The organism is Rhizobium sp. FKY42, assembly GCF_005222835.1.
GTDB lineage: Bacteria > Pseudomonadota > Alphaproteobacteria > Rhizobiales > Rhizobiaceae > Neorhizobium.
Genome location: NZ_STGA01000029.1, coordinates 740476 through 855818 on the forward strand (window position 1 = coordinate 740476; position 115343 = coordinate 855818).

Below are 115343 nucleotides of genomic sequence, written 5' to 3' on the forward strand. Positions count from 1 at the left end.
GTAGACATGAACCACACGTTCCTGCGCCAATGCCATGGTCGGGAGGGCGGAGGTCGTGAGGATTGTCGTCGCCAAAGCGGCGCCGACAGCGACGATGCGCAAGGTGGTCTGTCTCATAACAACTCCTCTTCCAATCTTCTCCGGCTTCGCGTCGAACGCACCCCGGAATTTGTACGTCGTTTCAGAAGAGTAGAAAGGAAAAAGGTGTGCCACAAGCCTAAATGTTCGGCAGCGCACAAGGCTTGTTCAAATTGACACTATTGGAAGTCATAGGCACTCAGCCCGGTCACCATCTCGTCCAGCCCGAGCGGACGCGTGACCGGAGGCTCTGCCCGGGACAGACAGCCCTGCCGCTCGCAGAGACGGCACGCGGTTCCCGTGAGAACACGTGCCGCAGGCATGTCCGCCGCCTGTCGATAGATGATGTCAGCGCTGGCTTCCAGCTCGCAACCGAGCAGCAACGCCGTCCGGCGAAGCCTTTCGCCATAGGCCGCGTGCGGACCGTCGATGGTTCGGCAGATCGTCAGGAATCGCGTTGCATCCGGCATCTCCACGCAGTCCACCAGAATTTGACCGGGTTGGGAAAAGGCAAGGTGATGACCGAGCTTCGGACAGTTGCCGCCGAATCTGGCTTTCGGAAAGCCCTGTACGCCCGCGCGACGCAGATGGTTTCCCGCATGATCCACTTCCATGATGAAAAACGGCGGCACCGCACTGCCGGGTCTACCGAGCATGGACAGGCGAAATGCCGCCTGCTCGAAAGACACATCGAACCGCGCCGCCAGAGTTTCTACGTCGAAACGTGCGCGCTGTGCCGCCGCCAGAAAGGTACCGTAAGGCATCATCAGTGCCAGCGCGCCGAGCCGTGCCAGCTCGAAACGGGCAATTCGCTGCGCCTCTGCACCTGGCAACGTAAGATCCTGAAGCTCCTGAGCAATCTCTTCCCGCAGGGCCAGCAAGGCTACCTCCTGCGCCACTTCGCGACGACGCTCCGCAAGAGAAAGCCGCTCCGAAAGGAACAGCCGCATCGAATGCCGATCATAGCGGCGCCTCAACATCGGCATGGCGTGCACGGGCAAGATGCGCACCGAGATGCCGTGACTGCTCTTCAGCCACGCCTTCAATTGACCGGCCGGATCATCCGCTGAAGGAAGAGAGGCCAGGAACGCTTCCGCAGCCTCCTCGATCCGCGCGAAGAAACTGGAGCGTCCCTCGAGCTTTTCCCGCACGAGATCAATCGGCAATCTGGTTCCGGAGATAGATGTCTCATGGCCTTCACGTGCCAGGATTTCCGCGAGATCAGAAAGTCTGACCGCCTGCTCCCGATAGGCGCGATACAGTTTCAGGATGCCGCCTGCCGCATTCGGAGCCCCTTCGGCGAGATCGACCAGTTCCTGATCGCCGGGAATTTCGCCCGCCAGCAGCGGATCGGCAAAGACTTCCCGCAACTGAGCCGTTGCACCACCACCTTCGGCCTGCAACTGCTCCAGATCGACCTTGTAGACGGACGCCAGCCTGAGCAGCAATTGAACCGTCAAGGGCCGCTGATTTCGCTCGATGAGGTTCAAGTAGGATGGCGAAATGCCGAGCCCCTCCGCCATGGCCGTCTGGGTCAGATCCAGACTCTGTCGCAAGCGCCGCACTTTGGGTCCTGCAAAAATCTTGCGCTCAACCATGTCACATCCTTTGACAATCGCCAACAGAAGGAGAATTTACAATTTTGACAAGTTTACAATCCGATTTGTAAATTGCAACACATCCTAACCTCTTTCATCATGCTGATTTTGCTTATTTTCTAGCGTCATTTCGCAATGCAATGTAAATCTTCTCTCATCGAAGCGCAGCGAAGGCCTTCATCCTTAGCTGCGGAAACATATCGGGAGAGAGCATCATGACAGAGTTTTACAATCTCGTTCCAACCGCACCCAAAGGCCGCTTTGACGGCATCGAGCGTCCGTACACGGCAGACGATGTGAAGCGTCTGCGCGGCTCGGTCGAGATCAAGTATTCGCTGGCAGAGCGTGGCGCGATCCGTCTGTGGGAGTTGCTCGACCGCGAAGACTTCGTCAATGCGCTCGGCGCACTGTCGGGCAATCAGGCCATGCAGATGGTTCGCGCAGGATTGAAGGCCATTTACCTCTCTGGCTGGCAGGTAGCGGCAGATGCCAACACGGCTTCTGCCATGTATCCGGACCAATCGCTCTACCCGGCCAATGCGGCGCCGGAGCTTGCCAAGCGCATCAACCGCACCCTGCAGCGGGCAGACCAGATCGAGACCGCCGAAGGCAAGGGTCTCTCTGTCGAGACCTGGTTCGCACCCATCGTTGCCGATGCGGAAGCCGGCTTTGGCGGACCCTTGAACGCTTTCGAAATCATGAAGGCCTTCATTGAAGCCGGTGCCGCAGGCGTACATTTCGAGGATCAGCTGGCTTCGGAAAAGAAGTGCGGCCATCTGGGCGGCAAGGTTCTGATCCCGACCGCTGCGCATATCCGCAACCTGAACGCTGCACGCCTGGCAGCCGACATCATGGGCGTTCCCACGTTGATCGTAGCGCGAACCGATGCGGAAGCGGCAAAACTGCTGACATCCGACATCGACGAGCGGGACCGTCCCTTCGTGGATTACAATGCCGGACGCACATCCGAAGGTTTCTATCAGGTCAAGAACGGCATCGAGCCCTGCATCGCTCGCGCCATCGCCTATGCGCCTCATTGCGATCTGATCTGGATGGAGACCGGCAAGCCTGATCTCGAACAGGCGCGCAAGTTTGCCGAAGCCGTGCACAAGGCGCATCCGGGCAAGAAGCTTGCCTACAACTGCTCGCCATCGTTTAACTGGAAGAAAAATCTCGACGATGCGACCATTGCGAAGTTCCAGCGCGAGCTGGGCGCCATGGGCTACAAGTTCCAGTTCATCACGCTGGCTGGCTTCCATCAGTTGAACTACGGCATGTTCGAACTGGCGCGCGGCTACAAGGAGCGCCAGATGGCGGCCTATTCGGAGCTGCAAGAGGCGGAATTTGCCGCCGAGATCAATGGCTACACAGCCACGAAGCATCAACGCGAAGTGGGTACCGGCTATTTCGATGCCGTCTCGCTTGCCATCAGCGGTGGCCAGTCCTCCACGACAGCGATGAAGGAATCGACCGAGCATGAGCAGTTCCGCCCTGCAGCGGAGTGAGCTCACGAAGCCTCGCCCTCCCCAACCTGACCTCAAGGGCGAGGCTTCAATCCAATCTGAAAGTATTCAAGAACCCCCAACACAAGAGGAGAAATGCCATGACACCCCAGACCCGAGTCAAGGAACGCGCCGAAGAACAGGCGACATCCATGAGCGCCGACCAGCAATCCGCCATCCGCATACTTGCAAACGAACTGCACCGGCTGAACCACGCCGTGATGAAAGCGGTAGAGGCAGGCGTTTCGGTTGAGCTTGTCCGCTCAGCCCGCCACCATGGCGGAAACGGTAACTGGGGCGACCTCATGACACCGGTTGTCGTTGCTCAGCCTCGGTAGAGCCTATACGACATCAGACACAACAAAGGGCGGGTCTGGACGATCCGCCCTTTTTGTAACCTTTCAGGTGAGAACGGGCGGAGCGGCACCATACGGCGACTGTCTCGCCAAAGCAGAATTGCTGCGCACGTTCTTTGAAAACAGCGACTTGCGCTGCACGCAAGGCGCTTTTCCGGTTGGTCTCACCCAAGAAACCGGGCTGAGAATTCCTATCAAAGAGACAAGCAGAGAAGTGCCAGACTAGCAAAACCGGACACTGCGAGAAGACGGAGGCGGAATTGCGCCTGGTCCTTTGCGATGGTGAGAGCGATGGCACGTGCACGTTGTTTCTGCATGGCATGATCCTCTGACTGATACGCTACGCTCGATTGGTCTCGAGCTGCGTGATGGCTTACGTACCAACTAACGCAGGAGATCAGCATGGGACACGAGACTTAACAACTCCTGAAGGTACGGGGAGAGGCGATTGTCTCTGATGCGCACATAGTAAAGAACCTCCCAACTTTACGCCGGGAGGTTCAAGGCTACATCTCAAGGACGATGGCAGAAAATCGTTTCCGCATGTACCTGAAACAAGGAAACGGCCCGTTTCGTAGACTTCCACGCATTTCCGGACGGAAAACCGGAAGCCACTTTTCCTGGAAATGCTCTTGATTCCACGCATTTCCGGACGGAAAACCGGAAGCCACTTTTCCTGGAAATGCTCTATGCCGCCCGATGCCTGCCGTAACCGTGCTGGACCGTAGCCTGAGAAGCGACCTTGAACTGCTGCAGCAGTTCGACCAGTTGATCTGCCTCGTCTGCAAGCTGACGGCTGGCGGCACTGGTTTCTTCCACCATGGCCGCGTTCTGCTGGGTCAGCTGGTCCATCTGGTTCACGGCACCGTTGACTTCCTGCAGAGCCGAAGACTGATCACGCGACGCATGCGCAATGCTTTCGACCTGCTGCGCGATACGCGTGACCTGATCGCCGATCGTCTCCAAAGCCTGTCCCGTCTGCTGGACAAGATCAGACCCCTTGTCCACTTCGATCGTCGAAGCGGTGATCAATTCCTTGATCTCCTTGGCTGCACCCGCAGAACGCTGCGCCAGTTCGCGCACTTCCTGGGCAACCACAGCAAAGCCCTTTCCGGCTTCTCCTGCGCGTGCAGCTTCCACACCGGCATTCAGCGCCAGCAGGTTTGTCTGGAAGGCAATCGCATCGATGACTTCCGTGATCTGACCGATTTTTTGCGAAGCACCTTCGATGCGCTGCATCGCTGATACGGCATTGCGAACGATGATCAGCGATCCATCCGTATTGCGACGCGTGTCATCAACGATGGCATGTGCCTCGCGCGCCCGGTCGGCTGCGGAGCGAACATTCGAGGTTACCTCGCTGACGGCTGCCGCAGTCTGCTCCAACGAAGCAGCCTGCGTTTCAGTGCGCCGCGACAGGTCGTCAGTCGATTGCGACATCTGTCGGACATTACCCTGAATGGCGACAACATTTTCCTGAATGAGACCGATGGTATCCTGCAGGCGCGTCAACGACTTGTTGAAATCGACACGCAGCTGTTCCAGTCGCCCCACAAACGGCGTGTCGATCGTGGAGGACACATCTCCTGCAGCCAGCCTTTCCAGACCCTGGGCGAGCGCACCGACTGCGAACTGGATCTGACGGTCGGCCTCCTGCTTCTCAAGCTCATTGCGGCGGCGCTCTTCATCTGCTGCCGCGCGCTCCTGCTCGCCGGCGGTTTCGATACGAACCTTCTCTTGTGCGTTTTCCTTGAAAACACCGAGAGCACGGGCCATATCGCCGATCTCATCACGGCGCTGCTCGCCTTCGATAGAAGTCTCGAGATCACCCGATGCAAGGCGGCGCATGGCAGCAGAGATCGCGAGGATCGGCCCCTTGAAGGTAAAGACAAGCCCGATACCCGCAAAGATAGCCACCAGGATACCCAGCATCATGGCTGTCACAGAAATCTGATTGGCCTTGTCGCGCTCGGCGCCAGCTGCATCCCGCTGTGCCGCGGCGAAGCGCGTCAATGTCGTCCAGATGCGATCTATGTCTGCCGCAGCGGCTTTAAATTCGGCAGCACGTTTCGTGGAAATTTCCAGAAGCGAGCTCGCGTCTTTATCCATGGTCGCCGAAATCGGCAGCATGGCAGCCGCACGCTGGCGGACCTGCTCCGACGAATTCTTGTCCGTCTCAAGCACGCCGACAGGAATTTCAAGCGTCATCAATGCATCCTGCAATTCCCGCAAACCGTCTGCGCTGGGCTTGGCAACATATTGCGCGGATTTGAGCTCAACAGCTCGGATGGCATCGAAGATCTGGCGGGTCGTCGCCAGGAACTGGGTGGCGCGTGCAATCGGCTCATCCAGCTGACCAAAAACCTCCATCGCCTGACGGGCCTTCAGCGTCGAGATACCCTGAAGACGGATGGAAAACGGGCGCATCAAATTGACAATGCGATCGATGCTATCCACCGTCGTTTCACTGGGCGTCGGAACCGCCATAAGATCCCGGATCTGCTTCAGGTTGTCCGTCAACTGGCCAGCCAGAGCCTGCTGCTCCGGCGGCAGCGATTCTGCGATGGAAGTAACAGCCGAGGCAAATTCGCCGATCTGCTCCTTCAGAACATCCATTTTCTCCTGGGGAACGGTCTTTCCATTAAAGTCGGCAACCAGCTTTGCAATGACATTGGCGCCGCGCGTCAGCTTCTCGGCATCACGCAGAAGCGACTTTGCCTTGGTTTCATCGGAGGCAAGGTTTTCGCGCGCGCTCGTCGCATAATTGAGCAAGTCCGTCTGGCTGCGCACCAAAGTGGCAAGGCCACTGTCGAGGCTCTGACGGACCGACCTTTCCTGCTGATACTGCGTCCAAAGCTGATCGACCCGTGAGCCGATAGCATCCGTTCCCTTCACCGCGCTTTCGATTTCCGCCAGGCTCTCATCGGAATTGGCGCCTGAACGGACGGATTTCAAAAGGCTCGACTGCATGTCGATCTGTTTCTTCAGGTTGGAGCGGGCCTCTTCCGTTGTATTCTGGAGGAAGGAACCCATGCCGGAATAGACATCCTTAAAGCCGCTGAGCGACTGAAGCACCGAATTAGACATATCCATGCGCGACTGCAGCAGGCTCGACGCGTACAGACCAGAAAGGCCAACCGCGGAGATGCTGACAACGAAAGGAACGATGAAGGCAATGACCTTTGTCTGAATTTTGAAACGTGCGAGCATGCGATCAATCATCATGCTTTTCCCCTTGAATTCTTGTCGCTGATCCAGCGCTTCCGGTCTCAGTCGGACCGTTCTCCCAAGTTCTCGCACCCAGCAATGAACGAAAAATAAACAAAGCAGGAATCGGATTTAAATTTTAAAATTGTTAATTAGTGGTTTTCGAGAAACTAGTGCTTTTAGCAATCTCAGACTTCACAAATTCGCTAATTCACGCTCTGGCTGCATAATTCGCCAAGGCTTCGGCACAGACAAAGCCTGAGGACCAGGCCCATTGAAAATTGTAGCCACCCAGCCACCCGGTGACATCCACGGCCTCGCCGATGAAGAAGAGGCCCGGCACTGCGCGCGTCTGCATAGAACGTTGGTCAAGTTCGTTCGTATCCACCCCACCAAGCGTTACCTCTGCCGTGCGATACCCCTCAGAGCCTGCCGGGCAGATCTGCCAATTCTGGAGACTGTCGCAAACTGCCTGAAGCTTGCGGTCGCTCTGCTCGGCCATGGTTCCGGAGAACCCGTTCTCGTCGCACAGGTATTGGCCCAAGCGTTTCGGCAGAATGTCGCCAAGGACGGTCTGGATCGCCTGCTTGCCGTTGGCCTGCCTGGCATCCTTCAATCGCTGCATGATGTTCAAATCCGGACGGAGATGAAGACCGATTGTTTCACCCTCGCGCCAGTATGAAGATATCTGCAAAATGGCAGGTCCGCTCAGGCCGCGATGGGTAAACAACAGCGCCTCTTCGAAGCCGGTCTTCCCACAGGATGCCCGCGCATCGACCGCGACGCCAGACAGCGGCGCGAGCTTTTCAAGCAGCACCGGATCGAGAGTCAATGGCACCAGAGCCGGCCGGGTCTCCGTCACAGCAATACCAAACTGCTCCGCCAGTCTGTAGGCGAAGCCGGTGGCGCCCATCTTGGGAATGGACTTGCCACCCGTGGCAACGACCACGGCCTTGGCCTCAATGTCCGTCTGCTCAAGGCGAACCCGGAAACCGTCAATCGTCTTCTCGACCGCGGAGATCGTCTGCTGCAACTGCAGTTCTACCTGTCCCTTGCGCATTTCTTCGAGCAACATCCGCACGATGTCCTTGGCGCTGTCATCGCAGAACAATTGGCCGAGCGTCTTTTCGTGCCAAGGGATACGATAGGAATCGACGAGGGCAACGAAATCCTTTGCCGAGTAGCGTGCAAGCGCGGATTTGGCGAAATGCCGGTTGCCGGAAATGTAGTTTGCGGGGCTGGCGTGAATATTAGTGAAGTTGCAACGCCCGCCACCGGAGATACGGATCTTCTCGCCCGGTGAGCGCGCATGATCCAGCATCAGGACCGAGCAGCCTTTTTGACCTGCCTGCGCCGCACACATCATGCCCGCAGCGCCCGCACCCAGCACAATCACATCATACATCGGCTTCATCGCCCGCAGTCCCTTGGTCATTTCCGGCTTCTGTGTTTGTCGGAATGCCGATAAAGTCAATGCGGCCCCCTCGCCAATCATGTGGTTGCGACTATGATGTGCTGCTATCGTCAACAACGACCGGTGAATCATGCCGCCCAGAAAAAAGTCCTCTGTCCCTGGTTCAACGCGTGTACTCAAATCAGCGACAGCAAAACCTCCGTTGACCTCGCTGCGTGGCGTGGCAAGCTGGCCCGAGGCCATCGCATGGTTGAAGGCGCGCGGCATCGAGGATGTAGAATGCATCACGCCGGATCTTGCGGGCGTGCCGCGCGGCAAAATGATGCCGACATCGAAGTTCACTTCGAATACCTCGCTCGCGCTCCCGTCTGCGCTTTATCGGCATACGATTTCCGGCGAATATCCGGATGAGACGGAGAACTTTCGCTACGAACCGCGCGACAGCGACCTGAAGCTTGTGCCCGATCTTTCGACACTTTCCGTCGTTCCCTGGGAAACGGATCCGACCGCGCAGGTGATTTGCGATGTTGTTGGCACGACGGGCGAACAAGTGCCCTACACGCCGCGCAATGTGCTGAAAAACGTGCTGCGTCTTTACGAGGAAAAAGGCTGGAAAGCAGTCGTTGCGCCGGAAATCGAATTCTATCTCGTGGCAATCAACGAAGATCCGGACTATCCGCTGCATCCACCGAAAGGCAGATCTGGCCGCTCGATCGTTGGCGGTCAGGGCTACTCGATTGCCGGGATCAACGAATTCGACGAGTTGATCGACGACATCTACCATTTCTCCGAAAAACAGGGACTGGAGATCGACACGCTGATTCATGAGGATGGGCCGGCACAACTTGAAATCAACCTTCGCCACGGCGACCCCATCCAACTCGCGGATCAGGTTTTCCTCTTCAAACGCACCATTCGCGAAGCTGCGCTGAAACATGGTATTTATGCCACCTTCATGGCCAAACCCATGCAGGGGCAGCCGGGTTCTGCCATGCATATTCATCAATCTGTGGTGGACACAAAGACGGGCAAGAACATTTTCTCCAATGAGGATGGAACGCCCTCGCGCGCCTTCTTCCACTTCATAGGCGGCATGCAAAAATATGTACCCAGTTCGCTGGTGATGTTTGCTCCTTATGTAAACTCCTACCGCCGCCTGACGCCGGACATGTCCTGTCCGGTCAACAACGCCTGGGGCTATGACAACCGTACCACCGCCTTCCGCGTTCCAATTTCGGAACCGGCGGCCCGACGCGTGGAAAACCGGCTGCCAAGCTCGGACGCCAACCCCTATCTGGCTCTGGCCGCATCGCTTGCCTGCGGCTGGCTGGGTATTATGAAAGGTATTGAGCCGACCGAACCCACTTATGACTCCGCCAATGAGGGTTCAATCGAGCTACCGCGCGGCCTTTTGGAGGCTGTAGCACTTCTGGAGGGCGAGTCGGCACTGGAAGAGGTTTTCGGCGAAGAGTTCATTGGCCTCTACGCGGGTGTAAAGCGCGGCGAGTTCGAAACATTCATGCAGGTGATCAGCCCATGGGAGCGCGAATTCCTGCTCTTGAACGTTTGATGCGGGACAGGACATGAACTGGCAAAGCCCGATCGCACCTGGAATTTCCTGGTATCAGGAATGCCTTGGAGAACGGCCGGACTACCCGCCCCTTGATGGCTCCACAACCGCGGATGTCGCAATCATCGGTGGCGGCTATACAGGGCTACAGGCGGCCTACAATCTTGCCAAGCGTGGAGCATCGGTCGTTCTCATCGAGGCTTCGCGTTTCGGAGACGGCGCCTCTGGCCGAAACGGCGGCCAGCTCGGCACCGGTCAGCGGGCATGGCCGGACGAGCAGGAGGAAGAGCTTGGCTACCAGCGGGCAAAGGCCCTATTCGACATGGCCGAGAACGCCAAGCGGCACCTGCTGGAGTTTGCAGAGATCCATGGCATCGATATGGAATACATGCCCGGCCAGATGAACGTGTCGCACAAACACGCCTATGAGAAGGATTATCGGCGCTCGGCAGAGGTACTGGCGACGCGCTATAATTATCCGCATGTTCTTTTCATGGATCGCGAAGAGACAGTCGAGCGCCTCGGCTCAAGCCGTTATCACCATGGCATTCGCGACATGGGTACGGGACACATTCATCCGCTGAAACTGCTCGTAGGGCTTGCACGCGTTGCCGCACAGGCGGGCGCCAGAATTCATGAGATGACACCGGCAAATGCCATTCGCCACGCAAGCGGAAAAACGGCGATCGATACCCCGCGCGGGACCATAACCGCAGAACGGGTGCTGATTGCAACCAACGCCTATATCGGCAATCTGGAGCCTCAGACAGCGGCGCATGTCATGCCGATCCGCTCTTTCATTGGGGCGACCGAACCGCTCGACGCATTTCCGAACATTCTGCCCGGCTCGGAGGCGGTGGCCGATTCGCGTTTCGTGGTCCGCTATTTCCGCAAAAGCCGCGACAACAGGCTGCTGTTTGGCGGACGCGAAGCCTATACCGCCGACAGTCCGCGCGACATTTCGAAGCATATTCGCAGGCAGATCGCGGACATCTATCCCGAATTGAAGGACATCCGCATCACGCATGGCTGGGGCGGCTCGGTGGGAATCACCATGCCGCGCAAGCCCTTTGTCAGGGAGGTGATGCCCGGCGTAACCTCAATCGGCGGCTTTTCCGGCCATGGTGTCATGCTATCAAACTATTCCGGCAAGATGTATGCTGACGCCATTGCTGGAAACAGCAACGAGTTGGATATCCTGAAGGAATTGAAAGTTCCACCATTCCCCGGCGGCATGCGTTTTCGAAGCCCGCTATTGTTCCTCGCGCTGACATGGTACGCGCTGCGCGACCGGTTCTAACCTGAAAAGCAGTTCCGCGCTGAAAGGGGCTGGCTTTTTTAAATCGATTAGATTATTGAGTACGCAACCCCGAACTTCGAAAGAGTTAGGCATGAGCAGCCAGATCATTCCCGTGGAACCCTTTGACTATGTCGTCTTTGGCGGCACCGGAGACCTTGCAGAGCGCAAGCTGCTTCCCGCGCTTTATCATCGCCAGATCGAGGGTCAGTTTACTGAGCCGACCCGCATTATCGGCGCCTCTCGCAGTGCCTTGAGTGACGAGGAGTTTCGCAAATTTGCCGATACGGCGCTGAAGGAGCATCTGAAGCCCGGCGAGTATGACGATGCGCAGGTAAAGACTTTCCTTGATCGGCTGTTCTACGTATCTGTCGACGCGAAATCCGACGGTGGGTGGGATAAACTGAAGAAGCTTCTGGACGACGGCAAGGATCGCGTTCGCGCCTTCTATCTTGCCGTATCGCCTGCCATTTTCGGTGCCATTTCGGAAAAGATCCGCGACCATAAGCTGATCACGAAATCAACCCGCATCGTGGTGGAGAAGCCGATTGGCCGTGACCTCGCGTCTGCGCTTGAGCTCAATGATACGATTGGCAAGGTGTTCAAGGAAGAGCAGATCTTCCGCATCGACCACTATCTCGGCAAGGAGACAGTGCAGAACCTGATGGCGCTGCGCTTTGCCAACGCGTTGTATGAACCGCTCTGGAATGCACAGTACATCGACCACGTGCAGATCAGCGTAGCGGAATCAGTCGGTCTGGAAGGCCGCGCAGGCTATTACGATACGGCTGGCGCGCTGCGTGACATGGTGCAGAACCATATCCTGCAGCTTCTTTGCCTCGTGGCAATGGAAGTGCCGTCCTCGCTGGATTCCGAAGCGGTTCGCGATGAGAAGCTCAAGGTGCTGCGCGCATTGAAGCCCATCAACGACAGAAATGTCGAGCAGATGACCGTGCGCGGACAATACCGTGCCGGTGCCTCTGCAGGTGGCCCCGTCAAAGGCTATCTGGAAGAGCTTGAAGGTGGCGTGTCCAACACCGAGACCTTTGTAGCAATCAAGGCCGAGATCAATAACTGGCGCTGGGCGGGCGTTCCCTTCTACATTCGGACGGGCAAGCGATTGACCAGCCGCATGTCGGAAATCGTGATCACCTTCAAACCGATCCCGCACAACATCTTCGAGAACGCGGCCGGCCGCATCACGGCAAACCAGCTGATCATTCGCCTGCAGCCGGATGAAGGTGTCAAGCAGTCGCTGATGATCAAGGATCCGGGTCCGGGTGGAATGCGCCTGCGCAACGTCTCTCTCGACATGAGCTTTGCCGAAGCCTTCAATGTTCGCAATCCGGATGCCTATGAGCGGCTCCTGATGGACGTGATCCGTTCCAACCAAACGCTGTTCATGCGTCGCGACGAAGTGGAAGCCGCATGGCGCTGGGTGGACCCGATCCTAAAGGGCTGGGAAACCACCGGCCAACTGGCGCAAGGTTACACAGCTGGAACATGGGGCCCCAGCCAATCCATCGCTCTGATCGAGCGTGACGGCAGAACCTGGCACGAAGGATAATATCATGGCGGCACGTCTTCATTCCTTCGCAGACGCGAACGCGCTGGCCAGACATCTGGCCACGGATATCGCGAAACACCTGCGCGATGCGATTGCTGCCCGCGGCAGCGCATCCATGGCGGTGTCCGGCGGATCAACACCGAAGCGGTTGTTTGAAGACCTGTCGGCGCATGATCTCGACTGGAGCCTCGTGACGATTACGCTGGTGGACGAACGGTTCGTTCCGGCCGACAATCCGCGCTCCAACCATTTGCTGGTCGCAACGCACCTGTTGAAGAACCGGGCTGCGGCTGCAAACTTCCAGCCACTGTACCAAAATGTCGCCTCCGCCCTACAGGCGGCGGCGATCGCCACGGAGAAAACCGCCGATATCGGCAATCCCTTCGACGTGGTCATCCTTGGGATGGGAGCAGACGGCCATACGGCATCTTTCTTCCCGGGAGGCAACCATCTGGCGCGCGCTATCGATGCCGATGCGCCACGCGGCGTGATGACGATGGAAGCGGAAGGCGCGGGCGAAGAGCGGTTGACCTTTACCTTTCCGAGCCTTGCCGATGCCCGCTTTCTCGTTCTTCACATCGAAGGTGATGCGAAGAAAGAGGTTCTGGAAAAGGCCGAAGCTGGAACGGACGTGTTCGAGATGCCGATCCGCGCCATGTTGAACCGCGCGCCATCGACTGTCGAGATTTACTGGGCGCCGTGAGGCAGCCCTCGCGCAGCCTCAAATAGCGGCGCACCACCAACATGAACACACTTTGTGCCGACGCGGCCTCCCAAGCCATGTTGGCGCGCACTAAGGAGGATTGAGCATGGCTGCCCATTCGAGCATTGAAGCAATCACCCGCCGTATTGTCGAGCGTTCCAAGCCGCATCGCGAAGTCTATCTCGACAGGGTCCAGCGCGCCATTTCCCGCGGCGTTCATCGCTCCACCCTCTCCTGCGGCAATCTTGCCCATGGCTTCGCTGTCTGTTCCCCCTCGGAAAAGACTGCTCTTGCAGGCGATGTCGTGCCGAACCTCGGCATCATCACCGCCTATAACGACATGCTCTCTGCCCATCAGCCCTATGAGATCTTTCCGCCGATCATTCGAGAGGCGGCGCGGGAAGCCGGTGGCGTGGCACAGGTTGCCGGCGCTGTGCCTGCCATGTGCGATGGCGTGACGCAGGGTCAGCCGGGCATGGAGCTTTCTCTCTTCTCCCGCGATGCGATTGCCATGGCAGCGGGCATCGGCCTGTCGCACAACATGTTCGATGCAGCCGTCTATCTCGGCATTTGCGACAAGATCGTTCCGGGTCTGGTGATTGCGGCGTTGACATTCGGGCATCTGCCCGCTGTTTTTATTCCGGCCGGTCCTATGACATCCGGTCTGCCCAACGATGAAAAGTCCCGCATTCGCCAGCTCTATGCCGAAGGCAAGGTCGGTCGCGCCGAGCTTCTGGAAGCAGAATCCAAGTCCTATCATGGTCCTGGCACCTGCACGTTCTATGGCACGGCGAATTCCAACCAGATGCTGATGGAAATCATGGGTTTCCATATGCCGGGAGCCTCCTTCGTCAATCCGGGCACGCCGCTGCGCGAAGCCCTTACCCGCGAGGCGGTCAAGCGGGCGCTTTCGATTACCGGCCTTGGCAATGAGTTCACCCCGGCGGGAGAGATGATCGACGAGCGATCCATCGTCAACGGCGTCGTCGGTCTACATGCCACGGGTGGCTCGACGAACCACACGATGCACCTCGTTGCCATGGCGCGCGCTGCGGGCATTGTGTTGACCTGGCAAGATATTTCCGAACTGTCCGACACCGTGCCACTTCTTGCGCGCGTTTACCCCAATGGTCTTGCGGATGTGAACCATTTCCATGCGGCCGGCGGCATGGGCTTCCTGATCAAGCAGCTTCTGAAAACCGGCATGTTGCATGACGATGTCCGCACCGTATTCGGTCAGGGGCTCGACGCTTACACCGTGGAAGCGCGACTGGATGAAAACGGCGCCGTCGTGCGCGAGCAGAGCGCGGAGACAAGCGGCGATGCGAAGGTTCTGACGAAAATCGAAACACCCTTCCAGCCGACGGGCGGTCTGAAAATGCTGACCGGCAATCTCGGCAAGGGCGTTATCAAGATTTCCGCCGTCAAGCCTGAGCGCCATGTGATCGAAGCACCGGCCATCGTTTTCCACGATCAGCAGGAATTGCAGGACGCCTTCAAGAAGGGAGAGTTGAACAAGGATTTCATCGCCGTCGTCCGCTTCCAGGGCCCGAAGGCCAATGGCATGCCGGAACTGCACCGCCTCACTCCGCCGCTCGGCGTGCTTCAGGACCGTGGCTTCAAGGTGGCGCTGGTGACCGATGGCCGTATGTCCGGCGCATCCGGCAAGGTGCCCGCCGCCATCCACGTCACGCCAGAAGCCTCTGACGGCGGTCCGATCGCCCGCATTCAGACGGGCGACCTCATTCGCCTCGATGCCGTCAACGGCACGCTGGAAGTTCTGGTGGATGCGGCAGAGTTCGAAGTGCGCCCGCCTGCGGAAGCCAATCTCGACGCCAACGAATTCGGCATGGGCCGCGAACTCTTCGCGCCCTTCCGCCGCCATGTCGGCCCTGCCGATCAGGGCGCCAGCGTGTTTTTCGAGTGAGCTGGTAGGCTTGCACATCCCGTGTCGGGGATCTGTAGAGAATATCAGGATACTGGCGGCACTATTCTGCGTCTTATGGCAGATGGTGGCCGCTTGTAGACTTCCTGAAAAACCGCATTGAAGCGCCTGAGGCTCCGGAAGCCAGATTGCAGCGCGATGTTCGTGATTGGTAGGTCTGTCTCGGTCAACAGGCGCTTTGCCCGTTGCACGCGCGCTGTTTCGCAATCTGTAGAGGACTTGCTCCGAGATGCTTTTGGAAAAGCCGCGATAATTGCCGTGCGCCAATGCCAACCCGCTCCGCAAGTGCTTCCACAGTGGAGCCGCTCCCGTCCAGCGCTCCCTCCTCGGTGATCAGCCTGACTGCCCTTTCAACAACAGCCATGCTTCCTTTCCAGGCAGGACAAAAGGGAGCCGTTTCCGGTCGACAACGCAAACAGGGGCGATACCCGGCCAGTTCTGCGGAGCAGCACTCGGCAGGAACTCGACATTCCTACGATAGGGAAGGCGTACCGGACATACGCAACGGCAGTAAATCCCGGTCGTTCGCACGCCGATAAAAAACCGATCATCGAAGCTCGGATCACGGGTCGACCAAGCCTGTTCGCAAAGAGATATGTCTAAGCTCATGGCATCATATTACAGCAGCATGCACACCTGCAAAAAGACAGAGTCCGAATCCGGCGAGCGACCGATCTACTATCGGTTCAATCTGCCGCAAGATTGACAGACAGGATGACGCACAGAATGCAGAAAACACAAACAATGAGCCTCTTCGATTGGGGACTCCTGCTCAGCCTGTCTATTCTGTGGGGTGGCTCGTTTTTCTTCTCCAAGCTTGCGCTCGCAGAATTACCGCCTTTTACAGTCGTCCTAGCACGGGTAGCGATTGCTGCAATCGTACTGTTCATCTATCTGCGCGCAACCCGGCAGGGCATACCGACAAGCATTGGCGCATGGGGCGCATTCTTCGGCATGGGGCTGCTAAACAATCTTATTCCGTTCAGCCTGCTTTTCTGGGGGCAAACGCAGATTGCCAGCGGCTTGGCATCCATACTCAATGCAACGACCCCGATATTCGCAATTGTTGTGGCACATTTTCTCACGACAGATGAACGAATGACCTCCAACAAGGCTGCCGGCATTGTTCTGGGTTTCATGGGTGTCGCCCTTATGATGGCAAGTAATGCCTTCTCCACTCAGGCTCTTCCATTCCTGGCTCTATTCGCGTGCCTCGCTGCTGCTCTGTCATACGGGTTTGCAGGCGTCTTTGGTCGCCGGTTCCGGCGCATGGGAATTGCCCCTGCAACCAGTGCATTCGGGCAAACCACCGCTACGACGATCATGATGATACCGATTGCCATACTGGTCGATACGCCGTGGAATCTGGCGATACCGAGTGGCACGACCATCACCGCCCTTGTCGGGCTCGGCCTGCTCTCAACCGCGCTGGCCTACATCATATTCTTCCACATTCTTGCGGTCGGTGGAGCGACCAATGTTTCTCTCGTGACTCTGATGATCCCCGTGAGCGCCATTCTTCTTGGAAGCTTGGTTTTGGGAGAGACGCTTCAAGCCAACCACTTCGCCGGAATGGCACTCATATCACTTGGTCTTATATCAATAGACGGACGTGTATTTCGCCGACTTCGCAGAATTTAGAAGGAATGAGGGAAATGTGCTCCGCGTACGCGGCAACATGGGCAGAGCGGGTCATTGCGTCGTACAGACAAAGAAGGCCTGTGCATCCAGCCCCAGACAGATGCCTTCAACTCCAAAGATTCGATCAGAACTGGAAGTTGGTTTCTGGTCAGGTCTATCGTCAGAACATCAGCAATATGAAGCTAACGACAAATATGTGTGCGGCCACAATGTAGGCTGATCGCCAAGTAGGGAAGAACCCCCGGAGGGTGGGGTAAAAGAGGCGTTTCAGCAAAAACGAACCCGACAACATGGCAGCAAAAAAAGAACTGAAAATAACTCGATCCCAATCAATCATTCTTCTGAAGCCGTTATAGCGCACCTGAACAGATCAATCCCCGGTTTGTATACGTCAAGCGGGAACTGAAATGCCACGCCTCACCAACTGCGCACATCCAGCGTTTTATCCTTGTGCGCTGGATGGGTTGAGAAGATGAAAATGCGGTCGAGTTCCTTTTGCGTCAACAGGCGCAGGAATCGGACTTCGGCAGAATTGTTGGAATTCTGACGCATCAGCACGCAGCCAATTTTCATGATGCGGGCATCGGGTATATCAAGCACGAATTCGCGCGGAAGATCGGTCTTGGTGAGGAATGTCAGGGTTGCGCCACTCATCGAGATCCGCACGACGTCGCAACGGCGGGCAGCCATGTGCATGACATGCTTTTCGGTATATTCGATGCGGCCTGCATTCATGGTATCTTCCATCTTGAACCGGCTTTCGCGGTCGTACATGAAAGATTCTTCGCGCTTCAGATAGTTCTTCTGGCTCGTTGTCATGGCAGCCCCGGCATTTCACTGCATTCAATGCGAAAAGCCTAGCGTCGAGAGCTTAACAGACAGTTTGATTGGCACTTAGTTGCTCTTTATCAGCACATTCATAACAACCAGAATGCCAACAACCTTAACTCATCGTCTATAGGTTTGCCCTGCAGCGTCGAAAAGATGCATCTTTTGCGAATCCGCTGCAAAACGCAGTGACTGGCCACGCTCTACCTTGTGGATGCCCGGCAGCTTGGCGATGATCGGCTCCTCATCCGTCAGGCCTTCGATGTAGAGAAGCGTGACTTCGCCGAGGGCTTCGACGATGGAAACTTTGCCTTCGAACAGATAGTCCTCGCCGGTCGTAACAGTCAGATCTTCCGGGCGAATACCGAAACTTGCAGCCTTTCCGCGCTCGGACGCATCGGTCGCGACCGGCACCAGAACAGACTTGCCGCCCTTCAGGTCGACCCGTGTCTGAGGTCCGGTCTCTACTACTGCAGCGGGGATGACATTCATGGCGGGAGAGCCTATGAAGCGGGCAACAAAGAGGTTCTGCGGACGCTCATAGAGTTCCAGTGGTGCTCCGACCTGTTCGATATGCCCGGCGGAAAGAACGACGATACGATCCGCCAGCGTCATGGCCTCCACCTGATCATGCGTCACGTAGATCATGGTCGTATCAGCCATCTGCTCCTTCAGTTTGGCAATTTCGATGCGGGTCGCCACACGCAGTGCGGCGTCAAGGTTCGAGAGAGGCTCATCGAACAGGAAGACCTTGGGATTGCGGCAGATGGCGCGACCGATGGCAACGCGCTGGCGCTGGCCGCCCGAAAGCGCCTTGGGAAGACGCTCCAGATATTGCGTGAGCTGGAGGATATCCGCCGCAGAGCGAACGCGGCGGTCGATTTCCTGCTTGTTTTCGCCCGCAATCCGCATGCCGAAGGCCATGTTGTCGTAGACGGTCATGTGCGGATAAAGCGCGTAGGACTGGAACACCATGGCGATGCCGCGCCGCGAGGGCGGCACATCATTGACGCGGTTGCCATCAATGAACATGTCGCCGCTGGTGATTTCCTCCAGCCCGGCAATCATGCGCAGCAGGGTTGACTTGCCGCAGCCGGAGGGACCAACGAACACGACGAATTCGCCCTCGGCGATATCCAGATCGATTCCGTGCAGAACCTTGACCTGTCCATAGGCCTTGCGAATATCCTTCAGCACCAATCCCGTCATGTCTCTCCCCTTTTGTCCGTCGCTTGGCCGCCGAAGGGCGTCGCGATGCTTATTCTCAAAAAGCTCCGGGGTCGAAAGAATCGCCCCCAGAGTTTTCATCAGGTATGCCTTGCGAAGCAAGCACCCCAAGCGGGCAATCTCACAGTGCGGTCAATGACCTCGGACTGGAAGCCGTGGCCTTCCAGCAGGCTCCAGTCGCCGGATGGCAGCTCCGTCGTGCTTTCATCCCCGCTCATATTGAAGAGGCACAACACCACCTCGTTTCCAAGCTTGCGGAAGTATCGCAGCACAGCACCATCCACTGCTAAGAACTCGATGTCGCCCTTGGCAAAGGCCGGATGCTGCCTGCGGAAGGCAAGGAAGCGGCGATAATGCTCCATGACGGAACTCTCATCGCCCTGCTGCACATTGACCGCACGCAGCTGATGCTCGACCGGGATCGGAAGCCAGGTCTTTTCCGCGCCGGAGAAGCCCGCATGCGTTGCATGGTCATCCCACACCATGGGCGTGCGGCAGCCATCGCGGCCCTTGAATTCGGGCCAAAACTGAATGCCATAGGGGTCTTGCAGATCGGCGAAAGCAATATCGGCCTCGGTCAGCCCAAGTTCCTCGCCCTGATAGATGCAGACGGAACCGCGTTGGGTCAGCAGGATCGAGGCCAGCAGCTTGGCAAAGCCTTCGCGATCGATGACATCCGAACCCCAGCGGGAAACGTGGCGCACCACATCGTGGTTGGAGAAGGCCCAGCAGGCCCAACCTTCCGGTGCCGCTGCGGCAAAGGCATGCTGCACTTCCACCACGCGCTCCGGTGTCAGCGGGTCGGGTGCCAGGAATTCGAAGGCATAGCACATCTGCATCTTGTCGCCGCCGGAGGTGTATTCGCCGACGATCTCGAGCCCGCGCTGGCTGTCGCCTACCTCACCCACGGCTGCAATAGCCGGAAACTCGTTGAGCACCGCGCGGAACCGCTTGAGGAACGCGATGTTCTCCGGGCGGTTCTTGTCGTAGATGTGCTCCTGGAAGTTGTAAGGATTAACCGCTGGCGCGGTAGAAGCATTGCGCCGCTCCGGTGCAAGAGCAGGATTGCTGCGCAATTCCTTGTCGTGGAAATAGAAGTTGATGGTGTCGAGACGGAAGCCATCGACGCCGCGCTTCAGCCAGAAGCGTACCACATCAAGCAGGGCGTCCTGCACTTCCGGATTATGCAGGTTGAGGTCTGGCTGCGATGTCAGGAAGTTATGCAGGTAATACTGCATACGGGTTGGGTCCCAGGCCCAAGCCGACCCACCGAAAATCGACAGCCAGTTGTTGGGTGGCGTGCCATCCGGCTTCGCATCGGCCCAGACATACCAGTCCGACTTAGGATTGACGCGGCTGGAACGACTTTCGACAAACCAGGCGTGCTGGTCCGAACTGTGGGAGATGACGAGATCGATCATCACCTTGATTTTCAGGCGATGCGCCTCTGCAATCAGCGAGTCGAAATCGGACAGCGTTCCGAACATTGGATCGACATCCGTATAGTTCGAAACATCGTAGCCGAAATCCTTCATCGGTGACGGGAAGAAGGGCGAAATCCAGATGGCATCCGCACCCAGCGCCGCGATGTGCGGCAGGCGTGCGGTGATGCCCTTCAGGTCGCCGACGCCATCGCCGTTCGAATCCTGATAGGAGCGTGGATAGATCTGATAGATGACCGCGCCACGCCACCAGTCGGCATCCGGCGCTTCGGTCGTCTGAGGATAAACAGTCATGCAGATTGAACCTTGAATGGAGAGATACTCAGCCGCCCTTGACCGAACCGGCAAGGAGACCGCGTACCAGATAGCGTTGAAGCCCGAAGAAGACGGCCAGCGGCACCAGAATGGTGACGAAAGCCGAAGCCGTCAGGATTTCCCAGTTCCCGCCGCGTGATCCCAGAAGTGCATTGAGACTTCCAGTCAAGACCAGTTGATCACGGCCAGTGCCCAGGAAGACGATGGCGACCAGCAGATCGTTCCACACCCAGAGGAACTGGAAGATCGAGAAGGAGGCCAAGGCCGGGAAGGACAGCGGCAGCACGATCTTCAGGAAGATCTCGAAATCGGAAGCGCCATCGACACGCGCACTTTCGATAATCTCCTTGGGAAGACCGGCAATGTAATTTCGGAGCAGATAGATGGCGAGCGGCATGCCGAAGGCCGTATGCGCCAGCCAGATGCCTGCGTAAGTCTTGGATGACGTTCCAAGGAAATTGCCCACTTCGTTATAGAGCCTCAAGAGCGGGATGAGCGACATCTGCAACGGCACGACAATGAGGCCGACGACCAGCGCAATGATCAGCGCGCGCCCCGGAAAATGCATCCATGACAGCGCATAGGCGGCGAAGGCAGCGATCAGGATCGGGATGATTGTTGCCGGGATCGTTACCGTTAGCGAATTGATGAAGGCCTGGCCGATACCTTCCGAAAAGAGAACCGTTCGATAGTTATCGAGCGTGAACACCGGCGGCGTCGTGACCGTCAGGTAGATGCGCTTGCCGCGCGAGCCTTCGAACGGCGCGTTCCTGGAATAGATATAGGCGCCATCCTCCTGCACGGTCAGTGTCTCGCCCTCACCGAGATCGGCAGGCGTGCCCGCCGGGAAAGCAGCCGGTTCCTGAACGCGGGTACCAAAGGCTTTGACGGTTCCGCTTTGCCCGTTTTCGAACACAGAACCCCGGATCACATAGTTCGCGCCTTCCTGCTTGGCGGTGGAAGGATCGCCTAAGCGACCGGCGCTGGTTTGCGAGGAACTGCCGAAGGCCGTCCACCAGCCGGAGGCGGTGATCTGACCCTTGTCGCGAACGGAGGTCACCAGAATACCGAGTGTCGGAATGAGCCACAGGATGACGATGAACAGAACGGACAGGTGAACGATGAGGCGTGGAAGACCGACGCGCTTCAGACGGGTGGTGAGGCTCGTCATATCAATGTCCTCCTGCGTCGCGGTTGGCCTGACGGATGTTCCAGATCATGATCGGTGTCACGGCTGCCATGATGATGAGCGCGATGACGGCGCTTCGTCCGCTATCGCCACCGCCGCGGAACATCCAGTCGAACATCAGGTTTGCCAGAACCATGGTGTCCCACTGGCCATTGGTCATTGTCAGAACGATATCGAAGACCTTGAGAACCAGAATGGTTATGGTGGTCCAGACCACTGCAATGGTTCCCCAGATCTGTGGAACCATGATCTTCCAGAAGATCTGCCAGCCGTTCGCGCCGTCGATGACAGCGGCCTCGATGGTTTCTTCGGGAATGCCACGCAGTGCAGCCGACAGGATGACCATGGCAAAGCCGGTCTGGATCCAGATCAGGATGATCATCAGGAAGAAGTTGTTCCAGAAGGGCATCGAGATCCACACCTGCGGATCGCCGCCGAACCAGGTGACGATGGCGTTGAGCAGGCCGATCTGGGTATCATTCCCACCGCGATATTCGTAGATGAACTTCCAGATGACCGATGCGCCGACGAAGGAAATCGCCATCGGCATGAAAACAATGCTTTTTGCGATATTGCCCCACCAGATGCGATCCGTCAGCACGGCGATAACGAGGCCGAAGAAAGTGCAGGCTGCCGGAACGACGGCGAGCCACAGAATGTTATTGAAGATAGACTGGCGAAAACCGGAATCAAAGAAGGCCCATCTATAGTTGGCAAGACCGACATATTCCACGCCCGCCCTGTCATAGAAGGACAGGATGAACGTAGCCACCACCGGATAGACCAGATAGATGCCGAGCAGCAGAAGGGCCGGACCAAGGAAGAGCCAGGGTCGCACGACGGCACGGCGATTGAGGTTGCGGGAAGCAAGGGTGACGTTTCCCACCGGCACCGGAAAGATGGCATTCAGGATCTTGTCGGACAACCAGTAGTAAAGGGCGCAGATGAACACGCCAACGACCATCACCCCGATGGCCGACACAATTTGCGAAACCATGTCCCCTCCTCACAAGCCCGCCTGGGGCCATTTTTAACCGGCTGATCATGCCGGCTTCTTGGGCGGAGCGTTCGTCGGTTTGTTACGTCCGCACGAGCGCATCCTCCTTTCGCGGCAATTGCCGCGGGGGTCGCGCCGCCACACAGGCAATGCGTGGCGGCGCGTAATTCGCAGTCTTTACTTCAGGCCGTCCCAGGCCTTCTGGATTTCATCACCCACCTGCTTGGCAGACTTGCCGCCAACGTAATCCACCATGCCAGTCCAGAATGCGCCAGCGCCGATCTTGCCAGGCATAAGGTCGGAACCGTCGAAGCGGAAGGTGGTGGCCGTGGAAAGGATTTCACCCTGCTTCTTCAGCGCATCATTGGCATAGGTGTTTGTATTCACGCCCTTGTACGGCGTCAGGAAGCCGGACTGCGCCATCCAGACCTCATGCGCGATCGGCGTCTTCAGGAACTCCACGAAGGCGCGAGCTGCAGGCGAATCCTTGGTGATGGCCACAAGCGTGCCCGCACCCAGAGCAGGCGTGCCAAGTTCCGGCTTGGACGCATAGGTTGGCATGTAGAAGAAGTCGGCATCCGTGCCGAGCTTTGTGCCTTCCGGGAAGAATGTCGGAATGAACGAGGCCTGATGGTGCAGGTAGCACTTGGGCGGAATGCCGAAGAGACCCTTCGGGCTATCGCGGAAATCCGTAGAAGCGACGGCGGCGACGCCACCGTTCACATATTTTTCGTTCTTGGCGAACTTGCCGAATTCCTCGATGACACTGACGACCTTCGGATCGTTGAACTTGACTTCGTTGCTGACCCACTTGTCGTAGGTTTCCGGCGTATTCATGCGCAGCATGAGATCTTCGACCCAGTCCGTTGCCGGCCAGCCGGTCGCACCGCCCGAGCCCAGACCGATGCACCAGGGTGTGCCGCCGTCCTTCACGATCTTGTCAGAAAGCGCGACCAGCTCTTCCATGGTCTTCGGCACCTTGTAACCGGCTTCCTCGAAGTTTTCCGGAACGTACCAGACGAGCGACTTCAGGTCCGCCTTGTAGGGAAAGGCAAAGAATCCATCCTTGCCATCCTTGCCCTTGTAGGTGCCAAGCTGCACCCAGGATTTGCCCGCGCCGTAATTGGTTTCCACCCACTTGCCGGTCTCGGCACCCAGATTGACGAGGAAACCCTTGGATGCCAGATCCTGCAGAAGGCCAGGCTGCGGCAGGATGGCGATGTTCGGCGGCGAACCAGCCTGCGTATCGATGACGATCTGCTGCTCGTAGTTTTCCGAGGAGGAATATTGAACGTTAGCGCCGGTCGCATCATTGAAGTAGGCGAGAACGCTGCGGAAAAGCTTCTCGTCATCACCACGCCAGGGTCCGAAAATCGTCAGGCTCTGGCCTTTGAGATTGGCGTTGGCCTTCTTGAAGTCCTCGTAGCTCTTCCAGTTGAATTTCGCATCCTGACCCGGTGCGAATTTGAGATCGGCAGCGGATGCTGAAGCCACGCCAAGGCACAAGGCTGCGACGCCAGCCAGCAAGAAATGTTTCATAAACGTCCTCCCATCATGAACGGATCGGCCCAAGGGACCAAAATCTGAAGCGTCTCCAAAGCGCTTTGGAGACAAACTACACATAGCAAGTAGGGGAGAGTCAAGAGCCTCATCACACCTTCAACGCGTAAGCAACGTTAAAGAGGATAGGGCGGCAACTCAAGAAGTCGAATTTATTGGATTTTTTCCAAAATGCGAAATTCTGGCTTCCGAAGCGCTTTGAACGAGGGTAATACGGTCATTCTCAGCAGCCCGAAGGGAGTAAAGGGTTGTGAATCTCAAGGAATTGTCCAATCTCCTGGGACTGTCCCAGACGACTATCAGCCGCGCCTTGAACGGATATCCGGAGGTGAATGAGGAAACGCGCGCTCGTGTTCTGAAGGCAGCGGAAGAAACAGGCTACCGGCCAAACCGGGTGGCCAGACGGCTCGCGACCGGAAAAGTGGGGTCGCTCGGCATCGTCATGCCCATCACACCGGAACAACCCGTCGACATTCATTTTGCGGAGTTCCAGAGCGGACTTGCGGATGAATGTCTGAAGCACGACTTCCATTTCGTCATCATGCCAGCCGAGCGCGAGCAGGAAGAACAGGCCATCAGGGATCTGGTTTCAAGCGGCTCGATTGACGGCTACTACATCGCCTATATGCGGGAGCGGGATCCACGCATCGCCATGGCAAAGTCCCTGCCCCTGCCCTTTGTCGTTCATGGCCGATCCATGAACATTGCGGAAGACTATCCCTATCTCGACGTCGATAACGAGGCTGCGTTTTCCGAAGCCACGGAACATCTGCTGGAGCTTGGCCATCAACGGTTTGCCATGCTCAACGGCCCCGCCGATCTCGACTTCGCACAGCGGCGAAGACAGGGGATAGAAAAGGCGCTGCGGGCGCGCGGACTGGCCCTTGATCCTGCCTTGGTGAGCAGCACGGTGATGACAGATGGCCATGGCTTCCAGCACATGGCACGGTTCCTCGAACGCAAAGACCCTCCGACGGCCGTGCTATGCGCCAGTACGGTACTGGCTCTTGGCGCCGTTCGCGCGATCCGGCAGGCAGGCCTCGAGGTGGGCGCCGACATCTCACTCATCGCCCATGATGACGATTTGCATCTGTTGCGACCGGAGCATTTCAGCACCCCGCTTTCCACCACGCGCTCATCGATCCGCGACGCGGGACGCCGGGTCGCCGAACGCCTGATTGCAGCCGTGAACGGCGAAGAGATTGATGCGCAGCAACGGGAACTCTGGCGCGCCGAACTCATCCTGCGCGCCTCGACAGCGATGGCACCTGCCTGAGCCGGATCAGAATTTCGGGATCGACCTGCCGACAGAACGATAGGCCGCAATCACGGTGTTCGCCATCAACATGGCAATCGTCATTGGACCGACGCCTCCCGGAACAGGGGTGATTGCGGACGCGACATCGGCACATTCATCAAAGGCCACATCGCCGACAAGACGGGTGGCGCCCTCCCCTTTTTCAGGCGCATCAATCCGATTGATGCCGACATCGATCACGGTTGCACCGGGCTTCACCCAATCCTTGCGGACCATTTGCGCGCGACCGACAGCGGCGACCAGAATATCGGCCTGACGGCAGACGGCAGGCAGATCCTTCGTGCGCGAATGGGCCATCGTGACGGTTGCATTGGCGGCGAGAAGCAGTTGCCCCATCGGTTTTCCGAAAAGATTGGATCGACCGATGACGACTGCATTCAGACCGGAAAGATCTGCACCAAGGCGGTCACGCAGCAGCAGCATGGCACCGGCGGGTGTGCAGGAGATCAATCCGCTTGCGAGATCGCCCGTCGCAAGTTTGCCTGCGTTGACAATGTGAAGCCCATCCACATCCTTTTCCGGGCGAATGGACTGGATGACCGGCTCGGACTGAAGGTGGCGAGGCAGCGGCAGCTGAACCAGAATTCCATGGACGGACGGATCAGCATTCAGCTTTTCGATAAGCTGTTCCAGTTCATCCTGCGTCGTCTCTTCCGGCAACGTGTATTGCATGGAGTTGAAGCCGCACTTCTTGGCCATTCGGCTTTTGGCACCGACATAGGCATGGCTGGCAGGATCATTGCCGACAATGACCACAGCAAGCCCCGGCTGCAAGCCCGATTCACGATGAAGACGGCCAGCAGCCTCGCTGACCGCATCGGTTACCACTGCTGCGGATTTCTTGCCATCAATGATATCTGCCAAGGCATGCCCTCCTGCTCAGGCGCCGAACCACCGCCAGATATGTGATGCATCTGAAAGGCCGGGTGGTCGCATAGATCAGGCATCAGGCCGAACCTCGACAATTCACCACATCCATTCGCTGATGATCACCATCAGGGATCCGAAGTCCCTTCAAGCGCCTGCTTGTGTTGGACGAACTTCAGATGCCGGTGACTAGGCTCTCGGGCGTTAGAATGCAAGAGGGAGGCATAATCCTCTGCACAGGGGCCAGACCATAACCCTATAGCGGATGAGGATCCGCCCTCAGCTTGCCATTGCAAAGCGGCTCTGTCGTTCGGCGGCCTCGTGCTGCGCCAATTCGCGCCGCAGGATCTCGAGTTCGTCCAGAAGTTGCTGAAGTTCAGCCTCGGTTGCCTCATCCGCAGCCTCGGGGATTTCATCGGCCGGGCTGCGTCCCTGCATGATACTGGCCAGAAGATGAGGCAGCGGCTCGACGCTTGCTTCCGACATCCTGTTGGCTAGAACAAACTCCGTCAGAAAGGCGAGGGAGCGATCATCATTCGCTGCGACCGTTCCAAACTCCTCACCCTTGGCGCGGAGCCCGACGCGGTCAGCATGATGAAAGGCGCGATCCTGCATCTGGCCGAAATCTGAACCGTAGTAATCCTCGAAATGCGGCAAGCGAACCGGATCCTGGCGGATTTCCTGCGCATCCAGATCCAGGGCAACCTCGTCCAGTTCGCGCAGGGTCTCCACGCTGGGCTGCACCGAAACCGAGGGCTGCACCAACGCAGCAGATACTTCTGGCTGCGGCTCGACGGCAGGGGTTTCATGGATGGTGCGGGCATCCTCGATGACCGGAGACATCGGAGAAGAGCCAGCACTCCCCACCGAATGCGACATCCGTCTTGATGGAAGGCATGCTCCACCGAGGCACAAACCTGCAAGCGCGCCAAGGATCGCGTAGACCCAATGAGGCATCCCGATTACGGACGCATTGGCCGCTGTTGCCGTTGTGGTCAGTTCCGCATTTATCGTTGAGGCTTGGCCTATGTTTGCATCGCGAAGACGATCCAGATAGATCTTCCGCGCATTCTCGACATTCTTTTCAAGCTCAAGACGTCGCGTAACGGGCTCTGGAACGCTTCGTTTCTGCAGCACCTCAAGCTTCGGCTTGAGGCCATCCAGGTCCTTTGCGGCGCGCGCCTTCTGCCGGTTGAGATCCGCTACGACGCCGGACAAAGCCCTGGCGACGGCTGCGCGCGCCTCGTCAGCGGCAGCCTTCGCAGCCAGGAAACGCGGATGCCGGGGACCGAGTTCGGCAGAAAGTTGATCCACGTTCATTTGGGCCGAAAGGTAACGCTGACGCAGGCTCTCCAAGCCGGTCTGCGCCAGTTCCTCAGGCAATGGCTGAGAGAGCACATCCGAGAACTTCATCTTCAGAAGCGTTTCTACCTGCTTCGTCAGATCGTCTATTTGCCCCTGGAGCCGCTCTACATCGGCGGCCAGGGCATCACGTTCAACCTCGATCTGGCGTTCGGCGCGGACCGCCTCATCTGTAACACCGGCATTATCGAGCGCGATCTGAGCCTGTTCGAGCGCCTTTCGGGCGATATCGATCTGAGAGTCACTTCCGGAGGACGAAACTCCACCTTCACGGGAAGCGAGTTCCATCGCCGCTGCATTGGCTGCGTCGGCGGCAAACTGCGCGTCGGTCGAGGATGCAGAGACGAGAATGCCGCCGGGATAGCCCGCCGAAGAGACAAGGAGCATCCGCTCCAGGCGCTCACGTTGAGCCGCCTCGGAGCGGCCAAGTGTCATTTCCCTGCCAGTCATCAATTCTCTGAGGAAGCCAATGCTTGTCTGCGATTGGTCACCGGTCTCACCCAGCCGATTCCAGTCGAGCTGCTTTGCAATGGCGGCCAAGGTTTCCTGCTGCGCCAGTCGCGCGCGGGCCGCTTCAGCGATTGTCTCCATCGACGGCGGCAACGGCTTGACCGAATAGACGGCCGACGCCTGATAGCTCTGCTGCAGATCAAAGGGAAGCACGCCTGGGATGAACGCACCAAGGGCTGCGCTTGACAGAAGAATGACAGCAGACAGCAGTGATTTGCCGGCGCTCCTGCTGGATGCATCCGGTAATGCAGGCTCCGCAAGCCCCTCATTTTTCGTGTTGCCGATCGCCATCGTCGTGTCAACCATGCCATTGGCGCGCATGGACGCGCCTGCCTTTGATTAAGACAAGCTAAATTTATTTGGCGAACGAATCGTTAACGAAGGGTCCTCTGCAAGGCTGGAACTGCCAGAAATGGCTGGGGCACTCGCAAAATAGGCAGGCGCAATCAGGGCCAGGCCATCATAAGCGCTGGCGAGCGCTGGCTCCATGAGGATTTCGTCACGCGGCGTCTCGCAATCCAGGAGGACCAGATGCGGACGAACACCGCCGATTTCGGCGCGTAGCCGGTCTGTCTGATCCCCCGGAGTGGCGAGCGAAAGATGGGTCGCATAGACCTGATGCCAGGGAACCTGCGCCCGAATATGATCCCGTGTTGCCGAGAGACGAACACGATCTCGCCCAGCAAGTACGATCCTGCGAGGCTCTGCCATGAAAGAGAGAAGGACAGGTACAAAATCCTGAGGGGGCATTGCGGTGCACAGGGATCGGCCGGTCACCACCCGGATTATCCTCGCGACGCCCGGCGTACCCGGCAACAGGATCCGCTGCTGAAGGCGCTCGCGATAGGCGGGATTGATGGCGCTCTTGAGAAGTTGCGACAGATTGACAAAGGAAACGGCCCGATAGCCGACCCGCACATCCGTCATGGCCTCCAGAAGCGAGAGATTTTCCAGCTTGCTGTGAAAGGAAAAATCGAGGCAGAAGCCGAGACTGGGTTTTCCCTCGCGAACGGATTTCAAGAAGGTCATGGCAGAACCCCGGTCTGCCAGTTGGCAGGCCTGCAACCCTTCGCCTGTGCGGTCGGAGGTCTATGTCTCACGGTTGGCTTGCCTGCTTCGGAAGAGAGCATCAATTCACTCGATTGGTTGCGTTCGTTTTTCCAGCCCTGCGCACTGCGGTGCGGGCGAGCGGAGCCTGCTGATCTCCCTAGCCCGTTTCAACAGGACCTGGAGCGATAAGCAGACTGGGAGTTAAGCCCGGCGGGATACGGTCAGTGACCGGATTTCGCGGGAGCTTCGAGTTTTACGCCTTCAACAATTTTCGTCGGCTGAACCTGCTTCCCTTGCGGACGCTCGCCATTGGTGCGGATGTCGTCCTTGGACAGGTAATCCAGCTGTTCGACCAGCACATCCAGGACATATTCGCCCTGGAAACGCTCATTCAGCTTTGCCTTGATGGCCTTTCGAAAACCGTCGAGATCGAAGGCCTTGGTATTTCCCAGATCGACCATCTTGTTACCGACGAGCAGGGTGAACAGTTCGTCGGTCATCATTTCGGTCGTCGGCAGATGCACACCCTTGATCTTTTCCTTGTCCATCAGGAAAGAGATCTTGGTTATGAAGTAGCCCTGAACTGCGCCCTTGCTCAGGACAGGTACGTTGATGTTCTCTCCCTTCACCAGTTCCGACTTGTTGCGCAACTGCGTTGCCTCGTCGACGACAGGCTTCGGTTTCGACATCTGAACGGATCCGTAGACCGCGCCCAAGGTCACGGCGCAAACCCAGAGACCGGTGAGAAGGAGTTTGATCATCAGACTTCGCTGTAAAGAAATTGTTCTTGGGTATAGGTGCCATCGCCATCGGCATCGCGCGCGGCATTCTTGAGAATGTCGGCGACCGACCGCACGGCATGAAGATGCGCTTCCACCCGGCGAGCATTCAAGGCAAGCTTGTCTTTCAGGACATGCATTTGCTGCTTGTGGTTAAAGGCCAGTTCCTTGGGATCGGTCGTGCGAACCAGCATGGTCAATTCGTAAAGGCATCTGCTCTTGTGCGCATTCGAGACCTTGAGGTCGAACATCGCATCCTTGCCGATCCGCTCGTTCTCATTGTCGATGATCATCTCCAGGCGGCCCAGCACCGTCTTGATGCGATAATCGGTGGAAATGACATCCATGTTTTCTGCCCCAGTGGTATTCATATTATGCCTCGCTGCGCTCTGCTGGCGCCAGATCGAAGACCTTGCGTTCGAATTCATCGATCATGCTGACTGCACGATTACGGCTGTCCTTGTCGGTCGTCGCATTGGGCGTGGCTTCATTGCGCATCCGATCCAGGGATTGCTTGAATACCTGCTCCGCAATGCCGATGCCGCCGCTCTTGGACATTTGATCGGCGATCTGCTCCGACATCATGCTCTGCCAGAATTCACCGGCAGAACCCTTGCCGTAGACCGCTTCGCTGTCTTTCGGCATCATCGTATTGACGAAGTTCTGAAGAATCGAAGCCTCGAACTTTCGATACTCTTCCGGCATTTCTGCGGATTTCTTGCTCTCGTGAGCAGCATCGACACGGGTCTTGTGCCCGATACCGTCCAGCCCTTCGAGGGCAGCACCAAAGCCCTTGCCAGCCGCAGCCAGCTTCGTCGCACCATAGGCGGCGCGGGTTGCAGTCAGCTTGGCCTGAGCCTCCTGAACGGCAGTCGGATCGGCTGCACGCAGCACATCCATCACAAGATCGGTTGGAGGAGAGATTGCCATCTCAACTTCCTTTCGTTGAACAAGCACCGCCGCCTGTCACATCCAGGTCGTGCAGTCTTTGCATCAGTCGGAACGGAAGACACACGTGCACGCACAGATGCAACGAACGCCTCCCGAATTCACGGACACCGGGTGATCGATCACGTGCCGGCCATTCGAGACGGCCGCGCTGAGATCACGGAACAAGGAGCCCTCATGTCGTGTTGAAAGCGATTATGCTTAGTGAAGCTTGCTGCAGGCTGGCGTGGTTCTGGCAAATTTGGAGCGAATGCGAAAAATATTAGTTGCACCTGATAAATTGCACGCGCGGTGATTGGTCTATATGTAAGTATCTGTATTAAATGAATTTATTTATCAGACCGTCCAAAGATCAATAGCAGAAAGGACAAGGGATCAATTGTGGTCCTTGCCGGAACTGGTGAGAAGCGTCAGTTCCAGAAGTTCGTAAATGGCGTTATCGTCGCGTTCCCGATCCTCAAGGTCGCGTGCCTCCTTCATCTGCTCCTCAAGCCGGTCCCCCTTGGTTCTTTCGCGCAGAACCTTGCCTTCCAGAACCTGCTGCACACCGGCAAGCTGCTTGTCCTTGATCATCAAGCGACCGTAGCGTTCCGAATAATTGCGGGAGAACTGCATATGCACCGGCTTCTCGGAACTGATTGCCTCCATGACGACCTCCATGGATTGCTCGACCTCGCGGCGCTGCTCGGTATTGGCTGCAAGCTCTCCTTCCGCCATCCGCTCCAGCTGGCGCTGGACGTTGACGAGGCGCTTCAACTTTTTCGAACGTGGTTCCTGGCCAGCCATGGCACCCTCAGAATGCGTTGAACATGACATCGAAGCCTTCAGCGAACTGCCGGGTCAAGGCGCCGATAGCCAGATAGAGCATGAACATGCCGCCTGCGATTAGGAACGGCGTCGATATGAAGAAGACCGGAATCTGCGGTGCAAGTTTATTGACCAGACCGACAGCAACGTTAAACAGAAGACCATAAATCAGGAATGGGCTGGCGAGGCGCAGCATGATTGACGTCGAGGCTCGCAGGGTATCCGTCAGCGTAATCAGCATTTTCTGGGGTTCGATCAAGGCGCCGAGAGGGGTCGTGTCGTAGGAATCAACCAGTGCCCGGAATACGACATGATGGAAATCCATCATGAACAGCAGAAGAAGGCCGCAGAAGGTGATGAAACTCGTGACGCTGGTTTCAGAACTGTCTTCCAGGATATCGTGGCCGCCAGGCGCAGTGAAACCGATCGAGCTTGTCAGTATGGCTCCGGCAAATTGCAGACCGAGAACGTAGAGCCTCGCAATCATGCCGTACATGATGCCGATGAACAGCTCCGAGAAGATCAGCCCCATATAGGCTGCCGTCGGTGCTGTCGTGCGGCTGTAAATGGTGGGCCAGAGGACAGGCAATACCGCGAGCGTAATGGCAATCGTTACGATCAGCCGCACGTTCAAGGGAATGCGTGCGCTGGAAAAACCCGGCAGGACCATGAAGCAGCCGCCAATCCGGCAGAAGGCCAGAAAGAAGGCGAGCATTGAGCCCTGCGGGTCGGTTATCATCCAATAGAGCCTAGAATCTTGATTTCGAGCCCCTTTGCCAGTTCCACATGGGAAAGTACAGGCAGGGTTGCGAACAATCGTTCGATAATCATGCGCACATAGGAGCGTGTTTCGGGCGATGTGACAAGTACGAAAGGCAATCCCCGGTCCATGAATTCACGTATGACACGGCTCGCCTGCTCGCTGAATTCTTCCAGCTGTCGTGGATCGATATCGAATTCGATGACATCACCCTTGGCATCCCGCTTCAGGGCCTGGTGGAACAGCAGGTCCCACTTGCTTCCCAGACGGAGAACACGAAGCACGCCGTTGTCGGCCAGATCGCCGCAAAGCTGCTGGGACATACGCACTCGCACATGTTCCACGATCTGTTCGGTCTTGCGCACATGGGGAGCAAGCTCGGCAACGGCTTCCAGAATGAGATGCAGGTTGCGGATGGAAACGCGCTCCGCAAGAAGCAGTTTCAGAACCGCCTGCAAGCCGGAATAGGACATGTGCGAGGAGCAGATTTCGTCTGCCAGCTTCTTGTATTCGGGATCCATTCGATCAATCAGGATCTTCAGATCCTTATAGGACAGAAGCTGCGGAAGATTGTTACGAATGACTTCGCTCATATGCGTCAGCACGACTGACACGTTGTCGATGGGATGGAAGCCCTCGCGCTTCAGATCTTCCGCAAAGGTTTCAAGAATGGACATGGCCGGCATGCCGAAGGCCGGTTCGCGAATCTCATCCCCCGGAATGCTGGGTTTGCGACCGGAGCCGGTGACGACAAGAACATCGCCAACGCGCAGCATGTTGGATGCGACCGTCGTGCCATGGATGCGGATCTGATAGGATTTCTCAGGGATAGCGATATCGTCCGTGACCTTGATCTCAGGCACGACGAAGCCGTATTGAGTTGCAAACTTCTTGCGCATCTTGCCCACGCGGAACGCCAGTTCCTGATGCGCGCCCAGCAGACGTGTCGAAACCTGCTTGCCCAGGGCCAGCTCGATCTCGGATGTCTTCAGCATCGACTTCACGGAATCCTTATCGGCTTCCTTGGTCTGTACGGCCATCTTTTCTTCGGCATCGCGACGCTGCTTGCTTTCGGCTTCCAAACGGCGCGGAACGATCCATGCGCCAAAGGCCATGACGCCACCAAGCGCAATGAAGGGCACAAAGGGAAGCCCCGGAACCAGAGCGAGTGTCGCCATCAGTCCGGCGGACATAGAGAGCGCGCGTGGATAGCCACCCAGCTGATCGATGACGGCCTTGTCAGCGGTGCCGGAGCTGCCGCCGCGGGTGACGAGCAAGCCAGCTGCCAGCGACACGATGAGTGCCGGAACCTGCGAAACGATACCGTCGCCCACGGAGAGCTTGACGAAAACATCGGCAGCCTGGCCGATTTCCATGCCATGGCGGAAGTAACCGATAATGATGCCGCCGAAGATATTGATACCCGTGATCAGGAGGCCGGCGATGGCATCTCCACGAACGAACTTCGACGCACCGTCCATGGCACCGAAGAACATGCTTTCTTCTTCGAGTTCGCGGCGGCGGCGCTGTGCTTCCTTTTCATCGATGATGCCGGCTGAAAGATCGGCGTCGATGGACATCTGCTTACCGGGGATGGCATCGAGGGTGAAGCGGGCACCGACTTCCGCGATACGCGTCGCACCCTTGGTGATGACGATGAAGTTCACCGTGATGAGAATGCAGAAGACGATCACCCCGATCATGAAGTCGCCGGACATGACGAGAGACGCAAAGCCCGCGATCACGCCACCGGCAGCATCATGCCCCTCGTGACCATGAGACAGGATCGTTCGGGTCGTCGCGATGTTCAGCGACAGACGGATCATCGTCGAGATCAGGAGAATGGTCGGGAATGATGAGAAATCCAGAGGTCGCTGGATCCACAGCGCAACCATCAGGATCAAAACCGAGAAAGCGATGGAAAATGCCAGACCGATATCAATCAGGAAGGTCGGAATAGGCAGGAAGAGTACGCACAGGATTGCGATAATGCCCGTCGCAAAGCCGATATCGCGGCCGCTGGGATTAACCTTCGGAATTGCTAATGCTGGTGGTTGTGCCATCGCTTCTTTCCATCTCCTCATGAGAAGGTGGTGCGCAGAACGCACCTCGTCATGACAAGATTAGGCGCTGAAGCTTGCGCGAGGATGGCAGGATTGTTCGGGGCGTCAGAAGCCAGACTGAACGCGGGAGAAAACGAGCTCCGCGAACAGGTTGATTTGCGATCCGATGAAGGGAGCAGCAAGACCGCAGCACAGAAGGATCACGACGATCTTCGGGACGAATGTCAGGGTCATTTCCTGGATCTGGGTCAGGGCCTGGATAAAGGCGATGACGACACCGACCAGCATGCCCGCCAGAACTGCGGGACCGGCTGCGATCAGCACGGTGCGCATTGCTGCCTGCATGATCTCCAGGGCATCGGCTTCGTTCATGTCGCCACTCCGTGATCCCGAATCATTCGGGACCGTCCAAGCTCTCCGCTTAGACCATCTCCGCGCAAAGATGAAAATGCTATTTGCGCGGAGAGGGGTCAATTCTGATGGCCGTCGCCGGTCAGCACACTCGGGTCGCTGATCAGCTCTACGTATCGCTGTTGGTATTAGTCGTAGACGTGCTGCTGCTGGTCGATGTGGTTGGTTTCGTAATCTCACGATCAGAAACCACGACACCCGCCTGGAGCAGCACCTTATCGCCCGCTTCCGTCAACGCTATGACGCCGTCGGAATAGACCTGAACTTCCTTGACCTTGCCGGTTACGGTATCATCGGCACTCATGATGTACTTGCCGACGATGTCGCCCGCCCGTGTCAGGGCTTCCGCCTGAAGCATGCTCTTCAGGTGGTTGTTCGTCTGAATGGTCTGTTCGACCTGCGAAAAGGAGGCGAGCTGCGAGATCTGCTCCGACGCGTCCATCGGCGAGGTCGGATCCTGGTTCTTCATCTGTGCGATGAGAAGCTTCAGGAAGCTGTTATAATCAACGCTTGCCTTGTCCGCGTCCTTGGTCGATGCGCCTGCATTCGCCCAAGGATTGGATGCAGCTGTCGAACTTGAAACTGAATCTACCGCCATGGCGCGATCTCCCTGCGGATCTGCTCCACCGTGGCCGGGGTCATCTCCTGATTGTTGAGGATACGATCCTCGATGGCGTACAGCCCGCGGATCGCCTTCAGGGCATCGAAAGCACGGCCGCTGACGACCATGGCATCAATGCGCTTCAGTTCTGCCAGTACCTCATCGTCCTTGAAGCAGGCCAAGAGCATCGTGATGGACTTCCGGAACATGGCGAGCGATTGCTCCTTGCCTTCCGGATTGATCAGCATCATCTGCGCGATGAAGTAGAGCTGGCGCAGAGGGGTGGTGGCGTCTTCCAGCTGCAGAACGTGGTTCTCCAGCAGGAATGTCACATCGTTGAGAAACTCAAGGGCTACCTTGCGGTCAACGCGCAATACCGCGCCATTGATGAAGATTCGTTCGCCAGACTTCAGCGAAATGCGCAGCGTACTTTTCATTTAAGTCCATCCCTGATGATGGTGGTAACGTCAATAATGCCCTGGAAATTCTGCGATTGTCTCTGACGAATCCGCTCGCATTCCTTCAAGATCCAGATGGCGATGGAGATGAGGTTGGCTCTCAGCTCGGCGTTGAGCTCGTTCTCCGGCTGGCGCAGATCCTCAATGAAGCGGATCCAGACACGCCTGGTGAAAAACAAGGCCTCGATAGTTGTGCCGGAATACTCGGCGGTATCACGGGCCGCCTTCAGGAGTTCGATCGAACGATCGAGCGCCTGACGTTCGCGGCTTTTGGCGTCCGCGACGTCGTCCTCCATGATCTCGGCATATGAAAACTGGTACATTCATGTATCCTTCATTTTCAGTCACTTCCTTCAATCATCAAAGGAAGTTTACGAGGCTCAATTGTTGTATTCTTGACGTCAACGTATAGGACGCCTCAAGCAAAGCCTTCAGCGATGTTACGCGGGTGGATGCCTCATAGGCATCGACACCTTGCAGATCATTCAAGTGCAGTTCGAAGATCTTCTTCTGGGATTCGAGAGATTCATTCGCGTTCTTCACGCGCTCGCTGGAAATACCAAGATTTGAGCGAGCCGTAGTGATACCGGTTTCAGCCCGGCCAATAGCACCACTGGCAACCTTGACCGCTGCCTGCCGGGAAACTTCCGGTACGTCTGTCGTCAAGAACTCATTGGAAACGACGGCGGCGAATACGAAATTGCGGAAACCGGAACCGTTCGCATTGGTGGACGTATCAACGACCTCATTGGCGCTGATGCGCGTTGTCATGTTCGTGTCGTTCGCATTGGAAACGAACGTGGTCCAGAAATCCTGTCCGGCCTGGCCCGCGTGCGGCGGGTCGGTCAAGGTCGTCGTACCGTTGAACTTTGCTTCAAGATCCGTCAAGAAACTGTCCACCTGAGCTGCCGTCATGGCGCTCTTGGAAGGTATCCCGTTTGCACTTAAGAATTGGTTCAGTTCCGCATCGTAAGCCGCTTTAAATGGAGATCCGGCTTCCGTGAAGGATGTCAGCGGCTTGACGTCGGTGTTCGTGCCCGCGAACAGATATTCACCAGCAACCGAGGAGTTCGCCGCATCTGTGAACGAATCGAGCGCGGAGGTCAGCGTGCGTCGGGCATCGTCCAGGGTCGACGCGCTGGAGGTCAGCGAGGCGAGTGCGCCGCGAACCTTGTCGACCGAGGTCGACATGTTGTTAAGCGCCGCCTCTGAAGAGTCCAGACGGGTAACGGCGACGGAGTTCGTCGTCAGCTGCGACTCGATCCGCATGACATCGCGCGTGAGATCAAGATTGCGCGCGGTCTGCGATCCGAGAGAGACACCCATGTCGGCATGAACGCCGGTGGTGACCTCCTCGTTTGCCTTCATCAGTTCATTCTGGGCTTTCGCCATTGCCGTTCTAAGGCTGGTCTGAACTGAAATCGTCGAGCTGAATGAAGTCTTCATGTCTTATCCTGCCGCTTGTAGTAAGGCTGCCATCATTTCATCGATGGTGCTGACCAGCTTGGTCGCCGCCTTGTAGGACTGCTCGATATCGAGAAGCAGGGAGAGCTCCTCGTCGAGGCTGACGCCGGTTTCACTTGTGTAGGCTTCCGAAGCACGCGCCTCCATGGCCGTCTTGGTTTCGTTTGCAGCGGTGGCCGTACTACGGATCGCTTCCAGCCAGGACGTCGAAGCCGACGAGTAGGTCATGAGGCTCAGGGTGCCCTTTACCTCCGTCGCCTGGTCGAAACTGCGTGTCGTCTTCATCGCCTGCGTATAGCTGTCGAGAAGCGCCGAATAACCCGAGCCGCCCGTGTTGACGACATAGGCAGCACCATTGAACCCGCCATCGCGGATCATGGTCGGATTGCCCTTTGCCAGGGGATTGACCTTGATGGATGCTGCGAGACCGGGAATGACGGTGCCTGTCGAGTCGACCGCATCATCCACACCATTTGTGAAGAGGCCTGCGACGGGCGTCAACGCTCCGGATGGACCGGTTTCGGCAAAGGACACAATCAAGGTACGCGCGACTTCATCGAGCTGGCTCTGGAATTTCGGCGCGATCTCGTCACGAATCTGCAGAAGGGCCTGCAGCGAACCGGATGCGCTGGTATCGCCGCCTTCTCCCGCAGTAATCGCAACGCCATCAATGTAAATCGGATTGCCGGTGACGTTCGCCGCATAGGCATTGGTCGAGTTGAACGATACCGTGCGCGGGATCGTTTCGAAAAGAGTGGTGCCTTCGGAGGTGTAAATCGCCATGTCGCCATTGTCGCGAACCACGGTCGAGACACCGACGATTTCCGAAATCTGCTTCAGGATCGTCTCGCGGTTGTCGAGCGCATTATTGCCATCCGATCCCGTGATCTTTGCGCCGACAACCTGATTGTTGGCGGCCTCGAACTGGCCAAGCAGGCCATTCAGCTTGTCGACCTGGCTCTGGATTTCAGCGTCGGCGCGGGTTCGAATGCCTTGCACACCGGCAGATGTACTGTTCAAAGTATCAACGAGATCCTGCGCATTGGCGACAACGGTCGATCCAAGGGTGGTCGATGTTGGTGATGCCGCGTAGGAGCTTAGCTGATCATAAAGGTCCTGAAGGCGTTTGCTCGGCGAGTTGTCATACTCGTTGTTTCCCATCAGGTCGCGCATTTCCTGCAGACCGGTGAGAAGAGTGGACTGGCCGGTGGAAACGGACGTGGCGGTGATGGTCTGCCGAAGCAGCGAATTGTTCTGGGCTCTGTCGACGGACGCAACCAACGCACCGTTGCCAGCCGTGGTCAACGAGGCGGAACGACGAACGTAGTTCGCGTTCTGACCGTTGGCGATATTCGACGAAACGACCTGGGTCTGCTTCGAGGTATTGTTGAATATGGCCTGGGCTGTATTCAGTGCGGTGGAAAGCGTCATGTTACATCACTCCAGTGAAAGCCTGTTGGTTTAACGCTTCAGGTTCACGAGTACTTCGAGAAGTTCGGAGCCGGTCTGGAAGACCTTCGAATTGGCCGTGTAGCTGCGCTGCGACTCGATCATCGTGGTCAGTTCTTCCGCGATATCGACGTTGGAATCTTCCAGCGCGCCTGACAGAATGTCGCCATAGCCGACAGAGCCCGCATAGCCCATGACGACGACGCCGGAGTCATTGCTCTGGGAGTAGACGTTGCCGGCAAGAGGCCGGAGGTTGTTGGGGCTCTGCACGTTTGCCATGGCGATACGATAAGTCGGAACCGACTGGCCGTTCTTGTAGAGGATGGAAACCACGCCATCCTTGCTGATCTCGACCTTGTCGACAGCGCTGGCGCCCTGACCGTTGATGTTACCGGTGATGGAGTAATCGGCACCCAACTGTGACAGCTTGGAGAGGTCGATGTCCAGCGCGCCCAGTTCCGCGCCGCCGAGGCTGGTCGATGGAATGGCAGTGGTGGTGATTGGTGCCGTTGGCGCCGTCAATTTGCCTTGCGCATCGAAGGTGAGCGTCGTGGTCGACAGATTGGTGGTAACCGGAGGGGTCCCGGAGTCGGTAAAGTCGATCGTCAGTTCCCACTCGTTATCATTCATCTTCTCGTAGGTCAGGTTCAGAAGGCGACCATTGCCCTGCGAGTCATAGGCCACGAGCGATGAGGACTTTGTAAAACCGATCGCTTCCTTGGCAGGCAGGTTGCCTGCCACGAGACCTTCTGTTGAAGGCGTGGCCGTCATCCCACCAGATGTCACGTTAATTTCCGTCAGACCTTCGAAACCATTGATGACGATCGTCGGATCCTCATTGGCCTTGTAAGGGTAGCCCATCAGGGTGAAGCCAGCCGAATTCTGCAGCGTGCCGTCTTCCTGCACCTCGAAATTGCCCGCGCGGGTCAGGTAATCGGTGCCATCGGCTCCAGCGACGATGAAGAAGCCTTCACCATCGATTGCCAGATCGGTCGAGGACGTCGTGTAGCTGAAGGCGCCCTGATCGTTGATGGAATAACGGACAGTGGTGTTGACGCCGCCGGAATTGTAGGAGCCTTCGGAAGACGGCAGGATCATCGACGAAAACTGCGTCGATGATTTCTTGTAACCGGCCGTGCTGGCGTTTGCGATGTTATCGCCCACCGTGCTGAGACGATTTGCCTGGGCATTCATTCCGGACACGCCGGTCCGCATGGTTCCGTAAAGGCTCATATCAATTCCTCGTTCTGCCTGTGGTAGCAACACTAGATGACGGGCCTTGCGTGAAGCTGGCTGTTTCGGCTGTTCATCAGCCATTCCGAACATCCTGAAGCAAAGTCAGACCGAGAGCGCTACAGGCAGATACAAAATACAAACCCCGGAAATCGCTGTCGATTTCCGGGGCCAAACTCGGCTAATGCCAAGTGAATCACTGTCTAATTTTGGGAAAGCTCAATCAGCTCCAGTCGATGCAATAGCCTAGGAAACGCTTGCTATCGATCGGGTCGAAGCCGAGCTTCTTGCGCAGCTTCTTGCGCAGCTTGCTGATGTGGCTTTCGACGACGTTCTCTTCGACTTCCTCGTCGAAGATGCCGTAGATGGCGTTGAAGATCTGCGTCTTGGAAACGCGACGTCCACGGTTTGCGACTAGGTATTCGAGAATGCGACGCTCGCGCCGCGGCAGGGGGAAGATCTCGCCCTGGATTTCCGGATCGCGACCATCGTCGAAAACGCGGATCGGTCCGATATCGGTATAGTTCGTCAACGCCTTCACACGACGGCGGATAGCCGCCGCACGTGCCAGGATTTCCCGGGGATGAACCGGCTTGCGCACGACATCGTCGACGCCGCTGTCGAACAGTGCCAGCGTTGCTTCCAGCGAAGGCTGATCACTCACAGCAATCACCGGTGCTGCGGTACGATCCCGGATTGCACGCGGAAGCTCCAGCGCATGCTCGGTCTGACCGATCAGAAACGCTTCAACCGCTGCAATATCCGTATCGGCCGCAGTCGATACCCACTCGCCAAACTCTCTGGGATCAAACCCTGTTGAGGGTACTCCCTCACGCCCAAACAATGAGGTGTAACCCTCTTTAACGAGCTCACGCTCATCAACCACTACGATCATTCGTCCGCCTCCGAATCAGTGTGGTGCCTCGATGATCTATGGGTACGAATCGGCGGCTTCATGAACAACTACGCAAAATTAACCATAGATTTTAATAGTTGATTAAGAGTCGGCTCCTGATTTGCTCTACATCTAGTGGGTGCGACAATTTTTCCCCACAAAAATTTAGTGGAAAAGTTAACGTAACGTAAAACTGATCTTCTCTTGCCACTTTTTTGACAAATCAGTCTATCTGCGATCACCCACCATGAGGCGCAGCCCTGCAACCAATTTTTGGTTGTATTCAGTGACAAAAATTTGCAGCTCCCGGTGTCCACTTGCCGTAACCCGTCGCGACCAGATTCGCGATCACGCGGCAGACGTACCGCTTTTGTGCCGGGTCGTTGTTTGGTCCTGCGTGGTATCGGGCTACCGCCATCGTCCATGTTTCGTGGCGGTCGTGGAGGTTGCGGAGAAACTTTGCGGCGTATTCGACGTTCCGTCGCGGGTCCAACATCTCCTGTGGAGACGCAAAATTCTCGCCATGGAAGTGGTGATTGATCTGCATGCAACCCATATCGATGAGTTGTCTTCCCTCCCGGCGAGCCGTCTCAAAGGCCTGCATGGCGGCCATCGGGGTCTCCGGGAAGTAGGCTTTGCCCTCGATATTGAGTGCCCAGGGATAGAGGCTGCCCTTGCGGCCGGTCTCCGTCAGGCCGACCGAATAAAGGATGCCTTCAGGAATCTGGTACTTTGCTGCAGCCGATTGGATTTCTTTCTCACAGGCGCCAGGTGCCACGGCAAGGGCATCAGAGATAGATATCGCCAGCGCGAAGATCGCGCCCAGAAGCAGCGCCGGAGCGCGGATCTGCGGCTGTTTCATAGTCATCATTTCCTGTCATGAAAGGCACTCCGGCACGTCCGGATTGCTGCCCCTGTCCCTGCCCTGCGCCACCATTGCCCTGTTGCCCGGCCATGGCACCACGCTGTCCGGCGTCATTGGACTGCTGCGAACTGTCCGACTGTGACGTCGGCGTGATTGTCACGGTCACCTGATCAACCGCAAAGCCTTGCGAACGCAGAGCGTCCAAAATGCCGCTGCTATCGCTTGTGAGCTGGCTATGGGCCGCACGGGTCTCCACTGTCAGATGAACGCTCAATTGCTCGCCAACGAGCCTCAAGGTGGCCGTCACCGAACCCAGATCAACCGGTGTCATCTGCAGTTTCAGTGTATTGACAACGTTACCCGTGCTGCTCTGGGCAGCAGCATTCGACAGAGCGGAACTGGGATGCATAGCCGCTGCCCAGTCCTGATCCTGCGAGATGGCAGTCGTCAGGGCCGTTGCGTTCTGTGACGTACCGAAGCCGAGGAATCGGCGTGCATCGAGAACCGTAACCTGCTCGGCACCGCCACTGCCACTGCGTCCGGTCTCAAACGTCGCCTTCCCATCGGCGCCAGTGCCGATGACCATATCCATGCTGCTGCCGCGAGGACCCGCAAAACGGAAGGTTTTTTCACCGCCTCCGGCGCCTGTCTCCGGCAATTCCACCGGAACATCAAGATCAGTGCCCAAGGGTGTATCACCAGTGGTGGCCTGCTTCTCAATCTGCGCAGCATCGCGCTTGCTGTTATCGGCATCGCCCGATCCAAAAGTCGTGCCAGCGGCAATTTTCGCACCGGAATGCACAACCGCAGCAGTTTCGGCCGAGCCAGACAGAAGCGACAAGACGGAATTTGCATCGGAGGCAATCGACTTTGCATCGACCTTTTCGACATCTGCCTTCTGTGCGCCCATCTCAAGGTCGGCGGTTATCTCTGTCTTGCCGGACGAGATATCGTCGTCATCGTTCTTGTCCGATCCCTTCGCCTTTGCCTTCTGCGCCTTGTCCTGCTTTTGCGCTTTCGGATCTTCGTCGATGTGCGGCGGCTTGCCCCCCATGGGGTTTACTTCGACATCCGCTTTCGAGTTCAGTTTGCTGGCGATCGTGAGATCGAGACTCAGCGCTGCCGAAGCAGCAGAGTTACCTGAAATACGAACGCGGGGAACTGCCGGACCTTGCTGCACATCCGATTGCTCATCCGCATCATCGGATGGCAAAGTCTTTGCTCCCGCCTGATCCTCGCCTTGCCCTTTCGATTCGCGTTGTGAGACGCTTGAGAGGGCATTGCCGAAGCCATCTGATTTTTCTTTTCCACCGCGTCCCTGCACGGCGTCCTGAGGCGCCGCGCCGCTGGCGGGCGCGCCCAAATTCAAGGCCGACGTAATCATCGCGCTACTTGTCCTTTTTCAGCAGTTCATCGATTGCGCTCAGCTTGGACCGACCCTTGTCGACATAGGTCTTGAAGTCGGGATCGAGCGCTTTCGCCTCACCGGCGGGAGGTTGAGCTCCCTTCGCCGTGGCTCCCGCAGCATCATGCGCAGGAAGTGCAGAGGTTTGTTCTGCACTGATCTGATTGGGGATTGTCTCTGCTTTGTCTTGCCCGAGGCTTTCGAGGGTGGGAGCCTTCAGAACCTCGGCGGCAATCCGTCGGGCGGCATCACGCAGCGCGCGATCCTCTGCACTGAGCTCATTATCCGGAATCTGATCGAGAGCCTTGACGGCCTCCTGCATCTTGCCCGCAGGCATGCGCGCCACATTGCTGAAAAGGCTCGCGGCTGACAAACCGCTTGTGGCAAGTGATTTTCCGCGTTCAGCCGCCTTATCGGCAGCAAGCTTGGCAAGCTCGGTCTTTCCCTCGATGGTCGCCTGGCGTGCAAGTCTCAGGTAAATCTCGCGCGCCCGATCATCCGCCATGACCTCCAGAGCACCGTCCAGATCCTCGGCGGAGATCTCTCCGAAATGAGCAGAAACCAGTGTCACGAAAAGATCTGCAAACTGGCTGGCATAGGGAGAATGGGAGAAGCGTCTTGCATACTGGCGTGCATAGCCAAAGCCCTTCGCGACGAGGCCTTGTTCGACCGCGACCGCGACGGACCGGCGCAGAGCCGCTTCCTCAATGATGGTTCCTGGCGCCAGGAGGCGCGCCATATCATAGAATTCCAGGGCCTTCTTCTGATCCGTCGCGATGATCACATTGCCAGCGACCAGCGCGAGGTAAGGGCCGATACGCTGGTCGCGGTACTCCGGCACCATGCTCGCAAGACCACTCGCCACCATCGTGCCACGACCGCTCAGGTATTTGCGCAGCGCATTGGCGACTCGGTTGTCGAAATTGCCAGCTGTATCCTTCGAGACAATCAGTTCCAGGGTTGAGGGATTGCCGCCGCTCATGGCGTAGATCAGCGCCGCGTCGACGTTTCTCGGATCCTCGAAGACGCGCATATCGGCGGTGCGCAATCGCTTATCGATGGTGGACAGCATGAAGCGCTGCATGGCACCGGCCGAGTGATCGCCCATGACCACCGTATCCTGCACGAATTGCAGGGACCGCAACATCTGGTAGGGCTCCAACGTCTCTTGCGATTGCTGGGCGCGGCTATCCATCGGCAGAACCAGCGCAATGGCTGTTGCCGCGAGCAGAGACAGAGCATGGCGCGCTCGCCAGTTCATCAGGCTTTGCCGTCCTCAAGCAGGATTTCGATGCGCCGGTTCTGATCAGCCAGCGGGTTATTGGGAACCTGAAGGCGCCGATCCGCATAGCCTGAGATCTGCTTCACCCGGTCTTCGGCAAGCCCGCCCTTGGTCAGCATGAAATAGGCGCTGTGAGCGCGCTGGGAAGAAAGGCGCCAGTTGTCGTTTTCGCCCGACTTGAACGGACGACCGTCCGTATGTCCACGAATGATGACGCTTCCCTTGCGATCCTTCAGGATTGCACCGATCTTCTCCATGGCCAGCACCAGTTCCTTACGAGGAACGGCTGAACCGACATTGAACATCGGCGTATCGAGTTGATCGGAAATAGTGATCAGAAGCCCGCCTTCAGCCGGCGTCACGATCAAGCCTTCGGCCAGCTTGCCCGAAATGCCCGCAATCTGGCTTTCGATCTGCTGCTTCAGTTCATCAGCCTTGCGTGCCTCGGCGGCTGCCGCAGCAGCCGCTGCCGCAGCATCCGCCTGCACTGTTGCAGGGTCGGGTCTGGGTCGCGGGAGAGCGACGGATGCCAGTTGCATATCGGCAGCCGGGGCACCAGCCTGCGCAACGTTTGCCGGGTTCTTCGGCGGCTCTCCGCGCGTTTGCGTCGCAGAGGGCGGTGTCGGCGGCAACATTTCCGGCATGGTCTCGTTGGACGGATTGACCGGCTTCACTTCTGCCGGCGCCTTGGCCTGTCCATCGGCGCGTGTGACTTCCACCTGCTTGGTCCAGAAGTCGGGATCGAACGGATCGCGATAAGCTTCCCCGCCGTCTGCGCCGGTTGCGGGGCCCGATGAACTCGCACCGCCCTCACCCTTGGCGCTGACATTTGCCTGCTGACCAACTTCCTGAGCGATTTCCGCCAGAACGGAATAGGGATTCTGGAAGAAGTCCGCTTCCGAGAAGTTGGCTTCTTCACCCGAAGCCTGCGTCATATCCTCGCCTGTTGCGGCGGCGGCACCGACCTTATCGGCATCGGCCTTGACCTTGGAGCGCTCCTTGCTCTCCTCGCCTTCGGCGGCATCGACCGGCTTTTCCAGGCCCTTCTTTGCCGGGGTCTGGTCCGAAAGCTTGATGGGGTTAAAATAGCTGGCGACAGATGCTGTCGTCTTTTCGTTCGCAGCGTTGACTAGCCACATCACGAGAAAAAACGCCATCATCGCTGTCATGAAGTCGGCATAGGCGATCTTCCAGGCACCACCATGATGTCCGTCGTGCCCACCGCCATGCTTCTTGACGATGATGATTTCGTTTTTGCCGTGATGATGATTCTGTTCGCTCATGCGAGCACTTTCTTCAGGCTACCAGCCCAGGCAGAAAGCCGGGTGACCAGGACAGCCTCATTGATATCGACGGACAGATCGAGATCGGGTGTCTCGATGTGCCGCATTTCCGGGGCATTCTCGCCCAAGGCTTTGGTGAACATTTCAAACAGGCTCTGGCTGCCGTGGACCGTCACTTTCGCGATGTCCTCGCTTTTCAGGACCTCAATGACCTGATGTGCGAGTTCGCTCACCATGGCCTGCGCAACGGCATCTTCCATGACCGGCGCGAGAACTGCAGTCACCGCCGTCTCCAGGGCGACGGCAGCCTCCTCGCGCATGCGCTCAAGGCTTTCGACAAGACGTTCAGCGGTCTGTCTTTCCATTTCGTGGCGCAGTTCAATCAGAGCCGCCTCATGTTCGGCCACAAGCCGCTCGCGTTCCGCTTCCCAGCGCGCATCGCTGACCGCCTCGCCTTCGGCGCGCCCTTCCGCAAATGCGGTGGCCCGTTCCGCCTCCAGATCGATGGAGGGTTCGGGCGCTGGCGGCTCGAAATGAAAATCATTGTCGATCTCGAAAGCTACGACCGGAACCGGCGCCGCAGGAGGCGTGGAAAAGTCCTTCAGATATCGCGTCAGGGATGCCGTCATCGTCCCTCTCCTGCACTGCGAAAGGCCGGACCTTCGCATGGTGAACCGCTCGAAGGCACATGTCGTCGAAACCTAGCCACCATGATTTTCGCCATACCCTACTGCATGCCAAACATGTCCCGACAAATTTATCGGATCAGCGTGAATTTTTTGGAACTTTAGGAAGTCAAACTTGCGCGAAGGTGAAGATATGGGCCGCCATTCTGACGAGCGGCGACCCCTTGTATGGTGTCAGCGATCTGTGACTACTGCTGGAAGAGCTGAAGAATGTTCTGGGCGTTGGTGTTCGCGATGGAGAGCGACTGGATCGCCAGCTGCTGCTGGGTCTGCAGGGCCTTCAATCGGGTCGATTCCTCGTTCATATCCGCATCCACAAGTCGCCCGACACCCGTATCAATTGCATCCATCAGTGTCGATACGAACTGTTCCTGCATGTCGATGCGGCTGGTGATGGCACCAAGCGCTGACGCCGAATCGGTCAGGCGCTGAAGGATCTTTTCTGTTGCGCTCAACATTCCGGCGAGATCTTCTGCGGAGGTGGTATTGCTGATCGCGATTTCAGTTCCGGCTGCACCCGAGGCTGAGTCGGCATTGATCAGGAAGTAGTCCGCCGCAACCGTACCGCCGCTACCGTCAGGCTGATCTACGGTCCAGTCCATGGTCAGAACGCCGCGTTGGGCGTCTTCAGTGTCGATGAGGGTCGACGTTGCCGTATCGAAGGCGAGTGTCGTCAGGCTCACGGCGCCGTCGGAGGCGCGATTGAACGAGGCCACGATATTCTTGACGCCAGGATTTGCGCTGTCCTTGTTGAAGAGCCAGTTCTCGCCCGAGAAGGATGCTGATTCCGAGATCGAAGCAAGCTGATTCTTCAACTGCTCGAGTTCCTTGTTGATCTTGGTCTTGTCAACACCGGGCTGTGAAGCGGCAGTGATCTTGGATTTGATCTCGTCCACGACCTTGATGGCAGAGTTCAGACCCGTATAGGCCGTATCCGTTGTTGCGGCGCCAAGACCCAGAGCGTCCTGCACCGTGCTGAGCGCCTTGTTGTCCGACCGCATGGTGGTTGCGATCGACCAGTAAGCGGCGTTATCGGCAGCGGTCTCAACGCGGTAACCTGACGAAATACGCGCCTGCACCTGTTCCATGTTCTGATTGACGGAACGCAGTGTCTGGAGCGCCGCCAAGGCGCCCGTGTTGGTAATAATACTTGTCATTTCGAATATCGCCCCTGGATATGATTTGGGACATGCCGGACCGGGCTAAACGCGCGATTGCATCATGCAGACGTTAGCCGACCAAGATCTCGGCAGACGTTCGGGCGTATGTGAATGGCCAGCCCGATCTGCTCCGAACAGAGCATTCAGCAGACTCGCATCCCGAGGTCGATAAAGCCGCATTTGTCTTGTGCGAGGCTGATCTTTTTCCAGAGGCAATAGGTTGGGGGACAAACCGAACTGTCCGCACCAGAAATCCTGAACGCAAAAGGGAGGCCGCGCAAACGGCGCGGCCTCCCTTTTGAGGGTCTGAAACGTCTTACGATTAACGGAAGAGCGTCAGAATGTTCTGCGAATCGTTGTTGGCGATCGAGAGAGCCTGGATGCCAAGCTGCTGCTGTGTCTGGAGAGCCTTCAGCTTGGTCGACTCTTCGTTCATGTCAGCGTCGACAAGCTTGCCGATACCCGTGTCGATAGAATCGATCAGGTCCTGAACGAAGTTGCTCTGCAGATCGATACGGCTATTGATGGAGCCGACGTCCGCTGCCGCATCAGTCATTTCTTTAAGAGCCTGATCGGTCGCAACCAGATATTGTGCCATTTCGTCACGAGTCGTCGTGTTCGAAATGTTCAGACCCAGAATACCATCCGCCAATGCACCATTGGTCTGGGTGCTGCCGGTTTCATCCACGTAGGTCAGGTTAGTCCATTCCTTCGACAGAATGCCAGCGCCGGCCGTGTCGTTATCACCGGATGCATCAAGGCTAACCAGAGTAGACTTCGTTGTATCGTACTCCAGCGTTGTGAGGCTGATATTGCCGTTGGCATCACGGTTGAAGGAACCGATGATGGCCTTAGTCTCAGGAGTCGTGGTCGGGTCTTCAAGAACCCAGTTCTGACCGGAGAAGGACGCCGACTTCGCGATCGACTTCAGCTGGTCCTGGAGCTGCGTGATCTCCTTCTGGACCTTTTCCTTGTCCACGCCAGGTTGCGAGGCAGCCGTCAGCTTTGCCTTGATCTCGTCGACAACCTTGATCGAGCTCTGGAGAGCCGTATAAGCCGTATCCGTCATCGCGGCGCCAAGGCCGAGAGCGTCCTTGACCGTGCCAAGAGCCTTGTTGTCCGAACGCATCGTCGTGGCGATCGACCAGTAAGCAGCGTTGTCCGAGGCCGTTTCGATGCGATATCCGGAAGATACGTGGTTCTGCGTTGTTTCCATATCGCTGGCGATATTGCGCAGAGTGGAGAGCGCTGCAATCGCTGCGGTATTGGTCAGAATGCTGGTCATAATTGGCCCCTACAAGAAAACAGTGGACTTGGGTATTCCGGGTCTACCGGCAAGGGGTGTTGCGCCTCATGCTCGTCCTGCTTCAATGGTTATCGGGACGCACCGCTTGTATGGGTCCATATCAACTCATTAAGGTTAACAAAGATTGAAGTAGCTCTGCAAAAGATTAGTGATTTGAGCTGAAGCATTTCGACCAGACAAAAAAAAATCGCGCCCTTTCCGGGCGCGATCTTAAGTTTTGCTTAACCAGAACTTGGATTAGCGGAAGAGCGAAAGGATGCTCTGCGAGTCGTTGTTGGCGATCGAGAGAGCCTGGATGCCCAGCTGCTGCTGCGTCTGCAGAGCCTTCAGGCGGGTCGACTCTTCGTTCATGTCTGCGTCAACGAGCTTGCCAACGCCCTTGTCGATGGAGTCCATCAGATCTTCAACGAAGTCGTTCTGCAAATCGATACGGCTGTTGATCGCACCCACGTCAGCGCCGGCGTCCGTCATCTCCTTCAGTGCGGCCTCAACGCCGGAAAGGATCTGGGCCATGGTGTTACGATCGGTCGTTGCCGAGATCTGAAAGCCGAGGATGCCGTCGGTCACTTCGCCGTCAGTCTGTGTATCGCCCTGATCGTCCACATAGGTGAGACCAGTACGTTCCTTTGAGAGAATGCCGACGCCTGAAGTATCGTTCTCGCCATCTGCATCAAGGCTGACCAACGTCGAGTTGGTCGTGTCGTATTCCAGCGTCGTCAGGCTGATATTGCCTTCGGAGTCGCGGTTGAACGAACCAACAATCGCCTTGGTTTCCGGTGAATTGTTATCGTCCTGGAGAACCCAGTTCTGACCGGAGAAGGAAGCAGACTTGGCGATCGATTTCAGCTGGTCCTGAAGCTGTGTGATTTCCTTCTGGACCTTGTCCTTGTCTACACCAGGCTGAGAAGCCGCGGTCAACTTTGTCTTGATCTGGTCAACAACCTTGATGGAGGATGCGATGGCCGTGTAGGCAGTGTCAGTCGTTGCAGCGCCCAGACCCAGAGCGTCCTTGACGGTGCCGAGTGCCTTGTTGTCCGAACGCATTGTCGTTGCGATCGACCAGTATGCAGCGTTGTCTGAAGCGCTGGCGACGCTATAGCCCGAGGAGATCGCGGACTGGGTCTTCTCCATGCTGCTGCTGATGGAGCGCAAAGTGGAGAGCGCTGAAATAGCCGAGCTATTCGTCATAATCGATGACATAGTATTCTAGTCCCTTGTTACTGGATACTCGTTGGGGACATACCGGACTTGAACTACCGGCAATGACGATTGGCTTCATGCCCACTCGGTTCCGTGTACTCATAGGAAACCAAACGCGTCATATGCCAAGGATATTTGCAGAGATTCATTGCGGATTCCTTAAACCGCATTCTAAAGTTCGACCTATGCAAACAGTCCGGTGGATAATGATTTACAGACTATGACCGGGAGAATTATCCTATTGTTTTAATTAAATTTTTCTGGCCTGCTTCACAAAAAGGCAATGTGTGCCGTCACGACATGATTTCGAGTTTGGAGGGCCGGATGTTAACACTTAGGAAGCTTTGTTCGTAGTTGAGCATCGTCCGATATGGACGCGATCGTGCCTGCCCAAAAACGCCTCGAAAATGAGCAGTCCGCGCAAAGCTTCGCCAGCCAGCAGCGACAGGGGACGGAAGAAATGACCGGCCAGCATGAGTGGAACGACGTCTGGAAGAAGAGGATCGGGTCCTGAGCCTCGGCAAATTGCTTCAGTTGAACGAGCGGACGAGGCTTCCTACCAAGAGATTCCACCCGTCGATCAGGACAAAAAACAGGATCTTGAAGGGGAGAGAGATTGATGTCGGCGGCAGCATCATCATACCCATGGCCATAGTGATGGCAGCGACGATCATGTCGATCACCAGAAATGGCAAGACGATCAGAAAGCCGATCTCGAAGCCGCGCCGGATTTCAGACAACATAAAGGCTGGGATCAGGACGCGATAGTCTATGGCCTCCGGCGTTCCGACGGACTGGCCCTTTTCGCGCGCGATGTCCACGAAGAGCGTCAGATCCTTCTCACGCGTATTGGCGCTCATGAAAGCTCTAAAGGGCTCCCCGATCCGTTGTACCGCTTCCGCCTCGTTGATTTCGTTGCGCAGCAGGGGCTGTACGCCTTCCGTCCATGCACGATCGAAGGTTGGCGTCATGACGTAGAAGGTCATGAACAGGGCCATCGAGATCAGGACCATGTTGGAAGGAGCGGTTGCCAGACCCATACCTGTTCGGAGAATGGAAAAAGCAATGATGAACCGCGGAAAGCTGGTGACCATCACCAGAATGCCCGGCGCAATGGAAAGCACCGTCAGAAGTCCGAAGGTGCGAATGATCCACGCCGCCGCGGAGCCATCCACCGGCAGGTTCAAAAGGTCGGCTGGCGATTGCTGTGCAAATACCAGTCCCGGTGCCATCAAGAAGACGGCGAGCAGCGCAAGGAGTCGAATCATTCGATCACAAAGGTTCTGAACATCACTTTCGATACTTTGCCTTGCGAACGAAGGTCAACACGTTCCTGAATGTCGTCCTTAAGATATTGAAAGCCACGTGGTCCTTCGATCTGCTGGAGCGAGACGGTCCGCATGTAGGCCAGTATATCCTGATGGATCTGCTCAGCGAGCGGCATCTCAGGGGGGCCCTTGAACGCCAGCGCCACCTCAAGACGAACCCAGTTGTCGGAAGGATAGGCCAGGTTGGTCGTGATAGGCTCAAGCTGCACAACGCCGGTCGCAGCGGTGGAAATGTGTGGGAGACCCTCCTCCTTCTTACCCCCACCATGGGCGGCGGCGGCTGCCGCTGCCGCTTCCTGCTTTTTCTCTTCCGCAGCCTTTTCGGCAGCCGGATCCTTTGGCGCGATCATGCCACCGAGAAACCAGCCGCCACCGGCGCCAATCAGGGTGACGATGGCGACGCCAGCGATGGTGGCCACCATGCCGCCACCCTTTTTCTTCGTCTCAGCGCCTTCTGCTGCGTCTTCCATGATCCCGGTATCCCTTCAGCCCGTCATCAGAAAGGTGAGAACAGGTCGACAACCTGTTGACCGACGGGCGGCTGCTGCACTTCCATCAGACGACCGCGGCCGCCATAGGAAATGCGGGCTTCGGCGATCTTGTCATAGGAAATGGTGTTCTTGGCGTTGACATCCTGTGGCCGCACGATACCCGCCACATTCAAGATGCGAATTTCGTGATTGACGCGCACTTCCTGGGAGCCGCTGATCAGAAGGTTACCATTCTCGAGGACGCCGGTCACGACCGCTGCGACCAGAAGGTTCAGCTTTTCAGAGCGCTTGGTAGATCCCTTGCCCTTGGAAGAGGTATCTGAGTCGGTGCTGAGATCGGCATTGGTGGAGGGCTTCCAGCCAAGAATGCTGGCCGTCGCATCCCACTTCAGGCCTGTCGAGTTCGTTCGGCTGCGGTCGGTTTCGTTATCGAAATCCGCCTTATCATTGATCTGTATATCGACCGTCAGGATGTCGCCCACATTCAATGCGCGCGCATCCTTGAAGAGTGCAGCCTGACTATCGCTCCATAGCGAATAACCGTTCGCCATGTGGCGTGGCTGCTTGGGATAGGAGGACATCTGAGGCGTCTGCGCATACTGAAGACCACTGCCGATCGGGCTCATAGAAGGAGCGTTGCCGATTTCCTTGACCGTCTGACTGGCGCAACCTGTCAAAAGCAGGCCTACACAAAATACTGAAATGCGCTTGATCATGTGCGGCGATCCTTGGATGTGTTGGGGTCGGACGCGCTGGACATGATCATTGAGATCTGACCCGCCTTCAGCGGATCCATCTCACTCAGAATCAGGCCGGACTGACGTGCCGGAAGTTTCATGATGATCGCTGCAGCCAGTTCGAGCCTCATCTGCTCAAGCCGGGGCGCTGCCGCGTCTGCTTTCATTGTCTTGAAGATTTCGATCAGGCCGGCATCTGCCTTTGCCATGAACTCGTTGCGAACCTTGAGCCACTGCTCATATTCCGCCTTGCGCTTTTCCAGAACGGCGATGCGTTCGTCCACGTCCGCCTGCAGCTTTTCGAGTTCCTGCTTCTGCAGAAGGTAGCGCTGATCGCGCGCTGAATCGGCGATGTTCGTGCAGAATTTCTCGATATCGGCAGCGGTGGAATCTTTCGGCAGCGACGTCGCCTGCTGCGCATTGACCTGTGGCACCAAAAGCAATAGCGCCCCAACAGCCGCCAGTCGCAGGAAGGATTTTCTGCGGCCAAGCGCGAAAATGACAGGTTTCAGATCAGACTTCATTGTATGACGAGCTCCGCCTGAAGCGCGCCTGCGGACTTGATGCCCTGCAGGATCGCGATAATTCCATCCGGCTTGACGCCGATGCTGTTGAGACCTGCAACCAACGTCCTCAGATCGGGGCCGTTCAGGATGGCGACATTGCTGCCGCTCTTCATGACGCTGATATCGGTCTGGGGTTGAACGGCGGTCTCACCATTGGAAAAGGGTTGAGGTTGAATAATCTGCGGCGTCTCCGTGACCTGGACGGTCAAGGTTCCATAGCTGACGGCAACGCGAGATACCTTCACATCGGCACCGATAACGACAGTACCCGTGCGCTCATTGACAACCACCTTTGCGGGCGTATCCGTTTCGACGACGAGATTTTCGATTTCCGCCATCAGGCGCGTGAGATCCGCAGACTTGGGCTTGGCAACCGAAACCTCCTGCGAGTCACGCGGCTCCGCAATCGCACTGCCGTAGCGCTGGGCCGCAAAGCGGTTCACGGTATCGGCGATGCGGACCGCCGTCGAGAAATCCGGGTTTCGCAATTGCAGCACCAGATTGACGGCGTCCTTGAATTTTGACGGAAGTTCGCGCTCGATGATGGCGCCGTTCGGAACGCGGCCGGCTGTCGTCACACCTTCGGTGACGGAAGCTGCCTGCCCTTGCGCCGAGAAACCAGAGACAATGACCGAGCCCTGGGCGACGGCGTAGATCTGGCCGTCGGCGCCGGTCAACGAGGTCATGATGAGGGTACCGCCACGCAGCGATGTTGCGTCCCCGAGGGAGCTTACCGTGACGTCAAGGCGGCTACCGGGGCTGGCAAAGGGCGGCAGATTGGCCGTCACCATGACGGCCGCCGTGTTCTTCGCTGCCGACTGGCCGCCTTGTGTCGATATGCCGAGATTCTGCAGCATGGCGCGCATGGACTGCTCGGTAAAGGGTGAGGAACGCAGGCTGTCGCCCGTTCCCTGGAGACCGACGATCAGACCGTAGCCGATCAACTGGTTGTCACGGCCCGCCTGCAGGGACGCGATATCCTTGATGCGCGAAGCATCGGCAAAGGCCGGTTGAATCGGCGTTAGAAGGCACAGAAAGGCAAGGCCTGCCGCAAGAAGACGCTTCATCATTTCGCCATCACCTGCACTGTTCCATTCGCCATGACCGTTCCCGAAACGGTGACACCCGAATCCAGATTGCGGACCTTGATGACGTCGCCAACCGCTGCATTGTCGAGGGGCGTGCCTGTTGCACTGATCGTCATGTTGCCGAGGGTGAAGGTGAGGCGCACAGGCGCACCGCGCTTGACCGCGTAGGGTTCGCGCAACGCACTGAGCTGGATGGTGCGGCCTGGCAGAAGCGTGCGGTTGCTGACCTTACCCATGACCTGGTCGATACCGGAGGCATAGCCGCCGGCAAGGTTCGGATTGGTGACTTCGACTTCCTGAAGCTGGGCGGCATCGATTTCCTGACCCGGATAGATGATCTGCTTCGGCACGACCGCATAGCCCATATCGGCGTATGCGGACGGCGCCAAAAGACCAGCAAGAAGACCAAGGGCAATGCCCTGCAATCCGACCCGCTTCCGGCTATTCCGGCGAAACATCATGTCTGCCACCCCTTTAAAGTTTACTTCAGGTTCTTACTGACGATCGACGCCATTTCGTCTGCTGTCGTGATCACCTTCGAGTTCATTTCATAGGCACGCTGTGCCGCGATCAGGTTGGTGATTTCCTTCACGGCATCGACGTTGGAGGATTCGAGATAGCCCTGCTTGAGGTAACCAAAGCCCGGATCGTCGGGTGCTGCGACAATGGCCTCACCGGAAGCAGCCGTCTGCTGGAAGAGGTTGTCGCCCATTGGCTTCAGGCCTGCTTCGTTAACGAAGTTCGCCATGGTCAACTGGCCGAGCGGCGTAAATTCTGTCGCATTTCCGATGCGGACACTGACTTCGCCAGAACGGTTGATCACGGTTTCCGTCACATCGGCTGGAAAGGTGATGTTGGGGACCACGGCATAGCCGTCGATCGTCACCAGCTGGCCTTGCGCATTGGTATTGAATGCGCCTGCACGGGTGTACATGGTCGAGCCATCCGGCGCCTGCACCTGGAACCAGCCGCGGCCGATGACCGCAACGTCGAGGGAGTTCTCGGTCTGCGTCAGTTCGCCCTGTTGGAAGATGTTGCGCACGGCGGCGGTCTGCACGCCGAGACCGATGTTTGCACCCTCCGGGACAATCGCCTGGTTAGCCCGGTTGGGAACGCCGCCAGCCCGTTCGGTCTGATACAACAGATCTGCGAACTCGGCACGGGCGCGCTTGTAGCCAGTGGTGTTGATGTTCGCGATGTTGTTCGCGATGACCTCGAGGTTGGTCTGCTGGGCATCCATGCCCGTCGCTGCGACGGAAAGTGCTCTCATCGATCTGATGTCCTTGAACCGCTAGATTTGCATTTTGGTGATGTCGAGATAGGCGCTGACGATCTTGTCGCGGAAGGCGATGGCCGTCTGCAGCGACTGCTGCGCCTGGAGAACAGCGTCGACGACTTCACGGGTATTCGCTTTGCCGGTAATTCCATCGAAGGAAATGGCTTCCGCGCTCTTCAGGCTGTTGGCGGCGTCGACCGCCATATTGCCGAGAACTTCGGAAAAGGAGGCGCCCGTGCTTGCCGAAGATCCGGCAGTGCCAAACGCGGAGGCGGCACTTGAAGAGGAGGTGACCTCGCCAAGATCTCTCGTCATGGAGAGACCGGCGACTTTCTGGATACCGTCAATCATTGCGATGCGCCCTTCAGAAGATCAAGAGTGGAAGAAATCATCTCGCGCGTCTGCTTGATGGTCTGCAGGTTTGCGTCATAGCTGCGGTTGGATTCCCGAAGGTCGGCCATTTCGATCAGCACGTTGACATTGGGCATCTTCACCATGCCCTTGGCATCGGCGGCCGGATTACCGGGATCGTATTCCTCGTGAAAATCAGAGGAGTCGATACCGAGTTTCTTGACGTCGACAACCTGTGCCCCGGACAGCTTGTCCAGTTCGGAACCAAAGGTGATGGTCTTGCGACGATACGGGTCGGCACCGGGCGTATCGCCCGTGGTGCGCGAGTTGGCGATGTTTTCAGAAACAATGCGCAAGCGGGTGGATTGGGCTTCCAAACCCGAACCGGCAATCCTGAGCGATGCGGCTAGCGGATCCATGGATCATTACCTCCTGACTGTCATCAGCATCATGCTGTGGAAGGACTTAACCAGCGTGTTCCCGATATCGTACTGACGCTTGATTCCGCCCATTTTGGTAAGCTCCTGCGACAGGGACACGGTATTGCCGGACTCCTGAACGCCGATTTCCTGATTGAGATCTTCCTCTTCGATGTTCACATCGATCGAACTGTCCAGGGAGTGACCCGACAGGTGCGCCGCATTGGTGCGCGCCATGGCGATGTTGGTCTCGTTCATCACCGCCGAAAAGGGTGTGACATCCTTGGATTTGTAACCTGGCGTGTTTGCGTTGGCGATGTTGCCAGCAACGACCTGCTGGCGAATGGAAAGCCATTCCGCTTGACGCGATGCCAGATCGAACAATTGAATGGGTTGCATAGGCTTCTCTCCATTTTCTAATTGAAGCCTAGGCTGATATCCTTGCGTCAGACTTACGGACTGCCCGAGGCCTGGTCGTTTAACACCTCACCGGTGGACGTTATGATCACCCAGCGTCCGCCGCGCTGCTCGATGGTTGCCAGACGGCTGTTGTCCGGCAGGATGGAACCGACACGCACCATATACATGCCCTTGCTGTCTTCGATCAGCGCTCGACCATTGGCGACGTGCATGAGGCGGAACGTATTCTTGCCGGGGAGCGGCTGCATAAGCCCTGTTCCCTGATCCCCATCGGCCTTGTCTGGAGACGCAACCGTGGCTGTCGTCAGATTGTCGGTGGGATCCAGCGGGTCCTTCGGCGTGTTGGAGGGCGTGTTATCGACCATGGCAAGCGGGGATACGCTGAAGACGTTCCGGGCCGGCGTGTCTGGCAAATCGCGTGTGTGATCCATGGTTTCGACACGGATGCCGAACTTGTCCTCATTGAAGAAGACGTACCACGGGAAGAGCGCGGATGCAGTTGCCAGAAGGATTCCGGCACCCGCCAGCATTCGATCGCTGGAAGATCCAGATCGCCGACGAGTGCGCGAAGGCTTGATCTCTTCGTCGTTGTCCTGCTGCATGTTCAACCTCTCTGTCTCAGGTTCCCGGGACCTGCACCGGCCCGTAAGGCGCCTGCCAGATCCGCATAGGCATCCTCTGCCGGCGGATCTCCTGGACCTTGCTTGAGTACGTCGTAGATGATGGGAACCTGTTTGATCGCCATGTCGAGATCAGCGTCACTGCCGGCGCGATACCCCCCGATCAGGCGCAGATCCCGCGTTTCCTCAAATTTGTGAATGAGGGATTTCAACCTCGAAACGAGCTTTTCCTGATCGCCGGTCCAGGCCTTGCGCGCCAGGCGCGAGATGGAGGACAAGGGATTGATGGGCGGATAACGTCCCTCTTCGGCAAGGCTACGCTCCAGCACCACGTGTCCATCCAGAATCCCGCGCGCGGAGTCGGCAATCGGGTCGTTGTGATTGTCGCCATCCACCAGGATCGAAATGATGGCAGTTATGGTGCCCGTTCCTTCCGGACCCGGACCCGAACGCTCCAGCAGACGCGGCAGCTCGGTAAACACGGAGGCAGGATAGCCACGTGCGATGGGCGGCTCGCCGGACGCAACCGCAACCTCACGGATTGCGTGAGCAAACCGGGTGATACTGTCGGCGATGAACAACACGTTTTCGCCGCGGTCGCGAAAATGCTCCGCAATCGTGATGCCGACAAGGGGAGCCATCTTGCGCAGCATGGGGCTTTCGTCGCTGGTGGCCACAACGGCAATGGATTTCGCCATGTTATCGCCCAGCGTGTCTTCGATGAATTCACGCACTTCTCGACCACGCTCGCCAACAAGCGCGATGACAACCTTGTCGAAGGCCACCGCGCGCGCGATCATGGAAAGAAGCGTCGATTTGCCGACACCGGACCCGGCGAAAATGCCGAGACGCTGGCCAAGGCACAGCGGAGAGAAGATGTCGATGGCACGCACGCCGGTTCGAAATCCTTCTTCGATACGCTGTCGCGTCATCGAAGGTGGAGCCGTGTTGGAAATGGACCGTTTCTCCGGTCCATTGACCAGCGGGCCCTTTCCGTCGATGGGGTCACCCAGGGCACTGATGGTGCGGCCACACCAGCTGTCGTCCGGTGCGATGCGGAACGCACCCTTGCGGATGACCACATCGCCGATACCGATCGGTTCACCAGGTTCGATCGGGCAGACATAAACAAGATCCGGTTCGACCCGTACAACTTCGCCCAGATGAATGCCGGTCTTGCTGCGGTGCGCGACGAATTCGCCAAGCCGGACCTGCTTTGAAAGGCCAGAGACCGTATAATGACCCGCAGCGATAGTGCGCACATGGCCGCCTGGTGCCACCGCAACTTCAGGCTTGGTAAAGCGTTGAACGAGCGACGCCATCTGGGTCAGCTTGCCGTTCGGCACCGGTTCCACGGACTTGCCGTTCATGATTCAGCCTTCACCGAGAAATTAGCGCGAACCGCCGAGGGTCTTGATGGCTTCGCTGAAATTGGTTTCCGTGTCGCGCATCAGCGAGGAAATGGCTTCGAAGCTGCGGTTGACCTGGATGAGTTCGGTCATCTGGCCAATGCCGTTGACGTTGGATTGCTCGAGATAGCCCTGGACAACGCTGATATCGACCCGATCCACCACCGGCTGCGGCGCCTGTGTGGGGATCACGCCGCCATTCTCAAAGCGCAGGTACCCTTTCGAGATATCCGTGGTGAAAACCCCGAGCGTGGCAACAGGCCGGTCGTTCTGCGTCACGCGGCCATCTGGACCAATCACCGGCGGACCGGCTGTGCGATCCAGCTGAATGGGTGCGCCGCCGGCATCAAGCACCGGATAGCCCATGTTGGAAACGAGCTCGCCCGTCTCCTTCAGCGTGAATCGTCCATCTTTCGTCAGAACCTGACCCTGCGGGGTGTCGATCGCAAACCAGGCATCACCCTTGATCGCAACATCCAGCGGGTTGCCCGTATGATCCAGGCCGCCGCTGCGCGTGGACAGATAATCATTGCCCTGGCTGACAAAGGCGACCTTCGCGTTGAGTTCGTTGCGTGTCTTGCTGAGCACCTCGTCGAACTTCACTTCGGTCGCCCTGAAGCCAACCGTGTTCATATTCGCCATATTGTCGGCGATCGTGTTCAAGCGGCGCTCAAGCGCGATCTGCGAAGAAATACCGACATACAAACCGGACTGCATTTGTCTTTGGCTCCGTGATGGTTCAGATGTCTTCGACACATTGAGGGGTCGAACGGAAGGGCTCCACAGAGAACCCTGATCATGCCAATCCATAGGCAGACAGACTTGTGCGAAGCTGTTCCAAGCCAGGCAATTTTTAGATTCAATTAAACAGCTATAAACCCAGCCTCACGCAAGCCAGCGCCAGTATTCCTGAAACCTGATACGAACATGGTGCAGGTGTACAATGACCATCATAATCGGATTTATAGTCACAATAGGCTGCGTACTGGGCGGCTACATGGCCATGGGTGGCCATCTCGACGTCCTCTTCCAGCCGTTCGAACTGGTGATTATCGGTGGCGCCGGTATCGGAAGCTTCATCATGGCCAACCCGATGAAGGTCGTGAAAGACTCCGGTAAAGCGATTGGTGAAGCGTTCAAGTATGCAGTTCCCAAAGAACGGAACTACCTGGATGTTCTCGGTGTCCTCTATTCCTTGATGCGCGATCTTCGCACCAAGTCGCGCAACGAGATTGAAGCACACATCGACAATCCGGAAGAATCCTCGATCTTCCAGACCGCCCCCACTGTCTTGAAGAATAAGGAATTGACCTCGTTCATTTGCGATTATGTTCGGCTCATCATCATCGGCAATGCGCGCAGCCACGAGATTGAAGCGCTGATGGACGAAGAAATCGAAACCATCCTTCACGACAAGATGAAACCGTATAATTCGCTCACAACCATGAGCGACGCATTTCCGGCCATCGGTATCGTCGCCGCCGTTCTCGGCGTTATCAAGGCCATGGGCAAGATCAACGAATCGCCGGAAGTTCTCGGTGGCCTGATCGGCGCGGCGCTCGTCGGCACCATGCTTGGTATCTTCCTATCCTATTGCATGGTCGCACCGCTCTGCAATCAGATCAAGGTTGTTCGCACCAAGCAGCATCGCCTCTACATCGTCGTGAAGCAGACCCTGATTGCCTATATGAACGGCTCGGTTCCACAGGTCGCACTTGAGTATGGTCGCAAGACGATCTCCGGCTATGAGCGTCCGTCGATTGACGCCGTCGAGCAGGAAATGATGAATCCGGGTGGCGGTGGCGAAAGCAAGGCGGCCTGACCAAGATGACCAAAAGCAACGACGACATGGCTTCCGGTATGGATCTGGCGCTTCTTGCAAAGCTCACGGGAGGGTTGGGCGACTACAAGACCGTCGAGAGGCTTGCAGCCGATTTCGGCCAGCTCTATTCGGAATTTCTGCCGGATGTCTTTCACAGCGAGACAAATATCCACATCGACGTTTCCTATATCGGCTTCCAGTCGGGTCTGATGCAGGACCTTATCGCGCAGTTGGGCGATACTGTGTGCCTGGCTGACGGATCCTTGCGCAACTGGTGCCCGAACTTCGTGCTTGCCTGTGGCAACAGCTTCGTCATCGCATTGATGGAGCGTATGCTGGGTGCAGATCCGGCCATCATCGTTCAACCGGATCCGCGTCCCCTTTCGGACATCGAAATCGATCTAGCCTCCATGGTTTTCGAGCGCATTGCGAATGTCCTGCGTTCGGGCGTCAATGCGGCCGGTGGTTTCGAAGCCATGCTGGAGCGCCCCTATAATGCTGCCGCCAGACCGGAAGCGGACAAGGATGAGAAGCCTGAATTCGGTGCCACGATTCGCATGGCCGTCGAGATCGGCAATGTTGCATCAGAAATCGCTCTGGTCATACCGCAGACGACGCTCCTGAAGACAAAGGTGGTAACACCGAAATCCCGGGCGCAACTTTCGAAACAGAAGCAGGAGTGGGCCGATCGCATTGCCGAACAGGTGCGTCGCTCGCAAATCACGCTGCAGGCGCGCATCCGTCTGCAATCACTGACGCTCAAGACCATTTCGAAGCTGATGGCAGGCGACATCATCGCCTTCGAGGACAAGGGAGATGTTCGGGTCGATGTCAGCGCCAATGGAAAAGATCTCTATGCGTGCGAATTCGGTCGCTCCGGCGATCGCTACACCGTGCGCGTCAAGGACAACATCAGCACCGAAGACGAACTGCTGAGACATCTCATGAAGTGACCCGCCAGGTTCGTAATTTAGCATGGGCAGCCTGACGCAAGTTTCAACAGGAATAATCAATTCATGGCTACGAATAAGACACCTTTCAATCCGGACGATATGTTTGCCCCTTCCAGCGACGAAAAGGAACTGGACCAGGCGATCGACGATCTGCGCGGCGTGCTGAAGGCTGACGAAACCGGCAGCCTCGGTGACGATTTCGGCATGTCTGCATCGGCCTCCGAATCCCCGTTCGGTGCCGATCTTGGATCGGATACTGCCTTTGGTGGTTCCGATTTCGGCGGCGGTTCGGATTTCGGTGGCGCTTCGCTCGGAAGTGACTTCGGTGGAGGTGCGTCCTTCGGTTCGTCGGCTTCGTCATCCATGCCGGAGCCAGGTAGCGCGCTCAATTCGAACCTCGACCTGATCATGGATATTCCGATTACGGTCGAAATCGTCCTGGGCACAAGCAAGATGCAAGTTTCGGGGCTTATGGGTCTTGAGGAAGGCGCCATTATCGCGCTGGACAAGAAGATCGGAGAGCCGGTCGAGATCACCGTCAATGGCCGCAGAATTGCCAAAGGTGAGATCACGGTGCTCGAAAATGACGACACACGGTTCGGCGTCAAGCTAACGGAAGTGTTGAGTACAAACAAAGTCTGATCCCATGAGGGACAGTGAGGGAAGACCATGATGGACTTTGACGATTTCGGAGGCCCAGTCTCCAAGAAACCGTTATCCCAAGCTGAAAAGGCCGCCGCCGTCCTTCTTGCGATGGGCAAGGGGGTTGCCGGCAAGCTGTTGAAGTTTTTTACCCAGAGCGAGCTGCAAACAATCATTGCAGCCGCGCAGACGCTCCGCGAAATCCCGCCGGATGAACTTTTGCAGCTGGTCAACGAATTTGAAGACCTGTTCACCGAAGGTGCGGGTCTCATGGATAACGCACGCGCTATCGAAAGCATCCTCGAAGAAGGCCTGACACCGGAAGAAGTGGACGGGCTGCTGGGCCGCCGCACGGCCTTCCAGGCTTACGAGACGTCGATCTGGGACCGCCTGCAGGATGCCGATCCGGCCTTTGTTGGTCGTTTCATGCTGAAGGAACATCCTCAGACCATCGCCTACATCCTCTCCATGCTGCCCTCGTCCTTCGGTGCGAAGCTCTTGATGCAGCTTCCAGATGCCCAGCGGGCCGACATCATGAACCGTACGGTCAACATGAAGGATGTCAGCCCGAAGGCGGCGCAGATCATCGAAAACCGCGTCATCGAGCTGATCCATCTGATCGAAGCGGAGCGCAACTCGAACGGTTCCAACAAGGTGGCGGAACTCATGAACGAGTTGGAAAAGCCACAGGTCGACAATTTGCTCACATCGCTGGAGACAATCAGCAAAGAATCGGTCAACAAGGTACGTCCGAAGATCTTCCTGTTCGACGATCTTCTGGCCATGCCGCAGCGCAGTCGCGTGATGCTGCTGAACGACATTGCCGGCGATATCCTGACGATGGCCCTGCGTGGGGCCTCGGCGGAAATCAAGGAAGCCGTTTTGTCTGCCATCAGCCCGCGCCAGCGTCGCATGATCGAGTCCGATCTCGGCTCCAACGCGGCCATCAATCCGCGCGAAGTGGCCATCGCACGGCGCGCCGTGGCACAGGAAGCCATCCGTCTGGCCAATGCAGGCCAGATACAGCTCAAGGAGGCCGCGCCAGCTGGCGAGGCTCCGGCGGCCGCATAAGCGGAGTGGACCCGAAAGGTTCATTCCGTCGCTTTCCGGAGATCATGATGACCTCCGGTTGAAAGAGCGCCAAACATCTGGCGCTCTGACACAGGGATGAAGCCTTGTCAGAGGATAAAGAAAGTAAAACAGAAAGCCCGACCGAGAAAAAACTTCGTGACGCGGCTGAAAAAGGTAACGTTCCGTTTTCGAAAGAGGTGACGCTCTTCGCGTCATCTCTTGCGTTTTATTGTTACCTCATCTTTTTCCTGCCGGGCCGGACACTCGACCTCGGGGAAACGCTCAAGGACATCATTGCACAACCGGATCAGTGGCAGTTGGAAAACGCCTCGGATATCGTATCGATCGGTGTGCATCTCGGCTGGGCAACGGCTTCCTTCCTGCTGCCTGTGATGCTGATGTTCAGCCTGTTCGGCCTTGCATCATCCTTTGCGCAAAATCTTCCCTCCGCCGTGCTCGAACGCGTGCGTCCGCAGATTTCCCGCGTGTCTCCCATGAAGGGGCTGGAGCGCATCTTCAGCGTACCTGGTCTGGTGGAATTCGGGAAATCTCTCTTCAAGATCATTGTCGTCAGCATCTGCATGTTCTTTGCGATGCGTGGCGACTTCATGCATTCGCTTGATGCAATGTTCGCCGATCCGAAAGTGGTTCCGGACATGCTCTATGTGGCTGCCACGAAGATGATGGTGGTGATTCTCCTGTCGACCGGCGTTCTTGCGGCGGCCGACTTTTTCTGGACACGGCATCACTGGTACAGCGAACTGAAGATGTCGCAGCAGGAAATCAAGGACGAGCACAAGCAGTCGCAGGGTGACCCTATGGTCAAGGGACGTCAGCGCGCCGTCATGCGCAGTCGCGCCCGTCAGCGCATGATCAACAACGTGCCGCGCGCAACGCTTGTGATTGCAAACCCGACCCACTATGCCGTAGCCCTGCGCTATGTGCGCGAAGAAAGTGATGCGCCGGTGGTTGTTGCCAAGGGCAGTGACCTGATCGCATTGAAAATTCGCGAAATCGCAGAGCAGAATAACATTCCTGTTTTTGAGGATCCGCCGCTCGCTCGCTCCATGTTTGCGCAAGTCTCGGTGGATAGTGTCATTCCACCAGCCTTTTACAAGGCAGTGGCCGAACTGATTCATCGAGTCTACGCCTCGCGATCGCCTCAAAAACGGATACGCTGAACGCCATGAAAAAATGCAACTATTCGCTTGAACGTGAAAAAATCCTGGCTCAGGCGATCAGCCCAGTTGCAACAGAATTACGAATGCTGGATGCGGCCGACCTGATTTCGCTGCTGCGCCTCGAATGCTATGGCAGTATTGCCGACCTGGTTTCTTCGGCTGCAGAGCTGTACTTCCATCCAGGTACCGTAAGTTTCGGTTCCGGTGGCGACTATAAGCTGGAATGGGACGGTCGACCGGAAGTCATCCTGGATCTTGAGATCAAGACGCAGGGCCTTTCCGTCTATGCAAGATTGATGCTGACGGACAAGACCGCCGGCATCGAGATCGACCATATTTCCTTCCAGAACCCCTCTGACGACCCGGAGGAAAATACGCGGTTTCTTTCGCGCAGCCTGCATGCCGCGCGGTTCATCAGAACGCCGACCGCACTGGCGGGCTGAACTCTCGCTCCGGAGCTATTTCAGTGAATGAAGCCAAGGCGAATGGCCTTGGCAATGGCCTGTATCCGGTTCACTGCATCGAGCTTGATCGTGGCGGAACCGAGATAGGCATTGACCGTGTGAACGGAGAGACCAAGCCGTTCGGCAATTTCTTCGCTGATCTGCCCATCTCCTGCAAGCTGAAGACAGGCCACTTCTCTTTCGCTCAGTGATTCGGCAGGGATGGACCGCCGCTCGTCCATGGCGAGCAGATCCATCATGACGTGGCAACTGCGCACGTGCTGGTCAATGACAAGGTCGTTCGACAGGTCCATTGCAGACCCGGCAAATGCGACATAACCATTGCCTATTGCGCCCAGCCGAACCGGGAAAGCGATCCCTTCGAAGGAAAGCTGCTGGCCATCCAGCAGGACAGTGATACCCGAATCCTTGATCGACAGTCTGGTCTCGGCCTGCCCTCTGGACTTCCAGATCATCGGGAGAAGTGACAGCTCAATGTGATTCAGCAGGCGGTCGCCATAGGCCTGCAAGAAGGCGCCGCAGTGCTCGGCCGCAGAAACGCCCCAGTTTTCCATTTCGCAAACCAGCTTGCGCTTGTTGGGCAGGCCGGAGCCTGAAACGCGAAACACGGCAAAGTTCCGGGCATTCAGCGCCCGCTGCATGTTGATGAGCTTTGGGAATATATCCGAGCGGCTGGATACGCGCTGACCGATTGTCAAGAGAACTCCCGTTTTCATTCCGCAGAAAACTCACATGAGTTATCGATACTGCCTAAACCAGATTGTTGCGAACAGCGTAGGCGATCGCCTCCGACCTGGTCTTGGTTGCCGTCTTGCGCATCACGCTTGTGATATAGTTATTGATCGTATTGCGGGAGATGCCGAGAATCACGGCAATCTCGTCGCTGGTCTTGCCCTCGGCGATCCAGAAAAGGCATTCAAGTTCCCGGTCGGTCAATTCGAAGTCTCGCTCTGTCCGCACTTCTCGCGTGTCGCCAAGGCTCAAAACATAGGCCGCCAGCAGCCCCACCTCGCGTAGACGATCCTGCGAGAGGATAAGTCCTTCCGAAAACAGAAGCATGACCGAGAAGCGAGTTCGCCCGACGCAGAAGGTCAAAGAACAGTATTGCTGGCTGACATGATTTGGCAGGCTCAAATCATCCGGAAGAAGAGCGAATTGCGGCGTCAGCAGGCTCAGGCATTTTTCGATTTCGGTGGACCGTCCATAGCTGCGCGCGAGATCGCTGCCGATACGGCGCACCAGATCGAACGGCCAATTTGACGCGACGATGAAATCAAGTCCGTTTTCCTGAATAAGATCGTAGCGTGCCAGGAGGTAGTGAGAGGCACCGACATACTCCGTCAGTTGCGCCATGGCACTCTGGATCTGGCCAGATGAACCGCTGGCCGAAAGCTTGCTGAGAAATTGTTCACGGCCAGAGGTTGTGGAGGCCAGCACTTCGGGCTGCACCATGTTACCCGCAAACTGTTCCGGGGCTCGCAACTCCATTCCGCCTTTCTCCTTCCGGCGAGATCATCTCTCCGGTCAACAGTGGTCGATCAGTCGTCGGTCAGGGCGAACTCCTCTTCCGTTCCCGCATCGGCACGTCGAATCATCTCCATTGTAGGCGGGGATCGTAGAATTGCCATAACCTTGAGCACATTTTCGAATTCCCTTTCTCTTATACACACAAGCCGGGCCGCCTGCCAAAAACATATTGTGACCTCGGAAATATGGAACACGGCGTTGAGCCAATGTCTTACAACCAGGATTGCAGGATAAACGCCTTCCTGATTGGAGGGTACAAACGCAAAAAGGGCCGACATTTTGCCGCCCCTCTCGCGTTTTGGTTTATGTGTCTTTCCTTTATCAGGCGGCGCGATCCACAGCCCATTTGCGCAGGATCTTGGCAGCGCGCTCTTCGCTGATTTCCACCATGCGAGCCAGACGCTTTTCAGGGCCTTCCTTGACGCGCCGATTGAAGCCGCCATTCGGGTCGTCTTCGGCGCCAAACAGGTCGTTCGAGCTGTCGAACCCGAAGTCCGAACCGAAGTCGGCTCCGAAGCCTTCCGCAAGGGCGGGGTTGGCGCCGGCAGGTGAGAAGTCCGGCAGCTCCAGTCCGGCAGCCTCGCCAGCTGTCTCAGTGCTGACAGCCGTGCCGGCGACGCTGCGGACGACGGGGCGCAGGCCGAACCAGACGACCAGGAAGGCGACCAGGACGAAAGCCGCGGAGTTGATGATGCCGCCCATGTTGCGCGTCAGCATTTCGCCGAAGCCCGGACCATTTGCAGCAGACTGGTCAAGCAACTGGTTTTCGAGGAAATCCATTGCCGTGACTGTTACGACGTCGCCGCGATCTGTACTGATCCCGGCAGCCGTGGAAACGATCTGCTTCATCTTTTCCAGATAGGCATCGATCTTCTGCTGGTCGACCGGCTCGCCAACCATCTGCGCAATGCGGCCACGATTGACAACGACCGCGATGGAAAGCTTTTCGAGGCGATAACCATTCCTTGTCGTTGCCGTCGTCTTCGAATTGATTTCGTAGTTGGTCTGCTCTTCCTTCTTGTCCGACTGGTCGGACGATTCTGGGCCACCGGCACCGCCAGCCTGCGGCGCGGCTTGCGGAATGTTCTGCTCAACAGTTGTCGCAGAGTCGGATTGCTTCTGCTGGGACTTCTGCGCTTCTTTCGTGATCTTCACCGAGCGTTCGACACGCGATTCAGGGTCGAACACGGTTTCCTGGATCTGCTGTGTATCGGTGTTCAGCACCACAGTTGCACTGGAACGGAAATTATCCATGCCGAGGAAGGGCGCGAGTGCCTTGTCGATATTGCTTTCGAGTTCCTGCTGGACCGACTGGACGGCATTCATAGAGCGCGACAGGCTGCTATTGCCGCTTTCATCGCCGGAGGCCAGCAACTGGCCAGTCGAATCGAGAATTGTCACGTCGTCGACCTCAAGCCCGGGAACGGCAGAAGCGACAAGATGGCGGATGGATGAAGCCGCCTTGCGACCAGCTTCCGTCGAGGCGCGGATCATGACGGAGGCCGTCGGCTTTTGACCGGCGCGGCGAAAGTTGCCGACATCGGGCATGACGATGTGCACACGTGCGGCTGCAACGCCACTGATCTGCTGGATCGAGCGAGCGATTTCACCTTCCAGCGCCCTCACTCGCGTGACTTCCTGCATGAAGGAGGTCAGGCCGAGCGAGCCAACCTTGTCGAACAGTTCGTAGCCGGCATTACTGCTGTTTGGCAGCCCTCGCTCGGCAAGCAGAAGACGCGCACGGCTGGTCATACCAACCGGTACCTGTATGCTTGAACCGTCCTGGCCGACTGCAAAGTTGATACCTGCTTCGGCCAGCGCAACGCTGACTTTGTTCAGGTCTGCCTGTTCCAGTCCCACATAGAGTGTTTCGAAGGCCGGTTTGTTCACATAGAGGGCGGCAGCGATGACAATCGCCATGGATACAAGGCCAACCCCTGCCAAAGTCAGCAGTTTGGTTTGGCCTAACGACCCGAAATTCTTCATTATTTGATTAAATTGAGCTAACAGATTCATTCTGTTCCCGCACCGTCTAATAGGTCATGTAGGCCTTTGCCCTCACACAACCTACGCGGCGAAGCTTGTGCGAGCGTTTCGCAAAGCCCCATCGAGACGGTGGAGACAGTTATAAATTAGAAGAAATCAAAATCTCCTGCTGCCTTGGAAAGAGGCTGTGAATGGCCATGACGCATGCCGCTGCTCAACGCCTTGTGCATTTCTGCCAGCTTGACGAGACTCAGGGCGGTTGTGAGGTCGACTGTCCAGTTGTCCGGAATATCCGCTGTGATGGTATCTATGAACTCTGCAAGCCCTCGTGTTTTCTGAACGGCCAGATCAATCCCCTGCATCACCTTCATGCTATCTGGTGATTGCAGAACGGACGCACCGCCAAGCTCAAGCAGTTGCGGTTCGATGCGTTCAATAAGGTAGGCCACGTCGTGCAACTCGGTCACGACGCGCATCAGAACGTCCGGGAGCTTTTCGTCCTCGGAGAGCGATGGCTGAACATGCAAATCGGTCATTGCTTCTCCGATCAGAAGAATTCGATTGAACTTTCCACTGGCTTTGCAGGACGCGCAGGGCGCTGTTCCTGGGCCACGGTTTTCTGTGTTTCCGCGCCGGTCAGAGGGTAGGTTCGAGCGCGACCGCTCACGGGCCAGTATTCGAGCTTGCGCCCGAATTCACCGCCTGTAGACGATCCCACGATCGCTATGCCTTCATCGCGCAGGAATTGTGTGGCGAAGGTCGCGTTCTGCTCTCCGACATTGGAGAAGCTCGCGATGGTCTTGGCACCACCAAAGATCTTGGCTTCCAGTCTGTCACGCCGCCCGCCGCGCTTCAGGATGCCGTTGATCAACAATTCCATCAAATGAACGCCGTAGCGAGACATATCCCCCCCTGACATGCCTCCCGGACCGTTTCCGGGAAGAAGAAAGTGATTCATCCCCCCTACTCCGGCCACGGGGTCCCTGAGGCACGCAGCCACGCAAGAACCCAGGATCGTCGTAATTACGGCGTTGGGATCATCCGTCACTTTAAATTCGCCTTGGATGATATTCATCCGCTTGGCTGCGGCCAGTTCGTTCATTTAAGAGCTCCGAATACTGCCTCGATGGCAGCTTTCATTTTTTCGATGGTAAATGGCTTTGCGAGTACGTTATTGGCACCCAGTTGGGCTGCTTTCTGCACCAGCGCGCGGTCGCCCTGCGCCGTCAGAATAATGAATGCCGCCTTCTTGGTATTAGGATTGGTCCGTACGGCCTGCAGCAAACCCAGACCATCCATCTTCGGCATGTTGAAATCCGAGATGACGAGATGGTGAGGCTGCTCGGACATGATCTTCATGCCTTGCTCGCCATCGCCGGCCGCAGTGATCTGCTTGAAGCCAAGCTGTGTCAGGGCGTCGCTGAGAAGCAAACGGCTCGTTACCTGATCATCGACGATCAGAACTTTGATTTTTTCAGCGAGAGACATTTATTCGGTACCTTCTTTTCGGGCAGCAGTTAATTTCAAGATTTCCTCACCGATAGCGCCGAGCGGCAATTGCTGCTCGACGGCACCGATGTCGTTCGCAACACGAGGCATGCCGTAAACGACACAGGTTCTCTCGTTCTGCCCAAGAGTGCGTGCGCCAGCATTGCGCATCTTGAGCAGGCCGGAAGCTCCATCCCTTCCCATTCCGGTAAGGATGACTCCCACGGCATTGCGTCCCGCCAGTTCAGCTACCGAATCGAAGAGAACGTCGACCGATGGCCTGTGGCCATTGACCGGTTCGCGCTCGACAAGACGACAGCTCGGGGCTGACGGATTGACGACCTGCAGATGCCGGTCGCCACCGGGCGCCAGATAGATCTTGCCGATCTCCAATCTGGCACCGTCGGTCGCTTCCTGCACAACAGGGGCGCAGATACGATTAAGCCGTTCTGCAAAACTTTTGGTAAACGTCGGCGGCATATGCTGCGTTATTACCGTCGGCGGGCAATTTTGAGGGAATTTTTGCAGGACCGTAATCAGCGCTTCGACCCCACCGGTCGACGAACCGATAGCGACGATTTTGCGCCCGACGCGATAATCCACCGTCGGAGCGACCGGCATTTCGGCCGCTGCACGAGCACGCCCGCGGTTAGAACGGGCGGCTGCTTTGACCTTCTCGGCAAGATCACCGAATGGGCGTACATCTCCCGGAATCGGCTTGCCGACGCAATCGAAGGCTCCAATTTCCAGCGCCGCCAGCGTCGCATTCGCACCCTGATGCGTCATGGTCGAGACCATGATCACAGGCATAGGGCGCAGACGCATTATCTTTTCGAGGAACTCCAGCCCATTCATGTTGGGCATCTCGATATCCAGCGTCACGACATCCGGATTGAGCTGCTTGATCGCAGCCCGTGCTTCATGCGCATCACCAGCCTGCCCGATGACGCTTACGTCCGGGTCCTTATTCAGCACAGCCGTGATGAGACCGCGCATCGTGGGACTATCGTCAACGACAAGAACTCGTGCTGGCATGCTCATCCTTTCCTCCCCCCACTTTTGCCAGTGTAGCGGTAGGTGGTTATTCCAATGTTATCGAAGAGATTTTTTGCATCCCCCGTCACGCGCTCGGAATGTCCGATGTAGAGATGTCCGCCGACCGGCAGGAGTTCGGAGAAGCGGGACCAGATCTTCATCTGGGTTGGCTCATCGAAATAGATGACGACGTTCCGGCAAAAGATCACATCGAACTGACCCTTGAATGGCCACTGCGCCATCAGGTTCAATTCGTTGTAAGTGATGAGCTTCTTGACCTTGTCGTCGATCTGGAATTTGCGTCGACCATCAATCGTGACCTCACGGAAATACTGCTTGCGCATGGCAGGCGTAACCGTTTCCAGCGAATTCTCGTCATAGGCCCCAGTCCGGGCCAAAGCGAGAATCTTCGGGTCGATATCGGTTGCCAGAATTCGAAAATCGTAATCGACCGCATTCGGCAAGAGAGACATGACCGTCAACGCGATTGAATACGGTTCTTGGCCATCGGAAGACGCTGCCGACCAGATCCGAACGCGGCCACCGCTTTTCGCGCGGGCGATGAGACCCGGAAGCACCTCATCACGCAGATGCTCGAAATGATGGTTTTCCCTGAAGAAGCGGGTGAAGTTGGTCGTCAGATGCGAGAGCATTTCACGCCGGACCGGGGCTCCCTCCGGCGAAGCGACGAGAGCGCAATATTCCGGAAACCCGCTGAGGCCAAGACTCCGGATATGCTTGGACAGACGCGAGTAGACGAGCGAAGCCTTCGTGTCGTTCAAGAATATTCCAGCATCTGCGTAAATCATGGCCGCGATTTCGGACAAGTCGCGGCGTGTCAGCGGATATTCTCCGCTTGCCAGAACTTCATCCGGCGATTGCCGGCTATCGCTGAGACCAGTGGCTCTCATGCAGCTTCGCTTTCAGTATCGGGGAAAAGGGCATCGAGTTCGATGAGACAGATCATGCGTTTGTCGATCGCCAGGATGCCTCTGGCATACTGTTTTTCGAGATCGGACGAGACTTCAGGCACAGGTTGGATGTTTTCATCCGTTACCGTCAGGATGTCCGACACCGCCTCGACCAGCATGCCCACCACGCGGCTTTTCACCTGGGCGACAATGATGACATGGCGGGGGGTCGGCTCTGCCCTGCGCATGCCCAGTCGCGCCGACAGATCGACGATCGGCAAGACAGCGCCACGCAGATTGATGACACCCATGACGTAGGATGGGGAATGAGGAAGGGACGTTGCTTTCGTCCATCCGCGGATTTCCCGTACCGACATTATATTGACGCAAAATTCCTGATCGCCGATACGGAAAGCGATCAGCTCCCGGCTACCTTGAGCAAGATTTTTCACGGCGTACGACATATACTTAACCCGTTGCTGCCAAAGACATATCAGACTTCAGGGCACCATCGCCGCGCAGCGACTGGCCGCGGGAAGCCGCCACCACTGCATCAACATCGAGAATGAGCGCCACGCGTCCGTCACCCAGAATGGTGGCAGCGGCGATGCCAGGAACATGCGTGTAGTTTGCTTCGAGCGACTTGATGACGACCTGACGCTGACCCTGGATTGCATCCACCATCAGTGCGCGCTGGCCGCCGCCTTCGGATTCGACCAGCAGAGCCACACCCTCGACAGGATTTGCCTGTATCGAGCGGAAGTTCAGGATCCGGCCCACATCCACCAGTGGGCAGAAGGAGTTGCGGATGGAGATCAGTCGCTGGTTCGCTCCGAATGAATGGATCGCTGCGGCTTCTGGCTGAAGGGTTTCGACAATCGCCGTCAGCGGAACGACGAGCGTCTGTCCGGCCACGGTGACGACCATGCCGTCCAGGACGGCGAGCGTCAGCGGCAAGCTCATGGTAAAGGTCGAACCTTGACCTGGTCGTGAGCTGATGGAAATGCGCCCACCGAGAGCCTGAATGGACCGCTTGACGACGTCCATACCGACGCCACGGCCGGAAATGTCTGAGATCTTGTCGGCGGTCGAGAAGCCGGGCATGAAAATCAGGTTGTCGATTTCTTCGTCGGTCAGATTGGCATCTGCCGGAATGAGATCGTTGTCGATCGCCTTCTGACGAACACGTTCGCGGTTGATGCCCGCGCCATCGTCCTGAAGTTCGATCAGAATGCGGCCAGAGCGGTGCTTTGCAGTCAGCTTGACTGTACCTTCCGGGTTCTTGCCAGCAGCCTCACGCTTTTCAGGCGTCTCGATACCATGGTCGACCGCGTTACGGATCATGTGTGTCAGCGGCTCGGCCAGCTTGTCGATAACGGTCTTGTCAACTTCGGTGTTTTCACCTTCAGTAACGAGGCGGATCGACTTTCCGACCATGTCGGCGACTTCGCGGACGATACGGGACATGCGCTGGAAGACAGGCTTCACCGGCTGCGCGCGGATCGCCATCACCGAGTCCTGGATCTCGCGGGTGAGCTGCTGAAGCTCTTCCAGTCCCATATTGATGGACGACGTGCCCGTCGTATCATTTTCTATGACGCTCTGTGAAAGCATGGCCTGGTTGATGACAAGCTCACCTACCAGGTTGATCAGACGGTCGACGCGGTCCAAATCCACACGGATGGTCTGGCCAGCGCCGGCCGCAGCATTAGCAGCGTTGGCGCTTGCGGCAGCAGCAGCGGCAGCGGCTGCCGACTGGCTTTCCTTCTTTTCCACTCTGGCAGCCGCGGCAGCCATCTTGCTGACGTTACTTGCGGCTTCTGCGGCCGCAACGGCGGCAGCCTGTTCAGCAGAATGGTTTTCGACGGCAGGCTCATCATCAACGCTGTCGTCGTTGAGAAAATCGAGATCGAACGGTACCGGGATCATCGGCAACTCTTCGTCCGTGCTTTCGGCAAGCTTGACGTCGAGGTCGCAATCCCACTCCGCGAATTCGAAGACGGAGCGGATATCCTGCTCGGATTTCGTCGTCTTTACGTTGATGGTCCAGCTGAAATAGGCCGCCTCTGGATCCATCTTCTCGAAGGCGGGCAGACTATCGATATCGCAATTGATGCTCATCTCGCCAACGCGGGAGAGATCACGCAGGAGCAGAGCTGCCTCGTTGCCCTTGCTGTACAACTCGCGCCGAGGCTTGAAGACGACTTCGAAGGAGGACGGCTCGATTGTCGCTTCTTCATCGCCGAATTCATCGAACGTGAAGGGGATTGGCTGGAAGCCGCTGTCATCTGTCGGTGCGGGCGCGGGGGCTGGGGCCACTGCTACCGGAGCAGGGGCAGGTTTTGCCGGTGGCTTGGGTGCTTCCGAAGCGCCACCACTTGGCAGTTCGCCGCGGGCCAAGGCTTCGAGTTCCTTCACAAGACCCCTGCTTCGTCCCTCGTCCACGCCGCCGCCATCGCGGGCGGCGGTTACAAGGTCTGCCAGCACGTCTGCTGACTTCAGCATGACTTTCAGAACATCCTGCGAAGGTTCGAGCTTGTTCGAGCGAACGCAATCGAGCGTCGTTTCAAACACGTGTGCGAACGAAACCAGGTCATCAAGGCCAAACGCGCCTGCACCACCCTTGATCGAGTGAACCGCGCGGAAGACGGCATTTACCGTTTCCGGGTCTCGGTCGCCATCATTCAGCTTGAGAAGACCAGATTCCAGTTCGGCGAGCTGCTCCTCGCACTCCTGGAAGAAGATCTCTTTGATTTCGTTCATATCCATCGCAGGAATTCCCGGTTCAGGCGGTTACACGCTCGATCGCATCAATCAATTTCGCGGGATCAAAAGGCTTGACGATCCAGCCGGTCGCTCCGGCCTGTCGTGCACGGTTCTTCTTTTCCGCGTCACTTTCCGTGGTCAGCACCAGGATCGGCACCGCACGATAACGTTCGTTGCGACGCACACCCTCGATGAAGCCAAAGCCATCCAGACGGGGCATGTTAATATCGGTGACGATGACGTCCGGATTGCATTCTTCGAGAACTTCAAGACCTTCCACACCGTCTTCAGCCTGAATGGTTTCGAAGCCCGCATTGTTCAGAGTCACCAGAAGCATGTTCCGGATCGTCCGCGAGTCATCCACGGTAAGTACTTTCTTCTTCACTGCCGAATCTCCTTCGCGAGCAGGTGATCTATGTTGATGCCGATGAGCTGCATGGTCTTGCGAAAAGCATCGGAAACCTTATCGATGACGAGGCTCTTGCTATCTTTCTCCCAAGCATTGGCCGCAGCCAGCAGGACCTGCACACATTGAACGCCGACACGTTCGACGCCGGATGCATCGATTGCGACATCCTTGCCCCGCAGGGAGGTCAATGTGCCGTGCAAATTGGACGCTTCGTTGAGGTCCAGAACCTTTGCCAGCTTGAGCGTCTCGGCCGAATTATTGTTGACTGCCATTCCAGGACCCTCGTCTCTCGAAACTTCTTGCAAAGCGCGAAATCGCGCTGAAATCCAATTGCCCGGCCTGCGCCGGTCCCTCACTCAACCCGTCAACGCAACTGCCTGGGACGACAGGAACGCCATCATTCCACCAGAAGAAATCTCTGTCTCTTCGATCGTTACGTCCTTCGTCGGCGCAGTTTTTCTAGCTTCCCAGATGCGGCTCTTGTCCGAACTGCGTTCAATCCGAAACTCCCGCACTGTCCGACCCAGTTCCACAATAACCGTCTTGAGTTCATCGCCTTCCTGGCCCAAAACGCGCGCTCGCTCGGCACTGCGGGCCAGACGCTGATCCAGCACCTCGACATCAAGGCTCATCTTCTCCAGCGAGCGGACCTGTTCGTCTGTCGCACGCGCAAGACCGGACACCGTTTCGTTGATGCTGGAAACCTGTTGCACAAGACCACCAATCGCATTCTGCGTCTGGTGGACCATCTTCACACCTGCCTCGACCTGCGACTTGGTACCGCTGACGAGTTGCTTGATTTCCCGGGCCGCGTCAGCGGAGCGCTGTGCGAGAGCGCGAACTTCCTGAGCAACGACGGCGAAACCCCGGCCTGAATCCCCGGCGCGTGCCGCTTCTATTCCGGCATTCAGAGCAAGAAGGTTCGTCTGGAACGCAATCTCATCGATCACGCCGATGATTTGTCCAATCTTTTCTGCCGACTGCTCGATATCGGACATGGCATTGATCGCCCGCCCGACAACCTCGCCACTTTCTTCGGCCGCGCGGCGGGCCTCGGATGTCGCCTTTTCCGCCACCGCCGACTCAGCAGCGCTGTCACGCACCCTCTGTGTCAGATGCGAGATATCCTGGAATGCAGCAGAAATCGCTTCAGCCTGCGCGTCAACCTCTGTCGCAATTTCGAGCGTCTGGCCAGCGATTGATCCGGCAAGCATTTCGGCCCGGAGCAGCTTGTCGGAGGCCAGTTTTAGCGAGGCGCACATGGCGTCCTGCGCCTGATCGAGCAATGAGGAAAGTTCGGCATAGACTTCCGGACGTTCGTCGCTAACCGGAACTGTCAGATCCTTATTGGCAAGTGCCGCCGCAACTGGGCCGAACAGGTCGTTGGCCTGTGCCTGGTCACGTTCCCTTTGGGTTGCCAGAGCACGCTGGTGCTTCTGGCGGATTTCGTTGATCCGCAGCGACACCGCAATCTCGACATCGACCAGGACAAGGCGGATAACCGCCTGAATGGCGTCGGTCACTTCCTTCTCGCGCTTGCGAGCGGCAGGAAGCAAAGATCTGCCGCCGATCTGCTGAAGGAGACCGCCAATTAGAGCCTCCAGCATCACCGCATGACCGGCGATATGCCAGCGCGGATCAAGCCCCATCCGTCCCTCGGCGTCCGAGAGCACCTTCACCCGCTCCGCATAGAGTGCGTCGAAGCGTGCATCCGTCAGAACGCTCCAGTGGGAAGCCTGCAGGTCATGCAATCTTTCCAGCTGCAGATCGCTCTCGAAATGACGCATCGCGTCCGGTGATGATTGCAGTCGATGCAGGAAATCGCGAAGGCCTTCCTTCAGGCATCCTTCCAGTGTCGGGCGGAACCGGCGCAAAAGCTCGCAGCTTTCTGCATCCAGGCCGGCAAAGGCAAGCCGTTCGCGCAGGCTGCCCGCCTGTGCCTTTCTTGCCTGGTCCGTTGCCGTTTCGTGAGCCAAAGCCCGTCCCCAACACTGCTGTCCCTCGAGGATCAGCGAAAATCGTTACCGAACTCTCTGCATGCAGAGGTTAAAAACATTATCTGCCCCTCCTGAGGAGGAATGCAGGCTTCTGCGTTCCATCCGATCATTGATTTTCACGGGCGGCGAGCCGGGTAAGGCTCGCGGCTGCTGCCAGACGATCCTGATGCAAATCAATGCTTGATGAAAAGGATACCGGACCAAAACCGGTACGTCGGCGCGGCATCATGCCAGGAAGGAGCGGGCATAGGCCCATCACACTTCGCCTTGTAGAACTAGTTGTATGGTTAATTCCTTGCCTGAAGGTTAATAGCTTCGGGCCTTCAAAGCTTTTCCAAAGTGCTGAAATAGCCCACGCCACAAGGCTTTAGTGCCAAGTCGATGAAGAGGCGAAATAAAAACCGTTACGCCTTACCGAATATGATACTTTTCCGAGGTTCCTCGCGAGCACCGTGTAATGGGCTTTGCCGACAATCACTGATCATCCCTCGGATTCGAGCCGCACTGATTTACATATATTGGGACAGTTTACTCGAATTTTAACTGATTAATTCATACAAATGCATAGCCGGGGCGGATGGGGCTGCGGGAGGAGGGCATGTCTTCGTAGAATCTCAATCTAGGCCTGATAGATCGGTCCTGGCGCAAAGGCTGCGCGCGCTGTCCAGCGCCGCACTTTTGACCAAGTTGGCGCGAGAGGGATATCGTTAACACACTCTTATGTGCACATTGTTGAGGTTTCAGTCAGGAAGCCTAGGTTTCCTTGTCTGGACCGCCATCCGTGTGTGACGCGCGCGACCGTGACCAAGATAACGCATTGCCAGGTACATTGATGGATAGTCAGGACATACACGATCCCACCACTCCGCAAGGCAGCCGAGTAGCAGCCTTCTTTGCGCGTTTCCGGTTCTACCTGACCTGGCTGGCCATGCTCATCGTCTTTTCGATGATGGCCGTTGCTGTCTATAAACTGACAAACGAAGTTCGCTATGACGAAGTCGTCGATGCGCTAACCGATACGACATGGACGGACATCGTGCTGGCGGTGATCTTCACGGCGCTGAGCTTCGTCTCACTGATCTATTACGATCTCAACGCGCTGGAATATATCGGCAGGAAGCTGCGTACTGCACCTGTCGCAGCGACCGCCTTCACCGCCTATGCGATCGGTAACACAGCTGGCTTCGGAGCGTTGAGCGGTGGCGCAATTCGCTTCAGATCCTACAGCAGGCTCGGACTGACACCGGAGGATGTGGCGCGGGTCATCGCTTTCGTGACGTTTGCATTCGGGCTGGGACTGCTGGCGGTCAGTTCGTTGACCGCATTGGTCACCGCACCTCGCCTGTCGGCAATTCTCGGCTTCGACCCTGTCTATGTCCGCGTGGGTGCCGTTGTTGTTCTTCTTATTCTCGCCTCACTTCTATTTGTCGGACGCAATGGTCGTCGTGTTCAGATCGCTGGCATAAGGCTTCGTCTGCCGGATACGCTGACATCTTCCCGACAGTTCCTGATCACCGCTTTCGATCTCGCCGTCTCCGCGTCTGCGCTCTACGTGTTGCTCCCCCCAACCAATATCGGGTGGCCTTCTTTCTTTGCGATCTATTCGACAGCAGTCGGTCTCGGCGTTCTCAGCCATGTTCCGGCAGGCCTCGGCGTGTTCGAGGCGGTCATCATCGGAACACTCGGAGGCTCCATCAGCCTAGACCAGTTGCTGGGGAGTCTCGTCCTTTATCGAATGGTCTATCACGTTCTGCCCCTGACGATCGCAATCGTGATGGTCGTCTTCTCGGAGGCGCGCGCACTTGCCAAGCACCCGATCGCGGGCGAAATCGGCAATGTGGCAGCACGCTTGTCCCCATCTCTTCTGTCGGCATTCGCCCTGCTTCTGGGCACGATGCTGATCTTCTCCAGCGTCACCCCTACCCCCGATTCGGATCTGGAATTCCTGAAGAGACTGGTTCCTCTGCCGATGGTCGAGGCCGCGCACTTCATCTCCAGCTTGCTGGGACTCGCCCTCGTCATCACATCCCGTGGGCTTGCGCAACGCCTCGATGGCGCCTGGTGGGTCGCGCTGGTGGCGGGAACAATCGCCTTCCTGTTCTCCTTCATCCGAGCGCTGGCCTTGGGAGAAGCAACATTTCTGGCGATCTTCATCATCGCGATGCTTCTGAACGGAAAGCGTTTTACGCGGCCCGCATCACTGTTCAATCAGGTTCTGAGTACGCCCTGGATCGTGACGCTCGGCATCATTCTGGCCGGGGCGACGACAATCCTTTTCTTCGTGTATCGCGATGTCGATTACAGCAACCAGCTATGGTGGCAGTTCGAATTCTTCGGCGAGGCGCCGCGTGGTCTGCGCGCGCTTCTCGGCGTCAGCATCCTTTCCGGCGCAATTGCAATCTTCAGCCTTCTGCGACCGGCATTCGATCGGCCGGACGCAGTGACGGTGGAGGAAGTCAGCAAAGCCGTTACCATCGTCGAAGGACAGGACAGTGCCGATGCGAATCTCGTACGCATGGGCGACAAGCATGTGATGTTCTCCGAGAGCGGACGCAGCTTTATCATGTACGGCATCCAGGGTCGATCCTGGATTGCGCTGGGTGACCCCGTCGGAGACAAGGAAGAGACTGCCGAAATGATCTGGCGCTTTGTCGAACGCGCACGCGATGCGGGCGGTCGAGCTGTGCTGTACCAGGTCTCCCCTACGCTGCTTTCTTTTTGCGCCGATGCGGGTCTGCGCGCTTTCAAGCTTGGCGAGATGGCGCTCGTCAACATGGCGGCCTTTGATCTTAAGGGTGGGCGGCTTGCGGGCCTTCGGCAGGCTCTGAACAAGGGCAAGCGTGATGGCATGGACTTCTCGATTGTCGAGGTCGAGGGCGTGGCCGCGCTGATGCCAGAACTCAAGGCCGTCTCTGATTCCTGGCTGTCACATCATCAGACGCGAGAAAAGGGCTTCTCTCTTGGCGCGTTCGATGAAGACTATGTCTCCTCCATGCCGGTCGCAATCATCCGTATGAACGAGAAGATCATAGCCTTTGCAACTGTCTTTCTGACGCAAACGAAATCGGAAGCGAGCGTCGATCTCATGCGGTTCGCCCCCGAGGCGCCCCGAGGTGCCATGGACTTTTTGTTCGTGAGTTTGATCGAGCATCTGAAAAATGCCGAATATCAATGGTTCAACCTTGGCATGGCGCCGCTCTCGGGCATGTCGCGCCGGGAAGTCGCTCCAGTCTGGGACCGGATCGGCAGTACGCTATTTGAACACGGCGAACGCTTCTACAACTTCAAGGGATTGAGAGCGTTCAAATCGAAATTTCATCCCCGCTGGGAGCCGCGCTATTTTGCCGTGGCCGGGGGAACCGGAGCCGTGCTGGCTCTGATGGACGTGACGCTGCTGATCAGCGGAGGAGTGCGAGGCGTGGTCGGAAAATGAGATCTATCCTGAAGACAGTCGCCATAGGCGCTTTGCTTCTGGCGCAAGGCATCACTGTTCCTGCGATGGCGCAACGGGTCGAGGCCAAGTTCGATACCGGCATGATTCCCTTCCCTCACATCCTGATGCCCCAGGGAGAGGTGAAGGCGAGCGTCTTTCTGCTGTCGGACGATAATGGCTGGAATGCCGATGAGGACAAGCAGGCAGAGGCCTTGATCGAAAAGGGTGCCGTTGTCATCGGGGTCGATCTTCCGACCTACATCACGTCCCTGGGCAAGGATCCAGACGACTGTATTTATACGATTTCCGACATCGAGTCGCTTGCGCAGCAGGTCCAGCGATCGCTCGGTAACGGCAGTTACAAGACACCGATCATTGCCGGGATCGGCGCCGGTGCGACCTATGTGTTGGGGATGATGTCACAGACTCCTCCCGCTACGATCGGCGAGGCCGTTGCCGTCGATCCGGGTGCTGCGATTGCGCTTCCCAAGGTTCTCTGCACTCCGGCAGAAAAGAAGACAGTTGCAGGCGGCATTCAATATGGGCTGTCGGACGGAGCCCTGCCGGCGCCGACCAGCATATTCCTGACGAGATCGGCGACCGCAGATGGGACGGCCCATGCCCAGGCCCTGAAGAAGGAGCAGCCCGACATCGATCTTGAACAATCTGACCGATCTGCACAGGAGACGCTGATCCAGGCGCTTTCCGACCGGATCGATGCAGCGAGCCAGGATAATTCTCCGCTCGGATTACCGCTGACGATCCTCGATACGAAGCCGACAATCAATACGATGGCAATCATCATTTCCGGCGACGGTGGCTGGCGCGATATCGATGCGGATCTTGGCGACGCTCTGCAGGAAGATGGGATCCCGGTCGTAGGGCTGGACGCTTTACGCTACTTCTGGAGCAAGAAGGACGCGGTCTCGACAGCAGCGGACCTTAGCCGGGTCATTCGCGCCTACCGCAAGCAGTGGGGCGTTCAGAACGTTCTCTTGATTGGGTATTCCTTCGGGGCGGACCTTCTGCCTTCGACCTATAACCAGCTTCCGGAAGCCGACCGCAGCCGGGTGGCCATGCTGAGCCTGCTTGCTCTCTCGAATTCCGCAACATTCGAAATCTCCGTTACCGGCTGGCTTGGCGGATCCGGCAGCGGCGACGGTGGCGATCCGACCGTGGATCTGCAAAAGATCGATCCCAAGAAGGTTCAATGCGTCTACGGTACGGAAGATGATGAAGATGCCTGCAAGGCTCTTGCTCCGCGCGGCATTGAAACCATTGGCATTGCAGGCGGTCATCACTTCGACGAGGATTACGACGCCCTCGCCAAGAAGATCGTGGCATCCCTCAAGAAACGCATCAATTCATGATGAGAACGCATCTTCCCCGCTGATTTTCATGCCGCGCGGCATTTAACACTTGCCTTGCGGCAGAAAATCTTATGTAGCCAATCGTCAAGAGTGATTAGGCGCGCACGCCGGGGGGCAGGTGCGCGATAAGGGACAAAGCGTCATGGAAATTTTTACCGCCGCTGGCCTGGCCGCCTTATTCCAGGTCATCGCGATTGATCTCGTGCTTGCGGGCGACAATGCCATCGTCATCGGGCTGGCGGCTGCAGGACTTCCGGCCCATCAGCGCAACAAGGCCATTCTGGTCGGCATCATCGCAGCGACCGTGTTGCGTATCGGCTTCGCAACCATCACAGCCTACCTTCTGGGGATCGTCGGGCTTCAACTTTTGGGCGGCCTGCTGCTCGCCTGGGTTTGCTGGAAAATGTGGGTTGAGTTGCGATCTGCCGATCACAACGCCGAAGAAGCAATGACGGATGCGGATGCCGAGAAGACCAAGGTCGACAAGACCTTCGCGCAGGCAGCGACCCAGATCGTCATCGCCGATGTTTCCATGTCGCTGGACAACGTGCTTGCAGTTGCAGGCGCGGCGCAGGACCACACCACCGTTCTAATCATCGGCCTGGTGGTTTCCATTGCTCTCATGGGTCTGGCGGCAAATCTGGTCGCTCGCATTCTCCACCGCTATCGCTGGATCGCCTATCTCGGCCTCGCCGTCATTGTCTATGTCACGGCAAACATGATCTATCATGGCAGCGTCGAAGTGTGGCCCTACATCCAGCAGTGGCTTGCCTGACCAACCTTGAAAGCGGGGAGCTCTGCGGCTCCCCTCCGGGATGAGAATGTCAGAAACCGCGCGGCGAAGCGACGTCATCATCGTAGGCGGTGGGCCGGCAGGCCTCATGGCTGCAGAGGTGCTGTGTCAAGAGGGCATCAGTGTTTCAGTCTACGATTCCATGCCGACATTTGCGCGCAAATTCCTGTTGGCAGGAAAATCCGGTCTCAACATAACGCATTCCGAGGACTACACCGTCTTCCGACAGCGCTTCGGAACATCAACTGAACGCCTTTCAGCGGCACTCGATGCATTCACGCCCACAGATCTGCGAGCGTGGTGCGACGGCCTGGGAACGAAGACTTTTGTTGGAAGCTCGGGCCGGGTCTTTCCGCTTGCGATGAAAGCCTCGCCTTTGCTCAGATCGTGGCTCGGACGCTTACAGATGCAGGGCGTTCGCTTCCACAGCCGGCACAGATTGATATCACTTGATGGGCGGACTGCGGTCTTCGATACGCCCAATGGTGAACTGGGGGCGTCCGGCCGCGCAATGCTTCTTGCTATGGGTGGTGCAAGCTGGCCGCGGCTTGGATCAGATGCGGCCTGGGTGCCCATGCTTGCCTCGCTGGGCGTTGAGATCTCGAAACTGCACCCGGCCAATTGCGGCTTCGACGTGGCGTTCTCCGATTATTTCCTGTCGAAATTCGCAGGAGAGCCGCTCAAATCCGTCAGCGTCACATCCCGCGCAGGCACGACGCAAGGTGAATTCGTGATTTCGCGCCATGGCGTGGAAGGCAGCCTTGTCTACGCCCATGCTCAGGCGCTGCGAGACGACCTCTTGTCTACCGGTTGCGCGGCACTGGTTGTGGATCTCGCACCTGGCCGTAGTGAGGCGCAACTGACCAAAGCCCTGGAGAGACAACCGACGACGCAGAGCCTTTCAAACCGCCTCAGGAAGGCGGCGGGATTGTCTCCGGTAAAGATCTCTTTGTTAAGAGAGTGCGCGCCCGCCGATGCCTTCTCCAACGCTGCGTCGTTGTCCCGGCAGATCAAAAGCCTGCATGTTCCGCTTTTGCGGCCACGCCCGATCGAAGAGGCGATTTCTTCGGCAGGCGGGATCTCGTGGGCGGAGTTGGATGAGAATTTCATGCTGGCGAAACAGCCGGGCCTGTTTGCCGCTGGCGAGATGATCGACTGGGAGGCACCGACTGGCGGCTATCTTCTAACGGCCTGTCTGGCGACGGGCAAAGCGGCGGCGAACGGAATTCTGGCTCATTTGCACGTCCACACCTGATCTCTAACGCCGGTCACATCCGTCTGAATTATTGCCACAACCAGATTGCCAGAACAAACGGGACGACTTCGCTTGCCAACGCGGCAATCGTCAACAGGAACAGTCCGATGTTGGAAAGCCGTCGTTTGCGTTGCTGCGCGGGTGTTTCCTCGTCAGGCAGCGGCTCCACGTGGCCGGGTGGATAAATCTCCACTTTTCCCCGTTCATCGTCCACCTGCATTCTCCAACCGCCGAATATATCCGCTACGTATCATGCCAGATCCGACAGAACAACGAAGCGCGACGGGCATCGGGCTACACGTACCAGATTCCATCTTTGATATCCGCGCTGACATTGGCGATGTTCTCGACGCTCTCGGCGAAATCCGCCAGAACGGAAGCCTTGGTCGTGCCGGCTTGCAACTGACCAATCCAATAGGCCATGCCAGCCGCCTCGCCTGCCCGATGCAAGACGTTCTGATAGAGCTTGGCGATGTAATCATTGTTCGAAACGGAGTTGCCATAAACCGACATGAATTCGACCGAGGCGAGAAATCCAGCTGCAGCATCCTTCAATGTCTTGCCGCCGTCCAGCAGTTGGATCCAATAACCAAGACCAGTCGTATCCGGCTTTCGATCAAAGGCCGCCTGATAAAGCCGGTAGGCCTGCCCCGCATTGCCTGCCGTATCCAGCGCAAGAGTACCATCCATTAAGGAAAGGCGCTCAACGGCAATCAACTGGTCACGCCCTGTGCCGCTGGCGCTCAGCACCCATGCACCGCCATCCTGAACAAGAGACACATCAGCACGTTTCAGTGCATAAGCAACTGTATCGACACCTGCTCCACCATTGAAGACATCATTGCCGCTACCGGCGACAAAGCGGTTCGCCTTGTCGAGATTGTCGACGAAGCTATCCGGCGTGTCGTATCCGGCGAACTGTCGGAGATAATCCACCAGTGTCGTCCCGTTTGCATCGCTGGAGGTGACAATGCCGCCGGACTTGACGAAATCGATAAGCTTTTGCGTGCCCAGAAGATGGGTTGCGGCAATCATGCCGGTTTTGGTGAGTGGAATGCCGTTCAAGGTCTGACCGGCGTAAAACTCCAGATCAAAATAGCGAATACGGCTCCACAGCAGCGTGAACCAGGCGCCTGCCGCCTTGTCCTGCTCTGCGGGACTGCGCAGGAATTCCGTCAGCGAGCCGATGCCGTTCTTGCCGAGGAAGCCTTTGCTGTAGACGTTATCGTAGACGTTGGAGTCGCGGGGCGCATAACCCAGATCGATCAGCGCCGCCTCGCCGAATTGATAAGCACCTGCATATCCAAAACGGTTGACGACGGAATAGTCGCCGCCTGATTCCCGTGCGCGCAGAGCCGCAAAAAAATCACTGTAGGAGCCTCGAACTGCCATGAATTCACTCTGGAACGGTACACTTGCCCGGAGAGTATCTGGATGTCATCAACATTCGGTTAGCCGCGCAAGACACCGACAGAGCCAACAACTGTCCATCAATTTAATAACATCTTGAGGAAATCGCTAATGAAGTTATCTCCCGTTGAAATGAGCCTTGATCAGAGAAAAGCTGATTTGATTTGGCATGTTTTTATAGATCCTGCCGATGGAAACTATCTTACGGCAAGGTGGGCATATGAAAATGGCCTATTTCACCAGTTTTATTGGGACGCTGCCCAGTGCTTAGAAAAACTAATGAAGGCCGCGCTTTTACTGAACAACATTGACGTCAAGGAGCACGATCACGACCTAACGGTTTTGTTTGGTGCCTTGTCTGCAATCGATCACACTGGGTTACTCCCCAGGATCATTAAGTTACCAGATACGACGGCCCAAGGACGCGAAACTTGGGAGGGTCAACCTTACTCGCTCTTCATCGAAGACATGGATCGCTTTGGCTCCGCCGACAATCGCTATGGAAATATAGGTACCTTTGTAAATGGTCCCGTCATACACATTTTGGATGAGGTTTGTTTTTATTTAAGGATATTTTTAAGAAAAATAACTTCTTTAATGACGATCTCCACCGAATTAATAGTGAAAATACGCACTGGCCCGACAAAATCATTAGTCCTTTGGACCGGATGATCAGCCCCAACTATCTGCTAGAACGCCTTTACTGGAAGCGCTATCAAGTCGGTCAAAGCTCAAATCTTCGTCGCGTATTCTCCAATATGAACCTCAGCTTTTTTCTGGAGCGTGAAGAAAACGAAGCTACCTTCGGAGGGATACACATGATGGGTTCACCAGTGCATAATCACCTAGTCCGCCTGTTAGAGCAAAATGATGGAATAGAAAACCATATGAGCGAAGAGCAGAAAGCGCTTAACCGCAGCGTCATTCCACAGCTCAGGGACTGGGCGAGACGTTCAATACGGTTTAGCAAGCGCATTCGTCGGGAGCTCAGGTTATAACCGCATTAGAACGCCGCATACTTGGCGCGACATTCCCGCCTGATACCCAAGAACCTCAGGGCTGCAATATCAACAGACACCCGCACCACAAAATATTGACCCTGCTAAATTAAAATGGTGCCCGGAGGCGGATTTGAACCACCGACACGCGGATTTTCAATCCGCTGCTCTACCAACTGAGCTATCCGGGCATCTTGGTTTTTCCAAACCTTCAGGCTTCTTTCGAAGCCTCCGGGGCGTTTTCCCCGGGAGCGAGCGGGGTTATAACATCTTGTTCGGACATGGCAAGCGGCTTTGCCAACTTTTTTGAACCTTCTGTGAAAAACATTCCCTGAGCCAGCTCAATGAATTGATTTCACTCGGTAATTTTGCCGCAACCTCTCGCAGTCAGCGCTCTTCGCCATCCGCCTTTGCCTCGTCATCGGCTACAGGGATGGCATAGGAACCGTTCAGCCAACGCGAGAGGTCGAGCGTGCAGCATCGGTCTGAGCAAAAAGGGTAATGATCGCGAACCGACGGCTTGCCGCATTCCGGACAAGGGCGTGCCTTGCGCAAAGGCTCAACCCTCGCGCCTGATGTTTTCGAGGTATCGGTCATTTCAGTTCTCCGGCCACAATCCCGCCAGCTCGTAGCCTTCGCCGTTCAGAAGCAAGGCTGTTTCGTAAAGAGGCAAGCCGACGACATTCGTGTAGGAACCGATGAGCTTCTGGACAAAACTGCCGGCAATGCCCTGGATGGCATAGGCTCCGGCCTTGCCGCGCCATTGATCGGACGCGAGATAGGATTCAATTTCACGAGTCGAAAGCCGCTTGAAGCGCACCTTCGTTTCCACGACCTTCTGTCGAAACTGACCACCGGGCGTCACCAAGCATATACCTGTATAAACCCAATGCCCCCGGCCCGAAAGAAGATGGAGTGCCGCAGAGGCCTCATCCATATATTCTGTCTTGCCGAGGATACGGCGGCCAACAGCCACGACTGTATCGGCGGACAGGATATAGCTTTGCCGCCAGGCCAGATCATCCTTCACGGCTGCAAATGCCGCCTCCGCTTTTTCCAGCGACAGGCGGCGAGCAAGCGAACGCGGATGCTCCGACTTTCTGGGCGTCTCATCGATATCCATCGGCATCAGCCGGGATGGCTTGATCCCCACCTGGTTGAGAAGATCAAGGCGCCTGGGAGAACCCGAGGCGAGAATGAACTTTTGATCCAGCGGCATGGAGATCCTCGGACTAGCCTTCCGGGTAGAGACCCAGAGATTCGCTTTTACTTGAAGCGATAGGTGATGCGACCCTTTGTCAGGTCGTAGGGGGTCATTTCGACCAGCACCTTGTCGCCAGCCAGAACGCGGATACGGTTCTTACGCATACGACCTGCCGTATGCGCGATGATCTCATGCTCGTTTTCCAGCTTCACGCGGAATGTCGCGTTCGGCAGCAATTCGGTTACGATGCCCGGAAATTCGAGAACTTCTTCTTTCGCCATGGAGAGCTTTTCTTCCTGTGTTGTCCTGAATGTGCAGCCACAGTTTGGCCGCAGCTTTAAAATTGCGCGGAAACTACACGTTCGCCGCACGTTTGTGAACCTCGAAGGTAAGCGAATCTCGCAGCTTGCAAGGTCTTATGTCAGATGCCGTTCAGATTGTCTGGCGCCCCTGCAGCAGTGGCAGGGCGAAACGCGCCTCTATCCGCTTCAACAGTTCATCGCGTACACCGCGATAGGCTTCCAGAATGCGCTCACGGGTACCGGTCTCGAGCGTCGGATCCGCCGTCTGCCAATATTCAACATCAATCGCCTGGGCTCGTGTCGCTTCCAGGGCCCGATGATGAGCCTCAGGCGACAGCGTCACGATGATGTCGAAATAATCGTCCTCAAGCTCATCCAGCGTCTGTGGCGGATGTTTGGGCAACGAAAGGCCGATCTCATCCAGAACGACATCAACGAACGGATCGGCCTCGCCTGCCTTTACACCGGCCGATCTCACGTAGATATCGGGAGGCAATAGACGTTTTGCAATGGCCTCCGCCATGGGAGATCGAATTGCATTCATGCCGCACATGAACAGGATTGCGCCAGGGCGTTTGGATTGGCTCGACTCCGCGGTAGTCTCCATGCTCACCCCCGCCAATAGAGCACACAGACCAGCGTGAACAGACGCCGCGCCGTGTCGAAATCCAACAGGATCTTGCCCTTCAATCTGTCTTGCAGGATCTCGGACCCCTCGTTGTGGATCCCTCGCCTGCCCATATCGATCGCTTCGATCTGCGATGGTGTAGAGCTTCGGATGGCTTCATAATAGCTTTCGCAGATCATAAAGTAGTCCTTTATGATCCGCCGCAGAGGCGTCAACGAAAGGATATGCGTGGCAACCGCCTCCCCGCTTTCCGTTGAGATTGAAAAAACCAGTTTGGAATCGACCAGTGAGAGTTGAAGGCGATAGGGTCCACCGCCATGGCCAACAGGCTCGAAGCGGTTTTCCTCGATCAGATCGAAAATAGCGACGGCTCGTTCATGTTCGACATCCGGCGTCGATCGGCCGATGCTGTCGTCCAGCACCACGTCGAACAGCCGAAAGTCCCCATTTGCCATCAATCATCACCCCTGGTTCAGGCGAATAGAAACCGAACGGGCGTGCGCATCAAGCCCCTCTGATTGGGCAAGCGTGATGGCGGCCGGTCCAAGCTCTCGCAACTGTTCCGGACCCAGTCGGAGTATGGAGGTTCGCTTGACGAAATCCAGCACGGACAGGCCGGAGGAAAAGCGCGCAGACCGCGCAGTCGGCAGAACATGGTTGGAGCCGCCGACATAGTCACCAATGACTTCCGGCGTGTAGCGGCCGACGAAAATGGCGCCTGCATTGCGTATGCCGGCAAGCAGCCTGTCCGGATCGGCAACGGCAAGCTCCAGGTGCTCCGCGGCGATGCGATTGGCGAGCGGCAATGCCGCCTGCAGATTGGGTACCTGTATAATCGCACCAAAATCGCGCCAACTCAGGGCAGCGGTTTCCGACCGGGAAAGCGCCTTCAACTGACGCTCGACGGCCTGCTCGACAGCAAGACCGAGTGCTCTGTCATCAGTAATAAGGATCGCCTGTGCGCCCGCGTCATGCTCCGCCTGGGCCAGAAGATCGGCCGCCAGCCAGTCAGGATTGTTTTCGCCATCGGCAATCACCAGAACCTCCGAGGGTCCGGCAATCATATCGATGCCGACCGTACCGAAGACCTGCCGCTTTGCCGCAGCAACGTAAGCATTGCCGGGACCGACGATCTTATAGACCGGCGCAATGGATTGCGTTCCATAAGCCAGCGCTGCAACAGCCTGCGCTCCGCCGATACGATAGATCTCCGAGACACCGGCAATCCTGGCGGCCACCAGAACGGCAGGATTGATCTCTCCACCGGAGGCAGGGCAGACCATGACGACACGTTCCACTCCGGCAACACGCGCAGGAACGGCGTTCATCAGAACCGAACTCGGGTAACTTGCAGTGCCGCCTGGGACGTAGAGACCTACCGCTTCGATGGCGGTCCAGCGCGACCCCAGACCTACGCCGAGATCATCCACATAGATGTCATCCTTCGGCATCTGACGGGCATGGTGCTTCTCGATGCGGTGAGCGGCAAGTTTCAGAGCTTCGATAACGGCATCATCGACCTTGGCGAAGGCCGCATCGATTTCCGCTTCCGTTACCCGCAAACCCACCTGCTTGAGATCGACGCGATCGAAGCGGCTTGAATAATCGATCAGGGCCTCATCGCCGCGGGTGCGCACATCATGCACAATTGCGCGTACGGTCGCATTCACATCTTCCGAAACTTCGCGCTTCGTGGTCAAGAATGCCGCAAACCGCGCTTCAAAGTCCCCTGCCGTCTGATCCAGCCAGATTGCCACAGTTTCATCCCTCTATCATTCAGAACGAAAATGGCGAGGCCGCCGTCAGGCGTCGTGCTTCGGCCGGTTTTCCGTTCCCCAGACACCACCGGTATCTGCCAGTTGCGCCTCAATACATTCCACATCCAGGCTGATCGCAGAGCCGCCCGCCAAGGTCAACTCAATCGTGCCATCCGGCCCCTCATCCTTCCGGGAGAACCGTATCGCCAGGAGAGAGTAGACAGCCTGGCCGTCCCGCCGATCAATACCCAAAGTGCGCACCGCTTGCACGCGCTTGAAGCTCAAGGCAGCCTTGCGCCGCTCGTAACCTTCGCTCGCCCGCGCCGCCTTTTCCCACACAAAGCGGTTCACCACCAGATAGAAATGGCCGCGCTTTCCGTGCCATTCGAGATCCGATGCCTTGAACACGCTATCCTGCATATGCGCCGAGATGATTTGCAGATCTTCATCATCCAGCGCAAGCAGTTTCAGTTCTGTCATCTCTGCCATGGAGAGCCTCTTCATCGCGCCGGAACCGGCTTGTTCATCTGGCTCTGGAGATAGGATGAGCGGCGACAGGAAACAACCCGTCCCCGCAGCATGCTTTCACTCGCTGACGCGCTCTACCACCGCGCCGCAGCGGGTGAGCTTTTCTTCCAGCCGCTCGAAGCCGCGGTCAAGGTGATAGACGCGGTTGACGATTGTTTCGCCTTCCGCTGCCAGACCCGCAATGACGAGAGAGACGGAAGCGCGCAGATCCGTTGCCATGACCGGTGCACCCTTCAGGCGCTGGACACCTTCAACGCGCGCCATCTGTCCGGAGAGCGAAATGCGAGCCCCCAGACGTGCCAGTTCCTGCACGTGCATGAAACGATTTTCGAAAATCGTTTCCGTAATGTGGGAAACGCCACTAGAGCGTGTCATCAGTGCCATGAACTGTGCCTGCAGATCCGTCGGGAAGCCAGGGAAAGGTTCTGTCACGATATCGACGGGGTGAATGCCGTGGCCATTTCGCACCACGCGCAGGCCAGTTTCAGTTGCCGTGATCTCGGCCCCCGTCTGGCGCAGAACATCCAGCGCATTCTCCAGCAAGGCGGCGCTGGTGCCTTCGAGGGTTACATCACCGCCCGTCATGGCAACGGCCATGGCGTAGGTTCCGGTTTCGATGCGATCGGGCAGTACGCGGTGACGAGCGCCAGAGAGGTTCGTCACGCCTTCGACCGTGATGGTTCGCGTGCCTGCGCCTGTAATCCTTGCGCCCATGGCATTGAGGCAGTTCGCAAGATCTTCAACCTCTGGCTCACGCGCAGCATTATCGATGATCGTCGTTCCCTTGGCCAGGGTCGCGGCCATCATCATGACGTGGGTTGCACCGACAGAGACCTTGGGGAACGTGTATTTCGCACCGACGAGCCCACCAGACGGCGCTGTCGCATTGACATAGCCACCGTCGATTTCGATGTTGGCGCCAAGCGCCTGCAAGCCTTCGAGGAAAAGATCGACCGGGCGCGTTCCGATGGCGCAGCCACCCGGCAACGAAACGCGAGCCTTGCCTTCACGCGCAAGGAGCGGCCCGATGACCCAGAAGCTGGCACGCATCTTCGACACAAGTTCGTAAGGTGCTGTGGTGTCTGCAATCGTGCGGCAGGTGAAATGAATGGTACGGGAATAGCCATCTTCCTGCCGCTCGCGGCGACCATTCACTGCAATATCGACGCCATGATTGCCAAGGATGCGCATCAGCCCTTCGACATCGGCCAGATGCGGCACGTTTTCGAGCGTCAGCGTATCGCTTGTGAGGAGCGATGCGATCATCAACGGCAGCGCTGCATTCTTCGCGCCCGAAATGGGGATGATGCCATGCAGCCGATTGCCACCCGAAATTCTGATGCGATCCATTCAATCTTTACGGACAGCGAAGTCCGCCTTTCCTGTTGCGGGGTTTGGCAGTGGCCGCCTTTTGGGCCGTCCCGCCAATCCAAACCAAATCATCTTGCCTGCAAGTCGCGGCTCAGACCACTCTCCTGATCCGGTCCGGCTGGATGAATACCCAATCATAGAAGTGGTGCGTGCATAAACGAAATCGAGAAATCCTTCAATTCTTCACTCGTCCTGCTAACGCCCGCAGCATTCAATCGTCCGATTGGTGCGGTTTTGCGGCAGGCAGTCCATCTGTCAGGTCGGCCTCTCCATCCCGCCGGGCGCGGGCCTGCTGTTTGCGACGTTGCAGATTTTCGCGCAGCTTCTGCGCAGCGCGTGCACGCCTCACCTCCGCCTCCGTCGGTTGGCGGCGCTGTATGGATACCGGGTTCGGTTCGTTCTTGTCGCTCATGGAGATTTCCATAACTGATGGAGAGGGATTGCTGATGAGGAACAGGTTTTGATGAGTTTTGGCAAATTTGTAGAAGTTGCGACTTGCACTGCCGGTCAAGCTATGGCAATAGGCCGCTCACTTGCAGCGCGGCAACACATCGACGCGCTCCTGCTGCAGTAGCTCAGTGGTAGAGCACTCCCTTGGTAAGGGAGAGGTCGGGAGTTCAATCCTCCTCTGCAGCACCATTTTCCCAAAAGAAAGTCAGTTACTTCACCGAAACGGGTGATGGTTAATCATTGGCTGCTTTCTATGTTCAGAAATTAGCAAAGCATCAAGGTTCTCAGGCAATACTCGCATGAATACGCGATCTGATTCGGATTGCACCTGAACAGGTAGAGGCTCAGCCTGTTGCCGGGAGCTAATTCGGATAGATCATGGATCATTCCAAGGGGTTGACGTCATGAACACGGTACAGATGAGCGGCGAAGAAGTGCTCGAAATCATTGCGTTTCGCCTGCACTCCCAAGAATTTTGCGTGCGCACCACCTCTATCCGCGAGATTCGCGGCTGGGCGCCAGTGACGCCGATTCCCCATTCGCCTTACGAAGTCATCGGCGTTATGAATCTGCGCGGCACGGTCATTCCGATCGTCGATCTGGCCGTCAAGCTCGGCATGCACAATACCGAGGTCAACGAGCGCAGCGCCATCGTTGTTGCCGACATCAAGGGCATGACCGTTGGTCTGCTGGTTGACCGCGTATCGGATATCATGACGATCCCGTCGAGCCGCCTTCAGCCGGTTCCAGCTGCGGCAGGCTCCAGTGGCACCTTCTCCGATGGTCTCATTGCCCATGACAGCGGCATGATCTGCTTCCTCAATCTCGAGCGCATGTTTGACGCAGGCGACGATGATTGGGGCATGGTGGCCTGAGCCGAATTTCGGTTCCAGATCAAAAGTTTGCCACAAGCTTGCGGTGGATCGCCGCAAGATCGCCCTCGCGTCTTGCCCAAAGGTTGGATTCCCATTCGAGCGCGGTCGCGACGATACGGTCCAGCGAATTGTGTTTCGGCTTCCAACCCAGCAAACGCCGAGCAAGGGTGGAATCCGCGACAACGGCTGCTGCATCTCCTGGGCGGCGTGGACAGAAGCGAACCGGGAAGTCCGCTCCATGCACACGCTTGACCGATTCGATGACCTGCAACACTGAATAGCCTTCACCATAGCCGCAATTGGCTACGATCGGGTCCCCGCCACGCCGCAGGTATGACAAGGCATTGAGATGCGCGGCAACCAGATCGCTGACGTGGATGTAGTCACGAACGCCCGTGCCATCCGGTGTCGAATAGTCGGTGCCGTAAACGTCAATCGAAGGCCGCCGACCAAGTGCTGCTTCACAGGCGAGCTTGATGAGATGCGTTGCCCCTTCCGTGGAGAGACCCGTGCGTCCCTTTGGATCTGCTCCGGCGACGTTGAAATAGCGCAGGACAACATAGCGGAAATCATGCGCGCGCGCCGCATCCCGCAACATCATCTCCGACATCAGCTTCGATTGCCCATAGGGGTTCTTTGGCACGGTGGGATTTGTTTCCCGCACCAACCCCTCGCCGGCCTCGTCGCCATAGACAGCCGCCGTCGATGAAAAGACAAAGTGCTTGATGCCAACCTCGATTGCAGCAGCAGCCAGAACGCCTGTCTTCGAGGTGTTGTTCTCGTAATATTCGAGCGGATGGGCGACAGACTGAGGTACGACGATGGAGCCCGCGAAATGCAGGATTGCGTCGATGCTGTTTTCGGCAAAGACCCGTTTCAAGATTTCGCGGTCACCGACATCACCGAAATAAAAGCGCGCCGCATCCGGCACCGCCCAGCGGAAACCCGTGGACAGGCGATCGAGAACGACGACCTCTTCGCCAGCATCCAGCAATGCCCAAACCATATGGCTACCAATGTAGCCCGCTCCACCTGTCACCAGAACAGCCATGTCCGATGCTCCTGCCAATTTTGTTCTGGCTGGATAGAAACATGTTCCGCTTCAGGAGACCTTACCGCGGAGCTTAACGGTAAGGTATTGTTCTGGCTGTAGAAAACGAAGCGTCTATAGTTTCGCTACAATTTTATCCAACTGCGCCACGAAGTCACTCAGAGCTTGGCGATATACTCCGCCAGACGTCCCGCCGCTTCGGTGATCTGCCTTGGATCGCGCAGGAAACAGGCGCGCAGAAACGCACCTCCTCCAGGACCGAAGGCCGTTCCCGGCGCAAGCCCCACAAGCGTCTTGTCCACGATGTCGAAGGCTGCGGCGCGAGGATCGTCAATGCCGTCAATCTTCAGGAATGCATAAAGTGCACCATCCGGCTTGCGGGTCTGCACGCGATTTGTGGCAATGAGCGCGTCGCACAGGATATCCCGCGAGGTGCGTGCACGTTCGATATTCGAGCGCACGAAATCATCCCCCTCCTCCAGCGCAGCAATGGCTCCGCGTTGCATGAAAGGTGTCAGCCCTGAGCTGGAATACTGGATCAGATTTTCGAGCACCTGACCGATTTCAGGCGGCGCAACGATCCAGCCGACACGCCAGCCGGTCATCGACCAGTTCTTGGAAAAGGAATTGGCGTAGAGAATGCGGTCGTCAGGTGCCTGTATATCCATGAAGGACGGCGCGCGAGCACCATTGTAGTAATAAAGGGCGTAGATCTCATCCGCGATGATCCAGAGCCCATGCTTCCGGGCAAGTGCCAGAATCGCCTGCAGATCGTCCTGCGTTGCGGTCCAGCCCGTCGGATTGGAGGGCGTATTGATGAACAGCGCCCTTGCGCGCGGCGTGATCGCCTTTTCTATCTTTGCCACGTCCAGCGACCAGCCACCGTTGACATAGTCCACCTCAACCGGCACCGGCTTACCCCCCGAAATGCCAACGGCGGCCACGATGTTCGGCCAGCTCGGCGTCAGATAGACAATCTCATCGCCTGGCGAGGCAACGGCCTGGACGCACAGGTTGATGGCGTGCATGCCCGAACTGGTGGCGAAGAAATGCTCGAATGGCCGCTCAACGCCAAAATGACGCTGGTAGTAGCGCGAAAGAGCCTGGCGCAGTTCCGGCAGGCCACGCTGCCAGGTGTAGAAGGTTTCCCCCGCGTCCAGCGCGTCTTTGGTAGCGCGATTGATGAAATCCGGGCTCGGCAGATCGCCTTCACCTGCCCAGAGCGGAATAAGGCCCTGGCGTCCTCGTGCATAGTTCACCAGTTCAACGATACCGCTTTGCGGCGCGGCGAGCGCACGGGCGCTCAGGCTTTCCTTCAAGGTCATGCAATCAATCTCCAAATAGCTGCATGTTCATAAAGGAAAGCGCGAGCAAAATCCCATTCGTTTCAGTGCACGACCATTCGATTGATTTGATGGATCACAATCAGGCGCGGGGCTTCAGAAGATCGCGGATTTCGGTCAGCAGTTGCACATCGGCTGGTGGCGGCGCCGGGGTCGCTTCCGCTGGCTTCTTTTCCTCCGCTGCACGGATGCGGTTCACGCCCTTTACCATCAGGAAGATGATCCAGGCGAGAATGAGGAAGTTGATGATCACGGTCAGGAACTTGCCATAGGCGAAGACCGGTCCCTGTGCTTTCGCGGCCTCAAGGGTCGTCGCCGTAACGGTTGAGCTCAGGGCGAAGAAATAATCGGAGAAATCAATGCCTCCGATGACCACGCCCACAACGGGCATGACGACATCATTGACCAGCGAATTGACGATGCCGGTGAAAGCACCGCCGATGATAATACCGACGGCAAGATCCACAACATTGCCCTTGGCGATGAAAGATCGGAATTCGCTAACCATAGACATGACTGTTCCCCTCAGTTTTCAAAGACATACGCTGTTTCTACTATAGCAACGACTTCCGCCTTGGGAAGGTGCAAAGGGCGATGGACATCCTCCATCTAGTACTTTTTGCCAAGGCCGCATTCATTTCCAAGCCGTTGCTTTTCGCCTAATATCGTCGCTCAAGAGGTTGGCGTCATGCCAAGGCGGAGGTGCAATGCTGCCCGGCTGGATCATCGTTCTGTCCGCATGCGGCTATATTCTCCTGCTGTTCGCCGTGGCAAGCTATGGTGACCGCAGGAGCAGACGCTTGGGTACACGCTCAGGCGGACGGCCCGCGGTCTACGCGTTGAGCCTGGCCGTCTATTGCACATCCTGGACCTATTTCGGTGGCGTTGGACTGGCAGCACAGAAGGGCCTCGAATTCACCGGCATCTATATCGGTCCAATCATCGCTTTCACGCTTCTGATGCCACTCGTTCGCCGCATCGTCGAACTGGCGAAGGCGGAGAAGCTGACATCGGTCGCGGACTTCATCGCCGCACGCTATGGCAAGAATTCCGGCGTCGCTCTTCTCGTCGCGCTCATCTCGCTGATCGGGGCGATCCCCTACATCGCACTCCAGCTCAAGGCGGTGTCCAGTTCCGTTGCCGTCATGGTGGATCCGTCCGCCTTCGGCCTTGGCAGCGGTAATCTTCATTTCATCGATCTGGCGCTGGTGGTTACTCTGCTGATGGCCGTTTTCGCGGTGATGTTCGGCACGCGGCATACGGATGCGACTGAACATCAGGATGGCTTGATCCTGGCCGTCGCCATGGAATCGGTAGTGAAGCTCATTGCTTTTCTCACCATCGGTATGGCGGTGATTTTTCTGATCTTCGACGGTCCGATAGATCTGTGGCACAAGGCATCCGAAAGCATGCTGGTAGAGGCTGCTCTTCAGTATGAGACGCCGCTGGCGCGCTGGCTTCTCCTGATTGGACTTTCTGCCTTTGCCATCATCATGCTGCCGCGACAGTTCCATGTCACGGTCGTCGAAAACCGTACGGCCGGTGAAATGCGGCGCGCCAGTTGGCTGCTGCCGCTCTATCTGGTCGCGATCAATATTTTCGTTCTGCCTGTGGCCATCGGCGGGCTCATTACCTTCGGCGGCACGGGCAATATGGACCTCTACGTCCTGCAACTGCCACTCTCCAACCATCTGCCGATCATAACGCTGATCGCCTTCATCGGCGGCTTCAGCGCCGCAACCGCGATGGTCATCGTCGAGTCCGTTGCCCTCTCGATCATGATCTCCAACGATATTGTCTTGCCGATCTTCCTGCGGCGAAAGCTGATGGTATCAAGCGACGATCGTGCGGATTTCGCCAAACCGCTTTTGCGCATTCGCAGGACCGCCATCTTTGCCGTTCTGCTCCTCGGTTACGCCTATTATCGCGCGGGCGATAGCGAAACCGGACTGGCCTCCATCGGCCTGCTGGCTTTTGCCGCAACGGCACAAATTGCGCCCTCCCTGCTTGGCGGCCTGTTCTGGCGACGGGCAAATGCAAGGGGTGCGATCGTGGGAATGTCGCTGGGCTTTCTGGCCTGGGCCTACCTCCTGTTCCTGCCGAGCCTGGGAGGAACGGACAACTCGCAGCTTGCGGCCACCATCCTCGATTTTCTTGTGCCTGGAACCAATCTTTTCTCCGGCTCACATTCCGACCCGCTGCTCAATGGCGTCGTACTCAGCCTTCTGATCAACTGTCTTGCCTTCGTCGTTGGCTCCTTGTCGCGCAATCCGCGACCCGTCGAGCGGATCCAGGCAGGCATCTTCGTCAAGCGTCAGTCGCGCTCGCAGTTTGCGACACGAGGCTGGAAGACACGCGTCAGTGTGGGAGACCTCAAGGCCGCCATTGCGCGCTATCTCGGCAACGAGCGTATGCGGCGCTCATTTGCCAATTACGAGAACACGCTTGGGCGCAAATTATCGGATGATACAGCCGCCGATATGGCCTTGATCCATTTTTCGGAGCAGCTTCTGGGAAGCGCGATCGGCTCCTCTTCCGCAAGACTGGTTCTATCCATCCTGATGCAGAAGGCGGAAGACGCGAATGCCGATACGGCATGGCTGCTGGATCAGGCGTCCGAAGCGCTGCAATATAATCAGGACATTCTGCAGACCGCACTTTCGCAGATGGACCAGGGGGTTGCCGTCTTTGACAGTTCCGACAAGCTAGCGATCTGGAATCGCCGCTTCCGGATTCTGCTGGATCTGCCGGAACAGGTAGGACAGGTGGGATATCCTCTACGGGATATCATCGATATTCTGGCTGAGCGCGGCCATATCGCCGGTGACGATGTCGATACGGTGATTGCACGGATCAAGACGCTCGACATGCCGTTCTCGCTGGTACTGCGAGGCGGAGAACGCATTATCGAAGTGCGCTCGAACACGATGCCCGACCACGGTATCGTCGCCACCTTCACGGATATGACGGAACGAGTGGCAGCCGCGCAGGCCCTGAAACAGGCAAATGAAACGCTGGAGCAGCGCGTTGAGGAGCGTACTGCAGAACTCACGCGCGTGAACCGCGCGCTGGCCGAGGCCAGAGCAGCCGCCGACGAAGCCAATCTCGGCAAGACGCGCTTTTTTGCGGCGGCTGGCCATGACATTCTGCAGCCACTCAATGCCGCGCGCCTCTACTCCTCCTCACTCGTCGAGAGGCTGGGCGATTCTGAAAACAGCCAGATGGTTCGGAACATCGATTCAGCGCTGGAATCGGTCGAAAGTATTCTCGGCGCCGTTCTCGATATCTCGCGACTGGATACCGGTGCCATGAAACCGCGAATGGCGACGGTTGCTCTTGGCGAGCTTTTCCAGAAAATCGAAACCGATTTCGCGCCGATTGCGCGCGAGAAGAACCTGAAATTCAAGGTTCTGACCACCAGCGTCTCGGTGCGCACCGATCCAAACCTTTTGCGGCGCCTGGTTCAGAACCTCGTTTCCAATGCGATCAAATACACTGTCAGCGGCAAGGTTCTGGTCGGTGCCCGTCGGCGCGGAAACGAGGTCGTCATCGATGTCGTCGATTCCGGCATCGGCATTCCTTCCTCGAAGTTCAAGACCGTCTTCAAGGAGTTCACCCGGCTGGACGAAGGCGCGAGAACAGCCGCCGGTCTCGGCCTTGGACTTTCCATCGTGGATCGAATTTCCCGCGTGCTGTCGCATCCGGTTGAGTTGGCATCGACGCCCGGGCGCGGAACTATCTTTCGTGTAAAAATGCCGCGCGAACTGGTGACCATGGCGAAGCCACGCAAAGATACCGTATCTCGTGTCGCGGCCCAGCCGTTGTCTGGTTTGCATATCCTCTGCATCGACAACGAACCTCGTATTCTTGAAGGGATGCAACTCCTGCTGTCCGGCTGGGGATGTACGGTGCTGATCGCAAAAAACGTCTCGGATCTCGACACCTTGTACCCGGACGGCACCTCCCCTCCCGATATCGTGATCGCGGATTATCATCTCGACGACGAAACAGGAATTGATGCGATCCTGACGCTGCGGAAGCTCTTGGGCGCTGCCGTTCCAGGGCTTATCATAACCGCTGATCGCACCCCGGAAGTTCGCGCAGAAGCTGAGAAATATGGCCTCGGTTTGCAGCATAAGCCGGTAAAACCTGCTGCGTTGCGCGCATATATCACCCAGATCGCCGGCCTGCGCAGAGCTGCGGCAGAGTGAACGTGACATCCACTCACGTTTCATGACACACTTGTGACACTCTCCAAATCACAATAGACGCCGCACCGGGGAACCGCTCCACCGAGTGTGCGTTAAGAGCCTCATCATCCAGCCCGAAGAGGCCCACCGGACCGATTGCACAGGCGATCAGTGCCGCCCAAGGAGAATGCGAACGATGAAACGCTATGATCTCATCGATGGAATGCGGGGATATTTCCTCGTCTTCATGCTGATCAATCACCTCGTATTCGCCGGCGGCTATTGGCTGGTGAACATAAATCACAACCAGCTTGCTTTTGTGGAAGACGCACAAGGCTTCGTCTTTCTGTCTGGTCTCCTGATCGGCATGGTCTATGTGCGCAAGATGGCCAAGAACGGCTATGCAGCCGGACGTCAGGCGATCTATTCACGCGCTTTCGAGCTCTATCGGTATGCGATGGGTATCGTGATCTGCGTGCTGGCAGCACAAATATTCCTGCCTGGCGCCTATTATGTCTGGTACAACTGGCTCGGCTACACGACCTTCGACGACCCGCTTCGCCTTGCAGCGATCGCCACATTCGTGTTCCAGCCCACCTTCATGGACATCCTGCCGCAATACATCATCTACATGCTGTTTGCGCCGATGCTGGTGAAACTCGTCATCGACGGTAAGTGGGCTCATGTAATGGCCGGTTCATTGATCCTGTGGATGGCTGGCCAACTTGGCCTGCAGAAGCTGGTAACAGGTCCGATCAACGAATTTTTCCTGCGTCCCGACGAGCAGGGTATCCGCGCGTCTTTCAACCTGTTTGGCTGGCAGATCGTCTTCTATTCAGGTCTTGTTCTCGGCGCCATGACGTCTCTCAACAAGATCAACTGGACGGGTATCTTCTCGCCGAAGAATACATTCATCCCGACGATCTGCGTGCTGATCTGCGCCTTCTTCCTGCCGCTTCGCATCATGACGGCGCATGGCCTGATGCCGGGTGATCTTGTGGCCAAATTCGCCACGATGGAAATTCGCGCTGATTTCGGTCCGGTCTATCTGCTCAACTTTATTGCGGCGGCTACGCTCATGACATGGATGATCATCGCAGGTCCAAAACATCCGGCCCTATGGGTCCGCCGGATCGCGAATGGCATCATCTGGGTTCTGTCGCTTAAGTTTCTACAGCTTCTGGGTCGCCACTCCCTGTATGTTTACGTGTGGCACGTTAGCATCGTGTACGCCGTCTACTATTTTGACGGTCGTACACCGGAATTGTCCGAGGTCACGAAAACGGCAATCGCTTTCTCGTGCATCGTACTTCTGGCAGTACCGGCGCTGTGGCGCGAGCGCGACAACTGGCTTCCGTTGGGCGGCTCTACGGCGCCTGTGAAGGTCGCGGCTGGAAAGAAAGCTTGATCGCCGCGCACCTCCGAATCTGTGTCAAGGCGGCGAAGGCCGCCTTTTCCATCTCTATCAGGCAAGCACTGAGTCTCTACGCATCGGAAAGATGGCACGCAGCCCTTCCGGGCGATAGTCGAGGGTGCAGGGTGCACCAAAACCCATTGCGAGCCGACGTACCAGATCCGTGCCGAAGCCGCTACGGGTGGGAGCCTCAACACCAACGGCACCCTGCTCTTCCCATAGCAATTGCAGCCAGCGCTCTTGCGGATCTGCCTGTTCCGGAGCGTCACAGAACTCCCAACTGACCTTGATCGAACCCCGGTCCTGTGCCAGCGCTCCATATTTGAAGGCGTTGGTACCAAGTTCATGCAGGATGAGGCTCAGCGAAATAATGGAAGAGGCATTGAGCTTCAGCGTTGGCCCCTCCAGCGACAGTCGATCACCAGACGTCAGACCAAGTGGCTCCACCGCAGACAGGATCGTATCCCGCATTGATGTCGTCTCGCCGGAAAGAGAACCGCGCAAAAGCGAGATCGAATGCCCCATGGCCTGGATACGCTTTCTCAGCTGCGTACCCAGTTCCTGTGGAGTTGTAGCATAGCGTTGCGAAAGCGTAATGAGGCCACTCGTTGTAGCGAGCAGGTTCTTGAGCCGATGATCAACTTCATCGGAGATCAATTGCTGCATCTGCAGGTGCCGGGTCAGATCCTCCTTGGCTCGCTGCTGTTCGGCATAGGCCGACAGCAGGAGTCGTAACAGACCCAGGTCAATCGCTACGACAAGAAAGAAGAAAGCAAGAGCGGTGAAGGACTGGGCATTCAAACCAAAACTTTGAATTGGCGGAATGAAAAAGTACCAGGCCACCAAAGCCGAGATGCAGGCATTTAAAATGGCCGGCAGCATTCCGAAGACAAAACCTGTCAGAATCACAGCCGGGAAGAATGTCAGATAGGGGAAACCAGCGGGCAAATAGGAATCAACCGCGAAACGCGCCCAAATCGCAATTGCCTCGATGATCAGGGATGCCAGATAGGCGATGCCAATCTCTCTCGGTTCCGGCGTGTTCAGTGTGGAACGAAACGCTGGAAGCTGTGATAGCAATCGCACCAGGCGACCATCCCTGGAAGCAAAGCGCAGGTTGGGGCCGTCCGTTCCAGGCGAGGACGATGGATCAAGACCATGTTGCTCGTCGGTGAGATCACTCATTTACGCTTCCTGCTATCACCCTATGTCGTCTATCCGATTTTTAGAATGGGCGTAAGCTGCATCATAAACAAAAACCCCTCCACCGGCGGGCAGAGGGGCATGTCTTCGATACGAAATCGACCGTCGATTACTTGGCAGGCTTCAGCGAAGAGATGATGCCAATCAGATCCTGTGCATGCTTTTCCTGCTCACCCTTGGTGCCCCAATAGGTAATGAGCAGAACCTTGTTTGCAGACGGCGAGAGAACGGACAGACCGATGTTGACCGGACCGTCCTTGTCCTTGCCCGACCAATCGAAGTTCATCATCTTCATGCCATTGATGGTGTCTTCAGACTGCTTCTGGGTGGATTCGTCAACCTTGACGCCGTTCTTGTCCAAGAATTTGATGGCCTCATCGACGACCTTGCCCGCGTCTGCCGCATCCGCTACGTCGATTGCGAGGTAAATGGCTTCATCGGAAGAGGTTGCCTGGATACCCGTGTCAGTTTCTTCCGGGTTCCAGCTATCAGGAATGGTAATGCTGGCAACCGGCTTGTCGCTTGGGAAAGCAAGCGTCTCGGCAAACGAAGCAGCAGGGAACAACAGAGCGGCCACAACGGCCGCGGCAAAAATCTTCTTCACGGAATGATTCCTTCGTGGAAATATAACTGGCGGGGACGAGCACCTCTTGGTGCCGACGATGCTCGTTCGTCTTATTGCTATAACATCGATGCTGTCAGCAAGATGAACAATTCGTTGCAGATCAACAAATATCCATAGAGACGATGTTTGCGATCAAATATCAATTTTGAATCTCAAACGAGTTATTTAATTTAATGACGACTTGGTAAAAAATAGGCCCCACAAGGGAGCCTATTTTCATCATGATCGTCGCCGTTATCAAGCAGCCTTTTGTTCGGCTCCGTAAGGATTGAAGCGACTGTAGAAGGTCTCGCCCTTGGCAGCCATGTCGAGCAGCAGCGGCGTCGGCTTGAAGTGATCACCATAGTCTGCGGCGAGCTTCTCACAGAGTGCAACGAAAGTCTTCACACCCATGCCGTCGATATAGGACAGGGTACCGCCGGTATAGGGCGCAAAGCCGAAGCCGAGAATGGAACCGACATCGGCTTCACGAGGATCCGTAACGATGCTCTCTTCCACCGTGCGCGCGGCTTCAAGCGCTATGGTGACCAGCAGGCGCTGCTTCAGCACGTTCACATCCACTTGGGACGCAGGCTTCTGCGGATAGAGATCCTTCAGGCCCGGCCACAGGAACTTCTTGGCGGGCTTTGCCGGATACTCATAGAAGCCCTTGCCGTTCTTGCGGCCACGGCGATCCAGTTCATCCACCAGCTTGTTGACCAGCGCCATATGCTCCGGCTTCACCGAGGCTTCACCAAGATCCGCAATCGAAGCCTTCATGATCTTTTGGCTGAGATCGACTGCCACTTCATCATTAAGGGAAAGAGGACCGACCGGCATGCCTGCCATCTTGGCAGCGTTCTCGATCATTGTGGCAGGAACACCCTCGATCAGCATATCGTAGGCTTCGTTGATGTAGCGGAAGACGCAGCGGTTGACGTAGAAGCCACGTGTATCGTTGACAACGATCGGCGTCTTCTTGATCTGCGATACATAATCCAGAGCGACAGCAAGCGCCTCGTCACCGGTTTCTTCCCCGACAATGACTTCCGTCAGCATCATCTTCTCGACTGGCGAGAAGAAGTGAACGCCGATAAACTGCTTCGGACGCTTGGAATTCTTCGCCAGTCCCGTGATGGGCAGGGTCGAGGTATTGGAGGCAAAGATTGCCGTTTCCGGCAGCACGGCCTCCACCTTTTCGATCACATCCTTCTTGACCTGGCGATCCTCGAAGACCGCCTCCACGACAAGCGAGACATCCGACAGCGTGGAATAATCAGCCGTTGGTGTAATGAGAGAAAGCAGTTTCTCACCGTCTTCCTTCGACATACGGCCCTTGGCCACGCTGTCTGCGACCAGCTTTTCCGAGACAGCCTTGCCCTTGGCGGCGGCTTCGTCGTCACGGTCAATCAGCGAGACGGCAATGCCAGCCGCAGCCGATACATAGGCGATGGAAGCGCCCATGAAGCCGGCACCGACGACGCCGATCTTTTCGAGCTTCTTCTTTTCCACGCCCGCCGGACGACGGGCACCCTTGCCCAGTTCCTGCATGGAAATGAACAGCGAGCGGATCATCGAGAAGGCTTCGGTGGAGCGCAGCACTTGCGTGAAATAGCGCTGTTCGATCTTCAGGCCCGTATCGAACGGAACTTGCAGTCCTTCGTAAACGCACTTCAGGATGGCAAGAGCACCCGGATAATTGCCCGCGGTTTCACGACGCAGGATAGCGGGTGCTGCGGGCCAGAGCTGAGCAGCAGCAGGCGTCCAGATGCCGCCGCCCGGAACCTTGAAGCCCTTTTCATCCCAGGGAGCAACCGGCTTCAGGCCATCCTTGATCATCTGCTTGGCAGCGGGAATCAACTGATCGGGCTCTACCACCTGATGCACGAGGTTCATGGCCTTGGCGCGGCTCGGCGTCAAAGTCTGGCCGGTCGTCATCATCTGAAGAGCATCCTGCGTGTTGGCGAGACGCGCCACACGCTGCGTGCCACCGGCACCGGGGAAAATGCCGACCTTGACTTCCGGCAGCGCCAGCTTGACCGACTTGGCGTTGGACGCCACGCGGCCATGGCAGGCGAGCGACAGTTCAAATGCGCCGCCCATGCAAACGCCGTTAATGGCCGAGACCCATGGCTTGCCGCAGGTTTCGATCTTGCGCCACAGCCAGTTCATGCGGCCTGCAACGTCGAACAGCTTCTGCATTGCCGTATCCGGGTTCTTTGCCTGCTCTTCCTGCAGAAGGCTGAACATGCTGCGGATCATGGTGAGATCCGCGCCGCCCGAGAAGGTCGACTTGCCAGAGGTGAAAACGACGCCCTTGACGGCGGCATCGGAGACAACCTGATCAACGATGGCATCGATTTCGTTCATCACCTCTTCGGTGAAGACGTTCATGCTCTTGTCTGGCATGTCCCAAGTAACAAGGGCAATGCCATCTGCATCGGTTTCGATGGTGAAATTCTTGTAAGTCATGGCCGTATCCCCTCTCAAACGCGTTCGATAACCGTTGCCGTACCCATGCCTGCACCGATGCAGAGGGTGACCAGCGCGGTGTTGAGATCGCGGCGCTCAAGTTCGTCCAGAACCGTTCCGAGGATCATGGCACCGGTCGCACCGAGCGGATGGCCCATGGCGATTGCGCCGCCATTGACGTTCATCTTGGCGTGATCGATTTCGAAAGCCTGAAGATAACGCAGCACGACGGCGGCAAAGGCTTCATTCAGTTCGAACAGGTCGATGTCGGAAATCGACATTCCGGTCTTCTTCAAAAGCTTTTCGGTCACATCGACCGGACCGGTCAGCATGAGGGCCGGATCGGAACCGATATTGGCGAAGGCACGGATGCGCGCGCGCGGTTTCAAGCCCATGGTCTGACCACCAGCCTTCGAGCCAACGAGAACGGCGGCAGCGCCATCGACGATACCGGAAGAGTTGCCAGCATGGTGGACGTAATTGATCCGCTCCACTTCGGGGTGGGCCTGCAAGCCAACCGCCTCGAAGCCACCCATCTCACCCGGCATCTGGAACGATGCGTTCAGCGAAGCCAGCGCCTGCATATCGGTACCGGGACGCATATGCTCGTCGCGATCCAGAATGACCAAGCCATTCTGATCCTTCACGGGGATGACGGAATTCTTGAAGTAGCCCTGCTCCCAGGCGTGTGCGGCGCGCTTCTGGCTTTCCACGGCATAGGCATCCACGTCATCGCGGGAAAAGCCGTATTTGGTGGCGATCAGATCGGCAGATACACCTTGCGGCATGAAATAGCCGGGGAAGTTGACCGAGGGGTCCATGTACCAGCTGCCGCCGGACATGCCCATGCCAACGCGCGACATGCTTTCAACGCCACCTGCAATCACGATATCATCGGAGCCTGCGGCCACTTTTCCGGCGGCAAAGTTCACAGCATCGAGACCGGACGCGCAAAAGCGCGAGATCTGCATGCCCGGAGCTTTGGTCGAGTAACCTGCCTCAAAAGCGGCAGCCTTGGGAATGACGGCACCGGCATCCATGACCGGATCGACGCAACCCATGATGATATCGTCAACATTGGCAGTGTTCAGGCCGTTTCGGTCACGAATGGCTTCCAGTGTCTTGGCTGCCAGTCGGACGGACGGCACTTCATGCAGCGAACCGTCCTTCTTGCCACGGCCACGCGGCGTGCGCACATGGTCATAGATATAGACTTCGGTCATTGTCTCTCTCCCTTGGGCGCCCGGGCGCCTTTCATTTTTTGCCATGACAGGGGGGTCATGGCCTATGGAGCATATTGGAGGCTGCCCTCCCCGCAATGGGGAGAGCTCATCTTGCCGGTCGCGAGCTTAGAACGCTTCGGCGGCCAGTTCCATCAGCGTGTCACTGCCTGCTTCGATACGAACCTTGCGCAGGGCCGTTTCTGGCATGATCTTGTCCATGTAGAACCGGGCGGTGACGAGCTTGGCGTTGAGGAAATCCTTCCGCTCATCGCCTGCTGCCAGAAGATCCTGCGCGGACTTGGCCATCTTCGCCCACATATAACCCAGCATCACCAGACCGAAGAGGTGCATATAATCGGTCGATCCCGCACCGGCGTTATCAGGCTTCGCCATGGCATTCTGCATGAACCACATGGTGGAAGCCTGCAGATCGTTCAGCCCCTTCTTCAAAGCCTTGGTGTAGGGAGCCATCTGTTCGTTCGAACGGTTTTCCTCGCAGAAATCACCGATTTCCTTGAAGGCAGCCATGACGGCGCGGCCACCATTCAGTGCCAGCTTGCGCCCCACGAGATCGAGCGCCTGAATACCGTTTGCACCTTCATAGATCATGGCGATACGGGCGTCGCGCACATACTGGCTCATGCCCCATTCTTCAATGTATCCATGACCACCATAGACCTGCTGTGCCATCACGGCGTGGTCGAAGCCCTTGTCGGTCAGCACGCCCTTCAGGATCGGCGTGGCAAGACCCAGCAGATCATCGGCATCCTGCCTCTCCTTGGCATCCGAGGAACGATGAGCGATATCGGACTTCAACGCCGTCCATAGCATGAAGGCGCGGCCAGCTTCGTTGAACGACTTGATCGTCATCAGGGTGCGGCGAATATCCGGATGCACGATGATCGGATCGGCAGCCTTTTCCGGTGCCTTGGGGCCGGAGAGGGAACGTCCCTGAATGCGGTCCTTGGCATAGGCGACAGCGTTCTGATAGGCCACTTCGGCAATTGCCAGACCCTGAAGGCCAACGCCCAGACGCGCCTCGTTCATCATCACGAACATGGCGTTCAAGCCCTTGTTCTCCGCCCCGATGAGGTAGCCGGTCGCCTCGTCATAATTCATGACGCAGGTGGCGTTACCGTGAATGCCCATCTTGTGCTCGATGGCGCCGCAGACGACCTTGTTGCGCTCACCGAGCGAGCCGTCTTCGTTGACGATGTATTTCGGCACGATGAAGAGTGAGATGCCTTTGGTTCCAGCAGGGGCGCCTTCAATACGGGCGAGAACCAGATGGACGATGTTGTCCGTCATGTCGTGTTCGCCGGCCGAGATGAAGATCTTCTGGCCGGAGATCTTGTAGGTGCCATCGCCATTCGGCACGGCCTTGGTGCGCAGAAGGCCGAGATCGGTGCCGCAATGCGGTTCGGTGAGGTTCATGGTGCCGGACCATTTGCCCTCGACCATCTTCGGCAGATAAGTCTGCTTCTGCTCGTCATTACCGTGAACGAGGATCGCGGCAATCGCCCCTTGCGTCAGGCCCGGATACATCATCAGCGACATGTTTGCCGCAGAGGTATATTCTCCAACCGCCGCATGCAGCGTGTACGGCAGGCCCTGTCCGCCGAACTCTTCCGGCACGGCCAGTCCGATCCAGCCTCCTTCGCAATAGGCGTCATAGGCCGGCTTGAAGCCCTTCGGCGCCTTGACGCTACCATCTTCGGCGCGAACGCAGCCTTCCTGGTCGCCAGAATAGTTGACCGGAAACAGCACTTCTTCGGAAAGCTTGGCTGCCTCACTCGCGATGGCGTCGATCATTTCCGGGGTCGCATCGGCAAAACCCGGGAGGTTATTGTAGCGCTCGATGCCGAGCACATCATTCAGGATAAACAGTGTATCGGCGACAGGGGCCTTGAAGACAGGCATTCGCGAACTCCTCCAGATCAGCGGCCGGACTTGACCGGCATTTGTGCTCCTAAAATATTGACGTGCGCGTAAACGTCAATCCGGCAATGTGTCTCGGCGCGATAAAATCTTCGACAGGGGTTTTCCCCGTATCGACGGCTCCTTGCGGTTCCGCAGCCTCCCACGCTGCCTCCTGCGCACACTGCCTGATTCGCGACAGACGAGCGCTTTCGATCATCGCGTGCAAAGGTGAAGGACCGGTGAGTGGATGTATTATATCAGGCACATAATCCGCTTGCTTTTTTCCAGCTCAGTCCCTGCTAAATCACAAACTTGCCCGCCTCATGCGCCTGCTTGTTAACACAGTATTAACTACGTTTCGCGAAAGGTGAATCCTGACCGAAGATCCAGCGCTTCGGTCTGCGGCGCAATGCAATTTCGCGCGCGGGCAAGCCCTGAACAAGGTTCGGCGGCTAAAGCCTAGAATGCGCGCGAAGTCTATCGTCAGCCGATCAAGATGCTGGACGTGAGGATCAGCAGACCTGACGGAACGTTGCGCAGCGGAAAGCGAGCGAGCTAGACATGAACGGATCACGCCTGAATCAAAATCCGCGCGGGGAACGCTCTCTCGATGCGTTGAACAAGACCATAGATAACCTCGAAGCGCGGATTGAAGGCTTGCTCAAGGCGTCAGGACGCGAGCCGCGGATCGACAAGGATCTCCTGAACGAAATCCGTCAACGCCAGCGTTCTCTTGGCAATGAGCGTCCGAATGAACGCGGCGGCGAGCGGACACGTGATCAGCGAGGCGATCAGCCTGCACAGGAACAGCCTCGCCAGCGACAGGATGAGCGCGATCAGCAACGCAGGCAGGAGGCTGCTCGCAGTGAGGAAAGCCTTCGGCAGGAACAAAAAGCTGCGGCCCACCGGGCGGCCCACGCATCGCTGCAGGAAAACCACAACGTCTATTCGCCCCCGTCGGACCGACCGGCGCCCCGCGCGTCCATGCAGGCTCAGCGCCAGCCGGAAGCCCCGGCCATGCGCAGCGCCGCAAGACATATCGACGATCGCGCGAGCGAGCGCGACCACAGAGAGCCGCAGGCTTACCGCGAAGCCCCCTCCGAGCAGCGGCACCGGGAGCCGCGGCGCACCGAGGAACGTCGTCCCGAACATCACCATCCGGAAGAGCGCCGTCGTCAGCGTACGGCGTCTGCACCGGAGTATAGCGTAGGCGATCTTGTCGGCGCGCTGCAGATGCTGCGCCAGGATTTGAAACAGGACATCTCCGAGGGCATTTCCCGAGAGATGGAGCATGTTCGCCATGAAATCCACGCGATCCGCGATCTCTCCGCCGATCGGCGCCTTCCCGATGAACTCCGCAGCGAACTGGCCCGTCTGGCCCAGATCGTAGAGGACATGCATCATCAGGCGCCGGAAGACTCACAGCGCATTCAAGGCGAACTCTATGAGCTTCGCGCGATGATGGATGGGCTGGCGCGCGAGGAAAGCGTCCACCGCATGGAAGTCCGCTGGAACGAACTTGAGGATCGTATCCAGGACATCGACACGCAAGGTATCCAGAAGGAGCTAATCGCGCTCGCTTACCGTATTGACGGCATCAAGGCCGAACTCGGCACAATGTCGGACAGCCCTGCCCTGCGCGCTCTGGAAGACAAAGTGCTGATGCTGGCTGCGGTAATTGAGGATCTCGGTGCGCGCTCGCCGCTGCCGGACATGGTCTATGATCATTTTTCGCAGGTCGATCAGCGTCTGGACGAAATCAGCCGCGCCGTTGCCAGCAACAGTCGGGTGCGCGACAGCGCAGAAGAACAGGCTGCCTTCCGCCGCCTCGAAGAACGCCTGAGCTATCTCACGGACAAATTCGACAGCCTTTCGCAGGTTCAGGAAACCCAGCGGATCGAGGAAAAGCTGGAAGAAGTCGTCGCCAGCCTCGGTCGCAACAACCAGACCGAATTGACCGGCTATCTGGCCGACCTTTCCCGTCGCATTGATGCGATGCATGAGCAACCGGCCGATCAACTTGTCGCACGCCTCGACGATCTCGCCGCCCGCATAGACCATCTGCACCGCGCCCAATCCGGCAACCGGAGCCTGCTGAATGATGGCAGCTCCATCGACCGGCTGGAACAGCGTCTTGACGAAATCGCGGAGCGTTTGAGCGAGACTGCGCGCAGTCCTGCAGGAGACATGCGCGGTCTTTCCCATCTTGAAAAGCAGATTGCCGATCTGACCAGCATGATGCAGAGGGCTCCCCGTGAGCAGACCGGCTTACCTGCCGATCTCGATCAGCGCATGGCCTCCATCGAGAACTATCTGGCGACCAGCGACGAATACATTCTCGAGGCTGCCCGCCAGGCAGCAGAAACCGTGGTGGAAGCCTATCGCAAAACCCCCGCTGGAACGACGACGGGAGGCACTGCCTCAGACCCGTCGCAGTTCCTGGGGCTGGCAGAGGATCTGCGGCATCTGGAACAACTTGCTCGTGCCTCGGATGAACGCACGCAAACCACGTTCGACAGCCTGCATCGCACGCTGGTTCAGATCGCGGGCCGTCTGGACAAGATGGAGGACCACTTCTCTTCGCGCACAGCGTCCTCCTACCCGTCGCCAGGAGCCTTCGAACCGCAGTCAGCTATCCGTGCACCAATGGCTGCGCCATCTCCGGTGGAGCCAGAGCCAAAGGTCCTTGCGCGCAATACGGAAGAACTGATGCGCGAAACCGCGCCGGTCTATCATGAGCCCGAGACTGACGACCTTTTGGAGCCGGTGGAAGCCGACGGCAAGGCGAAGGGCAAGTCTGGCTTTCTATCCAGCCTTTCCAAGCGCCTGAAGTCTGCTTCCAAGACTGAGAGCAGGCGTTCTGTCCAGCCGGAACGCACCTTCGTTGAACCCGCGCCCTCCATCGATCCGGTCGATGTCGTACCGCAGGAACACGAGAACGACCTTCTCGAGCCGGGTTCCGGCAAGCCGGACGTGCGCAAGATCCTTGAGCGGGTGCGCGCAAGCCAGGCCGTCAATACGGCGTCATCCGGCGGCGACAACGAAAGAATCGATTATATCGCTGCTGCGCGACGTGCGGCGAAGGCCGCTGCCCAGGAAACCGATCCTGCCAAGGCGGGTCAATCGAGGCCGAAGACAGCTCAGGTAGCACGCGGCAAATCCGCGACACAAACATCTGCCGCGAGTGGCGGCTTGCGCAGCACCTTCACCCGTCATCGCCGTCCGATCCTGATGGCTATCGGTGCGGTTCTGCTCGTTTTGATGACCGTACCGTTGATCAATACCCTAACCCGCGGGGACAAGGTCATTACGCCACCTCCACCTGTCACAAAGACAACCCCATCGGCACAGATGAGCCTGCCACCTGCCAGCAGCAGCACGGTCGCCTTGTCCAATAGTGGAGCTAGCGCGGGCAACGCAGTCGACAGCACGGCGGTCCAGCAAAATGCGCCAAGGCCTCTCCCTCCGGTGGCGGAACCGGCACCGGCGCTTGCACAGGCGGCACCGACCACACCGGTCGAGGCAGTTCCGGCCTCACCGGTAACACCGGCTGCATCCGCTGCGAAATCAACAGCCTCGATCGAAGTACCGAGCGTCATTGCACAGAAGCCTCTGGCCGAGGCAGCGGCAGCTGGCGATCCGCAAGCTCTGTTCGAGATCGCCGCTCGCTATACGGAGGGTCGCAACGGCGTCCCGCAGGACCCAAAGGAAGCGGCTCGCTGGTACCAGATGGCGGCCGAACGCGGCTTTGCACCTGCTGAATACCGGCTCGGCAGTCTTTACGAAAAAGGCACCGGCGTCGAGCGCGATCTGGCAAAGGCGATGAGCCTGTACCAGAAGGCCGCCAACGCCGGAAATGCAAGCTCCATGCACAATCTCGCCGTTCTCTATGCGTCGGGCGCAACCGGAACCGCTGACTATAAGGCAGCCGTCAACTGGTTCACGAAGGCAGCCGATCTCGGCATCGCGGACAGCCAGTTCAACCTCGCCATTCTGTTTGCGCGCGGCAACGGCACGTCACAGAACCTGGAGGAAAGCTACAAGTGGTTTGCCGTGGCGGCCAAAGGCGGCGACAAGGATGCTGCCGACAAGCGCGAAGAGGTCGGTAGAGCTCTGAAGCCGGATCAGCTTGCAAAGGCCAAAGCCGCTGCCGAAAGCTGGTCCGCGAAGCCGCTCGACCAGCGCGCCAATAGCGTTAACATTCCCACGGAGTGGTCCGGCAGCGCCCAAACATCGACCGGTTCCATCGATATGGGCAAGGCAATCCGCAACATTCAAGCTATCTTGAACAAGAATGGCTATGACGCGGGACAGCCGGATGGCCTTATGGGCAAGAAGACGATTGCTGCCATCAAGTCGTTCCAGAAGAGCAACGGCATGCCCGACGACGGCAATATTACCGAGGAGCTTGTTCGTAAGCTGCTGGAACAGCATCAGGCAAAGGTCAGCGGATCGACCGGTTAAGGACAAATCGAGAAATCGCAGGTTTTCGCTTTCTTTGATTTGACTTGGCAATCGGCAGGACGCATGAGGAACAAGGCCTGAGGCGTTCAGATAGCGCCGCGAGCCAATGGGACCTTTCGCACCGCCGCAACGGGCGCTCTACTTTCTGTTTGTGAAGCATAATCTTTTCGATCCTTGTTTCACTTCGGTCGGATGATGTTTTACCGCGAAGCAGCCCGCGACGGCGGAGCCTATCTCGCTTTCAGGGGCGTTTCAGTGACAGTCTACCTGCCAATCGCAGAGCTTTCGGTGAATATCTTCATCATCCTCGGCATGGGCGCAGCTGTGGGCTTTCTGTCCGGCATGTTTGGTGTCGGCGGCGGTTTCCTGATCACTCCGCTTCTGATCTTCTACAATATCCCCCCGGTCGTCGCCGTTGCCACCGGTGCGAACCAAGTCGTCGCCTCATCGATTTCCGGTGCAATCAGCCATTTCCGGCGTGGAACGCTGGATGTGAAGCTCGGCAGCGTGCTCCTGATCGGCGGTCTGGCAGGCGCGACCGTCGGCGTCTGGATCTTTTCCTGGCTCAGACGACTCGGCCAGCTGGACCTCATCATCTCGCTTCTTTATGTCGTCTTTCTCGGAACCATCGGCAGCCTGATGCTGATGGAAAGCCTGCGGGCCATGCGTCGGGCCGCCAAGAACCAGCCAGTAACCTTGAAGCGACCCGGCCAGCACAATTGGGTGCACAGATTGCCGCTGAAGATGCGGTTCAAGAAATCCAAGCTCTACCTTTCTGCGATCCCGGTCATTGGCCTGGGCTTCGGCATTGGCATCCTGACCTCCGTGATGGGTGTAGGCGGCGGCTTCATCATGGTTCCGGCCATGATCTATCTGCTGCGCATTCCAACCAACGTGGTTGTGGGAACTTCGCTTTTTCAGATCATCTTCGTGACCGCCTACACGACCATTGTGCAGGCTGCGACGAACTATTCCGTCGATATCGTGCTGGCGACCATTCTAATGGTGGCGGGCGTCATTGGCGCACAATACGGTGTCCGCGTAGGCCAGAAGCTGCGCGGTGAGCAATTGCGCGCCCTCCTTGCCCTTCTCGTGCTGGCCGTCGGCGTGCGCCTCGCAATCGATCTCATCATAACCCCAGCCGATCTTTATTCGCTCCAGATAGGTGGAGGCCGCGGATGAGACAGTTCCTCCTTCCGCTCGTCCGACACCTGCTGATGGCAAGCCTGCTGGCTCTACCGGTTACAGTAGCGCAAGCCCAGGGGCTGCCGGGAGCGTTGCCTCCGGTGAAAGAAGGATTGGAAATCGGCACATCCACAACGGAAATCGCGATCACGTCCGATTTTCGCGGTGCAGATCTCACAGTCTTCGGCGCACTGACCAATGCCGACGAACTGTTTCTCGCCATCGGGCAGTATGACGTGGTAGTATCGCTCGAGGGACCGCGGGACTATGCTACTGTTCGACGCAAGGAGCGCGTCTTCGGCATCTGGATGAATACGCAATCCATGACCTTCGAACAGACGCCCG

General features: G+C 57.2%; 109 protein-coding genes, 2 tRNA genes and 1 pseudogene (2 of these 112 only partly in view). 29 read left to right on the top strand and 83 right to left on the bottom strand.

What is annotated here, in order from left to right:
• Together E8M78_RS14365 and E8M78_RS14370 are read right to left on the bottom strand one after the other, a co-directional pair.
• Positions 1-36, bottom strand: partial view of a polyamine ABC transporter substrate-binding protein gene (locus E8M78_RS14365; protein WP_137135938.1) — the start only. Its footprint begins 1002 nt before the window's first position; the window shows 36 of its 1038 coding nt (coding positions 1-36); the start codon lies at positions 34-36; its stop codon lies off the left edge, out of view.
• Between the two features lie 221 nt (positions 37-257).
• Positions 258-1676, bottom strand: a complete 1419-nt coding sequence (locus E8M78_RS14370) for an XRE family transcriptional regulator (protein ID WP_137135667.1) — start codon at positions 1674-1676, stop codon at positions 258-260.
• A 215-nt stretch (positions 1677-1891) separates the two neighbouring features.
• Here E8M78_RS14370 and aceA point away from each other — a divergent pair, with 215 nt between their 5' ends.
• Both aceA and E8M78_RS14380 read left to right on the top strand, forming a co-directional pair.
• Positions 1892-3181, top strand: a complete 1290-nt coding sequence (gene aceA, locus E8M78_RS14375) for an isocitrate lyase (protein WP_137135668.1) — start codon at positions 1892-1894, stop codon at positions 3179-3181.
• 98 nt (positions 3182-3279) lie between these two features.
• Positions 3280-3516, top strand: a complete 237-nt coding sequence (locus tag E8M78_RS14380) for a hypothetical protein (protein ID WP_137135669.1) — start codon at positions 3280-3282, stop codon at positions 3514-3516.
• A 212-nt stretch (positions 3517-3728) separates the two neighbouring features.
• Here the strand turns inward: E8M78_RS14380 and E8M78_RS24065 are convergent, their stop codons facing one another.
• From E8M78_RS24065 to E8M78_RS14390, 3 genes are all read right to left on the bottom strand, one after another.
• Entirely contained in the window at positions 3729-3851 is a 123-nt protein-coding gene (locus tag E8M78_RS24065) for a hypothetical protein (RefSeq protein ID WP_281405070.1), read from the bottom strand.
• 370 nt (positions 3852-4221) lie between these two features.
• Positions 4222-6759, bottom strand: a complete 2538-nt coding sequence (locus E8M78_RS14385; protein ID WP_137135670.1) for a HAMP domain-containing methyl-accepting chemotaxis protein — start codon at positions 6757-6759, stop codon at positions 4222-4224.
• A gap of 193 nt (positions 6760-6952) precedes the next feature.
• Positions 6953-8155: an NAD(P)/FAD-dependent oxidoreductase gene (locus E8M78_RS14390; protein ID WP_137135939.1), complete on the bottom strand. Its 1203-nt coding sequence runs from the start codon at positions 8153-8155 to the stop codon at positions 6953-6955.
• 130 nt (positions 8156-8285) lie between these two features.
• Here E8M78_RS14390 and E8M78_RS14395 point away from each other — a divergent pair, with 130 nt between their 5' ends.
• From E8M78_RS14395 to edd, 5 genes are all read left to right on the top strand, one after another.
• A complete protein-coding gene (locus E8M78_RS14395) occupies positions 8286-9725 on the top strand; it encodes a glutamine synthetase family protein (RefSeq protein ID WP_137135671.1) in 1440 nt (479 codons plus the stop codon).
• A 13-nt stretch (positions 9726-9738) separates the two neighbouring features.
• Positions 9739-11025 (top strand): FAD-binding oxidoreductase, encoded by a 1287-nt coding sequence (locus E8M78_RS14400; protein ID WP_137135672.1) that lies wholly within the window; start codon positions 9739-9741, stop codon positions 11023-11025.
• 91 nt (positions 11026-11116) lie between these two features.
• A complete protein-coding gene (gene zwf, locus E8M78_RS14405) occupies positions 11117-12589 on the top strand; it encodes a glucose-6-phosphate dehydrogenase (protein WP_137135673.1) in 1473 nt (490 codons plus the stop codon).
• 4 nt (positions 12590-12593) lie between these two features.
• Positions 12594-13292 carry a 6-phosphogluconolactonase gene (gene pgl, locus E8M78_RS14410; RefSeq protein ID WP_137135674.1) on the top strand — a complete coding sequence of 233 codons (699 nt, stop codon included), beginning with the start codon at positions 12594-12596 and terminating at the stop codon, positions 13290-13292.
• 106 nt (positions 13293-13398) lie between these two features.
• Positions 13399-15219, top strand: coding sequence for a phosphogluconate dehydratase (gene edd / locus E8M78_RS14415; RefSeq protein ID WP_137135675.1), 1821 nt, complete (start codon positions 13399-13401; stop codon positions 15217-15219).
• A 44-nt stretch (positions 15220-15263) separates the two neighbouring features.
• Here edd and E8M78_RS14420 read toward each other — a convergent pair.
• Positions 15264-15846 (bottom strand): annotated as a pseudogene (locus tag E8M78_RS14420) (Ada metal-binding domain-containing protein).
• Positions 15847-15963: 117 nt separating this feature from the next.
• On the opposite strand from E8M78_RS14420, the gene E8M78_RS14425 reads away from it, so the two are divergent.
• Positions 15964-16878, top strand: coding sequence for a DMT family transporter (locus E8M78_RS14425; protein ID WP_170973426.1), 915 nt, complete (start codon positions 15964-15966; stop codon positions 16876-16878).
• Positions 16879-17295: 417 nt separating this feature from the next.
• Here E8M78_RS14425 and E8M78_RS14430 read toward each other — a convergent pair whose 3' ends face one another.
• The 6 genes from E8M78_RS14430 to E8M78_RS14455 form a co-directional block, all read right to left on the bottom strand.
• A complete protein-coding gene (locus E8M78_RS14430) occupies positions 17296-17652 on the bottom strand; it encodes a hypothetical protein (protein ID WP_062555498.1) in 357 nt (118 codons plus the stop codon).
• A 174-nt stretch (positions 17653-17826) separates the two neighbouring features.
• Positions 17827-18915 (bottom strand): sn-glycerol-3-phosphate ABC transporter ATP-binding protein UgpC, encoded by a 1089-nt coding sequence (gene ugpC / locus E8M78_RS14435; RefSeq protein WP_137135676.1) that lies wholly within the window; start codon positions 18913-18915, stop codon positions 17827-17829.
• Positions 18916-19013: 98 nt separating this feature from the next.
• A complete protein-coding gene (locus E8M78_RS14440) occupies positions 19014-20669 on the bottom strand; it encodes an alpha-glucosidase (RefSeq protein ID WP_137135677.1) in 1656 nt (551 codons plus the stop codon).
• 28 nt (positions 20670-20697) lie between these two features.
• Positions 20698-21861 (bottom strand): carbohydrate ABC transporter permease, encoded by a 1164-nt coding sequence (locus E8M78_RS14445; protein WP_137135678.1) that lies wholly within the window; start codon positions 21859-21861, stop codon positions 20698-20700.
• 1 nt (position 21862) lies between these two features.
• A complete protein-coding gene (locus E8M78_RS14450; protein ID WP_137135679.1) occupies positions 21863-22876 on the bottom strand; it encodes a sugar ABC transporter permease in 1014 nt (337 codons plus the stop codon).
• A 177-nt stretch (positions 22877-23053) separates the two neighbouring features.
• Positions 23054-24415 carry an ABC transporter substrate-binding protein gene (locus tag E8M78_RS14455; protein ID WP_137135680.1) on the bottom strand — a complete coding sequence of 454 codons (1362 nt, stop codon included), beginning with the start codon at positions 24413-24415 and terminating at the stop codon, positions 23054-23056.
• 271 nt (positions 24416-24686) lie between these two features.
• Between E8M78_RS14455 and E8M78_RS14460 the strand changes: the two genes are divergently transcribed.
• A complete protein-coding gene (locus E8M78_RS14460) occupies positions 24687-25712 on the top strand; it encodes a substrate-binding domain-containing protein (protein ID WP_137135681.1) in 1026 nt (341 codons plus the stop codon).
• A 6-nt stretch (positions 25713-25718) separates the two neighbouring features.
• On the opposite strand, the gene folD is transcribed toward E8M78_RS14460, so the two are convergent.
• From folD to E8M78_RS14585, 25 genes are all read right to left on the bottom strand, one after another.
• A complete protein-coding gene (folD, locus tag E8M78_RS14465) occupies positions 25719-26618 on the bottom strand; it encodes a bifunctional methylenetetrahydrofolate dehydrogenase/methenyltetrahydrofolate cyclohydrolase FolD (protein WP_137135682.1) in 900 nt (299 codons plus the stop codon).
• Positions 26619-26900: 282 nt separating this feature from the next.
• The gene (locus E8M78_RS14470; RefSeq protein ID WP_137135683.1) at positions 26901-28814 is read right to left on the bottom strand and encodes a hypothetical protein; all 1914 of its coding nucleotides are present in this window, start codon (positions 28812-28814) and stop codon (positions 26901-26903) included.
• A gap of 18 nt (positions 28815-28832) precedes the next feature.
• Complete coding sequence (locus tag E8M78_RS14475; protein WP_137135684.1) at positions 28833-29522, bottom strand: hypothetical protein; 690 nt, start codon at positions 29520-29522, stop codon at positions 28833-28835.
• Positions 29523-29764: 242 nt separating this feature from the next.
• Positions 29765-30304 carry a hypothetical protein gene (locus tag E8M78_RS14480; protein WP_137135685.1) on the bottom strand — a complete coding sequence of 180 codons (540 nt, stop codon included), beginning with the start codon at positions 30302-30304 and terminating at the stop codon, positions 29765-29767.
• Complete coding sequence (locus tag E8M78_RS14485; RefSeq protein WP_062555497.1) at positions 30304-30669, bottom strand: hypothetical protein; 366 nt, start codon at positions 30667-30669, stop codon at positions 30304-30306. The genes E8M78_RS14480 and E8M78_RS14485 overlap by 1 nt, the downstream gene beginning before the upstream one ends.
• A gap of 25 nt (positions 30670-30694) precedes the next feature.
• A complete protein-coding gene (locus E8M78_RS14490; RefSeq protein ID WP_137135686.1) occupies positions 30695-31252 on the bottom strand; it encodes a rod-binding protein in 558 nt (185 codons plus the stop codon).
• A 393-nt stretch (positions 31253-31645) separates the two neighbouring features.
• Positions 31646-32056: a hypothetical protein gene (locus tag E8M78_RS14495; protein WP_137135687.1), complete on the bottom strand. Its 411-nt coding sequence runs from the start codon at positions 32054-32056 to the stop codon at positions 31646-31648.
• Between the two features lie 7 nt (positions 32057-32063).
• A complete protein-coding gene (gene fliR, locus E8M78_RS14500) occupies positions 32064-32816 on the bottom strand; it encodes a flagellar biosynthetic protein FliR (protein WP_137135688.1) in 753 nt (250 codons plus the stop codon).
• On the bottom strand, positions 32813-34900 hold the full coding sequence (flhA, locus tag E8M78_RS14505; RefSeq protein WP_137135689.1) for a flagellar biosynthesis protein FlhA: 2088 nt from the start codon (positions 34898-34900) through the stop codon (positions 32813-32815). The genes fliR and flhA overlap by 4 nt, the downstream gene beginning before the upstream one ends.
• A 105-nt stretch (positions 34901-35005) precedes the next feature.
• Positions 35006-35272, bottom strand: a complete 267-nt coding sequence (gene fliQ, locus E8M78_RS14510) for a flagellar biosynthesis protein FliQ (RefSeq protein ID WP_137135690.1) — start codon at positions 35270-35272, stop codon at positions 35006-35008.
• A gap of 148 nt (positions 35273-35420) precedes the next feature.
• Positions 35421-35909 carry a flagellar hook assembly protein FlgD gene (gene flgD / locus E8M78_RS14515; RefSeq protein ID WP_137135691.1) on the bottom strand — a complete coding sequence of 163 codons (489 nt, stop codon included), beginning with the start codon at positions 35907-35909 and terminating at the stop codon, positions 35421-35423.
• Positions 35900-36349: a flagellar biosynthesis repressor FlbT gene (gene flbT, locus E8M78_RS14520; protein ID WP_062555372.1), complete on the bottom strand. Its 450-nt coding sequence runs from the start codon at positions 36347-36349 to the stop codon at positions 35900-35902. The genes flgD and flbT overlap by 10 nt, the downstream gene beginning before the upstream one ends.
• On the bottom strand, positions 36346-36693 hold the full coding sequence (gene flaF / locus E8M78_RS14525) for a flagellar biosynthesis regulator FlaF (protein ID WP_137135692.1): 348 nt from the start codon (positions 36691-36693) through the stop codon (positions 36346-36348). The genes flbT and flaF overlap by 4 nt, the downstream gene beginning before the upstream one ends.
• Before the next feature lie 37 nt (positions 36694-36730).
• Positions 36731-37816 (bottom strand): flagellar hook-associated family protein, encoded by a 1086-nt coding sequence (locus tag E8M78_RS14530; protein ID WP_137135693.1) that lies wholly within the window; start codon positions 37814-37816, stop codon positions 36731-36733.
• Between the two features lie 3 nt (positions 37817-37819).
• A complete protein-coding gene (gene flgK / locus E8M78_RS14535; RefSeq protein WP_137135694.1) occupies positions 37820-39265 on the bottom strand; it encodes a flagellar hook-associated protein FlgK in 1446 nt (481 codons plus the stop codon).
• 30 nt (positions 39266-39295) lie between these two features.
• Positions 39296-40516 carry a flagellar hook protein FlgE gene (locus E8M78_RS14540; RefSeq protein ID WP_137135941.1) on the bottom strand — a complete coding sequence of 407 codons (1221 nt, stop codon included), beginning with the start codon at positions 40514-40516 and terminating at the stop codon, positions 39296-39298.
• Positions 40517-40739: 223 nt separating this feature from the next.
• On the bottom strand, positions 40740-41411 hold the full coding sequence (locus E8M78_RS14545) for a winged helix-turn-helix domain-containing protein (RefSeq protein WP_062555367.1): 672 nt from the start codon (positions 41409-41411) through the stop codon (positions 40740-40742).
• A gap of 283 nt (positions 41412-41694) precedes the next feature.
• Positions 41695-42273: a lytic transglycosylase domain-containing protein gene (locus E8M78_RS14550; RefSeq protein WP_137135695.1), complete on the bottom strand. Its 579-nt coding sequence runs from the start codon at positions 42271-42273 to the stop codon at positions 41695-41697.
• Positions 42200-43660 carry a flagellar hook-length control protein FliK gene (locus E8M78_RS14555; protein ID WP_137135696.1) on the bottom strand — a complete coding sequence of 487 codons (1461 nt, stop codon included), beginning with the start codon at positions 43658-43660 and terminating at the stop codon, positions 42200-42202. The genes E8M78_RS14550 and E8M78_RS14555 overlap by 74 nt, the downstream gene beginning before the upstream one ends.
• A 4-nt stretch (positions 43661-43664) precedes the next feature.
• A complete protein-coding gene (gene motC, locus E8M78_RS14560; protein ID WP_137135697.1) occupies positions 43665-44942 on the bottom strand; it encodes a chemotaxis protein MotC in 1278 nt (425 codons plus the stop codon).
• Complete coding sequence (locus E8M78_RS14565) at positions 44942-46246, bottom strand: MotB family protein (protein WP_062555363.1); 1305 nt, start codon at positions 46244-46246, stop codon at positions 44942-44944. Before E8M78_RS14565 ends, motC begins: the two co-directional genes overlap by 1 nt.
• Positions 46243-46875, bottom strand: coding sequence for a hypothetical protein (locus E8M78_RS14570; RefSeq protein WP_137135698.1), 633 nt, complete (start codon positions 46873-46875; stop codon positions 46243-46245). The genes E8M78_RS14565 and E8M78_RS14570 overlap by 4 nt, the downstream gene beginning before the upstream one ends.
• A gap of 245 nt (positions 46876-47120) precedes the next feature.
• On the bottom strand, positions 47121-48089 hold the full coding sequence (locus tag E8M78_RS14575; protein ID WP_137135699.1) for a flagellin: 969 nt from the start codon (positions 48087-48089) through the stop codon (positions 47121-47123).
• Between the two features lie 325 nt (positions 48090-48414).
• Positions 48415-49377, bottom strand: a complete 963-nt coding sequence (locus E8M78_RS14580; RefSeq protein WP_137135700.1) for a flagellin — start codon at positions 49375-49377, stop codon at positions 48415-48417.
• A gap of 258 nt (positions 49378-49635) precedes the next feature.
• Entirely contained in the window at positions 49636-50598 is a 963-nt protein-coding gene (locus E8M78_RS14585; RefSeq protein ID WP_137135701.1) for a flagellin, read from the bottom strand.
• A 370-nt stretch (positions 50599-50968) separates the two neighbouring features.
• Here E8M78_RS14585 and E8M78_RS23325 point away from each other — a divergent pair, with 370 nt between their 5' ends.
• Positions 50969-51112 (top strand): hypothetical protein, encoded by a 144-nt coding sequence (locus tag E8M78_RS23325; RefSeq protein ID WP_170973427.1) that lies wholly within the window; start codon positions 50969-50971, stop codon positions 51110-51112.
• A 16-nt stretch (positions 51113-51128) separates the two neighbouring features.
• On the opposite strand, the gene fliP is transcribed toward E8M78_RS23325, so the two are convergent.
• From fliP to flgF, 13 genes are read right to left on the bottom strand one after another with little or no spacing between them, the layout of a single operon-like run.
• Positions 51129-51866, bottom strand: coding sequence for a flagellar type III secretion system pore protein FliP (gene fliP / locus E8M78_RS14590; RefSeq protein WP_137135702.1), 738 nt, complete (start codon positions 51864-51866; stop codon positions 51129-51131).
• Positions 51863-52396 (bottom strand): flagellar basal body-associated FliL family protein, encoded by a 534-nt coding sequence (locus E8M78_RS14595; RefSeq protein WP_137135703.1) that lies wholly within the window; start codon positions 52394-52396, stop codon positions 51863-51865. The genes fliP and E8M78_RS14595 overlap by 4 nt, the downstream gene beginning before the upstream one ends.
• 26 nt (positions 52397-52422) lie before the next feature.
• Positions 52423-53133 (bottom strand): flagellar basal body L-ring protein FlgH, encoded by a 711-nt coding sequence (flgH, locus tag E8M78_RS14600; RefSeq protein ID WP_137135704.1) that lies wholly within the window; start codon positions 53131-53133, stop codon positions 52423-52425.
• Complete coding sequence (locus E8M78_RS14605; RefSeq protein ID WP_137135705.1) at positions 53130-53678, bottom strand: MotE family protein; 549 nt, start codon at positions 53676-53678, stop codon at positions 53130-53132. The genes flgH and E8M78_RS14605 overlap by 4 nt, the downstream gene beginning before the upstream one ends.
• Positions 53675-54787 (bottom strand): flagellar basal body P-ring protein FlgI, encoded by a 1113-nt coding sequence (locus tag E8M78_RS14610; RefSeq protein ID WP_137135942.1) that lies wholly within the window; start codon positions 54785-54787, stop codon positions 53675-53677. The genes E8M78_RS14605 and E8M78_RS14610 overlap by 4 nt, the downstream gene beginning before the upstream one ends.
• The gene (gene flgA / locus E8M78_RS14615) at positions 54787-55266 is read right to left on the bottom strand and encodes a flagellar basal body P-ring formation chaperone FlgA (protein WP_246658345.1); all 480 of its coding nucleotides are present in this window, start codon (positions 55264-55266) and stop codon (positions 54787-54789) included. The genes E8M78_RS14610 and flgA overlap by 1 nt, the downstream gene beginning before the upstream one ends.
• Positions 55267-55289: 23 nt before the next feature.
• Complete coding sequence (gene flgG, locus E8M78_RS14620; protein ID WP_137135707.1) at positions 55290-56078, bottom strand: flagellar basal-body rod protein FlgG; 789 nt, start codon at positions 56076-56078, stop codon at positions 55290-55292.
• A gap of 21 nt (positions 56079-56099) precedes the next feature.
• Complete coding sequence (locus E8M78_RS14625; RefSeq protein WP_137135708.1) at positions 56100-56435, bottom strand: flagellar hook-basal body complex protein FliE; 336 nt, start codon at positions 56433-56435, stop codon at positions 56100-56102.
• Positions 56432-56854, bottom strand: a complete 423-nt coding sequence (gene flgC / locus E8M78_RS14630; protein ID WP_137135709.1) for a flagellar basal body rod protein FlgC — start codon at positions 56852-56854, stop codon at positions 56432-56434. Before flgC ends, E8M78_RS14625 begins: the two co-directional genes overlap by 4 nt.
• Before the next feature lie 6 nt (positions 56855-56860).
• On the bottom strand, positions 56861-57253 hold the full coding sequence (flgB, locus tag E8M78_RS14635; protein WP_062555351.1) for a flagellar basal body rod protein FlgB: 393 nt from the start codon (positions 57251-57253) through the stop codon (positions 56861-56863).
• A 53-nt stretch (positions 57254-57306) separates the two neighbouring features.
• Positions 57307-57876, bottom strand: a complete 570-nt coding sequence (locus tag E8M78_RS14640; RefSeq protein ID WP_137135710.1) for a flagellar protein — start codon at positions 57874-57876, stop codon at positions 57307-57309.
• Positions 57877-57878: 2 nt separating this feature from the next.
• Entirely contained in the window at positions 57879-59264 is a 1386-nt protein-coding gene (gene fliI / locus E8M78_RS14645; RefSeq protein ID WP_137135711.1) for a flagellar protein export ATPase FliI, read from the bottom strand.
• A gap of 21 nt (positions 59265-59285) precedes the next feature.
• The gene (gene flgF, locus E8M78_RS14650) at positions 59286-60020 is read right to left on the bottom strand and encodes a flagellar basal-body rod protein FlgF (RefSeq protein ID WP_137135712.1); all 735 of its coding nucleotides are present in this window, start codon (positions 60018-60020) and stop codon (positions 59286-59288) included.
• 226 nt (positions 60021-60246) lie between these two features.
• Between flgF and motA the strand changes: the two genes are divergently transcribed.
• From motA to E8M78_RS14680, 6 genes are all read left to right on the top strand, one after another.
• Positions 60247-61125, top strand: a complete 879-nt coding sequence (motA, locus tag E8M78_RS14655) for a flagellar motor stator protein MotA (RefSeq protein ID WP_137135713.1) — start codon at positions 60247-60249, stop codon at positions 61123-61125.
• A gap of 5 nt (positions 61126-61130) precedes the next feature.
• The gene (locus E8M78_RS14660; protein WP_246658323.1) at positions 61131-62078 is read left to right on the top strand and encodes a FliM/FliN family flagellar motor switch protein; all 948 of its coding nucleotides are present in this window, start codon (positions 61131-61133) and stop codon (positions 62076-62078) included.
• A gap of 63 nt (positions 62079-62141) precedes the next feature.
• Complete coding sequence (gene fliN / locus E8M78_RS14665; RefSeq protein WP_137135714.1) at positions 62142-62720, top strand: flagellar motor switch protein FliN; 579 nt, start codon at positions 62142-62144, stop codon at positions 62718-62720.
• 27 nt (positions 62721-62747) lie between these two features.
• On the top strand, positions 62748-63791 hold the full coding sequence (fliG, locus tag E8M78_RS14670) for a flagellar motor switch protein FliG (protein WP_137135715.1): 1044 nt from the start codon (positions 62748-62750) through the stop codon (positions 63789-63791).
• 104 nt (positions 63792-63895) lie between these two features.
• Entirely contained in the window at positions 63896-64972 is a 1077-nt protein-coding gene (gene flhB / locus E8M78_RS14675) for a flagellar biosynthesis protein FlhB (protein WP_137135716.1), read from the top strand.
• A 5-nt stretch (positions 64973-64977) separates the two neighbouring features.
• Positions 64978-65415 carry a hypothetical protein gene (locus E8M78_RS14680; protein WP_137135717.1) on the top strand — a complete coding sequence of 146 codons (438 nt, stop codon included), beginning with the start codon at positions 64978-64980 and terminating at the stop codon, positions 65413-65415.
• Positions 65416-65435: 20 nt separating this feature from the next.
• On the opposite strand, the gene E8M78_RS14685 is transcribed toward E8M78_RS14680, so the two are convergent.
• The 13 genes from E8M78_RS14685 to E8M78_RS14745 all read right to left on the bottom strand — a co-directional run bounded on the left by E8M78_RS14685 (position 65436) and on the right by E8M78_RS14745 (position 77534).
• Positions 65436-66077, bottom strand: a complete 642-nt coding sequence (locus E8M78_RS14685; RefSeq protein WP_246658346.1) for a helix-turn-helix transcriptional regulator — start codon at positions 66075-66077, stop codon at positions 65436-65438.
• A 109-nt stretch (positions 66078-66186) separates the two neighbouring features.
• On the bottom strand, positions 66187-66888 hold the full coding sequence (locus E8M78_RS14690; protein WP_246658347.1) for a LuxR C-terminal-related transcriptional regulator: 702 nt from the start codon (positions 66886-66888) through the stop codon (positions 66187-66189).
• A 396-nt stretch (positions 66889-67284) separates the two neighbouring features.
• Positions 67285-68979: a flagellar basal-body MS-ring/collar protein FliF gene (fliF, locus tag E8M78_RS14695; protein ID WP_137135720.1), complete on the bottom strand. Its 1695-nt coding sequence runs from the start codon at positions 68977-68979 to the stop codon at positions 67285-67287.
• A 116-nt stretch (positions 68980-69095) separates the two neighbouring features.
• A complete protein-coding gene (locus E8M78_RS14700; protein ID WP_137135721.1) occupies positions 69096-69485 on the bottom strand; it encodes a hypothetical protein in 390 nt (129 codons plus the stop codon).
• Between the two features lie 11 nt (positions 69486-69496).
• Positions 69497-70051, bottom strand: a complete 555-nt coding sequence (cheD, locus tag E8M78_RS14705) for a chemoreceptor glutamine deamidase CheD (protein WP_062555337.1) — start codon at positions 70049-70051, stop codon at positions 69497-69499.
• Positions 70048-70437, bottom strand: a complete 390-nt coding sequence (locus E8M78_RS14710; RefSeq protein WP_137135722.1) for a response regulator — start codon at positions 70435-70437, stop codon at positions 70048-70050. The genes cheD and E8M78_RS14710 overlap by 4 nt, the downstream gene beginning before the upstream one ends.
• Positions 70438-71478: a protein-glutamate O-methylesterase CheB gene (gene cheB, locus E8M78_RS14715; protein ID WP_137135723.1), complete on the bottom strand. Its 1041-nt coding sequence runs from the start codon at positions 71476-71478 to the stop codon at positions 70438-70440. It abuts the gene before it with no gap.
• Positions 71475-72383: a protein-glutamate O-methyltransferase CheR gene (gene cheR / locus E8M78_RS14720; RefSeq protein WP_137135724.1), complete on the bottom strand. Its 909-nt coding sequence runs from the start codon at positions 72381-72383 to the stop codon at positions 71475-71477. Before cheR ends, cheB begins: the two co-directional genes overlap by 4 nt.
• Complete coding sequence (locus E8M78_RS14725) at positions 72380-72847, bottom strand: chemotaxis protein CheW (RefSeq protein ID WP_062555333.1); 468 nt, start codon at positions 72845-72847, stop codon at positions 72380-72382. The genes cheR and E8M78_RS14725 overlap by 4 nt, the downstream gene beginning before the upstream one ends.
• Positions 72848-72851: 4 nt before the next feature.
• Positions 72852-75152: a chemotaxis protein CheA gene (locus tag E8M78_RS14730; RefSeq protein WP_137135725.1), complete on the bottom strand. Its 2301-nt coding sequence runs from the start codon at positions 75150-75152 to the stop codon at positions 72852-72854.
• 16 nt (positions 75153-75168) lie between these two features.
• A complete protein-coding gene (gene cheY1, locus E8M78_RS14735) occupies positions 75169-75534 on the bottom strand; it encodes a chemotaxis response regulator CheY1 (RefSeq protein WP_062555331.1) in 366 nt (121 codons plus the stop codon).
• Positions 75531-75830, bottom strand: coding sequence for an STAS domain-containing protein (locus E8M78_RS14740; RefSeq protein WP_137135726.1), 300 nt, complete (start codon positions 75828-75830; stop codon positions 75531-75533). Before E8M78_RS14740 ends, cheY1 begins: the two co-directional genes overlap by 4 nt.
• 84 nt (positions 75831-75914) lie before the next feature.
• Positions 75915-77534 (bottom strand): globin-coupled sensor protein, encoded by a 1620-nt coding sequence (locus tag E8M78_RS14745; protein ID WP_137135727.1) that lies wholly within the window; start codon positions 77532-77534, stop codon positions 75915-75917.
• Between the two features lie 853 nt (positions 77535-78387).
• Here E8M78_RS14745 and mprF point away from each other — a divergent pair.
• From mprF to E8M78_RS14765, 4 genes are all read left to right on the top strand, one after another.
• Positions 78388-80988, top strand: coding sequence for a bifunctional lysylphosphatidylglycerol flippase/synthetase MprF (gene mprF, locus E8M78_RS14750; RefSeq protein WP_137135944.1), 2601 nt, complete (start codon positions 78388-78390; stop codon positions 80986-80988).
• The gene (locus E8M78_RS14755) at positions 80985-82358 is read left to right on the top strand and encodes an AcvB/VirJ family lysyl-phosphatidylglycerol hydrolase (protein WP_137135728.1); all 1374 of its coding nucleotides are present in this window, start codon (positions 80985-80987) and stop codon (positions 82356-82358) included. Before mprF ends, E8M78_RS14755 begins: the two co-directional genes overlap by 4 nt.
• A gap of 142 nt (positions 82359-82500) precedes the next feature.
• Positions 82501-83133 carry a TerC family protein gene (locus E8M78_RS14760; RefSeq protein WP_137135729.1) on the top strand — a complete coding sequence of 211 codons (633 nt, stop codon included), beginning with the start codon at positions 82501-82503 and terminating at the stop codon, positions 83131-83133.
• Between the two features lie 46 nt (positions 83134-83179).
• Entirely contained in the window at positions 83180-84406 is a 1227-nt protein-coding gene (locus tag E8M78_RS14765) for a TIGR03862 family flavoprotein (RefSeq protein WP_137135730.1), read from the top strand.
• Positions 84407-84434: 28 nt separating this feature from the next.
• Here the strand turns inward: E8M78_RS14765 and E8M78_RS14770 are convergent, their stop codons facing one another.
• Both E8M78_RS14770 and E8M78_RS14775 read right to left on the bottom strand, forming a co-directional pair.
• Entirely contained in the window at positions 84435-84620 is a 186-nt protein-coding gene (locus E8M78_RS14770; protein WP_062555325.1) for a hypothetical protein, read from the bottom strand.
• An 80-nt stretch (positions 84621-84700) separates the two neighbouring features.
• Positions 84701-85798 carry a DUF4214 domain-containing protein gene (locus tag E8M78_RS14775; protein ID WP_137135731.1) on the bottom strand — a complete coding sequence of 366 codons (1098 nt, stop codon included), beginning with the start codon at positions 85796-85798 and terminating at the stop codon, positions 84701-84703.
• Between the two features lie 129 nt (positions 85799-85927).
• Here E8M78_RS14775 and E8M78_RS14780 point away from each other — a divergent pair, with 129 nt between their 5' ends.
• Complete coding sequence (locus tag E8M78_RS14780) at positions 85928-86488, top strand: HEPN domain-containing protein (protein ID WP_137135732.1); 561 nt, start codon at positions 85928-85930, stop codon at positions 86486-86488.
• Positions 86485-86814: a hypothetical protein gene (locus E8M78_RS23555; RefSeq protein WP_205910241.1), complete on the top strand. Its 330-nt coding sequence runs from the start codon at positions 86485-86487 to the stop codon at positions 86812-86814. The genes E8M78_RS14780 and E8M78_RS23555 overlap by 4 nt, the downstream gene beginning before the upstream one ends.
• 115 nt (positions 86815-86929) lie before the next feature.
• Here the strand turns inward: E8M78_RS23555 and E8M78_RS14785 are convergent.
• The 10 genes from E8M78_RS14785 to E8M78_RS14830 form a co-directional block, all read right to left on the bottom strand.
• Positions 86930-87005, bottom strand: a tRNA-Phe gene (locus tag E8M78_RS14785).
• A gap of 196 nt (positions 87006-87201) precedes the next feature.
• Positions 87202-87411 (bottom strand): DNA gyrase inhibitor YacG, encoded by a 210-nt coding sequence (gene yacG, locus E8M78_RS14790; RefSeq protein WP_137135733.1) that lies wholly within the window; start codon positions 87409-87411, stop codon positions 87202-87204.
• A 1-nt stretch (position 87412) separates the two neighbouring features.
• Complete coding sequence (locus E8M78_RS14795) at positions 87413-88033, bottom strand: Maf-like protein (protein ID WP_137135734.1); 621 nt, start codon at positions 88031-88033, stop codon at positions 87413-87415.
• Positions 88034-88080: 47 nt separating this feature from the next.
• Positions 88081-88299, bottom strand: coding sequence for a translation initiation factor IF-1 (gene infA, locus E8M78_RS14800; RefSeq protein ID WP_007759621.1), 219 nt, complete (start codon positions 88297-88299; stop codon positions 88081-88083).
• 151 nt (positions 88300-88450) lie between these two features.
• Positions 88451-88927, bottom strand: coding sequence for a low molecular weight phosphatase family protein (locus tag E8M78_RS14805; protein WP_137135735.1), 477 nt, complete (start codon positions 88925-88927; stop codon positions 88451-88453).
• 2 nt (positions 88928-88929) lie between these two features.
• Positions 88930-89403, bottom strand: a complete 474-nt coding sequence (locus E8M78_RS14810; protein ID WP_137135736.1) for a UPF0262 family protein — start codon at positions 89401-89403, stop codon at positions 88930-88932.
• 6 nt (positions 89404-89409) lie between these two features.
• Positions 89410-90705, bottom strand: coding sequence for a histidinol dehydrogenase (gene hisD / locus E8M78_RS14815; RefSeq protein ID WP_137135737.1), 1296 nt, complete (start codon positions 90703-90705; stop codon positions 89410-89412).
• 45 nt (positions 90706-90750) lie between these two features.
• A complete protein-coding gene (locus tag E8M78_RS14820) occupies positions 90751-91185 on the bottom strand; it encodes a DUF2948 family protein (protein WP_137135945.1) in 435 nt (144 codons plus the stop codon).
• Positions 91186-91290: 105 nt separating this feature from the next.
• Positions 91291-92583 (bottom strand): UDP-N-acetylglucosamine 1-carboxyvinyltransferase, encoded by a 1293-nt coding sequence (gene murA, locus E8M78_RS14825; RefSeq protein ID WP_062555318.1) that lies wholly within the window; start codon positions 92581-92583, stop codon positions 91291-91293.
• Positions 92584-92815: 232 nt separating this feature from the next.
• Positions 92816-93016: a hypothetical protein gene (locus E8M78_RS14830; protein WP_137135738.1), complete on the bottom strand. Its 201-nt coding sequence runs from the start codon at positions 93014-93016 to the stop codon at positions 92816-92818.
• Between the two features lie 152 nt (positions 93017-93168).
• Between E8M78_RS14830 and E8M78_RS14835 the strand changes: the two genes are divergently transcribed.
• Positions 93169-93243 (top strand) — tRNA-Thr (locus E8M78_RS14835).
• A gap of 215 nt (positions 93244-93458) precedes the next feature.
• Positions 93459-93929 (top strand): chemotaxis protein CheW, encoded by a 471-nt coding sequence (locus tag E8M78_RS14840; protein ID WP_062555294.1) that lies wholly within the window; start codon positions 93459-93461, stop codon positions 93927-93929.
• Positions 93930-93948: 19 nt separating this feature from the next.
• Here E8M78_RS14840 and galE read toward each other — a convergent pair whose 3' ends face one another.
• The 3 genes from galE to mscL all read right to left on the bottom strand — a co-directional run bounded on the left by galE (position 93949) and on the right by mscL (position 96831).
• Entirely contained in the window at positions 93949-94980 is a 1032-nt protein-coding gene (gene galE, locus E8M78_RS14845; RefSeq protein WP_137135739.1) for a UDP-glucose 4-epimerase GalE, read from the bottom strand.
• A gap of 158 nt (positions 94981-95138) precedes the next feature.
• Positions 95139-96305, bottom strand: coding sequence for a pyridoxal phosphate-dependent aminotransferase (locus tag E8M78_RS14850; RefSeq protein ID WP_137135740.1), 1167 nt, complete (start codon positions 96303-96305; stop codon positions 95139-95141).
• A gap of 100 nt (positions 96306-96405) precedes the next feature.
• Positions 96406-96831: a large conductance mechanosensitive channel protein MscL gene (mscL, locus tag E8M78_RS14855; protein WP_137135946.1), complete on the bottom strand. Its 426-nt coding sequence runs from the start codon at positions 96829-96831 to the stop codon at positions 96406-96408.
• Between the two features lie 199 nt (positions 96832-97030).
• Here mscL and E8M78_RS14860 point away from each other — a divergent pair, with 199 nt between their 5' ends.
• A complete protein-coding gene (locus tag E8M78_RS14860) occupies positions 97031-100534 on the top strand; it encodes a NahK/ErcS family hybrid sensor histidine kinase/response regulator (RefSeq protein ID WP_137135741.1) in 3504 nt (1167 codons plus the stop codon).
• 175 nt (positions 100535-100709) lie between these two features.
• Entirely contained in the window at positions 100710-101921 is a 1212-nt protein-coding gene (gene opgC, locus E8M78_RS14865) for an OpgC domain-containing protein (protein ID WP_137135742.1), read from the top strand.
• Positions 101922-101978: 57 nt separating this feature from the next.
• Here opgC and E8M78_RS14870 read toward each other — a convergent pair whose 3' ends face one another.
• The 5 genes from E8M78_RS14870 to E8M78_RS14890 form a co-directional block, all read right to left on the bottom strand.
• Positions 101979-103112 carry a DUF4118 domain-containing protein gene (locus E8M78_RS14870; RefSeq protein ID WP_137135743.1) on the bottom strand — a complete coding sequence of 378 codons (1134 nt, stop codon included), beginning with the start codon at positions 103110-103112 and terminating at the stop codon, positions 101979-101981.
• Positions 103113-103239: 127 nt separating this feature from the next.
• Positions 103240-103734, bottom strand: a complete 495-nt coding sequence (locus E8M78_RS14875; RefSeq protein WP_137135744.1) for a histidine kinase — start codon at positions 103732-103734, stop codon at positions 103240-103242.
• 258 nt (positions 103735-103992) lie between these two features.
• Entirely contained in the window at positions 103993-106206 is a 2214-nt protein-coding gene (locus E8M78_RS14880) for a 3-hydroxyacyl-CoA dehydrogenase NAD-binding domain-containing protein (RefSeq protein WP_137135745.1), read from the bottom strand.
• A gap of 14 nt (positions 106207-106220) precedes the next feature.
• On the bottom strand, positions 106221-107429 hold the full coding sequence (locus E8M78_RS14885) for an acetyl-CoA C-acetyltransferase (protein WP_137135746.1): 1209 nt from the start codon (positions 107427-107429) through the stop codon (positions 106221-106223).
• A gap of 126 nt (positions 107430-107555) precedes the next feature.
• Positions 107556-109349 carry an acyl-CoA dehydrogenase C-terminal domain-containing protein gene (locus E8M78_RS14890; protein ID WP_137135747.1) on the bottom strand — a complete coding sequence of 598 codons (1794 nt, stop codon included), beginning with the start codon at positions 109347-109349 and terminating at the stop codon, positions 107556-107558.
• A 561-nt stretch (positions 109350-109910) separates the two neighbouring features.
• Between E8M78_RS14890 and E8M78_RS14895 the strand changes: the two genes are divergently transcribed.
• The 3 genes from E8M78_RS14895 to E8M78_RS14905 all read left to right on the top strand — a co-directional run.
• Entirely contained in the window at positions 109911-113813 is a 3903-nt protein-coding gene (locus E8M78_RS14895; protein ID WP_137135748.1) for a peptidoglycan-binding protein, read from the top strand.
• 255 nt (positions 113814-114068) lie between these two features.
• The gene (locus E8M78_RS14900; protein WP_137135947.1) at positions 114069-114995 is read left to right on the top strand and encodes a sulfite exporter TauE/SafE family protein; all 927 of its coding nucleotides are present in this window, start codon (positions 114069-114071) and stop codon (positions 114993-114995) included.
• A protein-coding gene (locus tag E8M78_RS14905; protein ID WP_246658324.1) for a TIGR02186 family protein crosses the window boundary here: on the top strand, positions 114992-115343 show its 5' end (the start). It continues 467 nt past the right edge of the window; 352 of the gene's 819 nt are visible here — the first part of the coding sequence; the start codon lies at positions 114992-114994; the stop codon falls past the right edge of the window. Before E8M78_RS14900 ends, E8M78_RS14905 begins: the two co-directional genes overlap by 4 nt.

Bases quoted from the DNA above. Each gene is read 5' to 3' on its own strand.
- E8M78_RS14895 (WP_137135748.1), top strand. From the start codon at position 109,911: ATGAACGGATCACGCCTGAATCAAAATCCGCGCGGGGAACGCTCTCTC.
- E8M78_RS14390 (WP_137135939.1), bottom strand. From the start codon at position 8,155: ATGAAGCCGATGTATGATGTGATTGTGCTGGGTGCGGGCGCTGCGGGC.
- E8M78_RS14860 (WP_137135741.1), top strand. From the start codon at position 97,031: ATGCTGCCCGGCTGGATCATCGTTCTGTCCGCATGCGGCTATATTCTC.
- E8M78_RS14660 (WP_246658323.1), top strand. From the start codon at position 61,131: ATGACCAAAAGCAACGACGACATGGCTTCCGGTATGGATCTGGCGCTT.
- E8M78_RS14455 (WP_137135680.1), bottom strand. From the start codon at position 24,415: ATGAAACATTTCTTGCTGGCTGGCGTCGCAGCCTTGTGCCTTGGCGTG.
- E8M78_RS14425 (WP_170973426.1), top strand. From the start codon at position 15,964: ATGCAGAAAACACAAACAATGAGCCTCTTCGATTGGGGACTCCTGCTC.
- E8M78_RS14385 (WP_137135670.1), bottom strand. From the start codon at position 6,759: ATGATGATTGATCGCATGCTCGCACGTTTCAAAATTCAGACAAAGGTC.
- E8M78_RS14870 (WP_137135743.1), bottom strand. From the start codon at position 103,112: ATGAGTGATCTCACCGACGAGCAACATGGTCTTGATCCATCGTCCTCG.
- E8M78_RS23325 (WP_170973427.1), top strand. From the start codon at position 50,969: ATGGACGCGATCGTGCCTGCCCAAAAACGCCTCGAAAATGAGCAGTCC.
- flgD (WP_137135691.1), bottom strand. From the start codon at position 35,909: ATGGCGGTAGATTCAGTTTCAAGTTCGACAGCTGCATCCAATCCTTGG.
- flgG (WP_137135707.1), bottom strand. From the start codon at position 56,078: ATGAGAGCACTTTCCGTCGCAGCGACGGGCATGGATGCCCAGCAGACC.
- E8M78_RS14480 (WP_137135685.1), bottom strand. From the start codon at position 30,304: ATGATCAAACTCCTTCTCACCGGTCTCTGGGTTTGCGCCGTGACCTTG.
- E8M78_RS14805 (WP_137135735.1), bottom strand. From the start codon at position 88,927: ATGGAGACTACCGCGGAGTCGAGCCAATCCAAACGCCCTGGCGCAATC.
- flgA (WP_246658345.1), bottom strand. From the start codon at position 55,266: ATGTTTCGCCGGAATAGCCGGAAGCGGGTCGGATTGCAGGGCATTGCC.
- fliG (WP_137135715.1), top strand. From the start codon at position 62,748: ATGATGGACTTTGACGATTTCGGAGGCCCAGTCTCCAAGAAACCGTTA.
- cheB (WP_137135723.1), bottom strand. From the start codon at position 71,478: ATGAGCATGCCAGCACGAGTTCTTGTCGTTGACGATAGTCCCACGATG.
- flaF (WP_137135692.1), bottom strand. From the start codon at position 36,693: ATGTACCAGTTTTCATATGCCGAGATCATGGAGGACGACGTCGCGGAC.
- E8M78_RS14710 (WP_137135722.1), bottom strand. From the start codon at position 70,437: ATGTCTCTCGCTGAAAAAATCAAAGTTCTGATCGTCGATGATCAGGTA.
- motC (WP_137135697.1), bottom strand. From the start codon at position 44,942: ATGAACTGGCGAGCGCGCCATGCTCTGTCTCTGCTCGCGGCAACAGCC.
- E8M78_RS14700 (WP_137135721.1), bottom strand. From the start codon at position 69,485: ATGACCGATTTGCATGTTCAGCCATCGCTCTCCGAGGACGAAAAGCTC.
- flbT (WP_062555372.1), bottom strand. From the start codon at position 36,349: ATGAAAAGTACGCTGCGCATTTCGCTGAAGTCTGGCGAACGAATCTTC.
- murA (WP_062555318.1), bottom strand. From the start codon at position 92,583: ATGGATCGCATCAGAATTTCGGGTGGCAATCGGCTGCATGGCATCATC.
- fliI (WP_137135711.1), bottom strand. From the start codon at position 59,264: ATGAACGGCAAGTCCGTGGAACCGGTGCCGAACGGCAAGCTGACCCAG.
- E8M78_RS14530 (WP_137135693.1), bottom strand. From the start codon at position 37,816: ATGAAGACTTCATTCAGCTCGACGATTTCAGTTCAGACCAGCCTTAGA.
- motA (WP_137135713.1), top strand. From the start codon at position 60,247: ATGACCATCATAATCGGATTTATAGTCACAATAGGCTGCGTACTGGGC.
- E8M78_RS14725 (WP_062555333.1), bottom strand. From the start codon at position 72,847: ATGTCGTACGCCGTGAAAAATCTTGCTCAAGGTAGCCGGGAGCTGATC.
- E8M78_RS14565 (WP_062555363.1), bottom strand. From the start codon at position 46,246: ATGAGCGAACAGAATCATCATCACGGCAAAAACGAAATCATCATCGTC.
- E8M78_RS14840 (WP_062555294.1), top strand. From the start codon at position 93,459: ATGAACACGGTACAGATGAGCGGCGAAGAAGTGCTCGAAATCATTGCG.
- E8M78_RS14550 (WP_137135695.1), bottom strand. From the start codon at position 42,273: ATGAAACAGCCGCAGATCCGCGCTCCGGCGCTGCTTCTGGGCGCGATC.
- E8M78_RS14820 (WP_137135945.1), bottom strand. From the start codon at position 91,185: ATGACAGAACTGAAACTGCTTGCGCTGGATGATGAAGATCTGCAAATC.
- flgK (WP_137135694.1), bottom strand. From the start codon at position 39,265: ATGACGCTTTCCACCGCACTGAATACAGCCCAGGCCATATTCAACAAT.
- E8M78_RS14755 (WP_137135728.1), top strand. From the start codon at position 80,985: ATGAGATCTATCCTGAAGACAGTCGCCATAGGCGCTTTGCTTCTGGCG.
- E8M78_RS14850 (WP_137135740.1), bottom strand. From the start codon at position 96,305: ATGACCTTGAAGGAAAGCCTGAGCGCCCGTGCGCTCGCCGCGCCGCAA.
- flhA (WP_137135689.1), bottom strand. From the start codon at position 34,900: ATGGCACAACCACCAGCATTAGCAATTCCGAAGGTTAATCCCAGCGGC.
- flgB (WP_062555351.1), bottom strand. From the start codon at position 57,253: ATGCAACCCATTCAATTGTTCGATCTGGCATCGCGTCAAGCGGAATGG.
- E8M78_RS14890 (WP_137135747.1), bottom strand. From the start codon at position 109,349: ATGCCTGTCTTCAAGGCCCCTGTCGCCGATACACTGTTTATCCTGAAT.
- mprF (WP_137135944.1), top strand. From the start codon at position 78,388: ATGGATAGTCAGGACATACACGATCCCACCACTCCGCAAGGCAGCCGA.
- E8M78_RS14810 (WP_137135736.1), bottom strand. From the start codon at position 89,403: ATGGCAAATGGGGACTTTCGGCTGTTCGACGTGGTGCTGGACGACAGC.
- flgF (WP_137135712.1), bottom strand. From the start codon at position 60,020: ATGCAGTCCGGTTTGTATGTCGGTATTTCTTCGCAGATCGCGCTTGAG.
- E8M78_RS24065 (WP_281405070.1), bottom strand. From the start codon at position 3,851: ATGCAGAAACAACGTGCACGTGCCATCGCTCTCACCATCGCAAAGGAC.
- mscL (WP_137135946.1), bottom strand. From the start codon at position 96,831: ATGGTTAGCGAATTCCGATCTTTCATCGCCAAGGGCAATGTTGTGGAT.
- E8M78_RS14540 (WP_137135941.1), bottom strand. From the start codon at position 40,516: ATGAGCCTTTACGGAACCATGCGGACCGGCGTGTCCGGAATGAATGCC.
- E8M78_RS14570 (WP_137135698.1), bottom strand. From the start codon at position 46,875: ATGACGGCATCCCTGACGCGATATCTGAAGGACTTTTCCACGCCTCCT.
- yacG (WP_137135733.1), bottom strand. From the start codon at position 87,411: ATGACCGATACCTCGAAAACATCAGGCGCGAGGGTTGAGCCTTTGCGC.
- cheR (WP_137135724.1), bottom strand. From the start codon at position 72,383: ATGAGAGCCACTGGTCTCAGCGATAGCCGGCAATCGCCGGATGAAGTT.
- flgH (WP_137135704.1), bottom strand. From the start codon at position 53,133: ATGATCAAGCGCATTTCAGTATTTTGTGTAGGCCTGCTTTTGACAGGT.
- E8M78_RS14490 (WP_137135686.1), bottom strand. From the start codon at position 31,252: ATGGCAATCTCTCCTCCAACCGATCTTGTGATGGATGTGCTGCGTGCA.
- E8M78_RS14880 (WP_137135745.1), bottom strand. From the start codon at position 106,206: ATGACTTACAAGAATTTCACCATCGAAACCGATGCAGATGGCATTGCC.
- E8M78_RS14780 (WP_137135732.1), top strand. From the start codon at position 85,928: ATGAAGTTATCTCCCGTTGAAATGAGCCTTGATCAGAGAAAAGCTGAT.
- E8M78_RS14475 (WP_137135684.1), bottom strand. From the start codon at position 29,522: ATGACCTTCTTGAAATCCGTTCGCGAGGGAAAACCCAGTCTCGGCTTC.
- E8M78_RS14395 (WP_137135671.1), top strand. From the start codon at position 8,286: ATGCCGCCCAGAAAAAAGTCCTCTGTCCCTGGTTCAACGCGTGTACTC.
- E8M78_RS14680 (WP_137135717.1), top strand. From the start codon at position 64,978: ATGAAAAAATGCAACTATTCGCTTGAACGTGAAAAAATCCTGGCTCAG.
- fliN (WP_137135714.1), top strand. From the start codon at position 62,142: ATGGCTACGAATAAGACACCTTTCAATCCGGACGATATGTTTGCCCCT.
- E8M78_RS14760 (WP_137135729.1), top strand. From the start codon at position 82,501: ATGGAAATTTTTACCGCCGCTGGCCTGGCCGCCTTATTCCAGGTCATC.
- E8M78_RS14485 (WP_062555497.1), bottom strand. From the start codon at position 30,669: ATGGATGTCATTTCCACCGATTATCGCATCAAGACGGTGCTGGGCCGC.
- E8M78_RS14450 (WP_137135679.1), bottom strand. From the start codon at position 22,876: ATGGTTTCGCAAATTGTGTCGGCCATCGGGGTGATGGTCGTTGGCGTG.
- galE (WP_137135739.1), bottom strand. From the start codon at position 94,980: ATGGCTGTTCTGGTGACAGGTGGAGCGGGCTACATTGGTAGCCATATG.
- pgl (WP_137135674.1), top strand. From the start codon at position 12,594: ATGGCGGCACGTCTTCATTCCTTCGCAGACGCGAACGCGCTGGCCAGA.
- cheD (WP_062555337.1), bottom strand. From the start codon at position 70,051: ATGAACGAACTGGCCGCAGCCAAGCGGATGAATATCATCCAAGGCGAA.
- E8M78_RS14885 (WP_137135746.1), bottom strand. From the start codon at position 107,429: ATGACCGAAGTCTATATCTATGACCATGTGCGCACGCCGCGTGGCCGT.
- opgC (WP_137135742.1), top strand. From the start codon at position 100,710: ATGAAACGCTATGATCTCATCGATGGAATGCGGGGATATTTCCTCGTC.
- E8M78_RS14795 (WP_137135734.1), bottom strand. From the start codon at position 88,033: ATGCCGCTGGATCAAAAGTTCATTCTCGCCTCGGGTTCTCCCAGGCGC.
- E8M78_RS14440 (WP_137135677.1), bottom strand. From the start codon at position 20,669: ATGACTGTTTATCCTCAGACGACCGAAGCGCCGGATGCCGACTGGTGG.
- E8M78_RS14740 (WP_137135726.1), bottom strand. From the start codon at position 75,830: ATGGCAGTCAACAATAATTCGGCCGAGACGCTCAAGCTGGCAAAGGTT.
- E8M78_RS14555 (WP_137135696.1), bottom strand. From the start codon at position 43,660: ATGATTACGTCGGCCTTGAATTTGGGCGCGCCCGCCAGCGGCGCGGCG.
- E8M78_RS14730 (WP_137135725.1), bottom strand. From the start codon at position 75,152: ATGGATATGAACGAAATCAAAGAGATCTTCTTCCAGGAGTGCGAGGAG.
- E8M78_RS14640 (WP_137135710.1), bottom strand. From the start codon at position 57,876: ATGCAGCAGGACAACGACGAAGAGATCAAGCCTTCGCGCACTCGTCGG.
- fliP (WP_137135702.1), bottom strand. From the start codon at position 51,866: ATGATTCGACTCCTTGCGCTGCTCGCCGTCTTCTTGATGGCACCGGGA.
- aceA (WP_137135668.1), top strand. From the start codon at position 1,892: ATGACAGAGTTTTACAATCTCGTTCCAACCGCACCCAAAGGCCGCTTT.
- E8M78_RS14580 (WP_137135700.1), bottom strand. From the start codon at position 49,377: ATGACCAGCATTCTGACCAATACCGCAGCGATTGCAGCGCTCTCCACT.
- E8M78_RS14610 (WP_137135942.1), bottom strand. From the start codon at position 54,787: ATGAAGCGTCTTCTTGCGGCAGGCCTTGCCTTTCTGTGCCTTCTAACG.
- E8M78_RS14370 (WP_137135667.1), bottom strand. From the start codon at position 1,676: ATGGTTGAGCGCAAGATTTTTGCAGGACCCAAAGTGCGGCGCTTGCGA.
- E8M78_RS14430 (WP_062555498.1), bottom strand. From the start codon at position 17,652: ATGTACGACCGCGAAAGCCGGTTCAAGATGGAAGATACCATGAATGCA.
- ugpC (WP_137135676.1), bottom strand. From the start codon at position 18,915: ATGACGGGATTGGTGCTGAAGGATATTCGCAAGGCCTATGGACAGGTC.
- E8M78_RS14380 (WP_137135669.1), top strand. From the start codon at position 3,280: ATGACACCCCAGACCCGAGTCAAGGAACGCGCCGAAGAACAGGCGACA.
- E8M78_RS14625 (WP_137135708.1), bottom strand. From the start codon at position 56,435: ATGATTGACGGTATCCAGAAAGTCGCCGGTCTCTCCATGACGAGAGAT.
- E8M78_RS14595 (WP_137135703.1), bottom strand. From the start codon at position 52,396: ATGGAAGACGCAGCAGAAGGCGCTGAGACGAAGAAAAAGGGTGGCGGC.
- fliR (WP_137135688.1), bottom strand. From the start codon at position 32,816: ATGATAACCGACCCGCAGGGCTCAATGCTCGCCTTCTTTCTGGCCTTC.
- E8M78_RS14830 (WP_137135738.1), bottom strand. From the start codon at position 93,016: ATGAGCGACAAGAACGAACCGAACCCGGTATCCATACAGCGCCGCCAA.
- E8M78_RS14495 (WP_137135687.1), bottom strand. From the start codon at position 32,056: ATGGCTGGCCAGGAACCACGTTCGAAAAAGTTGAAGCGCCTCGTCAAC.
- E8M78_RS14775 (WP_137135731.1), bottom strand. From the start codon at position 85,798: ATGGCAGTTCGAGGCTCCTACAGTGATTTTTTTGCGGCTCTGCGCGCA.
- flgC (WP_137135709.1), bottom strand. From the start codon at position 56,854: ATGGATCCGCTAGCCGCATCGCTCAGGATTGCCGGTTCGGGTTTGGAA.
- E8M78_RS14585 (WP_137135701.1), bottom strand. From the start codon at position 50,598: ATGTCATCGATTATGACGAATAGCTCGGCTATTTCAGCGCTCTCCACT.
- E8M78_RS14445 (WP_137135678.1), bottom strand. From the start codon at position 21,861: ATGACGAGCCTCACCACCCGTCTGAAGCGCGTCGGTCTTCCACGCCTC.
- fliF (WP_137135720.1), bottom strand. From the start codon at position 68,979: ATGAATCTGTTAGCTCAATTTAATCAAATAATGAAGAATTTCGGGTCG.
- infA (WP_007759621.1), bottom strand. From the start codon at position 88,299: ATGGCGAAAGAAGAAGTTCTCGAATTTCCGGGCATCGTAACCGAATTG.
- E8M78_RS14690 (WP_246658347.1), bottom strand. From the start codon at position 66,888: ATGGTGCAGCCCGAAGTGCTGGCCTCCACAACCTCTGGCCGTGAACAA.
- E8M78_RS14765 (WP_137135730.1), top strand. From the start codon at position 83,180: ATGTCAGAAACCGCGCGGCGAAGCGACGTCATCATCGTAGGCGGTGGG.
- E8M78_RS14545 (WP_062555367.1), bottom strand. From the start codon at position 41,411: ATGATCGTAGTGGTTGATGAGCGTGAGCTCGTTAAAGAGGGTTACACC.
- E8M78_RS14400 (WP_137135672.1), top strand. From the start codon at position 9,739: ATGAACTGGCAAAGCCCGATCGCACCTGGAATTTCCTGGTATCAGGAA.
- E8M78_RS14575 (WP_137135699.1), bottom strand. From the start codon at position 48,089: ATGACAAGTATTATTACCAACACGGGCGCCTTGGCGGCGCTCCAGACA.
- edd (WP_137135675.1), top strand. From the start codon at position 13,399: ATGGCTGCCCATTCGAGCATTGAAGCAATCACCCGCCGTATTGTCGAG.
- E8M78_RS14685 (WP_246658346.1), bottom strand. From the start codon at position 66,077: ATGCAGCGGGCGCTGAATGCCCGGAACTTTGCCGTGTTTCGCGTTTCA.
- E8M78_RS14605 (WP_137135705.1), bottom strand. From the start codon at position 53,678: ATGAAGTCTGATCTGAAACCTGTCATTTTCGCGCTTGGCCGCAGAAAA.
- E8M78_RS14470 (WP_137135683.1), bottom strand. From the start codon at position 28,814: ATGCGCGCCAATGGCATGGTTGACACGACGATGGCGATCGGCAACACG.
- zwf (WP_137135673.1), top strand. From the start codon at position 11,117: ATGAGCAGCCAGATCATTCCCGTGGAACCCTTTGACTATGTCGTCTTT.
- E8M78_RS23555 (WP_205910241.1), top strand. From the start codon at position 86,485: ATGATCAGCCCCAACTATCTGCTAGAACGCCTTTACTGGAAGCGCTAT.
- fliQ (WP_137135690.1), bottom strand. From the start codon at position 35,272: ATGAACGAAGCCGATGCCCTGGAGATCATGCAGGCAGCAATGCGCACC.